This window comes from Streptomyces sp. DT190, assembly GCF_049846985.1.
Lineage (GTDB): Bacteria > Actinomycetota > Actinomycetes > Streptomycetales > Streptomycetaceae > Streptomyces.
This window is the reverse complement of the sequence record NZ_JBNCNM010000011.1, coordinates 196,026-284,776: the sequence shown is the minus strand read 5'-3', so window position 1 is coordinate 284,776 and position 88,751 is coordinate 196,026. Positions and strand designations below refer to the sequence as shown.

The window sequence follows — 88,751 nt, the reverse complement described above, 5'->3', positions numbered from 1 at the left end:
ACCACCGCTGCCACACCGCACTCGGCGGCAAGCCACCGATCAGCCGCGTGAACAACGCTCCGGGTCAATACAGCTAGGACGTGTATCGAAAGTATTTCCGGAGCGGTCGTCAGGCCGCTCCGCTACGGTGCGGCCGTGGCGAACTTTGTGCTCATTGCAGGTGCGCGACTCGGATCGTGGGCGTGGGACGATGTGGTGCCGCATCTGCGTGCGGCCGGCCATGGCGTCCACCCGCTGACGCTGTCCGGTCTCGCTGAGAGGCAAGGTGTGCCGACTGGTGAGCAGACCCACGTACAGGACGTCGTTGATGAGGTCGAGCGCCAGGACATGCGTGAAGTCATTCTGGTAGGTCACAGCTACTCGGGGGTCCCGAGCGGTCAGGCCGCCGGGCGGATCGGCGACCGGCTGGCGCATGTGGTGTTCCTTGACTCCAGTGTTCCGGCCGATGGTGAACCGTTCGTCTCCGCCTGGCCGGACAGCGGGGCGAGGGTGAGGGCATCGATCGCCGAGAACGGAGGATTCTGGCCGGTCGCGCCTGCGGCCCACTTCGAGGGCCACGGTCTCACCGATGAGCAGATCGCACGGATCGTGGGCGGTGCGACGCCGTGCTCGCGGCCGACCGGGCGTCGGCCCGGTAGGCCTCCAGCACCTGTTCCGCGGATTTCGAGTGCGCGAACACCAGGCAGAAGCTGGGTTATTGCGGGTCGGTCACCCAGCGCCATGGCCCCCTCGGCACGGGCCGGCCGGCGCCTTCCCGCTCGACCCACTACCTCGCCCCACCGGACGGGCGCGACGTCGCTGATCAGTGGGCCTGTGAGCTACAGAGCCAAGATTCCCTCGACCTCGCAGACAGGCAAGGTCCACGTCTGATCGATTTCCTTGACCCGCAGCAGCAACGCTTCCCTCAACAAAGCCGCTTCAGAACCACTGTTGGCGGCCAACTGTACTGACAGGCCTACTACTTGGTGGTGTGGCCGGACGCCGAGCCGTGCCGACGGCCAGATCGGCGTATCCGTCGCCGTTGGCTTTGCCGAGCGCGTTGCCACGTGTGCCGTTCAAGGGGGCGGCTGGAGAGATGCTTGCCCGTGCCGGGCTGCTGCAGGCGCGTACCGGCCCCGGCCGCCCGTGTGGCCGGTAGGAGGCTGCAAGGACTGCGGGAGCTTCGGCATCACCGCCAGCCGCTGCGCGGGCTGCCAGTGCTGGCGTGGCGACCCGACCCGCTATCCGTGAGGCCGACCACACCCGAGGTGTCCGGGGTGGATGGGAGGTGGCCGCCGCCCACGCCGACGGCGGCCTGGCGAGAGGGAAGGCTGGAGGCAGCGGGACCGCAGGCGCGTCGGGTCGAAGGCTGGTCGCCGGATATCGGGTGGCGCCGCGCTTTCCCAGCGTGGGAGGCTCGGCGCACACCGAAGGGGTGTAGCTCAGCTGGCCAGAGCGCCGGTCTCCAAAACCGGATGCCGCAGGTTCGACTCCTGTCACCCCTGCTCTACGGCCGGGCCCACCGCCCGGCGCGGCCGGGCGGGTGGCTACCCGGTCCAGGGGAGGTCGTCTTCGCCAGTGCCGTCGAATAGGCGGTGGAACGGCGTGCCTGGCCGTCCGATAGGCCTCCGTCGCGACGCCGAAACCGGCTCAGGGCATCGTCGTCGACGAGGGCGTCGGTGAAGGCCGGGCCGGGCGGGAAGAGCCGGCCGGCGTCCTCGTCCTCCTGGCGCAGTGGGGCGAGGCTGGCGTCCTGGACGCGGGCGGCCCCGTGGCTTCGTGTGTCAGTGGCGTCCCGTGCGGGATCCGGCCGGTACCGGTCGCCGGTGCACCGGTGGACACCGAGATGCCGCCGGCCGGCGGTCGATACAGATCACCGAGCGTGCAGGTCGGGCACCTCCTCCCGGCGCAGGAGCCGGGGGCGCGGCTGGTGATCGCGTCGGCCTCCGGGGTGTCGGCGGCGATGGCGGAGCCCGGGGCACGGAGGAGGGCGTTGCCGCCGACGTGGTCGGAGTGCCAGTGGGTGTTGACGACCAGGTCGACGTTTCCGGCGTATGTGCGGGCCGAGGTGGTGGTTCGCCGGCGTGGCCGACGAACCGGTGTCGACCGGGGCCGGTTGCCGGCCGGGCAGGGGTGTTGGCGTCGGGGAAGGGGCGCTGCCACCGTGCACCGAGGCCGGCCGTGCCCTTGTCAGTGATGGCGCGGGCGAGGCAGCAAGGCGAACGCGCTCTCCGCAATCGAGGTCAGGCGGTCAGGGCTGTGGCCGTACGCGCCTACGACATCGGTCCCGCGGATGATGGTCAGCAGAAGGTACGCGAGGTCGTCGGGATCCGCGTCGGGGTCGATGTCGCCGTTGCGCTGCGCCGCTCGCACACACTCGGCCACCGCCGTCCGGACTACGGAGAAGCAGTCGTTGGCCAGGCGCTGCACCTCGGGGTCGGAGGCGCCGATCTCCAGGGCCATCTTGGCGGCGAAACAGGCCGCCGCCGTCCGGTCAGGGGCGGGGGGTACGTCGGCGGCGAGTGGCACCCCGTGGACGGCGCGGAGCAAGTATGCGTGCAGTCGTTCCAGGGCGCCCTCGTCCGGTCCGTCGAGCATCTTCCGCGGCCCCTGCGCCAGCCGAGCGAAGTAGCCGGTCATCGCCTGCAGCAGCACGCCGTGCTTGCCGTCGAACGCGGCGTAGAGGCTGCCGCGGCCCAGGCCGGTGGCGGCGCTGATGTCGTCGACGCTCGTGCCGTTGTAGCCCGAGGTGCGGAACTGCCGCTCGGCGGCGTGCAGGACGTGGTCGGGGTCGAAGCTTCGTGGTCTGGCCATACACCGAAGGTAAAGCTGACCCACCGTATTTGACAACACAGTACAGAACCGCCTAGGTTTCTGACTGTTCAGTACACAACGGTCCTGAGCTCACCGAACAGGCTGTGTGCACGCCTGGCGCGATCGAGGGCAACCCATGCCTTTGAACCTTTCCGCGCCGCCCGGCGCTGGGACGCCTTCCAGGCCGGCAAGGCACGGTCTGATCCTCACGAACGTCCCAAGCAAACCGGGGCCGGGCTCTCCCCAACAGCCCAAGACGGTCGCCTCCCACATCCCCCGCTTCCTGAACCGCTGCCCCCTCCAACCACCCAGAACTCGAAGGGCTGACCGCACCATGACTGACAAGGAAACGCAGGAGGCCATGGCTGTGGCGACTGCTCCGTACACGAGCGACGCACTGGCCGAGGAGACCGTCGACGCGGTGGTGATCGGCGGGGGCGCCGCAGGGCTGAACGGTGCACTGATCCTCGCCCGCTCCCGCCGCTCGGTCGTCGTGATCGACAGCGGCTCCCCGCGCAACGCACCCGCGGAGGCCATGCACGGCTTCATCGTCCTGGACGGCACCCCGCCGTCCGAGATCCTTCGACGGGGCCGGGAGCAGGTGCGCCAGTACGGCGGACGCGTCGTGTTCGGCGAGGTGGTCTCGGCCGAGTCCGCCGCCCCGTCGGCGGACGGGGACCTGCGGTTCACCGTCACCCTGGCCGACGGCCGCAGCATCACCGCCCGCCGCATCCTGGTGGCCACCGGCCTCACGGATGTGCTGCCACAGGTGCCCGGGCTCGTCGAACACTGGGGGCACAGTGTGGTGCACTGCCCGTACTGCCACGGCTGGGAGATGCGCGACGAGCCCATCGGCATCCTCGCCACCGGCCCGGCCTCCATCGGCCATGCGTATCTGTTCCGCCAGCTGACCGAGGACCTGACCTACTTCACCCACGGCACCGACCTGGACGAGGACAGCCGCGCCCGCTTCGCCGCCCGCGGCATCCGCATCATCGACACCCCGGTCACCGAGGTCGTCAACGACGAGGACGGTGCCCTCGCAGGGGTACGCCTGGCCGACGGCCAGGTCGTGGCCCGCCGCGTCGTCGCGGTCACCCCGCAGATGCAGGCCCGCACCCGGGGCCTGGAAGGTCTGGGCCTGCCGGTGCAGGACCTGCCGAACGACATGGGCCGCGGTTTCGCCTCTGGCATGGCCGGCGCCACCGAGGTGCCGGGTGTGTGGGTGGCCGGCAACGCCACCGATCCGGTCGCCCAGGTCGGGGCCTCCGCAGCGGCCGGCGCACTGGCCGGCGACCACATCAACAGGATGCTGGCCACCGCGGACACCGACGCGGCCCTCGAGGGGATCGCCGGGGCAAGCCCCCACGGGGCCACAGGATGATCTCGAAGCCCTGAGATCTCAGTCCGTCGCCCGCTCCCCTCACGGGCCATGAAGTGATTCCGCTCGTCCGCCTCGTCCCTCTCAGGAGCTACTGATGCCCTTCCTTGCACATACCCCCGTGGAGAAGATGACCGGGCCTTACGCGCGGCGCTGGTGGGCGCTGCTCGTGCTGTGCCTGAGCCTGCTGATCACGGTGATGGCGAACACGTCGCTGATCGTCGCCGCCCCCGACATGACCACCGACCTGGGCCTGAGCAGCAGTGATCTCCAGTGGGTCGTCGACTCCTACACCGTTCCCTACGCGGCGCTGATGCTGGTGCTGGGCGCGATCGGCGACAAGTACAGCCGGCGCGGCGCGCTGGTGCTGGGTCTGCTGATCTTCGCCGGCGGTTCGGTGATGGGGAGCATGGTCGACGAGACCTCACTGGTCATCGTGGCCCGCGCGATCATGGGTGTCGGTGCCGCGGTCGTGATGCCGGCCACGCTGTCCCTGGTGGTCGCGACCTTCCCCCGCAGCGAGCGGGCCAAGGCCATCACCGCCTGGGCCGCGACCTCCGGGGTGGCGGTAGCCGTCGGCCCGCTGGTCTCCGGCTGGCTGCTCGAGGACCACGCCTGGGGCTCGACCTTCCTGATCAACGTGCCGATCGCCGTCCTCGCCGTGTTCGGCGCGCTCGCCCTGGTACCGCCGTCCAAGGCGCAGGGCATGGGCCGGATCGACTATGTCGGTGGTCTGCTGTCGATCGTCACGGTCGGCTCCCTGATCTACGCCGCTATCGAGGGCCCGCACGCCGGCTGGGGCGTCGGACCCGTCACCGCCGCAATGGTCGCCGGTGTCGGTCTGGTCGCCTTCGTCGCCTGGGAGCTGCGGCACCCGCACCCGATGCTGGACGTCCGGAAGTTCGCGCTGCGGCCCTTCACCGGCTCGATGCTCGCGGTGATGTTCTTCTTCTTCGGCATGTTCGCCGTGATCTACTACTCGACGCAGTTCCTGCAGTTCGTCCTCGGCTACGGCGCCCTGGACACGGGTGTACGGCTGCTCCCGCTGGGCGGTGCGGTGTTCCTCGGGTCCGCGGTGACCGGGGTGCTCGCCCCGAGGCTGGGGGTGCGGGTGATGGCCGTGACCGGCATGGCCGTCGGCACGGCGGGCATGTTCCTGCTCACCCAGATCGACCAGGGGTCGACGTACGGGGACTTCCTGGCGCCGCTGATGATGCTGGGCCTCGCGCTCGGACTGGCCATCTCCCCGGCGACCGACACGATCATGGGCTCCTTCCCCGAGTCCGAGCTGGGCGTCGGCGGCGGTGTCAACGACACCGCGCTCGAGCTGGGCGGGGCGCTGGGCATCGCGGTGCTGGGCTCGCTGCTGGGCACGGCCTACCGCGACGAGCTGACCGACCTGGTGGCCAACCGGCTCCCGGCGGAGGCGATGGAGACCGCCAAGGACTCGGTCGGCGCCGGCCTGGCCGTCGCGGAGCGGGTGGCACAAAATCCCTCCGCCGGGCCCCAGCAGGCCCAGGCCGCCGTGGACGCCGTCCACCAGGCATTCGCCCACGGAGTCGCCCAGACCAGCCTTATCGGCGGGATCATCATGGCCGCCGGAACACTGATCGTCCTCGCGGTCCTGCCGGGCCGGCGCGGCTTCGTGAAACAGAGCGCCGAGCCGGAGGCGGGGACGACGGCGAGCGAGGCGGCGACTGCGCGGGAGCACACCGGGGCCACCCACTAGGCCGTGCACCGAAAGTGGATGTCGAGCATCGCGTCGGCGACCTCGCCGACGGCCGCGTCGGGGATCGCCGTGGCGGCCTCGTCGAGGACGAGCAGCCGTGCCCCGGGAACGGCGCGCGCGATGGCCTCGCCGTTGCCGACGGGGAAGAACCGGTTGCGGCGCCCGTGGACGACCAGCGTGGGCAGCCCGATCCCGGGCAGGCGTTCCCGCCAGCGCGGGGTGCAGTCGAGTGCGGCGAACACGATGCCCATCTGGTTCGCCATCTGCACGGCAGGTGAGGTGCCGGGCGTGCGGTCCCAGACGCGTGCGGCGACGGCGCGTGCGGCGGCGGGATCGTCGCCGAGGATCTCCGCGCCGGCGGCGACGAAGCCCGCCACCGCCGCGCGGTCGGTCCAGTCGGGCATCCCCCGCGCGAACAGCCGGCCCATCGTCGCCCCGTCGTGGTCGGGGAGGTCGTCGTCGGGCGGGCCGGGGGCGACCGCGCGGGTGCCGACCAGGGTGAGCGCCGAGAAGGCGCCGGGGTGGTCGAGCGCGGCCACCTGGGCGACCATCCCGCCGACGCCGATCCCCGCGAGGTGCGCGGGCGCCCCACCGAGTGCGACGGCGAGGGCGGCCGCGTCGGCGGCGAGATCGCGCAGGGTGTAGGCGGGCGCCCGCGGATCCGCCGTGGTCGACTCCCCGCTGTCGCGCAGGTCGTAGCGCACCGCACGCCGCCCGCCGGCGGCGAGGCGTTCGCACAGCGCGTCGGGCCAGGAGAGCATCGTCGTTCCGCCCACGAGCAGGACGAGCGGCGCGTCGTCGGCACCGAACGACTCGACGCCCAGGGCGACTCCGCCCACGTCGACCGTGGTCATCGGATCACCCGCCGTGGGACAGGAGCGGGTACGGCGGTGAGACCCGGGCGTGCCGGATCGCGCCGCAGGTTCCCGGAGCGGCGCCCGGGTGTGTGAGGGAGAGCTGGAGTCATGCCGGGGCAGACCCCGTCCGCCGCCCGAACTCATCGCCGCGCGGCCTGGTCACGGTGCCCCGGGCCCGCGCTGCCGCTCCTGGTGCAGCACCTCGTCGAGGTCGCCGAGCCGGTCCAGGCCCTGCACCGCGCGCCGCATCCGGGGGTTGCCGGACAGGCGCTGCCGGTGCCGGTGCAGGAAGGCCCAGTACCCGGCCGTGTACGGGCACGCGCGCGGCCCGGTGCGGTCGGCCGGCCGGAAGGCGCACCCGCCGCACAGGTCGCTCATACGGTGGATGTAGGCGCCTCCGGAGGTGTACGGCTTGGTGGTCATCCGGCCGCCGTCCGCGTACTGGGACATGCCGACCACGTTGGGCAGCATCACCCAGTCGTAGCCGTCGACGAAGCAGCGGTGGAACCAGTCGGTGACGGCGGCCGGGTCCCAGCCGCGCTGCAGGGCGTGACTGCCCAGCACCATCAGGCGCGGGATGTGGTGCGTCCACCCGGTGTCACGGACCTGGGCGAGCACGGCGGACAGGCAGCGGGCGGTGACCGCGTCCGCGTCGAGTTCGGTGAAGTAGGCCGGCAGCTCACCCGTGTGCCCGAGCGCGTTGCCGTGCCGGTAGTCCTCGCCGAAGTGCCAGTACAGCTGCCAGACGTACTCCCGCCAGCCGGCGACCTGCCGGACGAATCCCTCGGCGCTGTTGACCGGGACGGCGCCCTCCCGCCAGGCGCGCTCGGCATGCTCCGCGCACTCGGCCGGGTGCAGCAGACCCAGGTTCATCGAGGACGACAGCAGACTGTGGGCCATCACCGGGTCGCCGGACAGCATCGCGTCCTCGTACGGCCCGAAGGAGGCCAGCCGGTGCGCCACGAAACGGCGCAGCGCGGACACTGCCTCGCGCCGGGTGGCGGGGAAGCGGCGGGGGCCGTCCCGGCCGACGAACCGCACCCCGTCCTCGCGCTCCCACCGGTCGAGGTCCTCGCGCACCCCGGCGTCGATGTCGTCCTCCCGCGGCCGGTACGGCCCCGGCACGTCCAGCGCGGTGGCTCCCCGAGGCGGCGGCTCGCGGTTGTCGTGGTCGTGGTTGAAGCGGCCACCGGCCGGACGGCCGCCGTCCATCAGCAGGTCGTGCCGCTCGCGCACCCAGTGGTAGAAGTTCTCCTGCAGCAGCCGCCGCCCGCCGAGCGAGCCGGCCCAGTCGGCGAACTCCTCGTGTGCCACCAGGAATCCGCGGGCGGGCAGCACCCGCACCCGGGGCAGGGAGCGCACCAGCCGCAGCGCCGCGTACGAGGTGGGGTGGCACACGGTCACGTCCGCGTCGCCCACCGCGCGGCGCAGACCCTCGCGGTAGGTCTCCGTCCGCACGTAGGTCACCCGCTCACCCAGCTCCGCCGCGCGGTGCCGCATCGCCGAGAGCACCAGATGGGCCTTGGCCCGGTGGAAGCGCCTGCGCCGGAAGACCGACCGGGCCTCGATCATCACCACGGGCGCCCCGCGGCCGGGGCCCTGCCCACCGGCGGGGGTGAGGAAGTGCGGGCCGAGCTGGTCGCCGAACAGCCAGTGCGGGGTGCTCATGGCAGAAAGCCTTCCGTCGAGGGCGGCACCTGCGTACCGGCGCCGGGGAATTCGCCCGCCGGAGCGATCCGGATGCGGCCGATCGCCTCACGTCCCGGTGGCCGCGGCGGTGAGCGGAAGCGGCCCGCCGAGGACGTCCGGGCTTCTCCCCGGGCCGTACGGCCCCTGCGGGGCGGCACCTCGGCGGGGTGAGGCTGCGCGGAGGAACAGACCCGCCCGGCACCGGAGGTGCGCACCATGGCTCGTCACATCGTCGCCGCGGTCGACGGATCCCCGCGGAGTCCGGCCGCCGCCCGCTGGGCGGCCGAGGAGGCCCGGCGCCGCGGTCTCCCGCTGCGGCTCGTCCACGGGTGGGAGTGGAGGCCGTGCCCCGCCGCGTCCGTACCGATGGACACCAGCCAGCAGGCGTGGGCGGTGCGGACACTGCGCCGTGCCGCCGACAGCGTCCGCGCCGCCCACCCCCAAACGGCCCTCACCGAACACCTCGTCAGGTCCGACTCGGTCGTGGGCGCCCTCGCCGAGGCGGCCGCGGACGCGGAGCTGACCGTGCTCGGCTCCCGGGGGCTCGGGGGACTGGCCGGGTTCGTGCTCGGCTCGGTCTCCCAGCGGGTCGTCGCCCGGTCACCGCGTCCCGTGGTGCTGGTCCGCGCCGGTGTGACCTCGTCCGGCGCACACCTTCCCGCCGCCGACGGGATCTCGCCCGAGGAGATCCCGGACACGCCCTACCGGGACGTGGTCCTTGGCCTGGACACGCGCCACCCCTGCGACGAACTCATCGCGTTCGCCTTCGAGTCGGCGGCGCGGCGCCGGCGCGGCGCCACGCCGCACGCCGTCCACGTCCTCGGTGCTCCCGCCCGGCACCTCGCCGACGGCCCGGGGCAGCGCTGCCCGCGCCGGCGCTGCTCGCGCAGCAGGAACACACCGTCGTCGCCACGCTGCGCCCGTGGTGCGAGAAGTACCCGGAGGTTCCGGTCGTCGAGACCGTGGTCGAGGGCCGGGTCGCCCCCGAACTGGTGCGCGCGGCGAGCGGTGCGTCCCTGGCCGTCGTGGGCCGGCGGAACCGTGGCGCCCACCCGGGCACCCACGTCGGACCGGTGACGCACGCCGTGCTGCACCACGTCGCCTGCCCGGTCGCCGTCGTCCCGCACGACTGACCCGGCGCAGGTCGCCGAGGTCGCGCGGGCGGCGGCGCACCGACGAGGTGGGGCCGCGACCGGGCCGCGACGGTGCGCCGTAGGATCGTCCGGCCCCGCACCCGCAAGGAGATCCCGTCCGGTGACCGCCGTCCTTCCCCCGCCCCGCCCCGCCGTCCCCGGGCTGCTGCGCGTGCAGCACCTCACCCGCGTCGAGGACGGTGAGCGGCTGCACGGACTTCTGTGGCGGGCGGGCGACGACTGGCGGATGGTCAGCAGCGCGGTGCTCGGCGGCGGGATCGGGGAACGCGCGTGGGTCCTCAACGCGCAGGTGTCGCACGGGTACCGGCGCACCGACCCGGAACGGCACCTGGCCGAGCTGGCCGGGGAGGCCGGCGCCCGCGGGGCGGGGGTCGGGCTGATGACGGCCGCCGACGTCCGGGCGTACGGACTCGCCTGCGACGGCGGCACGGAGGCGGTCGCCACCGCGGGGCTCGGCGTGCGGGGCTGGGCCGCCTCTCCCGCCGAGGGCACGCTCGCGCCCCCAGGGCCGGGCACCGTGAACATCGTCGTCGCGCTCCCCGTGGCGCTGACCGACGCGGCCCTGGTCAACGCGGTCGCCACCGCCACGGAGGCCAAGGTCCAGGCGCTGCTGGAGGCGGGCTACGACTGTTCCGGCACCCCCACCGACGCCGTGTGCGTCGCCGCGCGCACGGGGCCCGGCCACGAGGCCCACGCCTTCGCCGGCCCTCGCTCCCTGTGGGGCTCCCGCCTGGCCCGGGCCGTCCACCGGGCGGTGCGCGGCGCCGCGTCCCGCGCCCGCTGACGCCGCTCACGGACGCGCTCGCTCAGCCCGCCCCGGCGCATGCCTCCGCCTCCGCCAGGTAGCGCGCCACCGGCCCCAGGGTGAGCATCCCGCAGGCGGCGCCCGCGTGTTCCGCACGGGCCTCGCGCAGGGCGGCGGCGGCGCGTGCGGCGGTGCCGGACTCGCCCAGGCGCACGGCGGCCCGCGCGGTCAGGCACCACAGGGCCTCCTGCAGGTGGTCACGCGGCGGCTCGGGCACCGCGGCGAGGGCGGCCCGGGCCTGCTCGTCCCGCTGCCGGGCGAGCAGCAGGTGCGGACGGGCCCACGGCAGGTACGGGCCCCAGTCGAGGTGCGGATCGGTGGGCGCGTGCCGGTCGTGCAGCAGGCGCAACCCCAGCAGGGCGAGCGGGAACAGGCCGCGGTGCAGCCCCGGCATGCCGGCGGTCGCGAGGGCGTCCTCGGCGGCGCGGTAGTGCGCCGCGGCCGTGGCCGCGGTGGGCCCGCCCGGTTCCGTGCTGCGTGCGGCCGTCGCCCTGGCCCGGAACCACCGGGTGAGGACGGGGACGAGCGGGGCCTCCGTGCCGGCGGCGAGCCGTTCGGCGGCCTCGGCGTGTGCGCTCGCGGCGTCGAGGTCGCCGAGCGCCGAGGCGGACTGCAGGCGCACCAGCCGGCCCAGTACGGCGAAGGTGGGCAACGCGTGCCGGGTGGCCACATCGAGGATCTCGGCGCCGATACCGTCCCGTACCGACGCGAGGCCGGGACGGGTGAAGGACTGCAGGAACAGCCCGTTGAGGGCGAACGCCAGCAGGGCGGGGTCGGCCAGTTCCCGGGCCAGCGCCTCCGCCCGCCGGGCCGCCCGCCGGGCGTGGTCCAGCTCCGCTCCCGACAGATCGGCGCTGCGGCTCTCGACGGCGACCGTCGCCAGGAGACGGGCCGCCAGGTCGGTGGGGCAGCCGGGGCCGAGCGCGGTGAGCGTACGCTCGGCGGCCGCGACGACGGCCCTTGACTGCTCCGGGTCGTCGGCCCGGCTCCACAGGGCCGGCACGTCGTAGGCGCCGATGATCCGGGCGGTGAGGAACAGGTCTCCGGTGCGTTCCGCCGCCTCGACGGCGGCGAGGCGGTCGCGCCGGGAGTGGACCAGGGCGTCGCCACCCGCCAGGGCGAGGGTGCGCGCCAGGTCGACGGTGGTGCGCGGGCCGAGCCGGACACCGGGGCCGGTCCATGACGTCCGCGCCTCGGGGCCGGGCACGGTTCCGTTGAGGATGTCGGTCTCCAGGCGCCTGAGTTCCGCACCGGGGTCGAGGCCGAGCCGGCCGACGAGCATCGCGCGGGCACGGCGCAGCGTGGCCAGCGCGTCGGCCTGGCGGCCCGCGCTGTGCAGGGCGCGGGCCAGCAGCCCCCAGGCCGGCTCCCGCCACGGGTGCTCGGCGACGTGGGCACCCAGTTCGGCGACGAGGCCGGCCCCTTCGCCGGAGTCGAGGAGGACGCGGGCGCGCAGTTCCACCGCCTCCAGCCTCAGCTCCTCCAGCCGGGTCCGTTCGCGCTGCGCCCAGGCGGATCCCGTCACCTCCGCGTAGGCGGGCCCGCGCCAGGACGCGAGGACACCGTCGAGGCCGGTCACCGCGCCGGAGTCGCGCCGGGCCCGCGCCAGGGCGTCCTGGAACCGGTGCACGTCCACGTCCTCCCGCGGCAGGCGCAGCGCGTAACCGGGGCCCTCGGTGACCAGGACCCGGGGCGGGACGCGGGGCGGGCGGTCGGGTTCGAGGGCCCGGCGCAGCGCGGCGACGAAAGTGCGCACGGCACCCACGGCACGGGCCGGCGGATCGGTCCACAGGTCGTCGACCAGGGTGTCGGTCGTGACCATCCGTCCCTCGGCGGCGACGAGCCGCGCGAGCACCTCGCGATGACGGGGTCCGCCCAGGTCGACCGGACTGCCGTCGTCGTGGAAGGCCCGCACGGCACCGAGCACGTCGATTCGCATGCCCCCATCCTCCGTGCCGGGCAGGGGCCCCGCCGCACGGCACTGATCGGCTGCTGATCGACGTCGCACAGGCTGACCGGGTCGGCACCGCACCGGCGGGACCGGAAAGGCCGCGAGGCCGGCGCATCCGGCGAGATCAGAAAGAAGGCCCTCCCATGACCCTCATCCTTCCCGGCTTCGACCACGTCCGCCTGCCCGGCGCGGACGGTGTGGAGCTCGCCACCGCCGTGGGCGGCAGCGGCAGCCCGGTCGTGCTGCTGCACGGCTTCCCGCAGACCCATCTGATGTGGCGGCACGTCGCCGAACGGCTCGTCGCGGAGCACACGGTGATCTGCCCCGACCTGCGCGGCTACGGCGCCAGCGACAAACCCGAGGCCACCGGCCCCGAGGTGTACGCCAAGCGCACCATGGCCGCCGACATCGTGAACCTGGCGGCGGCCCTCGGCCACGAACACTTCGCCCTGGTCGGCCACGACCGGGGCGCCCTGGTCGCCTTCCGGGCGGGGCTCGACCACCCGGAGACCCTCACGCACCTGGGCATCCTGGACGTCGTGCCGACGCTCGACATGTGGAACGTCCTGCACGGCGCCCCGGCGGCGGTCGGCTACCACCTGTTCCTCATGGCGCAGCCGCCGGGCCTGCCCGAGGAGATGATCTCCCGCAGCGCCGACGCGTTCTTCGGCTCGTTCCTCGACACCTGGGCAGGTGACCCGGCCGCCCTGCCGCGGGAGATCCGTGCCGAGTACCTGCGGGCGAGCGCCGCAGCGGTGACGTCCATCGTCGCCGACTACCGGGCCTCGGCCGGCATCGACATCGCCCACGATCAGGCCGACCTCGACGCCGGTTCGCAGCTGGCCATGCCCGTGACGGTGATCCAGCACGACTGGGGCGCCCGGCTCGGCTACGACGCCGCCGGAGTGTGGCAGGCCTGGGCCCCCGACCTGGACCACCGCCTGACCCGGGCCGGCCACTTCATGGCCGAGGAGGCACCCGACGAGATCACGGCGGCGATCCGGGACCTGCTGGCCCGGTGAACGGCACCGGCGGGCAGCGCGTCCCGTCGACGGCGCAACGGTCGTCTCCCCGGCGGCGGACTCCACCGCGGAGCGGCCCCGGTGTGCTGTCACCGAAGGTGCATGGCGGCGGGCCTCGACGACCTCGGCGGTCATCACCTCGCCGACGATCCGGGGCATCATGCTCACTTCCTCTCCGCGCACGTCCGGGGCCGCCGGTCCGTCACCTGCTGTCACCGGTGTGGGCCGGGGCGAGAGCGGCCCGCCCGGCCTCCAGGCGCGCGACCGGCACGCGGAACGGCGAGCAGGAGACGTAGTCGAGCCCGGCGGCGTGGAAGAAGTGCACGGACGCCGGATCTCCGCCGTGCTCGCCGCACACGCCGATCTTCAGGCCGGGCCGGGCGGCGCGGCCCTCGGCGACGGCGATCTCCACCAGGCGCCCCACGCCGTCACGGTCGATCGTCTCGAACGGGGACACCGCGAAGATGCCCTTGTCGAGGTAGGCGGAGAAGAACGCCGCCTCGACGTCGTCGCGGGAGAAGCCCCACGTGGTCTGGGTGAGGTCGTTGGTGCCGAAGGAGAAGAACTGCGCCTCCTCGGCGATCCGGCCCGCCGTCAGGGCGGCCCGGGGCAGCTCGATCATCGTGCCGACCGGGCAGTCGACGGTGACACCGGACTCCCGCGAGACGTCGGCCAGGACCTGCCGCACCTCCTCGCCCACCAGCCGCAGCTCCTCCACCGTGTCGATGAGCGGCACCATGATCTCCGCACGCGGATCCCCGCCCGCCCGCCTGCGCTCGACGACCGCCTCGGCGACCGCCCGCACCTGCATGGCGACCAGCCCCGGCGCCACCAGCCCCAGACGCACACCGCGCAGACCCAGCATCGGGTTCTCCTCGTGCATGCGGTTCACCGCGTCCAGCAGCTCGGCGTCGTGCGCGCCGGGCGGGTTGCCGTGGGCCTCGGCGGCGGCGAGCCGCACGGCGAGTTCGGTGCGGTCGGGCAGGAACTCGTGCAGCGGCGGATCCAGCAGCCGGATGGTGACCGGCAGGCCGTCCATCGCTTCCAGGATCCCGGCGAAGTCCCGCCGCTGCAGCGGCAGCAGCGCCTCCAGCGCCCGGGTCCGCCCGGCGTCGGTACGGGCCAGGATCATCGCCTCGACGAGCTGTCTGCGGTCGCCGAGGAACATGTGCTCGGTACGGCACAGCCCGATGCCCTCGGCGCCGAACCGGCGGGCACGGGCGGCGTCCTCGGGGGTGTCGGCGTTCGCCCGGACCCCCAGCCGCCGCGTCCCGTCCGCGCGCCGCAGGGCCCCGGCCACCGCCTCGACCAGCCCCGGCGTGACGGCGCCGGTCTCGAAGTACCGCATCACCGCCGAGTCGACGAGCGGCACCGCGCCCAGGTGGACCGCGCCCTCGGTGCCGTCCACGGAGACGACGGTGCCCTCCTCGACGGTGGCGCCTCCCGCGGTGAAGCGGCGCCCCTGCGGATCGACGGTGATCTCCTCCGCGCCGCACACGCACACCTTGCCCATGCCGCGGGCGACGACGGCCGCGTGGCTGGTCTTGCCGCCGCGGCTGGTCAGGACGGCCTCGGCGGCGACCATGCCGGGCAGGTCGTCGGGGGTGGTCTCCTGCCGGACGAGGACGACCTGCTGCCCGGCGGCGGCCCGGCGGACCGCCTCGGCGGAGTCGAACACCACGGCACCGACGGCGGCACCCGGCGAGGCCGGGATGCCGTGCGCGAGCGCCTCGCCCACCGCCGTGGTGTCGAACCTCGGGAACATCAGCCGGGCCAGCCCGTCCCCGCTCACGCGGGCCAGGGCCTCGTCCGGGCCGATCAGGCCCTCCTCGGTCAGCTCGGCGGCGATCGCGAACGCCGCCTCGGCCGTCCGCTTGCCCACCCGGGTCTGCAGCATCCACAGCCGGCCGCGCTCGATGGTGAACTCGATGTCGCACAGGTCCCGGTAATGGTCCTCGAGCGCCCGCATGTGGTCCCGCAACTGCGCGTACGACGCCGGGTCCAGACGCTCCAGCTCCGTCAGCGGGACGGTGTTGCGCACGCCCGCGACGACGTCCTCGCCCTGCGCGTTGGGCAGGTAGTCCCCGTACAGGCCCGGCTGCCCGGTGGCCGGGTCGCGGGTGAAGGCGACGCCGCTGCCGGAGTCGGGGCCGAGATTGCCGAACACCATGGTCTGCACGTTGACGGCGGTGCCCAGGTCGTCCGGGATGTGCTCGCGGCGCCGGTACAGGCGGGCCCGCTCGCCGTTCCAGGACTCGAAGACGGCGAGGACCGCGCGGCGCAGCTGCTCGGCGGGGGACTGCGGGAAGTACCGGCCCGTCTCCTGCCGGATCAGCTCCTTGTACGCCTCGACGAGCCCGGCCAGGTCGGCGGCCTCCAGACCGAGGTCGTCGTCGACCCCGCGGGCCGCCTTGAGCCGGGTCATGGTGTCCTCGAACAGGGCGCTGTCGACGCCCATCACGGTGCTGCCGAACATCTGCACGAGACGGCGGTAGGAGTCCCAGGCGAAGCGGTCGCTCCCGGAGGACTTCGCCAGGCCCAGGACGGACTCGTCGGTCAGGCCGATGTCGAGGATCGTCTCCATCATGCCGGGCATGGAGAAGCGGGCCCCGGAGCGCACGGACAGCAGCAGCGGATCGTCCGGCTGCCCCAGCCGGCGGCCGGCGGCCTCCTCCAGGGCGGTCAGGTGATCGGAGATCTCCCGGACCAGACCGGCCGGCTCGGACCCGGTGGCCAGGAAGGCCCGGCAGGCCTCGGTGGTGACGGTGAAGCCGGGCGGCACCGGCAGGCCCATCCGGGTCATCTCGGCCAGGTTGGCGCCCTTGCCACCGAGCAGGCCGGCCAGGTCACGGCCGCCCTCGGTGAACGCGTACACGTAACGGACCATGTCGGTGCTCTTCCTTCCGGTGCTCCGGGGAGGCGGTGGGGGCTCACATCTCGAAGACGATGCGTGCCTTGATCTGCCCGTCGAGGACCTCGGCGACGGACTCGTTGACGGACTCCAGCGGGCGGGTCTCGTAGATCACCCGGGTACGTCCGGCGGCGTGCAGCCGGAACACCTCGGCCAGGTCCTGGCGGGTGCCGACGATGGAACCGATGACCGAGGTGCCGTTGAGGACGGTGTCGAAGATCGGTACCTGGATGGTGCCGCCGGCCGGCAGGGCGACCATGACCAGCTTGCCGCCGCGCCGCAGACCGCCGTAGACGGCTGCGAAGGCCCGCTCGTCGACGGCCAGCGCGAGGGCCGCGTGGGCGCCGCCGTGCCGCTTGAGCACCTGGGCGGGGTCCTCCTTGCGGGCGTCGATCAGGATGTCGGCGCCGAGCTTGCGGGCGAGTGCCAGCTTCTCGTCGGTGACGTCGATCGCGGCCACGGTCGCCCCGGCGATCTTGGCGTACTGCACGGCGAGGTGCCCGAGACCGCCGACACCGGAGATCGCCACCAGTTGGGCGCTCCGCACGTCGGCGACCTTAAGGGCCTTGTACGTGGTGACGCCGGCGCAGGTCAGCGGGGCGGCGTCACGCGGGTCGATGCCCTCGGGGACGGGCGCGGCGAAGGCGGCCGGGGCGAGCATCTTCTCGGCGTAGCCGCCGTCCACGCTGTACCCGGTGTTCCGCTGCCGCTCGCACAGCGTCTCCCAGCCGGACAGGCAGTGCTCGCACCGCCCGCAGGCCCAGCCCAGCCAGGGCACGGCGACCCGCTGCCCGACGGCAGGGTCGCTCACCCCCTCGCCGAGCGCCTCGACGATGCCGACGCCCTCGTGACCGGGGACGAACGGCGGGGTGGGCTTGACGGGCCAGTCGCCGTGCGCGGCGTGGATGTCGGTGTGGCACAGACCGGATGCCTCCAGGCGGATGCGGATCTGCCCGGGACCCGGCTCCGGGTCCGGCCGCTCCTCGATCACCAGCGGTTCGCCGAAGGACCGGACGACTGCTGCCTTCATGGGATGCTCCTCGCGCTTCGTCGCTGCCGTGTGGCTCCACGATCGATCGCGGCCCCGGTGCGGCGGCAGGTGCCGGACGTCCTCGGGTGGGGGCTGACCGGCCCCACGGCGCGCGGGGACGGGCCCTTCCCTCCACCCTCGCGGGTCGTCCCTACGGGCGCACTCCGGCCGGTGCTGCCCGCCACGACCGGGTACCCGTACGGAGAGAGACGGCGGGGGACCACTGGGGCCGATCGGCCCTGGCCCTTCGGCCCGGGATCACGCAGGATCAGCGGTAGGCACGGACCGGTGGCGCCGCCCGTGCGCGATGTCGGCGACGTGGAACGAGGAGCATGCGATGGCGGACGGCGAGAAGCCCGGTCCCGACAACCCGATCCGGGTCTTTCTGCTGGACGACCACGAGGTGGTACGGCGCGGGGTGCACGACCTGCTGAACGACGAACCGGACATCACCGTCGTCGGCGAGGCCGCCAACGCCGAGCAGGCCCTCGTGCGCGTGCCCGCGCTGCGCCCGCAGGTCGCGGTGCTCGACGTCCGGCTGCCCGACGGTGACGGCGTGTCCGTCTGCCGGGAACTGCGCTCCCAGATGCCGGACCTGGCCTGCCTCATGCTGACCTCGTTCGACGACGAGGAGGCCCTGCTCGACTCGATCATGGCCGGGGCGTCCGGTTACGTGCTCAAGCAGATCCAGGGCTCCGACCTGGTCTCGGCCGTGCGGACGGTCGCCGCCGGCCAGTCCCTGCTCGACCCGAGCGCCACCGCCCGGCTGATGGCCCGGCTGCGCCAGGCGCAGGAGCCCGAGCCCGAGCCCGACGCGCTGCCGGGCCTGACCGACCGGGAGCGCGAGATCCTGGCCCTCATCGGGGAGGGCCTCACCAACCGCCAGATCGGCCAGCGCCTCTACCTCGCCGAGAAGACGGTGAAGAACCACATCTCACGGCTGCTGGCCAAGCTCGGCGTCGAGCGCCGCATCCAGGCCGCCGTCATCGCCACCCAGGCGCGGGACCGGCTGGAGCGGGAAGGCCGCTGAGCCGGCCGGGGCGGGCCAGGGGGGGGGCGAACGCCCCCCGGGTTCGCCCCCGTAGGGCCCAGGACCGGCCCCCTCCCCGGCCGCGAGGCTGACCGCGACAGGCGGACACCGGCCAGGAGGGCGACGGACATGAACGTACGCGTGGACATCAACGGCTTCGGCCGTATCGGACGCAACTCCCTGCGCCTGGTACTGGAGCGCGCGGCCACCGGGACCGGTACGCCGGTGGAGGTCGTGGCGTTCAACGACCTCACCTCACCTCGCCGGCCGCATCGGCCCATCTGCTGGCGTACGACTCGACGTACGGCCGCCTCGGCCGCACGGTCGAGTACGACGACGACTCGATTACCGTGGACGGGCACCGCATCGCCGTGACCGCCGAACGCGACCCGGCGGCCCTGGACTGGGCCGGTCCCGGCGTGGACGTGCTGATCGAGTCCACCGGCCGCTTCCGCACCCGCGAGCAGGCCGCACAGCACGTGAGGGCGGGCGCCCGCAAGGCCGTCGACATCATCCCCACGCTACCGGTAGCGGATGTGCAGGTGGTTGTCGTGGTTGGGGTAACTCGTCGTCAGGCCTTCCGAGATCAGCTGCGGGTCGTTGAAGTAGACCAGCTCGACATGGCCGGGCGCCTTGGCACGGATCTCCTGCACGAGCCGCCGGGTGGCCGCGCGGTCGTACGTCGGCGACTGCCAGGTGATGCGGCCGGCGGTGCACTGCGCCGAGTCGGTGCGCACGGGCCACACGTCGATGTCCAGGCCCGTCTCGTGGCTGGCGTGGCCGGGGATGTCCCCGCCGTGCTCGAAACCCGCGTCACCGACCGGCAGCGGGCCGTTGCCAGTGCCCGCGAACGCGGCGGCGGCCGCTTCGAGCTGGGCGACGGCGCCCGCCGTCGCCCAGTGCGCGTGCGCGTTGCCGTCGGGGCTCTGCGCGCACATCGTGCCCGTGCCGAAGTCGATGTTCTCGTAGTGCCACAGCAGGTTCTTCCAGGTGGCCGGTCCGACGACACCGTCCGCGCCGATTCCGGCGTGCGACTGGAAGGCGCGGACCGCCTCCTGCGTGGCGGACCCGAAGGCCCCGTCCGCCGCCAGGCCGGCCGACCTCTTCGCGTTGAGCAGTGACTGGACGGCCCGCACCGCGGGCCCGCTGTCGCCCTGCCGCACGGTGACGGCGAGCGCGTCCCAGGTGGCGGGGCCGACGATGCCGTCGGCGGTCAGCCCCTTCGCCTGCTGGAAGGCCACGACGGCGCCGCGGGTGCCGGAGCCGAGGACGCCGTCCACGGTCACCGGGCGGCCGTGCGCGGCCAGCAGGTGCTGCAGCGCGACGACGTCGCTGCCCCGGTTGCCGTCGCTCGTCAGCGGGAACGCGGCCTGCGGGAAGGCCTGCGCGGGCAGGCCCGCCCCGAGGAGCAGCGCGGTCAGCGCCGCGAACAGCGTGAGGACGCGGCCGAGTTGTCTCATGATGCCTTTCTCACCTTCCTGACTGGAGGGCGGCCCAGGTGGCGGAGCCGACGATGCCGTCGCTCGCCAGCCCGCGTGCGGCCTGGTAGTCGCGCACGGCCTGTGCGGTGCCCGGGCCGAAGACGCCGTCGATGGTCACCGTCCGGCCGAGCGCGGCGGTCAGGGCCCGTTGCAGGCGCCTGACGGCCTCGCCCGTCGCACCGTCCCCGAGGGTCGGGGTGGTGCCGCGCGACAGCAGCGCCGTCCAGGTCCTGGAGCCGATCACACCGTCCGCCGTGAGCCCGACGCCGGACTGGAAGCCCGTGGCCGCCGCGGTGGTGCCGGGGCCGAAGATCCCGTCCGGTGCGCCCGGGTCGTGACCGGCGGCCCGCAGCAGGCACTGGGCCGCCGTCACCAGGGGCCCGGTCGAGCCGCCGCGGAGGGTGCCGTAGGCGGTGAAGTCGAGGTGCACCGCGGTGCAGCCGGGCTGGGGCGGGGTGCCGGTGCCCACGTCGAGGTAGTCGCGGTCGATGGTGAGGGTGTGGCCGCCGTAGGACTCGGTGACCTCGCCCGCGTACTGGTGGATGCGCTGGTGTCCGGACCAGTGGGTCGAGGGCACGTAGGAGCCGGTGTCGGTGTCCGCCGCGTCGTTCCACCAGGCGTAGAAGACGTGGTCGACCCGGGTGTAGGCGCTGTTGCCGTACTCCTCGGCCGCGTCCTTGATGCCGGAGGCGGCGCTGGAGTAGAAGCCGGACAGGTAGCCGCCGCTGTGCAGCCGCTCGGTCCAGCCCGACAGGTAGGACAGGACGGCGGCCTTGCAGGAGGCCGTCGAGGTGTACGCCTCGATGTCGCTGTAGATCGCGCTGCCCGCCGGGAGGCCGAGGTCCGCGGCGGCGGTGAGGGCGCCGGCGGCCGCGGTGACGCCCTGGGACCTGGCGGTGGCGGGGTCGGCGGACATCCTGAGCGCGTAGCCGGTGCACGGGGCCTGGCGGCCGACGTCGACGGGGATCAGGCGCCAGCCCTTGCCGGTCTGCTCGCTCACCCAGCTCGCGGTCAGGTTCGGCTGGGCGCAGCCGCGGAAGGCACCGCTGATGTAGACGCCGACCGCGCTGTACGGCGAGTGGGACCGCCAGGCGTCCATGGCGGCCTGCGAGGGTGCGGTGCAGGTGTCGAAGCCCTTGCCGAGGTAGGTGCCCGGTTGCGGTCCGGCCGCGGCCGGGACGGCGGCGGCGGGGCGTCGTGCGGTGCGGGGCAGCTCGGTGCGTTCGGCTCCCGGGGTGAGTTCGGCCGAGGCGAGAACCCCGCGTACGAGACGCTCGGTGCCCGGTGTGTGGGCGGCGGTGACGAGCACCCCGGCGTCCTCGACGGCGATCCGGATGGTGCCGTCGCCCGATGCGGCGGACGGTGTGGTGGCCGCGCCCCGCGGTGCCCGCGCGGTCGCGTCCGTCGTCCGTGCGGCCGAGCGTGCGGTGATCGGCTCGACGACGATGCCCGCGGTGCGTCCGACGACGCGGGCCGGGCAGTCGGTCCGGTCGCCCGGCTCGCCCAGGTAGAGGGCGGGTGTGTCGAAGCGCAGGCAGGCGCGGGGGTGTTCGGCCAGGTCGACCACCCGCCAGTCGGCCGGCACCTGGAGGCGGTAGCCGTGGTAGGCGACGGTCCGCCGCTGCCCGGGTGCGGGATCCGCCGCGGCGGATCCGGGTACGGCCGCGGCGCCGGTACCCGCGAGCAGCGTCAGCAGGGCCGCTCCCGTCAGGGCGCGCCACAGGGGGCGTAACGGCATCGGAGCACTCCTGGTCGGTGTGGGGCCGGCGAGGGGGAGCGGCGCGGCGGACCTGCAGCGCGCCGGGGAGCGGGGCGCGTCCCGGCGGGTGTCCCGCCGCCGGGACGCGCGGTGCGCGCCGGAACCGCAGGTCAGATGCCGCAACTCGGCGCGGACCAGGAGCGGCTGGTGCGTCCGTCCACGTGGGTGTGGTCGTCGTGCCCGGCGTAGCCCGGCCCGAAGATCCCGCCGAAGCCGTGCGAGCGGGCCCGCTGGGCGAGCTGGCAGAGCGTCGGGTTGCCGACCAGGTCGGCGGCGTCCCCGTACAGGTGCCGGCTGTTCGAGGCGCCGCCGACCGCGCTGTTGCAGGAGTACGAGCGGAATCCGCTGGTCACGACGAGCGGGGTGTCACCCATCGCGTGCCGCATGGCCTCCAGCTTCCACATGGTGCGCAGGGCGTTGGACTTGGCCGTCGCCGCGCTGACCGCGCCGCCCGACCAGGTGGAGTTGCACTTGTTCAGCTCGGCGTAGGCGAAGTGGATCGGCGTGCAGTCCGGGTCCTGCAGCGCGTAGATCCTGGCGTACGTCGCGGAACCGGCGACGCCGTCCGCCGCGAGTCCGTACGCCTGCTGGAACTTGGCGACCGCGGCCTTGGTCCGCGCGCCGAACTGCCCGTCCACGGAGAGGATCTCGCCGGAGTCGACATGACCGGCCACCCGGATCTGCAACTCCGTCACGTCGGCGCCCGACATGCCCTCGGACAGGGTGCGGCTCCAGGTGTAGCACTCGTCCGCCTGGGCCGGTCCGGCCGTGGCCAGCACACCGCCCGTCGCGGCAGCCATGGCCATGACAATAGCGAGAAGTAGTCGGACCGTACGTCGCAGCATCGCGCCTCCGCCCTGAATTCCGTTTCCCCGTACGGGGGTCGAGCCGAGTGTGGCGCCGCGGCGGTGAGACTGTCCACACCGTCACCATGTGCCACAGGATCAGACCTGTGGCAGGGCACGTGGTGGGCTGCTGCCCGGGAACACCGGCGACGGACGCGTCGACATCGTCGGCTTCGGCGGCCCGGGCCTGTATGCGGCCCGGGCACGCCGCCGGGGACGGCGCTCGCTCAGCGGCGGTGTCCGCCGAGCAGGGCACAGACCGCGTTCTCCTCGATCGTGCGGAGCTTCGCCAGGAGACCGGGGTCGAGTGTCCGGTTCACCTGGGTGGTGAGCGAGACGGTGAGGGACTTGCGGCCGTCGGGCGTCGCGGCGATCAGCTGGGTGTAGCCGGGGAAGTTCCCCGTGTGACCGAGCACGGTCCCGCAGCGGGTGTCGTAGCGGAAGATGCCGAGCCCCGCCCTGTTGCGGCCGGGGCCGGCCGGTTCGGACGCCCCCTCGATCCAGCGGCGCTGCTCGCGCAGGACGGCCATCGACGTCAGCTTCCCGGCGGCGTAGCCGCGGATGAAGCGCGTCATGTCCCGGGGCGTGGAGATGATCCCGCCCGAGGCCCACACGCCGGACGCGCTGATCGCCTCGCTGACGTCCTCCGGCGGCGCGGGCGGCTCGACGGCGTAGCCGCGCATGTACGGCTCCGGCATCTCGTAGCCCCGGGGGAGGCTCGTGTCGCGCAGTCCGAGCGGCCGGTAGACGATCCGCTTCAGGAGGTCCTCGTACGGCCACTGGGTCGCGGCCTCCGCCATCAGCGCGACGGCGATGTTGTCGGAGTTGGAGTACCGGTACTGCGACCCCGGGCGGAAACGCAGCGGCTCGTCCGCGACGAAGTCCAGCAGCCTGCGGGGGTCGAAGGTGCGGCGCGGGTCGGCCACGAGCAGTTCCACGAACTCGGGGTCCTGACTGAAGTCGGGCAGTCCGCTGGTGTGGTTCAGCAATTGCCGCAGGGTGACCGACCGCCAGGCCCGTGGCAGGTGGGGCAGGGTGCGGCCGATGGTGCTGTCGAGACCGAGGACGCCTTCCTCCACCAGCCGCAGGGCCACGGCGCCGCTGAACGCCTTCGCCGTACTGGCGATCCGCATGTGGTCGGTGGGCTCGATCGGGCGGCCGGTCTCCAGGTCGGCGACGCCGGCCCGCAGCACACGGGGGGCGCCGTCCCGTTGCAGTACGACGATCACCCCCGGTGGCCCTCCGGGTGTCGCGACCAGCTCCTCGAGCTGGCCACGCAGGGCGCGTTCGCCCCGGCTGCCGGAGCCGTCGGCGGCGGCGCCCGCCACCGGGGCATGGACCAGCCCGGCGAGGCAGGAGGCACCCAGCAGGGCGACGAGGGACAGGCGCAGACGTGCGCGGGAGCGAGCCCGAGGCGGGGCACCGGTGCGCGGGCGGGTCCGCGGGCGGGAAACGGGCATGAGCGGCATGAGGGTCCCGGGGGTTCGGCGGTCGGTCAAGGGCCTCCTCAGCATCGGCGGGAGGGCGCGCCCGCGCGCGGCGAGTGTGCCCCATCCGGCCGCACGGCCCACCGCCGGCCGGCTCAGAAGGCGTAGCGGACCCGCAGCCACGGCGCGTGGCGGTCGATCAGCGTGCGCAGGGTCTGCACCGCCTCGCTCTTGGCCTGGTTGCGGTAGCGGACGTTCAGGGCGCCGTTCTGCGAGCGCTTGGCCTGCTGGAGCTCCGGTCGCCACAGGACCTCCTCGGCGCGCGGATGCCAGCCGAGGTTGACCTCGTGCAGCTCCTGGTTGTGGGTCAGCATGATCACCTCGGCGGCCGCCTGCTCCTTCACGCGGTGCGGCAGGACGTCGTCGAGGTGGACGAGCAGCTCGGCCCAGGCGTCCTGCCAGCCCGGGCGGACGACCACGGGGGAGAGGTTGAAGTGCACCTCGTACCCCGCGTCCAGGAAGTCCGCCGCCGCGCCGATCCGCTCGGCGACGGGCGAGGTGCGCACATCGAGCAGCCGGGCGTCGTCCGGCGGCATCACCGAGAACCGGATGCGGGTGCGGCCCCGGGGGTCCAGGGCCAGCAGGTCGGGGTTGACGAACTTGGTCGCGAAGGACGCCTTGGCCGTGGGCCACTGCCGGAAGGCGTGCACCAGGTCCGCGGTGTTGTCGCAGATCAGCGCGTCCACCGAGCAGTCGCCGTTCTCACCGATGTCGTACACCCACGCCTCGGGGTCGCACTGGTTCGGCTCGGGCTTGCGCCCCTGCCGTGCCACGTGCCGGCCCAGGTGCGTGATGATCCGCTCGATGTTGGTGAAGACGGTGACGGGGTTGGCGTACCCCTTGCGCCGGGGCACGTAGCAGTAGGCGCAGGCCATGGCGCAGCCGTTGGAGGGGCCGGGGGCGATCCAGTCGGCGGAGCGGCCGTTGGGCCGGGTGGTGAGGGTCTTCTTCTCGCCCAGGACGAGGGTCTCGCCCTTGACGCGCACCCAGCGCTCGACGTTGCCCTCGTTGCCGTGCAGCCCGGGGATGCGCCAGTGGGAGTCCACCGTGATCACCCGCGCGTCGGGGAACCGGGCGGTGATCTGCCGCCCGCGCGGGGACGCGGCGGCCGCGGGTTCGGCGTAGATCTCCCGCACGGGCAGCAGCCGCCGGGCCGTGGCGGAGGTGCGGAAGGAGGGGCGCCGGCCCGATCGCCTCGGGGCGGGCCCGGGGGCGAGGGCGTCGAGTCCGAACAGTGCGTCGGAGTCGTCGCCCGGGCTGCCGGACGGGTGGTGCATGCGTGCTCCCGTGCGGAAGGGTGCGAGGGGACGAGGAGTCCCGCTCCTTCAACTGTACGGGGCACACATCACCGCCGCGTCCCGGCCGGTCCGGCGGTGCGTGAGCGGAACCGCCGGGGGCATACGCGTGACAGCAACCCTCGGCAGCCATCACCCCACCCCTAGGAGGCACGCAGTGCTGGGCATCATCGCGGCGGTCCTGTTCTTCCTCGCTTTCCTCATCAACGCGGCGGAGATCTCCACGAACGACGTCTTCACCTCGACCAACGTCATGCTGATCGGGCTCGCGCTGCTCGCCCTGCACGTGGCGGGGGTCGGCAGCGGCCTGGCGGCACGGGGCCGCCGGCGCTGACCGGCCCGGGGCAGGGGCGGGGCAGGGCCCCTGCGCCGTCAGGCGTCCGTGCCCTCGGACCGGGTCTCCGCGTCGGCCCCGGGCGTGCCCGTCGCCTGCTCGGCGGGCGCGGAGTAGAAGACCGACCTGCCCTGCTTGGAGCGCTCGGCCTGGCTCTTGGCCACGAGCCCTTCGAGCGTGACGCGCACCACCTTCGCGGAGATGTCACGTCCGGGGTGTGCCGTGCCCAGCGCGGTGGAGATCTCCGCAGCGGAGCGCGGTTCGTTCTGCTCGGCGAGGTGGCGCCGGATGAGTTCGACGAGCGTGGGCTCGGCCGCCTTGGCGGTGCTCGTCTTCTTCGCCGCAGGCTTCGCGGCGGTCTTCTTCGCCGTGGGCTTCGTGGCAGCCTTCTTCGCCGGGGCGGCGGGCGCCTTGCGCGCCTTCTGCTTCCCGCCGGCCGCCGTGCCGGCCTTCTTCCGCCGCGGCGAGGGCACGACGGCGGGCTTGGACTCGGTGGCGGTGCCCGCCGTCGCCTTCGTGATGCCGAGCGCCTGCTGCATGCTCACCAGGACGCCGTGGTCGTGCTGCAGGGCCGCCAACTGCTCCTGCAGGGACGCGATTTCGGCGCTGATGCGCTCCTGCTCCTTCACGTTGGCTTCCAGGTCGCCTGACACCTGGGCGATGTACTGCGATGCCAGTTCGGTGGTCGAGGGGGTTGTCCGGGGCATGGTGCTGACCTTTCCTCGGCGTTGACGCCGTGTGGCGGGTGACACCTGTCGTCCGAGCCGCACGTCGCCATGGTGTAGTGATGGTACGGATCGACGAGGTCGTTTGCTCCCGCCATGTTGTCTCCTTCACCCTGCACGAGGGTTCGACTTGTCATCGCCGTGGCCGTGCCGGTGTCACCGGACATGCCTGTCTCCCGCCGGGTGTGACAGGGCCGGTCAGTTCTTGTTCCGGCGTGAGCGGCTTTTGGTGACATATCAACAACCTGGTAGAGTCGAGGCATGTCCGAACCGCGATGGCTGGCCCCGCACGAGGCCGAGATCTGGTCGACCTACCGCCGACTGAGCCGTGAGCTGCAGCGCGCGCAGGATCAGCAACTGCAACGGGACTCCGGCATCTCCGCAGCCGACTACGCCCTCCTCGCCCCCCTGTCGGAGTCGGAGAGCGGCGTGCTGCGGGCCCGCGATCTCGGTGCGGAGGTCGGCTGGGAGCGCAGCCGGCTGTCCCATCAGATCAGCCGTATGGAAGCTCGCGGACTGGTGGCTCGGGAAGCGTGTGAGGACGACGCCCGGGGCGCGATGGTACGGCTGACGGCAAAGGGCCGGGCGACGATCGAAGCGGCCGCGCCGGGGCACGCGGAAACCGTCCGGCAGCTCTTCTTCGACCCGCTGGACGCCGACGAGGTGAGGCAGTTCGGCGAGTTTCTCGGACGGCTCATGACCGTCGTGGAGAGGCGCGGCTAGAGCCGGCCTCCCCTCGTCCCCATGTGCTCGTCCAGGACGCCCGTCTCGGCGCCGGTGACATGGGAGTCCAGGAAGGGGAGCAACGCGGCCTGCCAATGGGGCAGCACCGTGGGCAGGCCGGTGCCTCCGTGCGGCGCGTCGGGATACACCAGCAGCGTCGTGTTGCTGTTGGCCAGGTCCCAGCGGCGTTCCAGGAACAGGGTGTCGTCGACGAGATGGTCCGCCGTGCCCACGCCGAACAGGACGGGCGGCAGGCCGGTCAGGTCGGCGTGGAGCGGGGACAGGTCCGGGTCGCGCCGCTGCTCCTGGGACAGCTGCGGATGCGCCAGGTCCATCATGCCCCGCAGCACCGCCGCGCTCAGCACGTCGTGGTCCGTCTCCTGCAGGGCGCTGGGGGTGCCCGCGAGGTCGTACACGCCGAACTCCAGGACGGCCGCGGCGAATCGGTGTGCCGTGCCGCGTCGGCGCAGGCGCAGCAGGGTGGCCGCGGCGAGATTGGCTCCCGCGGACTCTCCGTTGATCAGCAACCTCGCCGTGCCGAACTCCGCCGCCGCGTGGTCCACCAGCCAGGTCGCCGCCGTCTCGCAGTCGTCGTGCGCCGCCGGGTAGCGGTGCTCGGGGGCGAGCCGGTAGTCGACCGACACGACCGCGATCTCCAGCGCCCGCGACAGGAAGACGTTCATGCCGTCGTTCATCTCCGGGGCGCCCATGACGAACCCGCCGCCGTGGATGTTCAGCAGCACTGCCCGGGCGGGCCCCTCCGGGGTGAAGGTGCGCAGTCTGATCGGGCCGCGCGGGCCGTCGAGGAACCGCTCGCCGGCCCGTACCGGTCCGGGCACGGACAACTGCGCACGCAGCTCCGCCAGGGCCCGGGCGTCGTGGTCACCGGCCGCGCCGCCGGGGAAGACGGCGTCGAACGCCGGGGACAGACCGTCCGCCACCGCGCGTCCCTCGCTACGGATGACGGGGCGAAGCCGATCGATGTCGGCGCTCCACAGCGGCATGACCTGTCGTGGTCCTTTCACGCGGGGTGGCTCGGAGGCGGTGAGGACGGACTCCGACGGGGAACCAGGTGGTCCCTCAGTCTTCGCCCCGGCGTCCGGGCCTGGCCTCGGTGAAGGTCGCCTAAAGTGCCGTTCGGACGGCGTGCAGCACGCTGTCGAGGAGGCCGGGGAAGCGGGCGTCGAGGTCGTCGCGGCGCAGGTGGTGCAGGATGATGCGGCCTTCGCGGCGGGCGTACAGAACCCCGGCTTCGCGCAGCACGTGCCAGTGACGGCTCGCGGTGGAGGGGGAGACCTCGGGCAGCACGGTGGAACACGTGAGTTCCTCGCCGTTGGCGAGCCGCTCGATGATGCGCAGCCGGATGGGGTTGGCCATGGCGTCCAGGACGGCTTCGATGCGCAGCTCGTCGCGGTGCGGATGGGTCAGCGGCTTCATGCCGCCCAGGATATGTCAGTTCGCATACTCGCGAACTGTCGTGGTGGGTGTCACTGCGGCCGTGCTGTCCGTCGTGCCGGCCTCGTCGCCCCCGCGGGAGCCGGGATCACGGGTGAGGGACAATGGCCGTCCAGGCTCACCCGCGTCGCCCGGGGCGGCCGAACGCCCTAGGTGATCCTCACCGATGCGTGCCGCGGGCATCGCCGAGCACAGTTGCAGCCGGTCGACCTGCCCCGACGACGGGGCGGGGGCCGCCCAGGAACGGAGACCTGCATGGCGGGTGCCAAGTCCGACGTCACCATCGTCCGCAACGAGGACGACCATCGCCTGGAAGCCCACGTGGACGGGCACCTCGCGGGCATCGCCGACTACATCCCGGCCAAGCAGGTGATCGCCTTCGTCCACACCGAGGTGGAGCCCGCGTACGAGGGCCGCGGCGTGGGGTCGGCGCTGGCCAGGGCGGCGCTGGACATGGCCAGGGACGCGGACACCAAGTTCCTCGCCGTGTGCCCGTTCATAGCCGGCTGGGCCGCCCGGCACCCCGAGTACGAGCCGTGGAACTACCGGCCGACCAGCCGCGTCGTGGACTGAGCAGGTCGTGGGCCCGGTCGGGGCGTGCGCCGAGCCGTCCGGTGGGGCGGCGGCGGCCCGCCCCGCCGTGCCGGTGACGAGCCGGCCGAGCGCCGTGGCGGTCACCGGTCGCGGGCGCCGTCGCCGACGATCTTCTCCCACTCCTCCCGCGACGGGCCGGCGGGGCCCGGCAGGGCACCGGAGCGGGCTGCCAGCCAGTGCGTCAGGCGCTGACGCACCTCCTCGGTTCCGAATGCCTGGTCGGGCGTGGCGAGCATGTGCCGGGCCCGGGCCCAGGCCCGCATGACGACCGGGTCCTGAAGCGCACAGGGGAAGCGCGCCGCCTTCAGCCGCTGCTCGATGCCGGTGGGAGCCGTCGCGGTGCCCGACAGCCGCGTCTCGTTGTCCCGGTCGGCCGTCACCTGGAGATCGAACCAGGGCTTGAGGACGCGCCGCGCCCATCGGGCGTAGCCGTGGGCGAAGCCCTCGTGGTCGGTCGCGGTGTCCGTCGTGACGGCTATGCGCCGGGCGGCCCACAGGGCCAGGGTGATGCCCTGGGTGAGTGTCGGGTTGGTGTGCACCAGGGCGTCGCCCGCCCGGACCAGCCCCGTCACGACGGGCTCGGAGCCGTCCGCCGTGGGCGTCCACTGGTTGTCGAGGCCGGCCATGACATGGACGGCCCCCACCGGCCGGGGATCGCGGTCGAGCCAGGCGGCGGAGGACGGGAACGTCCTCGCCAGGCCGTCGAAGACATGCGGATCGTTCAGCGCGGGGAGCGTGGGATCCGTGGTGGCGCACACCAGGGCCACGCCGACCAGACCGTTGTCCGAGGGGAAGGCGATGGACAGGGCGAAGGGCGCCGCGGACGTGTAGGGCGTCCGGTGCGGCGGGCGCGTGCCGGGGCGTGTGCGGTACCAGCGGCAGGCGTAGGCGAGCCCGACCCGGTGCCGCTCGCGTTCCGGGGCGGGAGCGCCGAGTTCTCCGAGCCGGCGGCCGACGGGGGAGCGCCTCCCGCCGGTGTCGATGACGAGGTCGGCGTCGATCTGCCCGCCGTCGAGGCGCACGCCGGTGACCTGGGGGACCCGGTGCGGGAACTGCCGTGCCAGCAGCCCCCGCACACGCGTGCCCTGCAGCAGGCGAACGTTCTTCTCCTCGCGCAAGGACGCCCGGAGCGCCGTCTCCAGCACCACGCGGCGCGTGCGGACCAGGACCAGGTGTTCGTCGCCGTCGCGGTGGGGCGGGTGCTCGTCGAACCAGTCGAACTCGTGCTGCTCCCACGCGCCCAGCCGCCGCATCCGCGCGTACACGTCGGGGAGTTCGGCGGCCAGCACCGCGCGGGCCGGGCCGAGCAGGGCGTGCGGCTGGACGGCTTGCGGGACGCGGGGCCGGCGCCAGTCGAAGAAGTCGGCGTCGACCTGTCCGGAGACCGCGCGTCTGTCCTGCTCGCACACCGTGACCCGGTGTCCGGCCCGGGCGAGGAGCAGCGCCGTCGCCGTCCCCGCCATGCCACCGCCGATCACGGCGACGCTTGCCATGGTGTCCCCTTCGTGGTCGTGGTCGTGGCCGGTGCGGCGCCGGCACGGATCCGTCCCCGACGGGCGCCGTCGTTCCCCGGCAGCTCTCCGTGCCGCCGCCGCGATGCCGTGTCGACGCGTGCCGCCGCCACGATGCCGTGCCGATCGGTGTCACGCCATCGGCAGGAATCGCCGATGTGAAGACGGGGGTGCGGTGGGGAGGGTTGCCCGGGGCGGCCGCGGTCCGGGAAATCCGGCCGGAACTTTGCGGGCCGGCCCGCCCCTGCCTCGCCCATCAGGTCAAGTCGAGCGATCATCGGCGGCCCGACTGCGAAGTCCTCGCCGAAGCGTCCGGTGAGTCCCGGGTGCGTCAGTGGTCCGCGTCCGCGTCCGGCCCGGGGCCGGTCACGAACCGTCCCTTCTCGTCGTACGGCCACACGTTGGGCAGGCACCCGTGCATTCCCTTGATCTGCTGCATCATCACGGGAGCCGGCTGCCCCGGACCGGGGCAGCCGACGTGGCCGTGGCCCAGGAAGTGGCCGACCTCGTGATTGACGATCAGCGCGCGGTAGCCGGTGACGTCGTCGGCGTAGACGGGCGTCGCGAGCAGCCAGCGCCTGAGGTTGACCATCACGTTCTGCGCGACGTTGCAGTTGACCTCCCCGCCGGTGTCCAGGCCGTACTGTCCGCAGATCCGGTCCACGGTGCCGGGGGTGGCGACCTTGACGACGAAGTCGGTCCGGCCGTCGGCGACCCGCTGGAACGACCACCGGCCGTCCGCCGTCCAGCCGCGCCGGTCCGCCAGGATGCCGTCCACCTGCCGGGCGACGTCGGCGGCGGACAGGTCGAGGCCGTCCTCGACCTCGACCCGGTAGCGCAGCGTGTCGCCCGTCCCCACCCGGGCGCTCTCGCCGGCCGCGACCGTGAAGGTGCCCGGTCCCGTGGCGGGGATGCCGGACGCCGGAGCGGACCGGCTCGGACGGGGTGAGGCGCTGGTGGGCGGAGCGGACGGCGGGGAACCGGCCGCCGCCGCGGAGGGTGCCGTCCGCGCGTCGGCGCGGGTTGCTCCCGCGCCGTCGGACGTCCAGCCCGTGGCCGCCGCTCCGACGCCGCCCAGCAGGACCAGCGCGGCGGTGCCCGCCCAGAGGGGACCCTTCCGTCTGCGTCCGGAGAGGGCGTGCGCGGGGGCACCGCGACGGCGGCGCGGAGCGGACGGGTTGTGATCAACGGTCATGGCCGTCAGGGTGTGCCGCCCATGTGATGGCACCTGGCCCAGGTGATAACAGGGCGATAACGAAGGGGGGTTCGGGAGGCTGTATGACCATCTGGCAACAAAGCCCCGCGACGGGCCGGGAGCCGCGTCGCCGGGCTGCCGATACTGGGCGCATGCCACGCGTTCTGCTGATCGAAGACGACCGTGCCGTGCGGGAGGGGATGGTCCTCGCCCTGCGGCGCCAGGGCCACGAGGTCGCCGCCGCGGTGACCGGGGAGCAGGGGCTTGACCTGCTGCGCTCCTTCCGGCCCGACGTGGTGGTGCTCGACCTCATGCTGCCCGGGGTGCCCGGACTGGACGTGTGCCGGCGGATACGCGCCCTCGACCCGACCCTCCCGATCGTCATGGCGACCGCCCGGGGCGACGACGAGGACATCGTCGTGGGACTGGAGGCCGGAGCCGACGACTACGTGGTCAAACCCGTGCAGGCACGCGTGCTGGGCGCCCGCATCCGTGCCGTGCTGCGCCGGGCGGGCGGCCCGCCCGTGGGCAACGGCATACCGAGGATCGACCGCTACGGGGACCTGTCCATCGACCGGGCCGGGTTCTCCGTCACCCGGCAGGGCGTGCCGGTCGCCCTCGCCCCGTCCGAACTGCGGCTGCTGCTCACCTTGTCCGCCTCGCCGGGCCAGGTCTTCAGCCGGCAGCAGCTGCTGGAGGCGGTCTGGGAGCACAGCTACCACGGGGACGCCCGGCTGGTCGACGCCTGCGTCAAACGGCTGCGCACCAAGATGGGCGAGCCACCGCGCGAGCCTCGCTACATCCAGACCGTGCGCGGCTTCGGCTACCGGTTCGCCGCCGGTGAGCCGGCGTGGTGAGAGCGCCCCACGGGACGGCGCCGGGAGCCTCCGACAGCGAGGCGCCGCAGGCCTTCGGCAAGCTCAGCGCCCGCAAGACGCCCGCCGTCGGCATAACGCCCGGCATGCGCCCGCTGAGAGACCGGGTCGGCCCCCACCGGCTGCGCGGCCTGCGCGTCCGGCTGGTGCTGGCGTTCGCGTGCGTCGCGGCCCTCACCGCCGCCTCGACCGGGGCCCTGACCTTCCGGGAGGCCCGCACGGGGGTGCTCCAGCAGAGCCAGGACACCGTCATCGACTCCCTGCGCACCCAGGTCGACCGGCTCGCCCCGGGGCTCGACGTGCCCGCCGACCGGGCCGAACTGCACAGCTTCGCCGTCGAGGTGGCCCGCGCGGAACCGTCCGGCACCTGGCGTGTCCTGGTCGCCTACGGTGACCTGGAAGCCACCTCCGCGCCCGGCGACCCCTTCGAGGAACTGACCCCCGCCGTACGCGACGCCGTGCACGAGGGGCCGGCCACCGTCTTCCAGCGGGTGAACCGGGGCGGCCGTCCCGCACTGGTCGTCGGCATGCCGGTCGCGTTCGACACCACCGACGGGCGGGGGCCGGTCGCCTCCGGCATCGAGGTCTACCTGACGGTGCCTCAGACGAGGGAACAGGACTCCGTCGACGCCCTGGTCACCGCCGTGGAACGGGCCACCCTGCCCGCCCTGGCCCTCGCCGTGGTGCTGGCCCTGCTCGCCGCGCGCGGAGTCCTGCGGCCCGTGCGGGCGCTGCGCCGCGCCACCCGCAGCATCGCCGAAGGGCACCTCGACACCCGGCTCGCCGTCCACGGGTCGGACGAACTCGCCGATCTGTCCCACACGTTCAACGAGACGGCCGCGGCGCTGGAGAAGTCGGTGGCGGAGCTGCGCGGCATGGAGGCCCGGGCCCGCCGGTTCGCCGCGGACGTCTCGCACGAACTGCGCACCCCGCTGGCCGCCATGTCGGCCGTCACCGACCTCCTCGACGAGGACGCCGCCCGACTGGACCCCGACACCGCCACCGCCGTCCGCCTGATCAGCCAGGAGACGGTGCACCTGGCGCGTCTGGTGGACGACCTGATGGAGATCTCCCGCTTCGACGCGGGCGCCGCCGTGCTGAACCTGGACCGGATCGACCTGGCCGAGTCGCTGCGCCGCACCCTCGCGGCCCGCGCCTGGACCGATCTCGTGGACACCGAACTGCCGCCCCCCGGCGCCCTGCGCGGACGGGTCGACCCGCGCCGCCTCGACGTGGTCGTCGCCAACCTGGTCGGCAACGCCCTGCGGCACGGCGCCCGCCCCGTCCTGCTGCGCCTGCGCCGGACGCGCGGGCCCGACGGAGGACGCCGCGCCGTCATCGAGGTGCTGGACAGCGGCCCCGGCATCCCCGCCGACGTGCTGCCCCACGTCTTCGAACGCTTCTACAAGTCGGACGCCGCCCGGACCCGCACCGACGGCAGCGGCCTCGGCCTGGCCATCACGGCGGAGAACGTCCGGGTGCACGGCGGAACCGTCCGCGCGGCGAACCGACCCGAGGACGGCGCCGTCTTCACGGTCGAACTGCCCCTGCCGCACGACGAGACCCCTCCGGAGAGCCGACCATGAACGCACGACGCCGGTCCGCGCCCGCCCCGCACCGACACGTGTCGCTGTCGCTGTTGCTGCCCGCCCTGTGCGCGCTCACCTCGTGCGGCATCTCCCCGACCGGCGCGGTGGAGGCCGGCGCACCCGCCGAGGGCGTCGCCCCGACGGTACGGGTCTACTTCGTCAGGGACGGCGCCCTGGTCGCCGTGGACCGCCGCACCACCGCGCCGGTCGGCGTCGAGGCGGCCGTGACCCTGCTGCTGGGCGGACCGAGCCCCCCGGAACGGAAGAAGGGCATGACCACCCACCTGATGGCCCCCACGACCGCGCTCCCCGCGCAGCAGGCGCCCACCCCGCAGCAGCCGCCTCCCACCGGGGACGCCCGGCCCGGAGAACCCGGACCTGCCGAGCCGGTGCGCGTCAGGACGACCGGCCACCGTGTCGTCGTCGAGCTGTCACCCCGGGTGGGCAAGCTGACCGAGACGGCCGCGGCCCAGGTCGTCTGCACCGCGCTCGCCGCCCAGCGTGTCGCCGACCCCCGGGCCGAACCGGTCCCGGTCACGGTCACCGGCGCGAACCTCGGGCGCGTCGAAGGCAACGCGTCCCGGTGTCCCGCCCCCTAGAACCTGCTGACCGGGGTGAAGAGGCGCCGTGAGCGGCCTGCCCCGATCCCGTAGGGTGAGGGCGGCCGACGCGTCGGCACGCGGCGGCCGCCTCGCCCGCACCACCATCCGGCACCGAGCCGACGACGACTCGGCGACCTGACGATTCGGCGCTTCGACTCTTCCGCGATGCGGCGATGCGTCGGCTCGTGCCGCAGAACGCCCCAGGCACCGCCTCACGGCTTCCCTTCCGTCGGAGTACGGGCGGACGGCCCGCCCGTGCCAGGGCCCGACCTTCGAGAACGGACCATGAGCGAGAACACCCTGTGGAACGTCCTGCGGGACGCTGCCCGCGAGCGGCCCGAGCAGGTGACCGTGCATGTACGCGGCGACGGCGGCGAAGTCGAGGTGACCTACCGGGAGTTGCTGGCCGAGGCCCGGCGGGTCGGCGGGGGGCTGCGGGCGGCCGGGGTCCGGCCCGGCACGTGCGTTCCGCTGGTCGCGGACCGCGGCGAGGACTTCCAGGTCATGTTCTGGGGCCTGCTCGCGGCGGACCTGGTCCCGGTGCCGCTCGCCGCGGACCTGCGCCGGATCCTGCCCGTCTGGGAGCACCTGGACCGGCCGCCGGTGTTCGTGGACGCGGCCGGCGCGGACCTGGCGCGGCAGCTGCCCGCGACAGCGGCCGTGCTGCGGCTGGACGACGTGCGCGACGGCGACGACCTGGGCGGACCCGTCGCCTGCGAGCCCGGAGGGCTGGCCTTCGTGCAGTTCTCCTCGGGCAGCACCGGTGTGCCCAAGGGCGTGGAACTCACCCATGCCGCGGTGACCGCCAACCTGCGTCAGATCGTGGCCGTCTCGGACCTGGGCCCCGACGACGTGGTGGTCAGCTGGATGCCGTACTTCCACGACATGGGCCTGATCGGCACCCATCTCGCGCCGCTCGCCGCCCGCGCCCGGCAGGTCAAGATCGGGCCGCTGGCGTTCGCGCGGCGGCCCGGCGTCTGGTTCGAGACGGCCACCGCCCACCGGGCCACCCACCTGTCGGCCGCCAACTTCGCGCTGGCGCTGGCGACCCGGCGTCTGTCCGACGAGGACATGGCCCGCTTCGACCTCACCAGCGTCCGTCGGGTCGTCGTGGGCGCCGAGCCCATCTCCGCTTCCGTCTGGCGTGACTTCGCCCGCCGCACACGGCCGGCGGGCCTGGCGCCGCAGGCCCTCCAGCCGGTGTACGGCCTGGCCGAGGCCACCCTCGCGGTGACGTTCCCGCCGCCGGGCGAGACGGCCCGGCCGCTGGTGCTGGACCGCGCCGCGCTCAGCCGCGGCAGGGCGGTGGACGCCCCGGACGAGGACCGCTCCGCCGCCGTGCAACTCATGGACCTGGGCCGTCCCGTGCCCGGTTGTGCCGTCCGGATCGTCGACGACGCCGGGCGTGAACTCGGCGACCGGCGCGTGGGCCACATCCAGGTGCGCGGTCCGCAGGTCGCCCGCGGCTACCGGCACCTGCCCGACGCCACCGCCGCCGCCTTCACGGCCGAGGGCTGGCTGCGCACCGGGGACATGGGCTTCCTGCGGGACGGACGGCTGTGCGTCACCGGCCGGTTCAAGGACGTGCTGTTCCTGAACGGGCTCAAGCACCACGCCGCCGACCTGGAGGACGTCGCCGCCGGCACGCCCGGACTGCCGCCGGGCACGACCGCTGTCGTCGGGTCCACCGACCCCGACACGGGCCGTGAACGCGTGGTCGTGTTCGTCTCCTGGTCCCGTCCGCCGAGCGCGGCCGACGAGGTGCTGCGACGGGTCGCCGCCCGGGTGGGCGAGGCGCTCTTCCACGACGACGTACGGGTCGTGGCCCTGCCGCCCGGCCGGTTCCCGCGCACCACCAGCGGGAAGGTGCGCCGTCATGTGCTGCGGGACCGGTTCGAGTCCGGCCGGTACGCCGCCGCCCGTGCCGTCGTACGTGCTGCCGATGCCGCCGCGGCCGTTCCGGCCGCACGGCGTGAGCACGCTGTTCCGGCCGCACGGCGTGAGCACGCTGTTCCGGCCGAACGGCGTGCTCACGGCGGCGGCGCCCGTGTGCCGCGGTCGCGGGTGGCGATCGAGCAGGCGGTGCGCGGGGTGTGGGCCGAGGTGCTGGGGACGGACGGCGCGCGGATCGACGCCCACGCGTCCTTCCGCGCGCTGGGCGGCACCTCGCTGAAGGCCATGGAGGTGCTGGCCGCCCTGGAGGACACCTTCGGCACCCCGCTGGAGACGGCGGCTCTGCGCGCCGGGGCCGACACGGTGTCCGGGCTCGTCGACCACCTGCTGGCACAGGCGGACGGCGGCGAGGAGACCACGGACCGGGCCCGCCCCGGCGCACCCGGCACGGCCCGTTGCGGCCGGCCGGTGCGACAGACGTCCGAGGCTCTCGCCGTCGTCGGCCTGGCCTGCCGGTTCCCCGGCGCCGGCACACCCGAGGCGTACTGGCGGCTGCTCGCGGAGGGACGCGACCTCGTCACCCCCGTGCCGCCGCACCGCTGGGACGGCGACCAGGTGCCCGCGGCCCGCTGGGGCGCCTTCCTCAAGGACCCGGCCGCCTTCGACGCGGACCGCTTCGGCATGTCCGAGGAGGAGGCCCGCACTCTCGACCCGCAGGCCCGCCTGCTCCTGGAACTGGCGCACGAGGCACTGGAACGCGCCGGATACGGGGGCCCCCGCCGCCGCGCCCACCGCATCGGCGTCTTCACGACGACGGGGGACAGCGGTTACCGGGAACTGCTGGACCGGGCCGCCATGGACAGCGGCACGGACCTGCCGCCGTCGGCGCTCACCGGGAACCTCCCCAACCTCGTCGCCGCGCGGGTCGCCCAGCACTTCGACCTGGACGGACCGGCCCTCGCCGTGGACACCGCCTGCTCCTCCGCCCTGGTCGCCCTGCACCTGGCCCGCCGCAGCCTGATGGCGGGGGAGTGCGACATCGCCCTGGTCGGCGGTGTCAACCTGCATCTCACCCCGACCGCGCACCGGATGCTGCACGCCGCGCAGGCCCTGTCACCGACCGGCCGCAGCCGGGCGTTCGGCGCCGCCGCCGACGGGTTCGTGCCGGGCGAGGGCGGCGCGGTGCTCGTCCTGCGGCGGGAGGAGGACGCCCGGCGTGCCGACGACGACCTCCTCGCCCTGGTGCGCGGCACCGCCGTCAACAACGACGGCACCTCGCTCAGCCTGATGGCCCCCAACCCGGCCCGCCAGCGCGAGGTCATCACCGCCGCCCACAGCGCGGCGGGCATCGACCCGGCCGAGGTGACGTACGTCGAGGCGCACGGCACCGGCACCGCCCTCGGCGATCCCGTCGAACTGAAGTCGCTCGCCCACGCCTTCCCGCCCCTGCCCGGCGACGCCCCCCGGCTGCTGGGCTCCGCCAAGAGCAACATCGGCCACCTGCTGAACGCCGCCGCGCTCCCCGGCCTGGTCAAGGTCGTGCTGGCACTGCGCCACGGTCAGGTGCCGCCGTCGCTGCACGCCGACCCGCCCTCCGCGCTCGCCGGCCGGTCCGGGTTCCGGGTGCCCGACCGGCTGGTCGCCTGGCCCGCGCCGCCCTCCGAGGGCCCGCTGGCCGCGGGCATCAACGCCTTCGGCTTCGGCGGCACCAACGCGCACGCCGTCCTCCAACAGGCCACCACGCACAGCCCGCAGGCGTCCCGGCCGGACGACGGCCCTCATGCGCTGGCGCTCTCCGCTCCCACCCGCCCCGCCCTGCACGCCCTCGTGCGCGACCTGTCGGACCATCTGCGCGCCCACCCCCGGACCGCCACGGCCGACCTGTGCCTGACGGCCGCCACGGCCCGGGACGACGACCGGCACCGGCTGGCACTCGTCTGCGACGAGGCCGGTGACACCCCCGTGCGGCTGACCGCTCTCGCCGCCCTCCTCCAGGCCGACGGGGCGGTGGCCGAAACCCCGGACGCGGACGGAGCGGCCACGGACACGGACGGCGCGCCACCGGACCCGGACGTGTTCACCGGAACCGTCGGCACCCGTCCCCGCCTCGCCTTCCTCTTCCCCGGACAGGGCGCCCAGCGTCCGGGCATGGCAGCGCGGCTGTACGCCACCGCACCCGTGTTCCGGGACACCCTCGACGAGGCGTCCGACGCGCTCGGCCCGCTGCAGGGCCGTACTCTCACCCACTGGTGCACCGATCCCGGCGTCGATCCGGCCGAGCTGGCCCGCACCGAGATCACCCAGCCCGTCCTGGTCGCCTTCGGCGTGGCACTCGCCCGCCAACTGGGCGCATGGGGCGTCGTACCGGACGCGGTCGCCGGCCACAGCGTCGGGGAACTGGCCGCGGCCTGCGCCGCCGGTCTGCTGCCGCTGTCCGGCACGGTGCGCTTCGCCGCCGCGCGCGGCCGTGCGATCGCCGAGCTGACCGAGCGCGGCGCGATGGCCGCGGTGCTCGGCGCGGACGACGCCGTGGAGGCGCTCGTCGCCGCTTCGGGCGGTGCCCTGGCCGTCGCGGCCCGCAACGCCCCCGGCCGTCTCGTGCTGTCCGGCACCGAGCGGGCGGTGGAGGACGCCCTGGCCGGCCTCACCGCCCGGGGCGTGACCGCGCGCAGGCTCCGGGTCACCCACGGCTTCCACTCACCGCTGATGGAACCGGCCGCCCAGGCGGTGCACGACGCCGCACGTGCCCTGTCGCCCGGCACCGGCCGCGTACCCCTGCTCAGCACCCTGACGGCCGACTGGGCGTCCGCCCCGGACGCCGCCCACTGGCGCGAACACGCGCTGCGCCCCGTCCGGTTCGGGGACGCGGCCCGGCGGCTGGCCCGGGACGGATACGACACCTTCGTCGAGGTCGGGCCCGGCACCGACCTGCCGGCCGCCCTGCGCACGGCCACCGCGGGCCGGCCCGGCGCCCCCGTGACCGTGCTCTCCGCCCTTCCCGCCGGACAACCCGCCCAGGGCGGCGGACGCGGCGAACTGCTGCGCACCGTCGCCCGGTTGTGGACGCGCGGAGTCGCCGTCGACCACGCCGCGCTGGCACCCACGGGACGCCGCGTGCCGCTGCCCACGTATCCGTTCCAGCGGCGCACCTACTGGCCCGGGCCCGGTGCCGCCCGGCTGCTGCACCGCGTCACCTGGACACCGGCGCCCCTCACCGATTCGGCAGGGGCCGCTTGCTCCGTACCGCCGGCCGGAGCCACTGCCGCCGCCATGTCGGCCGGGGCCGCTTCCCTCGCTCCCTCGGCCGGGGCCGCTTCTCTCGCTTCCTCGGCCGGGGCCGCTTCGCTCGCCGCGTCGGCCGGAGCCGCCCCGGTCACGCTCGTCACCGGGCCCCACACGGAGGCGGTGCGGGAGCTGTCCGCGTGGCTCGCCCGGCGCGGCGTGCCGGTGGCGCCGGCGGGTGCGACCTCCGCCCACACCGTGGTGCACCTGCCGCGACCGGCCGGGGACGACACCGGCGGACCGGCAGCGGCGGCCGACTTCCGGGACACGGTGCGGCAGTTCGACCGGGCCGGTGCGCGGCGCCTGCTCGTGCTCACCGAGGACGCCCACCGCACCGGCGCCGACGGCGAGGCCCGGCCGCGCCCCGAGCAGGCCCTGCTCACCGGGCTGGCGCTGGCGTTCCCTCAGGAGACCGAGGGCGCCGAGCTGGTCTGCGCCGACCTGTCCTCCCAGGACTCCCGCGAGGAGCGGCTGGAGGCCGTCCTCGCGGAACTGACCGCCACCGGCGGCGGCACCCACGTCACCGCCTGGCGGCGCGGCACCCGGCTGCTGCGGGGCATCGAACCCCTGCCCGCCACCGCCGTACCGGAGGGAGACGGCCCACTGCCCCCGGACGGCGTCTACCTGATCACCGGCGGCACGGGCGGTCTCGGCGCGGCGCTCGCCCGGGACCTCGCCGGACGCGGCCGTCCCACGCTCGTCCTCACCGGACGCTCCCCGCAACCTCCCGCCGGGCTGCTCGCGGAACTCGCCGAGCTCGGCGCCGACGCGCGCTACCGGCAGGCGGACGTGACGGACGAGCGGCAGCTCGACGCCCTCTTCGCCGAGGTACCCGCACCGGACGTCGTCTGCCACGCGGCGGGGGTCGCCCTGCCCGGATCGCTGCGCGGCACCGGCCCGCAGGACACGGGCCGTTCACTGGCCGCGAAGGAGCACGGCACCCGGCTGCTGGCACGCGCCCTGGACCGCCACGGGCACCGGCCCGGGCTGTGCGTGGCCTTCTCCTCGGTGGCCTCGGTGCTTCCCGGCGCCGCGGGCGCCCTCGGCGACTACGCGGCGGCCAACGCCTTCCTCGACGCCTTCGCGGCGTCCGAACGCGCCGCCGGGCGCCGCTGGCTGGCGCTGAACCTCGGGCCCGTGGCCCGTACCGGGCTCGCCGCCGCCGTCGGGGACGGCACGCCGCTGCGCACCGGCGGCGTGCCCCTGGCCCCGGCCGAGGCGCTGCGCGCACTGCGCGCGGCCTGTGGCATCGACACGGCTCAACTGGTCGTCGCCGACCTCACGGACGCAGAGGACTCCCTACGGCCCGGCGCCCCGGCAGGGACGGGGGTCGGCGTCCGCGCCGGGACACACGTACCGGCAGTACCGGCAGGTCCGGCCGAGGACCGTGCCCCCGCCGCCTCGGGCGACGACGGGTCCGGCACCCGCCTCCTGGTCCGCGGCCTCCTGGCAGAGGCCCTGCATCTGCCCCCGGAGGCCGTCGACCAGGACCGGTCCTTCCTCTCGCTCGGCCTCGACTCGCTCGCGGCGGTCGACCTCGTCCGGCGGCTGGAACGCGCACTGGGCCGGGACCTCCCGGCCACGCTGTTCTTCGAGTACCGCACGGTGCGCGAACTCGCCGCCCACCTGGACGCCCGGCCTGCCGACGACGCCTCCCGGCCCGCCGACGACACCGCCCGGCCCGCCGACGACACCGCCCGGCCCGCCGACGACACCGCCCGGCCGGAAGCGGCACTGCCCGGTGCGGAGACACAACCCCACGCAGAGACACAACCCGACGCAGAGACACAGCCCGGCGCGGCGTCCGGTCCGGTGGCCGCCGCCGTCGAGGAGGGAGCGCCGTTCCCGCTGACCCCGGTCCAACTCGCCCTGCACACCAGCAGCGTGCTGTATCCGCGGACCCCCGCCCGGGGCTGGGTACGGCACACCGTCCGGGGGCCCCTCGACGCCGCCCTGCTGCGCCGCGCCCTCACCACACTGGCCGGCCGGCACGGGATGCTGCGGATGCGTATCGGGTACGACGGCGGCGTGCCGCACCAGTTCGTGACGCCGGGCGCCGCACCCGAGGTGGGGTGGGAGACGCGGCAGTGCCCAGCAGGCGGAGCGGCGCTGCGAGCGCTGGAGACGGAACTCGCCAACCGGCCGCTGGACCTCACCGCCGAACTCCCGCTGCGGGCCGTGCTGGTGACCGAGGGCGCCGAGGTGGCCCACCTGATCCTCGCCGTGCACCACGTGGCCGCCGACGGCTACAGCCTGAACGTGCTCGGCACGGAACTGTGGGCGCTGTACACCGACCTCGCCCTCGGGCGCACCCCCTCCGCGCCGCCGCCCGCCGCGGACTTCGCCTCCTACGTCACCGACGTGCGGCGACCCGGCGTCCGGGCCGGCGTCCGCGCCGACGACCTCGCGTACTGGCGGGCCCGTCTGGCGGACCACACCCCTCTGCCCCTGCCCTGCGCGGACCGTCCCGACGCCGAGGACGGCCCCGGACCGCTCGGCGCCGTGCAGCACGCCCTGGACGCGGATCTCGTCGTGGCGCTGCGCGAGCGGGCCGCCGCGTGGGACGTCTCCCTCTTCCATCTCCTGCTCGCCGCCTACACCCGCTGCCTGGCCCGCTGGAGCGGGCGGCGGGCCGTCGCGGTCAACGTCGCCCGGGCCGGCCGGGACGCCCGGCTCCCGGGACTCGACCGGCTGGTCGGCCCCCTCGCCGACACCCTGCCGTTGCTGGTGGAGACGGGCCCGGACCCGGACGAGCCGCTGCACCGCCTCGCCGAACGGGTGCGCGTGGCCTGGCTGGAGAGCGAGCGGCACGCCACCGTGAGCAGCCTCGACCTCGCCCGCCTCCTGCCGGGCGACGCCTCGGGGCCGCGCGCGGTGAGCCCGGCGAGCTTCAGCTTCGCCCGCTTCCCGGCCACGCTGGACCCGGACTGCCCCGCCGACGTGCGGCCGACCGCCGCCGGCACCGGCTCGGCCGCCACCCGGCTCAGTCTGCTGGTCTGGGAGGACGGGCCCCTGCTGCGACTGTCCTGGAACGCTCCTGAGCGCCTTGTCCCCGCCACGACGACGACGCGTTACGCCGGCGAGTTCGAACGGGAACTGCGCGGCGCCCTCGACGCCACCGGCGGTTCCCAGGAGGCGCGCGCCGGCCTCCTCGCGGCGACGCCCGCCGCTGCCGCGCCGGCGACCGTGGTCGGCCGTCTGCTGGAACGGTTCCGCACCGACCCCGACGCGATCGCCGTCGACGACGGCCGGCCGGCCCTGACCTACCGGGAGCTGGACGCTGCCAGCCGCGACCTCGCCGTCCGGCTGCGCCGACAGGGCGTGCGGCGGGGGGACTTGGTGGGCATGGTCACCTCCCCGGGGCCCGGCACGGTGATCGCCGTCGTCGGCATCCTGCGGGCGGGCGCCGGATGGGTGCCGCTGGACGCGGATCATCCGACGGCCCGGCTGGCCGAGCAGACGGGCCGGTGCGGCGTCCGCGTCATCGTGCACGACGACCGCACCCGGGCGGCAGCGCGGGCCCTCACGGCCGCGACAGCCGTACCCGCCGTCAGCGACACGGGATTTGCGGCAGGGTCACCGGACGCTCCCTTCGACGAGAGCGCAGCGGACCGCGACGCGACGGCCTACGTCATCTTCACCTCCGGCTCCACCGGCCGCCCCAAGGCCGTGCCCATCACCTTCCGGGCCATGGAGAACTACCTCGACTGGGCCGTGACCACCTTCGCCTACGGCCCCGGCGACCGGCTCGCGAACACCTCCTCCCCCTGCTTCGACGCCTCCGTGCGCCAACTGCTCGCCCCGCTGCTGACCGGCGCCACGGTGGTGACCGCCGACCGTGACCTGGTGCGCGACCCCGAACTGCTGCTGGATCACGTGGAACGGGCGCGGATCACCGTGTGGAGCTCCGTACCGTCGCTGTGGGAGCGGCTGCTGACCGCGGCGGAGAACCGCCTCCGGCGCGGTGCGCCCCTGCCCGACCTGTCCGCGCTGCGTCTGGTCCACGTCGGCGGCGAGGTGCTCTGGGCGGAGTGGGTGCGCCGCTGGTTCGACCTGTTCGGCCCGGAACAGCGGATCGTGAACCTCTACGGGCCGACCGAGACGACCATCAACGCCACCTGCCACCTCGTCGCCGAACGCCCCGCCGAGGAGGTGACCGCGCTGCCCATCGGCCGTGCCGTCGCCGGGACGGAACTGTTCGTGGCCGGCCCCGGCGGTGAGCAGGCCGGTCCGGGCGGCATCGGGGAACTGCTGATCGGGGGAGTCGGCCTGTCCGCCGGTTACCTCGGCGAACCCGAGCTGACGCGGAAGGCCTTCGTGTGGCGGGACGGCCGCCGCTGGTACCGCAGCGGGGACCGGGTGGAGGTTCTGCCCGACGGGGCGCTGCGGTTCGTCGGCCGGATCGACGACCAGGTCAAGATACGAGGCCACCGCGTCGAGCCGGGAGAGGTGGAGGCCGTGCTGCGCGCCCGTCCGGACGTGGCGCAGGCGGCCGTACTGGCCGACGCGGGACGGCTGTCGGCCTTCGTCGCGCTGACGGACCCGGACCCGCGGGACGACGTCGCGAGGGACGACGTGGACGCGGTGGCGCTGCGGCGGTACCTGGCGGACTCCCTGCCGCCCTACATGGTGCCCGCCCGGATCATGCTCCTGGACTCCCTGCCGCTGACCGGCACGGGCAAGACCGACCGGCGGGCGCTGCTGGCGCGGGTCCAGGCACCGGCCGGGAGCACGCCGCGTGCGCCGGGCGCGCTGTCACCGACCGGGAGCGCCACGGAGGAGCAACTCGGCCGTATCTGGCGCGAGGTGCTCGGTGTCGAACGGGTCGGTCGCCACGACGACTTCTTCGAACTCGGGGGCGACTCCCTGCTGGCCCTCCAGGTCTTCGATCTGCTCGCCCGGCAGCGCGGCGGCCTGCTGCCCCGGCCCACCGCCGTCTACCGGCACCGCACCCTGGCCGCACTCGCCGAGGCCATTGAGGCGGCGGCCGCCGAAGCCGACGCCGCTGACGCCGAGGCCGCCGTCACGGAAGCCGCCGAAGCCGACGTCGACGTCCCAGCCGCCGCAGTCAGGGCCGCCGAAGCCGTGGGCCCTGAAACCGGCCCCGCCGAAGCCGTCAACACCCCGACTGCCGCAGAGAGCAGCCCATCGGCCGCCCGGGCCGGCGAAACAGGGTCGGCCGGCGGCGTCCCGGCGGCCCCGGCGTTCCCGGACGCCTACCCCCTCACCCCCGGCCAGCGCGGCTTCCTGCTCGCCGAGGCCCTCGCCCCCGGCACCGGGGCGTCCTGGCTGGCCCGGCTGCGTCTGACCGGCCCGCTCGACCGGGACCGTTTCCAGCGGGCGGTCGACACCCTCGTGGCCCGGCACCCCATGCTGCGCACCGTCTTCCCCGCCGGGGCGAGGCCGCCCGTGCAGCAGGAACTGCCCCCGTCGCTGCGGTTGCCGGTCGCCTTCGGGACGGTGTCCGGCCCGCTGGAGCTCGCGCAGCGGGTCGAGGACGAGCGGCGCCGCCGCTTCGAGCCGTGGACCTGGCCCCTGCTGCGCCTGAGCGTGCTCACCCTCACCCCGCAGGACCACGTGCTCCTCGTGCACGCCCACCACCTGATCGGCGACGGCTACAGCGCCGCCCTGCTCCTGGAGGAACTGACCACCGTCCACGACGCCCTGAACCGGGGCACGGCACCCGAACTGCCCGAGCTGCGCGGCACGTTCCGCGAGCACGCGCAGTCGCTCGCCCGGCAGCCCGCGCAGCCGCGTCCGGAGGAAGAGGGCGCGGTGCGGCGCCGCACCGACCTGTGCGCGCCCTACGGCGAACCGGTCCTGCGAGCCCCGGCCGGCACCCGCGGCAGCGCCTGCGACGGCTTCCTCTCCCACGGCTTCGTCCTGGACGCCGGCGTCGTCGGCGCGCTGCGCAAGGTCGCCGCCGAAGCGGGCGCCACCCTGTACGCGCCGCTGCTCACGGCCTACCACCAGGCGCTCGCCGCCCTCACCGGCCAGGAGGACCTGGTGATCGGGCTGGCCGTGTCGGGCCGCGACCACCCGCTGCCCGGCATCCATCGCGTCTTCGGGCCGTTCGCCACCGCCGTCGCCGTCCGTCCCTTCGGGCCCGGCGTCCAGGACCCGCCCGGGGACGACTTCCCGGCCCGGGTGCGCAGGGTCGTCGACGAGACGATCGCCGCCCGCATCCACGAGGACGTCGTCCCGCGGAACGCCGCCGGGCTGCCGTTGACTTCGCAGTTCTTCTTCACGTTCCTGGACTTCGGGGCCCTGGGCCCGCGCGCCGGGGGCGGTCCGGCCGTGCGCTGGGACGACGAGGGGGACAGCGACTTCACCCCGCCCGCCGCCGGCACCGACGTCTTCCTCGCGGTACGGCCCGACGGGGACCGGCTGCGGGTCACCGTGCGCGGTGCGGCGGCGGCCTTCGACGGGCCCGCGCTCGCCGCGTTCGCCGAAGGGCTGCGCGACCGGCTCGTCTCCCGTGCCGCCCGTCCCGTACCGCGGCCCACCCGGCCCGGCGGGCAGGACCTGGACGCCGCGCTCGTCGGCTACCTGCCGGCGCCCACCCAGCTGGCCCGGCTCGCCGGCCTGCCGGAGACGGCGACGACCCGTGAGGACATCCGCCGCCTGCTGTTCCCGGACGGCGCGCCCCGGCTGCTGGAGACGACCGCCACCCCGCTGGGCCGCTCCGGGTTCGTCGCCCTGCCGCTCTTCGCCGACGAACTCGCCGGCGACGGCACCCTGGCCGCACACACCGCCCGCGCCGTGGACACCGCCTCGGCACTGGGCGCCCGCAGTGTCTCCCTGGCCGGCATGATCCCCTCCCTGACCGGCTACGGCTTCGACGTGCTGCGCGCCCCGCACGCCCCCGCGTCGGTCACCACCGGCCATGCGGCCACGGTCGTCTCCGTGGTGCGCACGGTGCACGCCGCGCTGTCGGCCACCGGCCGGGACCTGGCGGCCACCAACCTGGCCGTGGTCGGGCTCGGCTCCATCGGGGCGTCCTCACTGGAGCTGCTGCTCACCCTGGCCGAGCGGCCGCCCGCCCGGCTCGTGCTGTGCGACGTACCGGGCAGCGAGCCGCGCCTGCGCGGCCTGGCCCGGACGCTGCGGGAACGCGGCCTGGCGGACGAGGTCGCCGTGCGGGTCTCCGACCCCGGGCTGTCCGACGCCGTGTACGAGGCAGGGCTCGTCGTCGCGGCCGTCAGCGGTCACCGCGCCCTCCTCGACGTCGACCGGCTGCGTCCCGGCACCGTCGTCGTCGACGACAGCTTCCCGCACTGCTTCGACACCGGCCGGGCACTGGCCCGCATGCGCCGGGACGCGGACGTCCTCGTCCTGGGCGGGGGCCTGCTCTCGGTCGGATCCACCCGGCGCACCCTGGCCGAAGGCCTGCCCGGCGTCGTCGCCACCGCCGAGGCGGTGGCGCGGCACGGGATCCCCGGCACCCTGGCCTCCTGCCGGACGGAGTCGCTGCTGCACGCCTGCGGTGCGGACGTGCCGCTGGTGCGGGGCCTGGTGGACGCGCCTACGGCCCTCGCCTACTGGCGTGCCATGGAACAGGCCGGCATCACCGCGGCGCCCCCGCACCTGCTCGACCAGGTCCTGGAACCTCTCCCCGCAGGGTGCCGGGCGCAGCCGGGCGGGGCGTGGGCGCCCGCGTACCCCGAGCGTGACCCACATCACTGAGACGAACCGCAGCGTACGGACAGGAGCGGACGTGGACCTTTCCCTACGCGCCCGTGTACGGGCCGGTGACGCACAGGCCTTCGCGCAGCTCTTCCGGGAGCACGCGCAGGCCGTGCACGGCCATGCCGCCCGGTGGCTCGGCGATCCGATCACGGCGGACGACGTGGTCTCGCTGACGTTCCTGGAGGCCTGGCGACTGCGCACGAGGCTGCTGGACGACGACGCGTTCGCCGCGCGGACCGGCCAGGAGGACGACGTGGGCGACGGCCTGCGGGCCTGGCTGTTCGGCATCTCCACCAACGTGCTGCGCAACACGCGCCGCGCCGCCCGGCGGCACAGAGCCGCCCTGGACCGGCTCCCGGGCCGCCGCTCCGGCGCCGAGACGGTGCCCGACTTCGCCGACGCCCTGGTCGGCCGCATGGAGGACACCGAACGCCTCGCGGCCGCCCGGGCGGCCCTGGAGCAGCTGCGGCCACGTGAACGGGAGGTCTTCGCCCTGTGCGTCTGGTCCGGTCTGAGCTACGCCGACGCCGCCACGGCGCTCGGTGTTCCGGTCAGCACCGTCCGGTCCCGGCTCTCCCGCGCCCGGCAGCGGTTGCGGCGCCTGGCCGACACCGCTCGCGCGCCGCTCCGCCCAGCCCCCCGGGCCACCGGTGGCCCGGGAAAAAGCGAGACGCCTCCCCGCCCGCGGACAGGAACCCGGTGACCGAGCCGCAACAGCCCGGTCGACACAGGAGAGATACCGATGAAACCCGACGAACGTGAAGAGATGGCACGGCTGTTGCCGAGCCCGGGTGACCCGGTCCTGCCGAGCGACCGTCTGACCCAGTTGGAGGCACATTTCATGCGAGAGATCACCCGGGAGGCGCCCGCGCCGAGCGCCCGTCCGACCGGCGAGAACCCCGGCGAGAACCCCGCGCGGCCCCGGCCGTTCCGGCGTTTCGCGGCGATCGCGGTTCCCGTCGCCACGGCCGTGGCGGTCGTCGCGGCGGTCCTCACCGCCGGCGACGGCGGAGCCGGCCGGCCGTCCACCGACCCGGAGGCCGTCCGGCTGCTCGACCGCATCGCCGCGGTCGCCGCCGAGCAGCAGGCCCCACACGTACGGGACGACCAGTACGTCTACACCCTGACCGAGGGCACTCGGCAGGTCATGGACCAGGGCCGGGACACCTACCGGCGCTCCGACTGGCACGCCGTCGACGGCGAGCGCGACGGACTGGCCCGCATCACGGTGCTGTCCGGCCCCTCCGGCAAGGGCACCGAGGACATGACGCTGCAGGCCGACCCGAACCGCGCCACCTACCGCGAACTGGAGGAACTGCCCACCTCCACCGACCAGTTGTACGACCACATCTGGTCCGCGACGGAGGGCCAGGGACCGAGCCACGAGGAAGCCGCCCTGGAGATGATCGGATCCATGTTGCAGGACGCCACGCTGCTGCCCCGGGTGGACGCGGCCCTGTACCGCGCCGCCGCCAGGATTCCGGGCGTGAGCGTGGTGCGCGACGCCGAGGACGCCGCCGGCCGGACCGGCGTCGGCCTGTCCTTCGGGGACGGCGAGGACCGGGACGTGTGGGTCTTCGGCGAGAAGGACCTGAAGTACCTCGGCTCCGACGAGGTGGCGCTGCTCGACGTCGGCGTCGTCGACGAGGCAGGGCAGACTCCGGCCCGCTGACCTCCTGCGGGGCCCGGCTCCGCCCCCCCCTGACGGAGCCCGCCTCCGCCGCCACGGAGGCGGGCTCCGCAACGCCCCCGCGCCCCTGGGGCACGCTCAGCCGGCGCCGCCGCGCACCTCGGCGAGGAGGCGGCCGGAGTCGGTCGCGGGGAACCGGTCGAGCATCGCCCGGATCCCGGCGACGTCGGTGTTGGCGCCGAACAGCTCGGTGCCGGGCTGCATGCGTACGCCCTCCGCCAGGGGCCCGGCGACGACCGGGTCGAAGCCGAGGGCGTCGACGAGCGCCGCGACCGTGGCCACGTCCTCCTCCCCGTCCCCGGCGATCGCGATCGCCTTGCGCCCGGGGGTGCCCGCGGGGCGTGCACCCTCCTCAAGGTCGTGATAGCCCATGTGGTTGAACGCCTTGACGACGCGCGAGCCCGGCAGGAAGGCCTGCACGATCTCGCTGGAGGAGGTGCGCGGGTCGGTCAGGTCCTCCCGGATCCCGTCCACCTCCCACCAGTAGTTCATGGCGTCGACGACGAGCTTGCCGCGCAGCGCGTCCACGGGCAGCGACCGGTGTTTGCCGAGCGGCAGGGCGAGCACGACGAGGTCGGCGCGTTCCGCTGCCTCGGCCGCGGTCGCCGCCACCGCGCCGGGCGTGACGATCTCGACGACGAGGGCGATCTTCTCCGGGTCGCCGGAGCCGGCGACCAGCACGTCATGGCCCGCGGCGAGGGCGAGCCTGGCGAGCACGGTGCCGACCTTGCCGGCGCCCAGGATGCCGATGGTGGCCATCGTTCAGTCCTCCAGGATGTCGCGGACCATGGGCGCCACCTTCGCGCCGAACAGCTCGACGGCCCGCGTGCGGGCGGCGACCGGCTGGGCCCCGAAGCTGTAGATCATGTCGAAGCGCCCGACACCGAGCGTCTTCACCGCGCCCGCGATCTTCCGTGCGACGGTCTCCGGAGAGCCGATGTACAGCGAGCCGTGCTCGACCTCGGCGTCGAACTCCTCCCGGCGCAGCGGCGGCCACCCGCGCTGCGCGCCGATCCGGTCCCGCATCACCTTGTACGACGGGTAGAACACCTCCTTGGCCTCCTCGTCGGTGTCGGCCACGAACCCGGGGGAGTGCATGCCGACGGGGTGCGCGACGGTGCCGAACTTCTCGGCGGCCCGTTGGTAGAGCTCGATGTAGGGGCCGAAGCGCGCGGGGGAGCCGCCGATGATCGCGATCATGAGCGGCAGCCCGTGCCGGGCGGTGCGCACGACCGACTGCGGGGAGCCGCCGACGCCGACCCAGGTGTCCAGACGGCCGGACTCGGTCTTGGGGAAGACGTCGGCGCTCTCCAGTGCGGCGCGGGTGGTGCCGCTCCAGGTGACGGGCTTCTCGTCGAGCAGCTTGACGAACAGGTCGAGCTTCTCCTCGAAGAGGACGTCGTAGTCGCTCAGGTCGTAGCCGAACAGCGGGAAGGACTCGGTGAACGAGCCGCGGCCGAGGATCACCTGGGCGCGGCCGTTCGAGATCGCGTCCACGGTGGCGAACCGCTGGAAGACCCGCACGGGGTCGTCGGAGCTGAGCACGGTCACCCCGGAGGCGAGCTTGATACGCGAGGTGCGGGCGGCGATACCGGCCAGGACGGTCTCCGGGGCGGAGATCGAGTACTCCGGACGGTGGTGCTCGCCCACGGCGATGACGTCGACGCCGAGCTCGTCGGCGATCACCGCCTCCTCCACGACCTGCCGGACGGCGGCCGCGTGTGAGAGGGGCACACCGGCGTCCTGCGGGACGTCGCCGAAGGTGTCGAGGCCGAGTACGAGGTCTGTCATGGTGCACCCTCTCCAGCGTGGTTGATGGTTCAACTATCTCGTGTTTCCGTTGACATGTCAACAAGGGGGGAGGGTGGTGCATTCCAGGTGGGGCGGCCGCTGTCGGCCGCAGGGTCCGTGCAGGTCGGAGGCCTACGAGCCGTGCGTCTCGGCCGGAGTGCGCAACACCAGCAGGGCGACGTCGTCGTCGTTCTCGGTGGGGCGGACGCGACGCAGGAGCTCGTCGGTGAAGGAGGTCATGGGACGGTGGGCGAGCGCGGCCGCGTGCTGACGCAGCCGTTCCAGCCCTTCGTCCAGGGTGTGCCCGGCCGCTTCGATGAGTCCGTCGGTGTACAGCAGCAGGGTGGATCCGGGCGGCAGCACGGCCGAGGCGTCCGGGCGCGGCGTGCCCGAGCCGGTGCCCAGGAGGATGCCGTGGCCGTCCAGGAGGTAGCGGGTGAGACCGTCGCGGCTGACCAGCAGTGGCGGCGGATGCCCGGCGTTCGTCCAGCGCAGCTCCCAGCGGCCGTCCTCCGCCGCTTCCAGGCGGGCGAAGATCAGGGTGGCCATGGGCACGTTGGTGATGTGCGTGACCGCCTCGTCCAGCCGGTCCACGATGCGGCTGGGGGGTTCCCGGTGGGACCAGGCGTAGGCGCGGAGCATGTTGCGCACCTGCGCCATGCCGGCCGCCGCCTCCAGGTCGTGGCCCACTACGTCACCGACGGCCAGGGCGGTCGCGCCGTCGGGCAGCCGGAAGGCGTCGTACCAGTCGCCGCCGACCTGCGAGGCGTCGGGGGCGGGCAGATAGCGGGCGATCATCTTCAGCCCGGGCAGGCGCGGCAGCTGGGGCAGGAGATGGTTCTGCATGGTCTCGGCGACCTTGCGCTGCCGCTGGTAGAGACGGGCGTTGTCCAGGGCGAGCGCGGCCCGGCGTGCGATGTCCTCGATCAGCGGCAGGTCCGCGTCGGTGTAGTCACCCGCCTTGTCGGCGCGGCCCAGTGTGAGGGCCCCGAGGACCTCCCGGGTGCTGCGGATGGGGACGATCGCCGCGGAGTGGATGCCGGTCGCCTTGAACAGGCGCTGCTGCTCGACGGCGATCCCGGAGTCGGGTTCCCGCTGGTAGGTTCTGGGGCCGGCCAGGGTGGAGGCCACCCCGCGCAGGGCCCGGGACAGGGGCATGGGCGACTCCTCGGGCACCGGCGGCATCGGGCCCTGGAGCTCCTCGTGAGGCACCAGGGCGTCGCCGTCCGCGTGGACCACCGCGCTGCGCCACACCTCGTCGCGCTCCGTGATCAGGTCGACGACCGCCCAGTCCGCCAGCCGCGGCAGGACCAGCGCCACGAGCCGGTGCAGCGCCTCGTCGACGTCCAGTGTCGAGGTGAGCCGGGTGGTGGTCTCCGCCAGCAGGGCCAGCCGCTCCAGCTCGGACAGCGGCTCGACGGCCGTCCCCGGCTGCGGGCCCGTGCCTGCGGCCTGCTGGTCGCAGTGGAAGACGACGAGCGTGGCGGGCTCGCCGCCCCCGTTGTCGTAGGGGGTGATCAGCCACGAGACGGGCAGCAGGGAGCCGTCGCCCTTGGCGAACCACTCCCCGTCGGCCTGGGCCGTGCGCCGGGCGTGGAACGCCTGCCGCATCTCGCACCGGCTGGTCGGCAGGGTCTGGCCGGCGGCGTCCCGGTGCAGCAGGTCGTGCGCGTCCCGGCCGACCATCTCCTCGGCGGGCCGGCCCAGCAGCTGCTCGGCCCGGACGTTGACCGCGGTGATACACCCCTTGTCGTCCACGGTGTACGCCCCCGCACCGATCGCGGCCAGCGCGGTGCCGGCGACCTCGGGGGACCGTGGACCGGCGCTCTCGGTCCGCTGCGGCTCCACCACGTCCTTGCCTCCTCGCACGTCGCAGGACACGCCCGGCCCTGCACTCCTTCCCCGAGTGCCCCCTGTACGGGTACCTCAGCCCCGGTACCTACCCTCGGGCGGGGCGGCATGGACCGCCTCTGTGATGGAATTCGTGGGGTAATCGGACTGCGGTCAGGTGAAGGGCGAAGGTGCGAGGCGGCTTATGAAGCAGGCTGCTGACGATGAGGGCCGGGCGCTGTCGGAGGGGTCGATCTCCATGGCGGCGGCCTTCGAGGGCACGGAGGCGATCGCGCAGGCGCGCGACCGCGCAGGAGCGTTTCTGCGGGATCTGCGGGTGGAGCACGGGGTGCCGGTGCCCGAGCGGGTGGTGAACGTCGTGCAGCTGGTGGTGAGCGAGCTGGTGACCAACTCCCGCAAGTACGCCCCGGGGCCGTCGCTGCTGACACTGGAGGCTCGCGACGATTCGGTGGCGGTGTCGGTGTGGGACACCGAACCGCACCTGCCGGTGGTCCGGGGCGCCGACCCGGTCCGGGTCGGACAGCACGGACTGGAGATCGTCAGGGCCGTCTGCGAGAGCCTCGTGGTCCGTCGCGAGCCGGTGGGCAAGCGCGTCACGGCGACGATCGGCCTCACTGGGCGACCGCCGGCGGAGACGCCCGCCGACCGTCCGTGAGGAGGACACCGGCCTCCGCGCTGGCCCCCGTGCTGGCCTTCGCGCCGATCCCCGCACCGATCTCCGCGCCGGCCCCCGTGCTGGCCTTCGCGCCGATCCCCGCGCTGGCCCTCGTGGGGGCCTCGGCGCTGGCCTTCGCGCCGATCTCCGCGCCGATCTCCGCGCCGATCTCCGCGCCGATCTCCGCGCCGATCTCCGCGCTGGCCCCCGTGCTGGCCTTCGCACCGATCCCCGCGCTGGCCCGCGCGGGGGCCTCCGCGCCGATCCCCGCGCCGATCTCCGCGCTGGCCCCCGCGCCGTTCCCCGCACCGGCCTCCGCGCCGCCCTCCGCGCCGCCCTCCCCCTCCTCTCCCGACCGCCCCGCTGCAGACACCTTGTAGCCGGATGTGACTCGCCCATAGGATTCAAGGCAGGCGATTGAATCGTTTCAATCGCCGTGTCCTCGTCCAGCCGCAGCGAACAAGGGAGTTCGACATGCCCGGAAGTTGGAACCGCAGGACCTTCCTGTCCGCCACCGCGGGCACCGTGGGAGCCGGCCTCTCGGCCCTGTCCGCCGCACCCGCCGCCGCGGCGCCCATGGCCGGACCGGCCGCGGGCGCCTCCGGACTCCGCGTCACCCGCACCACGGTGGAGCACAAGCCGAACGTCCTCGGAACCGACGTCGCCCGTCCCCGGCTCGCATGGCAGTCCACGTCCGCAGGCCGTGGCGCACGGCAGACCGCCTACCGCGTGCAGGTGAAGGCCGGCGGGCGGGGGTGGGGGAGCGGGGTCCTGGTCTGGGACTCGGGCAAGGTGCCCAGCGCGGACGGCGCGGCCGGTGTGCCCTACGGCGGTCCGGCCCTCGCGCCGCGGACGCGGTACTCCTGGCGGGTCAGAGTCTGGGACGAGCGCGGCGGAGCATCGGCCTGGAGCGAGCCCCGCTGGTTCGAGACAACGTTGTCCCCCGAGGAGTGGGACGCCCGGTGGATCGGCGCCGACACCGCCGCACCCCTCGACTTCACGGGCGCCTCGTGGATCTGGGCTCCCGGGGCGAGCACCCAGGACGCCCCCGAGGGCACCAGGTGGTTCCGGGGCCGCCTCGACGCCCCCGAAGACCTCGACGTCGTCCAGGCGACACTCGTGGCGACCGCGGACGACGACTTCACGCTCCACCTCAACGGCCGCCGGACCCTCGAAGCGCCTCAGCAGCAGGACGGCTGGCGCACCGGCCGGACGGCCGACGTGACGGCGCAGGTGAAGGAGGCACTCCACGCCGGCACCGGCGTGGTGCTGGCCGTCGCGGCCACCAACCGCGCCGGTGCCTCGGTCAACCCGGCGGGCCTGCTGCTCCGGCTGCACGTGCGGACCTCGTCGGGACGCGTCCACGAACTCCGCAGCGACGCCGGATGGCGGACCACGGACACCGAGCAGCGGCAGTGGCAGGAAGCCGGCTTCGACGACTCCGCCTGGTCCCCGGCGGTGGTCCTCGCCCCCTACGGCCAGGGCCCGTGGGGCTCCGGCGTGAGCGTCAGTGTGCCCGAGCGGCCCGCGCCGCTGCTGCGCAGGGAGTTCGACGTGCCGCGCCGGATCAGCCGGGCCCGCCTCTACATCAGCGGCCTCGCCTACTACGAGGCGGAGATCAACGGCCGGCGCGTCGGACGGCAGGTCCTCGACCCCGGCTTCACCGACTACGACGAGACCGTGCTGTACGCCGTCCACGACGTCACCGACCTGCTGCGCCGCGGCAACAACGCCATCGGCGTGACGCTGGGGCGCGGCTTCTTCGGCATGACGACCCCGAACGTCTGGAACTGGCACCGCACGCCCTGGCACTCCGAACCGCGCCTCATCGCCCGGCTCGAAGTCGACCACCCCGACGGGACCCGCACCGCCCTCGTCACCGACGAGCGGTGGCGCATGACCGAGGGGCCCACGCTGTCCGACTCCCTCTACGCGGGGGAGACCTACGACGCCCGACGCGAACCGGGCGCCTGGACCGGGCCCGGCTTCGACGACTCCTCCTGGCGGCCGGCCGGGATCCAGAGCGGGCCGAAGGGGCGCCTGCGTGCCCAGCCCCACGACGGCATCGAGGTCATCGACTCCTTCCACCCCGAGGAGATCACCCGGCTCGCCCCCGGGGAGCACCTGGTGGACATGGGCCGGACCATGGCCGGATGGGTCCGGATCACCGTGTCGGACCTCCCCGCAGGCACCCGCCTGCAGCTCACCTACGGCGAGAAGCTGAAGGCCGACGGAACCGTGTCGGCGGAGACGTCGCACGTGCCCGGGCGCTTCCAGCGCGACGAGTACATCTGCGCCGGGCGCCCGCAGGAGAGCTGGGAGCCCTCGTTCTCGTACAAGGGCTTCCGCTACGTCCAGATCAGCGGGCTGCCCGCGACCCCCGAGCCCCGGCAGATCACCGGACGGCTGGTGCACACGCCGCTGGAGGAGGTCAGCTCCTTCGCCTGCTCGGAGCCCTTCTACGAGTGGCTGGACCAGGCCATGCGGCGCACCGTGCTGAACAACATGCACGGCATCCCGACCGACACGCCCATGTACGAGAAGAACGGCTGGACCGGCGACGCCCAGCTCGGCACTCCCGTGATGACGTACGCCTTCGACATGCACCGCATGCTCTCCAAGTGGCTGGGGGACCTCGCCGACAGCCAGACGGACGACGGTCAGCTGCCCGTCATCGTGCCGAGCGGCGGCTGGGGCTACGGCGACCTCGGGCCCTCTCCGGAGTGGACGACGGTGTACCCGTTCGTCATCCGTGAGTTCTACCGGGTGTACGGCGACGAGCGGGCGGCGCGCGAGCACTGGACGACGCTCACCCGCTACCTGGACTGGGAGCTGTCCCGGCTGCGCGACGGCCTGGCCGTCACCGCCCTGGGCGACTACCTGCCGCCCGGCTACGGAGGCAACCCGCCCGAGGACACCCGGCTGACCGCGACCGCCTACCTCCACCGGGCGCTGTCGGACACGGCCGACATGGGCGAAGTCCTGCACGAGGACGAGGTGGTGGCGCGCTACCGGAAGGCCGCCGGGGAGCTCAAGGACGCCCTCAACGCGGCGTTCCTGGGCCCGGAGGGCTACTACCGCACGGCCAAGGACCCCGGCTACCGGCAGACCAGCAACGCGATCCCCCTCGCCTTCGGGCTCGTACCGGACCACGCCCGCGCCTCGGTCTTCGCCAGTCTGGTGCGGGACGTCGAGGCCCGCGGCAACCACCTCAACACCGGTGCGCTGGGCACCAGCGTGCTGCTGCGGGTGCTGTGCCAGGAGGGCCGGCCGGACCTGGCGCACGCGGTCGCGACGCAGCGCACCTATCCCGGCTGGGGGTACTGGCACGAGAACGGCGCGGACACCATGTGGGAGATGTGGCCGCTGGACTCGCGCTCCCGCGACCACTACTTCCAGGGCACCGTGGCCCAGTGGCTGTACGAGAACGTGGCGGGCCTGCGCCCGGGCGACGCGGGCTACGCCACGTTCACCGTGCGGCCCGACGCCCGGACCGGCGTCGACCGGGCGCGGACCTCGATCCGTACCGTGCGGGGCACCGCCGGTGTCGCCTGGGTGCAGCAGGGGGCCGTGTTCAGGATGGACGTGCGGGTGCCGGTGGGCGCCGTCGCGGAGGTCCATGTGCCCGTGGCCGGCGGCGACGAGGTGAGGGCGCCGGACGGTGTCCGGCAGTTGCGCACGCAGTCCGGCTTCGCCGTCTACCGCGTGACGCAGGGGACCTGGCACTTCACGAGCGGCAGGCGGACGGCACCGCAATAGTTCGCGTTCTTGTGAACTGTTGTGGTTCAATCGAATTGTTCGCGAAACTGCGAACTAACGAACTGTTTCTCTAGCCGACAAGGACCGCAGCATGAGCGCCTACATGGTCATCAGCGTCACCCCCGAGGACGAGGACAAGATGCGCGACTACGAGAGCCGCACCCTCGACGTGGTCGCCAGGTACGGAGGCAGGCCCATCGCCCGTGACACCGACTGCTTCGTCCTGGAGGCCGACCGGCGCCCCGCCATCGGCGTGATCATCGAGTTCCCCGACAAGCAGGCGGTGCGGGACTTCTACGAGTCGGCGGAGTACCGCCCGCTCAAGGAGTTCCGGCACACGTTCGCCACCGCCAGCGCGCTCGTCGTCGCGGGCGTGTGACCTGCGAGCCGGGGCCGGCCTGCCGCCGCCGGCCCCGGCTCTCCGCTCTCACCTGTGCGATGGCTCGCCGTCGGGAGAGGCCACCGAGGCCGTGGACGAGGCCCAAGCCGCCAGCAGTCGCAGCGCGGTCTCGTCGGCCGTGCCGTCGGCGGCGGTGTAGACGAACAGGGCCTGGTCCTCCTCACCGGCCACGGACATGGCCTGGTAGGTGACCGTGAGGTCCCCGACGACGGGGTGGTGGTACCCCTTCGTCCCCTCCGTGCGCTCGATCACCCGCTGGTCCGCCCACATACGGCGGAACACCGGGCTCCGCCGGGACAGATCACCGACCAGCTCATTCAGCTCCGGGTCCGCGCCGTGCCGGCCGGCGTCCATCCGGAGCATCGCCGCGGTGTCCGCCGCCACGCCCTCCCAGTCGGCGTACAGCTCACGTGCGTAGGGGTCGAGGAAGACGAAGCGGGCCTGATTGCGTTCGTCCTGCGGCAGCGCCGCGAAGTCGGTGATCAGCGCGGCCGCCAGACGGTTGCAGGCGAGGACGTCGGTACGCCGGCCCAGCACGAACGCCGGGCAGTACGCGGTGTCGAGCCTGGCCAGCAGCCGCTCCATGACGGGGGTCACACCCTGCCGGAGCGCGGCGGACGGGCGGTGGACCCGCTCCGGCTGGGCCGCGAGGTTGAACAGGTGGACCCGCTCGGCGTCGTCGAGACGCAGCGCCGTGGCCAGGGCGTCCAGGACGGCACGCGACGCGGTGCGGCTGCGGCCCTGCTCCAGGCGCGTGTAGTAGTCGACGCTCACTCCGGCCAGCTGGGCGAGCTCCTCACGCCTCAGCCCCGCGACGCGCCGTCGCGCCGTGGCCGGGAAACCGACGTCGCCGGGTTCGAGGCGTGCCCGGGCGGCCCTGAGGAACTCTCCGAGTGTCACGAGGTGGTTCATGTCCTCATCCTCGCCGTGCATCACGGCCGGGGCGAGCGTCCAGGGTGGCCCTGTTTCTCCCAGGATTCCCCGGCCTCCCGGTGCGCGAGGGGCGCCCGACCCCTGTGCCTCCTCCGTCCCTGTGCCTCCGTCCCTGTGCCCGGCCCCTGTGCCCCGGATCACAGCGACGCCCGCCCCGCCGCGGACAGACCGGAGCATGACACCAGCCTCCCGAAGCGCAGGCCGCCCGGAACGCACCGGGGCGGCCGACCGGACCCCCGCACCGGCTCCCCCCGCCGGTGGACAGTGCGGATCCGCTCCGCCCGGCACGACGAGACTCCCGTTCAGATCCGACATCCAGGGGCTTCGCGGGCTGGCCGTGTCACTCGTCGTCCTCGCGCACGCGGGCATCCCGCAGCTCGCCGGCGGATACGTCGGGGTCGACGTCTTCTTCGTCATCTCGGGCTTCCTCATCACGTCCGGTCTGCTCCACGAGGCCGGCCGGACGGGAACCCTGTCCCTGCGCCGCTTCTACGCCCGGCGCGCCCTGCGCATCCTCCCCCTGGCCACACTGGTCCTGCTGGCCGGCCTCGCCGGCTGCCTGCTGTTCGCCTCGAAGATCCGCCACGGGGAGTTCATGCGGGACGCGCTGGCGAGCGCCTCGTACGTGATGAACCTCGACCTGGCGGTCACCGGCACGGACTACCTGAGCGAAGGGCAGGCGCCGAGTCCCTTCCAGCACTACTGGTCCCTGTCCGTGGAGGAGCAGTTCTACCTGCTGTGGCCCCTCCTGCTGCTGATCGCGGTCCGGACCGCCCGGCGCCCTGTGCTGCGGGCACTGCCCCTGGCCGTGCTGTCCGCCGGTTCCCTCCTTCTGGCCGTGCTGACGACCGCCGACTCACCGTCGTGGGCGTACTTCGGTCCGCACACCCGCCTGTGGGAGCTGGGCTGCGGAGGCCTCCTGGCCTTCTGCGCGACGGCTCTGACCCGCCTGCCGCGCGCTGTCGCCGCCGCCTGCGCATGGCTCGGACCGGCCGCGATCGTCGCCTCGGCCCTGCTGTACGACGACCACACGCCCTTCCCCGGACATCACGCCCTCCTGCCCGTCCTCGGAGCGGTCCTGGTGATCGGCGGTGGCTGCCGCCCCGCACGACCCGCCGCGTCACGGCTGCTCGGGCTGCGCCCGGTCGCGTGGCTGGGCGACGTCTCCTACGGCTGGTACCTCTGGCACTGGCCCCTGCTCATGATCGGCCCCGGCGCCCTGGGACGCGAGGCCACGCCGCTGCTCGGCCTCCAGCTGAGCGCCGTCGCACTGCTGCTGGCCTGGCTGAGCCTGCACCTCGTGGAGAATCCGCTGCGCGGCCTCGCGCCGTTGCGCCGCAGGCCCCTCGCGGCGGTCTCCCTCGGGCTGGGCCTGTCGGCGAGCGTCGTCTGCACGGCCCTGGTCGCGGCGAGCTTCCCGCCGTCCATCAGTTCCGGTGTCGACGCCCCCGCTCTGCGGCGGACGCTGGCCACGGCGGCGGACCCGCAGGCCCGGCTATCCGGTCTCCTGGCCTCGCCGGCGGCCGGACTGCCGGGGAACCTGTCACCCGCGCTGCCGGACATCGCACGCCGTAAGTCCGCCGTCTACCAGGACGGCTGCCACGCCGACTACGCCACCGTGCGCTCGCCGGACTGCCTCTACGGTGACCGCTCCGGGGAGCGGGTCGTGGTGCTGTACGGCGACTCGCACGCCGCACAGTGGTTCCCCGCGCTCGACGCGATCAGCCGGCGCCAGGGGTGGCGCCTCGTCTCGCTGACGAAGGCGTCCTGCAAGACCGCCGACCTCACCATCGTCAACCGGGGCAAGCCCTACACGGCGTGCGACACCTGGCGGGAGAACGCCCTGCGCCGGATCGCGGAACTGCGTCCCGCACTGGTCGTCACCTCCTCCTCCGAGGCGGGCACCGCGACGCGCCGGACGGACGATCCGCTGCGCGCCTGGACGGTCGGCTACGAACGGGTCTTCCGGCGCCTGGCCGACGACGCGGACCGGGTGGTCGTCCTCCTCGACAACCCGTGGCCCACGGGCGATGCCGTGGAGTGCGCGGCACGCCACCCCCTCAGCCTGACGTCGTGCGAGCACGGCTCGCGGGACGCGATCCGGGACCCGGTGCGCCGCGAGGCGACCCGGCTGGCGGCCCGTGGCGCGGGCGTCACCGTGCTGGACCCCGCACCCTGGCTGTGCGCGAGGGCGGGCCGGTGCCCGGTGGTGGTGCAGGACACCTTCGTCTACCGCGACGAGAGCCACGTCGCCGAGTCCTACGCCGCAGCGCTGGCACCGGTGCTGGAGCAGCGACTGACCCGTCCGACGCGGCCCTCACCGTAGAAGTTGCGTCGAGCAGCGGAGACTGCCCCACCCCTTGCCGCAGCGTGCTGCTCCCGCGCGTGCGCAACACGGCCCGGACCGTCGCCATGACGGGCCGGGCCGGTGGAGCTTGTGTGGGGGACCGTGCCAGCGACGACGAGCTGGATGCCCGTGATGCGTTCGCCCGGCCAGAGCCGACGGGGGGGGCCGTCACGTCCGTGCCGTGCGGTGCTCATCCCCGGGCCCGACTCCGTGTGCCGGGCCCGCGGGCGCCGGGTGCGGTCAGCGGGGCCCGGTGAGTTGAGCGGCGAGGAGATGGGAGTCCAGCAGGGTGGGGTCGGCCGTGCGGGCGGCCTTCGCATAGCCGGTGAGCATACGTTTCGTCAGCAGCAGGGCCTGGGGCGAGCGCCGGGAGAGGGGCTTGGTCCAGGCGGTGACGGTCTCGTCCAGGGCGTCCAGCGGGGCCACCTTGTGCAGGAGACCGAGCCGGTGGGCGGTGGAGGCGTCGAAGGTCTCGCAGGTGAGCATCAGTTCACGGATCCGGGCGGCACCCGCTTCCGTGATCAGACGGCCCATGGCGCCGCCCCAGGCGGGGGCGAGTCCGAGGCCGAGCTCGGGCATGCGGAACCGGCAGCTGTCCGCGCCGGCACGCAGGTCGCAGTAGGCGGCCAGGGCCAGACCTGCCCCCACGACCTTGCCGTGCAGCCGGGCGATGGTGACGGCATGGGTGTTCTCCAGCGCCTGGCACAGGCGCTGGGCCTTGTCCGCGAGGCGCAGCAGCGTGCCGCCGGTGGGGTCGGTGTCCAGGGCATCCTGGTACTCCCGGCGGTCGGCCCCCAGGCAGAAGTCGCTGCCCAGGGAGGAGAGCACCAGGATGCGGACGTCGGGCTGTTCGTGGAGGTCGTCCAGGACGTTGATGAGCGCGTCGAGGACCGCGGTGGTCAGGACGTCGTCCTGTGCCGCCGGGTTGAGCCCGACATGGAGGACGGCGCCGTTGCGGGTGAGGGCCAGGGGAGCGGGCGTGACGGAGCTCTCGAACGGGTGCGTGTCCTCGGGGGCGGTGGCGGACACGGCGGCGGGGGCGTGGAGCGGGTTCATGCCAGTGCTACATCCAGGTTCAGCAGGCGCCGGAACGCCACCCGGGGCGCCAGCGCGGGGCGGCGGGCCAGGGTGAGTCGGGGCAGGCGGGTGATCAGGTGGCGGAGCAGGGTCTGCGCCTCCAGCCGGGCCAGGGGCGCTCCGAGGCAGTAGTGGACGCCCCAGCTGAAGGCCAGGTGGGAGGGGTTGCGCAGCGGGTCGAACGTGTCGGGGTCGGTGAACCGTTCGGGGTCGCGGTGGGCGGCGCCCACCATGAGGTGGACCATCTCGCCGGCGGCCACCTCGGTGTCCGCCAGGAGGGTGTCCTGCCCGGCGACCCGGCTGATGACGTGCGTGGGAGGGTCGTAGCGCAGGGTCTCCTCCACGAACGCGGGGACGAGGTCCGGCGCGTGGGCGAGCAGGTCCCAGCGGTCGGGGTGTTCGACGAGCCGGAGCGCCATGGTCGACAGCAGGGTCGCGGTGGTCTCCAGAGCGGCCAGCAGCACGAACAGGGCGAGGAAGTAGACGGCTTCGTCCGCCTTGTCCTGGTCCGGTTCGAGCTCGTCCCAGGTGCTGATCCACCGGGAGACGGGGTCGTCGCCGGGGCGTCTTCGCCGGGCCCGCACCAAGTCGAGGAAGTAGGTGCGCAGTTCCGCCATGGCGGCGTCGGAACGGGCGAGCTGGCTGGCGTTCGGGAGCAACTCCTGGGTGAAGACCTGCTCATGGGTGAGTTCCCGCAGCCGGGACCAGTCGGCGCTGGGCAGGCCGAGCCAGTCGCCGATGGTGGCGACGGGCAGTTCCTCGCCCACCAGCGCCGCGAAGTCGGCCTCCCCCGCCTCCCGCAGCCGCTCGTGCAGCGTGTCCAGCAACCGGTCGACGATCGCGGAGACCCGCAGGCCGATCCGGTCGATGGTGCCGCGGTCGAAACTGCCGGCCGACCGGCGCACACGCGTGTGCTCCGGGGGGTTGAGGGCCGGCATGGTCCGGCTGATCTCCCGGGACGAGGGGGCGCTCCACCGGGTACGCGCACCCTGCTGCTCTCGCCAGCGCGCGTCCGGTTCGAGCCATACGCCGCTGCGCAGGACCTGCTCGCAGGTGGCGTAACCGGTGACGAGAAATCCACCCCAGGGCGCGGGGCTGACAGCGCCGCGCGCCCTGAGCTCTGCGTAGAGGGGGAAGGGGTCGGCCTGTCCGTCAGCCGTCCTGAGACGGGAGAACAGGGAGATGGTGGCCCGACGGTCCGTAGACGGAGTCGTGACACTTCCCACGGTAGCGGCTCCTTTCTGCCAGCCGCTATCCGTACCCGAGTGATAGTTGAGTCATACAGTAACTCTGTCGTTTCATATGGTTACTTGCGTCACTCGCCGTTCATCCACGCCCGGAAGCGGCTGAAGAGGCCCCCCTTCGGCCGCGGTGCGGCGTGGGACGGCCGGTGCGCCGGGGTCGTCTGGTGGACACCGACGCCCGAGGGGGCCGCCTGTCCGGAAGCCTGCGGAGCCGGACGCGCGGTGGTCGGCTGCGCCACCGTGCGGGGGGAGTACCGGATGGGCACGGTGACCAGCGACCGGCTCCACGGGGCCGCCACCCAGGCCAGCTCGCCGAACGGGACACGCATCTCGACGTCGGGCAGCCGGTTGAGCAGGGACTCCACGGCAGTGGCGGCGATCATGAACGCCGGGTCCTTGGCCGGGCAGGCGTGCGGGCCCGCGCCGAACGCGAGATGGGCCTTGGGGCTGAGCTGTTCGCGGTGCGCGGTGAGCTTGGGGTCGGTGTTGGCGGCCGCGAAGGAGATCAGGACCGGGTCGCCCGCCCGCAGGGTGCGGTCGCCCAACTCGACGTCCTGGGTGGGGTAGTGCCCCGCGTAGTTGGCGATCGGGGCGTAGTTCCACAGCGTCTTGACCACCGCGTCCTCGACCGGCAGGCCGGTCGGCCAGTCGTCGCTGAGGTACAGCGCGGTGCTGGTGCCGATCGCGGCCGACAGCGGAGCGGTGCCGCCCGACAGCAGGGTCACCAGCTGGTGCAGCACCTCCTCGTCGCTCAGCCGGGCCGAGTGCACCATCAGCCGGGTCGTGAGGTCCTCACCGGGCTGCCGGCGCTTGAGGGCGATGAGTTCGGAGAGCGCCGCGCCCAGGATCTCGTCGGCGCCGGCCGTGCCCTGGAAGATGCCCGTGATCCCGGCGATGACGCGGTCGCCGATCTCGGGCGGGCAGCCGAACAGGTCGCCGAAGACCAGCAGCGGCAGCGGCTGCGCGTACGCGGCCATCAGCTCGGCCTGGCCGAGGGGGTCGGAGCTGAAACGGCTGATCAGGTAGTCGGCCGACTGCTGGGTCAGCCTGATCAGCCGGCTCTGGTCGACGGTGGCGAGGCTCTCCGTGACCGCCTGCCGCAGCCGGGCGTGCGCGGCGCCGTCGCTGAACAGGGCGTTGGGGCGGTACCCCATCATGGGCAGCGCCGGGCTGTCCTCCGGGACCCGCCCCTCGTTCAGGGCGTTCCAGCGGCGGGAGTCGCGTACGAACAGCGTCGGGTTCTGCAGGATGTACAGGCTCGCGTCATAGCTGGTCACCAGCTCGACCTGGACGCCCGGCGCGATGTCGACGGGCGCGCTGTGCCCCATCGAGCGCAGTTTGTCGTAGGTGCGCTCGGGGTCGGAGCCGAAGTCGGGACCGTAGAGCGGGATGTTGCCGTGTGCGGGGCATTCGGCAGGTACCCCGGACGTCTCGAGGGGCTGTTGCATGGTGTGGCTCCTAGCCGAGTGAGGACAAGAGGTGCTTCACGAGCGTGATGAGGGCCTCCATCGAGGAGTCCTGGTCGCGGACGTCGCAGTCGATGACCGGTGTCTCCTCGGAGAGGTTGAGTGCCTCGCACACTTCGGACAGGGGGAAGTGGGTCCTGCCGTCGAAGGTGTTGACGCCGACGACGTAGGGCAGGCCGAAGGACTCGACCAGGTCCAGGATGGGGAAGGTCTCCTCCAGCCGCTCGGGATCGACCAGGACGAGCGCTCCCAGCGCTCCCCTCGACAGGCCCTCCCACATCTGCTTGAACCGCTCCTGGCCGGGAGTTCCGAAGATGTAGAGGACCAGGTCGTCGCTCAGGGTCAGACGCCCGAAGTCCATCGCCACGGTCGTGGTCGTCTTGTCGGGCGTCTCGGAGAGGTCGTCGAGGCCTTCACTGGCCTCGGTGATCTCCTCTTCGGTCTGCAGCGGCTCGATCTCGGAGACGCTTCCGATGTAGGTGGTCTTGCCCACCGCGAAGTGACCCACCACCAGGACCTTGACGGAGCGGGAGACCTTGGGATCCAGATACACGAAACTTACGCTCCGGTTCGAATGCGCTCCAGGCCATGGAGCACGGCGGTGAGCAGGGCGGGGTCATGGCGTTCGGCATGCGGCACCGGATTGCGCACATGGATCAGGCCGTCCTCGGCCATCTGGGCCAGCAGGATGCGCACGATGCCCAGGGGCAGCTGGGTGTGGGCGGCGACCTCGGCGACCGAGAGGTACCCGTCGGCGAGCAGGTCGATGACGGTACGGGCCTCCGGAGCCAGCGTGCGCACCGTGGCCAGCGCCGTGTCCTGGGCCGTGATCATGGTGGTGTGCTCGTACTCGCTGTCCCGCGGAAGTACGCGCCCCTTCGCCATGACGAAGAACGGGACTAACGGGGCCGTCAGTTCGAGGTCGTCGGACGGGTCGTCATGCATCGCTGGCCCTCTCTCCCGGCCCGCCCGGCAGTGACGCGGGCATCGCGTCACTCAGGCGTGCGGCGAACTCCTCGATGTCACAGTCGTGCTCGGCGGCCGCCGCGAGGAAGGCACCCTCGCCGGCCGCGATCAGGAAGACCCAGCCGTGCTGGAACTCGATGACCGTCTGGCTCCACTCGTCGTCCAGCTCGCCGCCCGCGAAGGGAGCGGTCGCCCGGCTGTAGGCGTGGATGCCGGTCATGGCCGCCGAGATGGTGTCCGCGAGGTCCCGGTCGACGCCCGCGCTGGCGCCGCGCGGCAGACCGTCCGCGCCGAGCAGCAGGGCGTGCAGGGCGCCCGGCACCGAGGCCACCGCCCGGTCCAGCTGGTCGAGGACGGCGACGGACCGGCCCGGCCCGGCGTGCTGCGCCTGAGGGCCGTCCCCGGCCCGGGCGGCGTCGGCGGGCATCACCCGCGGCGGGGCCGTGAGGTTGTTGCCCAGCCGGGCGACCAGCCGGTTCATGCGGAACGACAGCTGCTCCATGTCCACATCGGGCTCCGCGGCGGCGGCCAGGTAGGCCCCCTGCCCGGCCCCGATCAGGAACACCCAGCCGTGCTGGAACTCGATGACGGTCTGGATCCACTCGCGGTCCGGCGCGGAGCCGGCGAAGTGTGCGGTGGCCCGGCTGAGGGACTGCATGCCGGCCATGGCCGCGGAGACGGTGCCCACGTCCTTGCGGGTCAGACCGTCCGTGGAACCACGCGGGATGCCGTCCGCCGACAGCACCACGGCGTGCCGTGCCTTGGGCACGTTGCTCACGATGTCCTGGACCATCCACGACAGGTCGGTCGTACTCATGCGTTGTCGGACCCTTCGGACATGGGGGTGTCGAGGGAAGCCACTTCGCGCCCGGTCTGGGTGCCGCGCTGCAGGGCGCCCAGGCTGCCGGTGCCGCGCCGCCGCACACCTCGTCGGGCCGGCTGGTCCGCCGCGGGGGAGTCGCCGCCGACGGAGGACATACGGGTGCCGCGCTTGGGCAGGCCGTTGGCCGTGCGCTCCGGGGTGCGGGACTGTACCGGGCGGATGCTGCTCACCGGCGACGTCTCCGGGGCCGCGGGGGTCTCCTCCATGGTCCACAGCTCCTCGGGCAGCAGGACGACGGCCCGGACGCCGCCGTACCGGGAGACACCGGTGACGTCCACCTTGAAGCCGTACTGGCGGGCGATCAGGCCGATCACCGGGAAGCCGAACTTCGGCTGGGTGCCCAGCTGGGACAGCCGGGGGGCGTCGTCGCCGGACAGCAGCGCGCTCGCCCGCTGCCGGTCCTCGTCGCTCATGCCGACGCCGGCGTCGTCGATGATGATGCAGAGGTTCTGCTGGACCTGACGGAACGTCACCTCGATCGGCGCGTCGGCCTGGGAGAAGCTGGCAGCGTTGTCAAGCAGTTCCGCCACCGCGAGGGCGACCGGTGCGACGGCGGAGGCCTTCAGCGCGATGCCGCTGGGCTGCATGATCTCCACGCGCTGGAAGTTGCGGATCTGGCTCTGGGCGCTGCGGACGACGTCGTAGACGCTGGCCGGCTGGTTGCGGCGGCCCAGCGGCGCACCACACATGACCGCGATGCCCTGGGCCTTGCGGGCCATCTGGGCGTTGGCGTGGGTGATGTCCATCAGGTCGTTGAGGACCGGGTGGCCGCCGTACTCGCGCTGGACGCCGTCCAGCAGTGTCGTCTGCTCGGCCGCGAGGCTCTGCAGGAAACGCGCGGCGCCCTTGAGGACCGCCTTGATGTTCTCCTCGGCGGCCTGCTCCGCTTCGCGGATGACGCCGTCCTGCTCGCTCCTGATCCGCGCCAACTCGCCTTGCAGGCGTCCCAGTTCGTTCTGGCTGTACTGAAGCCGCGCCTGAAGCTCGTCCTCGGACTCCTTCTTCCTCCTCGTCACGCCTCTGCTGCGGAGCACGAGTGCCACGACGGCGGCGATGGCTGTCACCGCTATCGCAACCAGGCACCAAAGAAGCACGTCTTGAGTCATGGAAACCTTTCCCGGCGCGTTACATGCGGACGTCGGGGGTACGCCTCGCAAGAATCCGCAACCCGTCCGGTGCACTGCACAAGGGGGGAGCTCAGCGCGTTCGGGTTCAGGGCCCTGAGCAAAAGTGGATCAAGGTCGCAGACGGCGGAATGCTATCACCGTCAACCCGGTGCGCCTCAGGCCGCTCCTACGGGCTTCACGGGATCAACGCGCCTTGCCGACAAGGGGCTTGGAGTCGGCCGGAACCGGGCGGCCCGGTGAACTTCCGGGTGTCCGCAGCGGCTGCGCGGTCAGGCGGTCACACCGGGTGCCATCCCGGGGTGCGAGCCGCCCCGCGGCGCGGCCGCCGGGGTGGCCGGCGCGTTCAGGCTGAGCCGGGAGACGATCCGGTAACGGTCGCCCCGGTAGATCGAGTGGACGTACTCCACGGGCCGGCCGTCGATGTCACCGGTGTGCCGTTCGAACAGCAGCGCCGGAGACAGCTCGGGCACGCCCAGGAGCTTGGCCTCGGCCTGGCTGACGACCGTGGGCTCGATCGTCTGGGTCGCCTCGCTGACCTGCACCCGGTGCCGCTCGCGCAGATGCTCGTACAGATCGCCCGTCTCCAGCTCCCGAGCGGTGAGCGCGGGGACCAGGGCCGCCGGGATGTGCAGGTGCTCGATGGCCATCGGGGCGCCGTCGACCAGCCGCAGACGGGCCGCGTAGACGATGTCGGCGGCGGGGGACAGGCGCAGTTTGCGGCCCACCCGGGCGCCCGCCGTGATGGTGGCGAACTCCAGCAGACGGCTCGACCAGGCGCCGGACGCCTGCGGCAGGGTCATGCCGTGGGAGTCCGGGACGAGTTCCTGAGTGATCTTCTCGGGGGCCACGAACATGCCCCGCCCGTGCTCGCGCACCAGGAGGCCGGCCGCGACGAGTTCGTCGACGGCCGCGCGCAGGGTCGGGCGGGAGACCTTCAGCGTGGCGCACAGGGACCGTTCGGAGGGGATGGCGTCGTTGGGATGCAGTGACTCGATGAGCTGAAGGATGTGGTCGCGGACCCGCTCCCGCTTCAGGACCGACCCCGACTCGCCCGCGTTCATGCCCGCTTGCTCCCGCCCCGCCGTACGCGATTGGTGCTTCACCAGTGGTGTGGACTGTTTACCACTCTGCGCCCACTGGTCAAGTGCGTGGTGGACCGGCCCGTCCTGCCGTCCGCCGGCGCCCCGGCCAAAAGTGAGGCGCACGCGGGGGATTGACGCCTCTATTGGTCTATGCCATTTTCATCGACCACGAGAGGTCACCTGTCCAGTGCTCCAACTGGTCAGGTTCCTTGGCGCCTTACCTCCAGAGGTGAACCGTGAAGCTCCGCATGCTTGCAGGCCTGTCCGCACTGGTGATCGCCTCGGGTGTCAGCGCCTGCGGCGGCGGCTCGGGATCGTCGGGCGACTCCGCCGACGGCGCCACGACGATCGACGTCTGGCTCATGCGCGACAGTGTCTCGGCGCAGTTCCAGAAGGAGTTCACCGCCGGCTTCGAGGCCGCCCACCCGGACATCGACGTGAAGATCCAGATCCAGGAGTGGGACGGCATCGGGGAGAAGGTCACGGCCGCCCTCGCCAGCAACGACGCCCCGGACGTCATCGAGACCGGCAACACCCAGGTCGCCCAGTACGCGCAGAGCGGCGGCCTGCTCGACCTCACCGACCGGCGGGACGAACTCGGCGGCGAGGCCTGGCTCAAGGGACTGGCCGAGCCCGGCTCCTTCGAGGGCAGGCAGTACGGCATCCCCTACTACGCCGCCAACCGCGTCGTGATCTACCGCACCGACCTGTTCGAGAAGGCCGGCATCGACGCCGCCTCCCTCCGGACCCGCGAGCAGTGGATCGCCGCCACCAGGAAACTCGACACCGGCGGCACCCAGGGCATCTACCTGCCCGGCCAGATGTGGTACGCCCTGGCCGGGTTCATCTGGGACGAGGGCGGCGACCTGGCGGCCCGGTCCGGCACCACCTGGAAGGGCGCACTCGACACCCCCGAGGCCTTGCGCGGCATGGACTTCTACAAGAGGCTCCAGGCCCTCGGCAAGGGCCCCAAGGACTCCGACGAAGCGGAGCCCCCGCAGGCGGAGGTCATGGCCAAGGGACAGGTGGCCCAGATCATCTCCACTCCCGGCGGCGCCAACGTGGTCACCGAGAACAACCCCGAACTCAAGGGCAAGCTCGGCTTCTTCCCCATCCCCGGCAAGACGCCCGAACGCCCCGGCTCGGTGTTCATCGGCGGCTCCGACCTCGTCATCCCGGCGGCCTCGGGCAAACAGGACGCCGCCTTCACCTTCGTCAAGGAACTCACCGGTGACTCCTGGCAGCGCAAGCTGGCCGCCGCCATGAGCTACGTGCCGAACAAGACGACCCTGGCCGACGCGGTCGCCTCCGACCCCGGCGCCTCGGCCATGGCGAAGGGCGCCGCCGTCGGCAGGGCCACGCCCAACACCCCGGGCTGGGCGGCCGTCGAGGCGAAGAACCCCGTCAAGGACTACATGACCGCGGTCCTCACCGGAGCCGACGCACCGGCGGAGGCGGCCCGGGCCTCCGCGGCGATCACGGCCGCCATGAACGGCTCCTGATCCGCGACCGGCCGGCCCGCCCGCCGCCGGCCCGCCCCACGAGACGACACCTCCGAGGAGACGGCACCGTGTCGGTCATCCGCGACTCCGCCGCGCCACCCGCCCGGCACCGCCCGCCCGCACCGCCCCGCCCGAAACCCAAGCGCGGTGGCGCACCACGCGCCGGCCGCGCGGGCGTCTGGCCCTACCTGCTGGCCGCCCCCACGCTCCTGGGCATGCTGTACCTCCTGCTGTACCCCCTGGCCCGGGCCGTGCTGATCTCGCTCCAGGACTTCCGGCTGCGCCAACTCATCCAGGGCGACGCGCAGTTCGTGGGACTGCGCAACTACCGGACGCTGCTGGCGGACGAGCGCTTCTGGCAGGTCGTACGCCGCACCTTCGTCTTCATGGCGGCGAACGTCGTCCTGATCATGCTGCTGGCCACCCTGGTCGCCCTGCTCGTCGAGCGGCTGGGCCGCCTGTGGCGGACGGCCGTGCTCAGCGCGCTCGTGCTGGCCTGGGCGATGCCCGTCATCGCCGCCACCACCGTCTTCCAGTGGCTGTTCCACTCCGAGTTCGGCATCGTCAACTGGACGCTGGGACAGCTCGGCCTCACCTCGTTCGACCGCTACCCGTGGTTCGCCCACGGCCCGGCCGCCTTCACCATCCTCGTCCTGCTGATCGTCTGGCAGTCGGTGCCGTTCGCCGCCATCACGCTCTACTCGGCCCTGACGACCGTCCCCGCGGAGCTGTACGAGTCGGCCCGCCTCGACGGTGCCTCGGCCGGCCGGATCTTCCGCGCCGTCACCCTGCCCATGATCCGGCCGATCTTCATGCTGGTCCTGGCCCTCGAAGTGATCTGGACCTTCAAGGCGTTCGTGCAGATCTGGGTGATGACCAACGGCGGACCGGGGGAAGCCACGACCATCCTGCCCGTCTACGCCGTCCAGACCGCCCTGTCGAGCCAGCGCTACGACCTCGGGTCCGCGGCGTCGATGGTCACCGTCCTGCTGATGGCCGGCGTCCTCGTCCTGTACTTCCGCCAGCTGTTCCGCCAGGAGGGGGAAGCCCTGTGAGCGCACCACGTCGGCGTCTTCGGCGCGTCCCCCTGCACACGGCAGCCCTCGCCACGATCGCGGTGTGCCTCTTCCCCGTCTACTGGATGATCACCACCGCGTTCAAGCCCAACCGGGACATCCAGTCCGACACCCCCCGGCTCCTGCCCCGCACCTGGACCCTGGAGCACTTCCGTACCGCCGTGGACGCGGACGGGTTCGCCCTGTTCTGGCGCAACAGTCTCCTCGTGACCGTGAGCGCCGTCCTGCTCGCCCTGGTCGTCGCACTCGGCGCGTCGTTCGCCGTGGCCCGGATGCGCTGGCGCGGCCGGCGGCAGTTCATGCTGCTGGTGTTCGTGGCGCAGATGGCCCCCTGGGAAGCGCTGATCATCCCCGTCTACATCATCTCCCGGGACACCGGAATGCTGGACCGGCTGCCGACCCTGACGCTCGTCTACTTCATGATGACGCTGCCGTTCACCATCGTGGTGCTGCGCGGGTTCATCGCCGCCATCCCGCCCGAGCTGGAGGAGGCGGCCCAGGTCGACGGCTGCACCCGCCGGCACGCCTTCCGGCACATCACCTTCCCGCTCCTGGCCCCCGGCCTGATGGCCACCTCCCTGTTCGGCTACATCACCGCCTGGAACGAGTTCGCCTACGCCAACTTCCTGATCATCAAGCAGCAGGACAGCCGCACCCTGCCGGTGTGGCTGTCGTCCTTCCAGAACGTCTTCGGCACCGACTGGGGCGCCACCATGGCGGCCTCCACCCTCTTCGCGCTCCCCGCCCTCGCCGTCTTCCTCCTGCTGCAGCGCCATGTGACCTCAGGCTTCGCCGCCGGCGCCGTCAAGGGCTGAGCCGGCCCCCCACCCCGACGCGACCCCTCCCGGAGACCGCCGTGCCCTCGTCCCCCCTGCGGACCCCGCTGGTGCCCCGCCCCACCAAGGCCCGCTTCAAAGCCGGTCACTTCACCTTCGACGCCGACACCCGCCTGCGCATCACCGACGGCGCCGAGCCCGCCGCCGACCTGCTGCGCACCCTCCTCGCCCCCGCCACCGGACTGCCCCTCGCCCCGGCGTCCGACGGCCCCGTCGTCCTCGCCCTCGACACGGCCCTGACGGGACTCGGCAGCGAGGGATACGGACTGACGATCGGGCCGCACTCCCTGCTCCTGCGCGCCCGGGACCTCACCGGACTGCTCCGGGGTGTGCAGACCATCCGCCAACTGCTGCCCGTGCAGGCCCTGGAGGCCGCACCGCGGCCCGGCGTGCCCTGGACCGTGCCCTGCGCCGACATCACCGACGTGCCCCACCGGCCCTGGCGCGGAGCCATGCTCGACGTGGCCCGCCACTTCCAGCCCCTGTCCTACCTGCTGCGCTACGTCGACCTGCTCGCCCTGCACAAGATCAACGTCTTCCACCTGCACCTGACCGACGACCAGGGCTGGCGGATGCCCGTCGCGGCCTACCCGAAGCTCACCGAGGTCGGCGGCCACCGCAGCCAGTCCCTGATCGGGCCGAGCGGCGACCGCTACGACGGCACTCCGCACGGCGGCTCCTACACCCGGGCCGAACTCGCCCGTCTCGTCGACCACGCGGCGGCCCGCGGGATCACGGTCATGCCCGAGATAGAGATGCCCGGCCACGCGCGGGCCGCGGTCGCCGCCTACCCGCACCTCGGCAACCGTCCGGAGCGCACCCTGGACGTCTGGACGCGGTGGGGGGTGTGCGACACCACCCTCGGGGTGCACGAGGAGGTTTTCGACTTCTGCCGGACCGTCCTGGAGGACGTCATGGACGTCTTCCCCTCGCCGTATATCCACGTCGGCGGCGACGAGTGCCCCACCACCGAATGGGAGCGGAGCCCGGCGGCCCGGGCCAGGGCGCTGGGCGCCGGACTGAGCGGCCCCGCGGCCCTGCACGGATGGTTCCTCGACCGCATCGGCACCTTCCTGCTCCGGCAGGGACGCCGCCCGGTCGGCTGGGCGGAGACCGGCACCGAACTGCCCGACGGATTCACCGTGATGGCCTGGCGCGACCCCCGGCACGCCCTGAGCGCGGCCCGGCGCGGCCACGACGTGATCAACTCCCACCACCGCGCCACCTACTTCGACTACCCCCAGAGCGCCGACCCCGACGAGCCGCCCGGCCAGCCCGGCGGTGTCGTGGGGCTGCGGGACGTGCACGGCCACGACCCCGTACCCCGCGCGGCGACCCCGCAGGAGGCGGCGCGCGTGCTCGGCACCCAGGCCCACCTGTGGACCGAGTACGCGGCGACGCCCGCCCGCATCGAGTACCAGACCTACCCCCGCCTGTGCGCCCTGGCCGACGGCGGCTGGAGCGGACCCACCCCGTGGGCCGACTTCAGCGCCCGCCTGGCCGGGCACACCGCGCGCCTGGACGCGCTCCAGGTCGGTCACCACCCCTGAGCCGCACCACAGCACGGCACAGCCCTGCCCGCTCGCCCCACGAAGCGGCAGGACGTCCACACCCCCCGGAAAGGAACGAACATGCATCGGCCCACCGCTCCCCGCAGATGGCGCATCGCCGCAGCCGCCGCCGTGGCCATGGCGACCGGAACCACCGGCCTCGCCGCCCTGACCGGCACCGCCAGTGCCGCCGGCGAGTCCCTCACCGTCCAGTACCGCACCGGCGCCGGCTCCGCCACGGCGGACCAGTCCGAACCCTGGCTCAAGATCAAGAACACCGGCACCGCCCCGGTCCAGCTCTCGGGCGTCAAGGTGCGCTACTACTTCAAGGCCGACTCGGCCGGCGCCGCCTACCGCTTCGCCTGCTCCTGGGCGGTCAAGGGCTGCGCCAACATCACCGGCACCTTCGGCACCCTGGCCCGTCCCACCGCCACCGCCGACCGCTACCTCGACATCGGGTTCACCGCCGGAGCCGGCAGCCTCGCGCCCGGGGCCGACACCGGGGACATGCAACTGCGCTTCCACCGCACCGACTGGCAGTCCCTCAACCAGGGCGACGACTACTCCTTCAGCGCCTCGCGCACCACCTACGCGGACTGGCCGAAGGTCACCGCCCAGGTCTCGGGCAGCACCGTGTGGGGCACCGCCCCCGAGGGCAACGACCCGACCGACCCGCCCACCGACCCGCCCACCGACCCCCCGGCCGGCGGACAGAGCCTCTTCGACGACTTCACCTACACCAGCTCCAGCGACCCGAGGATCTCCGCCAACGGCTGGAGCGTCCGGTCCAACTCCGGCGGGCCCGGAGTGCCCGGCGCCACCTGGGCCCCCGAGAACGTGACCTTCTCCGGCTCCGGCTCCGGCACCGTGATGAACCTGCGGACCTCCACCGCCGGAACGCCCGAGAGCACCAAGCACACCGAAGTGCTCACCAAGGCCATGAAGTTCAAGAACGGCACCTACGCCGCCCGGGTCAGGTTCTCCGACGCGCCCGTGTCGGGACCCGACGGCGACCACCTCGTGCAGACCTTCTTCACCATCAACGACCTCAAGGCGCCCATGGCCGACGACTACGCGGAGTACGACTTCGAGTACCTGCCCAACGGCGGCTGGGGAGAGCCCGCCAACATCCTCTACACGACGTCCTGGGAGACCTACAACCCCGACCCGTGGCAGGCCGTCAACCAGCACACCGAGTCCCGGCAGAGCCACGCGGGCTGGCACGACCTGGTGCTCACCATCGACAACAGCACCATCAAGTACTACCTCGACGGGCAGCTCTTCGGCACCCACGACGCCGCGTACCTGCCCGAGCGTCCCATGTCCATCAACTTCAACCAGTGGCTGATCGACCTCGCGGGCCAGACCAGCACCACCCCGCGCGCCTACGACGAGCAGATCGACTACGTCCTGCACGTCAAGGACCAGGTGCTGACCCCGGCGCAGGTCACCGCGAAGGTCAACGCGTACCGCACGGCCGGCACCACGTTCGTGGACACCGTCCCCAACGGCTAGTCCGCGGGCGGGAAGAGGCTCCCGCTCCCGTGCCCTCACCTGCCTCCGCCGGAACCCGGGCGGAGGCAGGCGGCCGTGAGGTGCGTGTGCGCCGGGGGCAGGGCGACGGCGGTGCACAGGAGCGCCGCCGTCGCCACCGGGACGAGCACGCCCGCGGCGTGCGCGACACAGGTGTTGGGGGTGAGGCCGGCCAGGACCGCGTCACGTGCCGCGGAGCGCAGCGGCTGCGCGAACTGCCGGACCAGCAGCCAGACGGCGCCCGTGCAGGCGGCACCGAGCAGCCAGGCACCCGGCAGCCAGGGCAGCGCGGCACGCTGCCGCATCAGGTGCCACGAGCACCGCAGCGCGGCGCCGAGCACGAGCGGCGGCAGGGACCGGCCCTGCCGCCGCAGGGCCCCGAAGGCCGGTCCGAGGCGGTCCGCGGAACTGTTCCCGGTGCGGTTCCGTACCGGTCGGTCCATGGACCTCACGTCCGGAGTCCCGTCCGGAGTCCCGTCCGGATCCCCGGCCGTGCGTGCCGTCACCGCTGAAGGCGGTCCACCGCCTGCTTGGCCTCCAGCAGGCCGGCCCCGGTGGCCTCGCGGTACTTCTTGATCGCCGGTATGTGCTGTCCGGCGCGCACCAGGGCCGCCACCTCCGCCAGCTCGGGGTCGTCGTCGGGCACGCCGTGGTGCCGCATCAGGAGGTCGAGCCTGTGGTCCAGGCGGGCGATCCGCCGGTCCAGCCGGCGGGCCCGGCTCTCGAACGTCGCCATGACCGTCAGTCCGACGAGGACGACGAGCAGCCCGATCAATGTGTGCATGACAGTGCCTTTCCGGTGGTGCGGGACGGGCCGGGGGGCGCTCGGGGCACGGCGTGCCCCGGCCCCTCGGGGAAAGTCAGGGCTGTGCGGGTCCGCGGGCCGGGCGCGGCTCCACCAGGCCCGAGTCGTAGGCGAGGACCACCGCCTGCACCCGGTCGCGCAGGCCGAACTTCTCCAGGATGTGCGCGACGTGCGTCTTCACCGTCGTCTCACCGATGTTCAGCTCCGCGGCGATCTCGGAATTGGACAGTCCGCGCGCGAGGACCCGCAGCACGTCCAGTTCGCGGCCGGTCAGCACGTCCAGACGCGGGGGGACCGGGGGAGCGGCGTCCGAGGGGAGGCGGGCGAAGCGCTCCAGCAGGCGCCGGGTGACCCGGGGCGCGAGCACGGCTTCGCCGGCGGCCACCGTCCGGATGGCCGAGACCAGGGAGTCGGCGGGACCGTCCTTGACGAGGAAGCTGCTCGCCCCGGCCCGCAGGGCGTCGACCACGTGCTCGTCGAGGTCGAACGTGGTCAGGACGACGACCCGGCTGGGCAGACCGCTCTCGGCGATCAGCCGGGTCGCCTCGACCCCGTCCATCCGCGGCATGCGGATGTCCATGAGGACGATGTCCGGTGACAGCCGCCGGGTCGCCTCGACGGCCTCGTGACCGTCGGCCGCCTCGCCGACGACCTCGATGTCGGGCTCCGCCTCCAGGATGTAGCGGAAGCCGGTCCGGATCATCGGCTGATCGTCAGCCAGCAGGACGCTGATGGATCCCATGGTGCGCAGGTTCCCCCTAGTTCGCGATGCCGTCGTCCTCGGGCAGGTCCAGGACGGCGTGGACGCAGTAGCCGCCGCCCGGGCGGGCACCGGTGTGCAGTGTGCCGCCCGTGGCGGCGATGCGCTCCCGCATCCCCAGCAGACCATGACCGGAGCCCTCAGCGGCCACGGGGGGCCCGGCCGCGGCCTGGCCGGTGCCGCCCGGCCCGTCGTCGCAGACGCGGACGTGCAGCCGGCCCGGTTCCTCCTCCCACAGCAGCCGCACCCGGGCCCGGGTGGCGCCGGCGTGCTTGACGGTGTTGGTGAGCGCCTCCTGCACGACGCGGTACACCGTCAGGTGGTAGCCCGCGGGCAGCGCCACCTCGGGGCCCGACACCTCGTAGTCGACGTCCAGGCCGGTGGCCCGCACGGCGTCGACGAGGGCGGGCAGCGCCTCGATGGTCGGCTGGGGCGGCTCCTTCGACGGTGCGCCCTCCGCGTCCTCCTCGGTGCGCAGCACGTCCAGCAGCCGGCGCAGCTCGGTGACGGTGTCCCGGCCCGTCTGCTCGACGGTGGCGTGCAGTTCGTGCGCCTTGTCGGGCGAGCGGTCCTGGATCCGGTCGGCCGCGATCGTCTGCACCACCATCAGGCTCACGTTGTGCGCCACGATGTCGTGCAGCTCCCGCGCGATCCGCGCCCGTTCCTGCATCACCGCGGCCCGCGCGTTGGCGGCCTGCTCGCGTTCCAGGGCGGCCGCGCGCTGCATGGCCTCGTCCCGTACGGCCGTCCGGGCCCGGGACAGCCGGCCCAGGGCCCACGCCGCCAGCAGCAGCACGGCGTCGGTCAGCAGCGCCGCGAGCCGGTGTCCCGCCGGTGCGAGGAAGGCCTCCGTCAGCGCGCTCAGCGGAATGAACACGGCCGCGACGAAGGTCGTCACCCTCGGCGAGCCGCGTACGGCCGTCAGGAACACGGCGGCGGCCACGGCGAGGTAGGTGGGACCGATCGACGTGCCCTCGGGGCCGGCGAGCTGCGGGACGTAGGACAGGTGCTGCAGCGTCCCGGCCGCGACCGCCATCACCAGCAGGCCGGCCAGCGGCGCGCGGCGGTGCACGGCCAGGGGGAGCGTGGACAGCAGCACCAGCACGAGCCACCACTCGTCCGGCTGCCGCAGGGACACGCTGTCCGGGGGGACCGCCTTCGGCAGGGCGAGGCACGCGGCCGCCGCCAGGACGGCGAGCGTCACGTCCGTCACCGCGGCGGGCACCTGACGGCCCGCGAGTGACCCCGGTTCTCTCATGCTCCCACGGTAAAGGGCCTGCTCATCCGGCCTGCCCCCTCCGGGGTCGGAATCCGGCGGCCGCCTTCCTCCTCCCGGTCTCCTCCCTGAGGAGGAGACGCGCCGCGCACGAGGTGGCGGTGTGCCCGGCGATCTCGTCCCGGCGGCGGAAACGCCGGCGCGCCTCACCCGCCGGGCGGAGCGGGCGATTCGACGTACCGGCGGAGGCCACGGGCCCCGGGCGCCGGTGGACTGGACACAGCCCCGCACCCGTCGACGATCCAGAGGCAGCACATGCTCGGAGCACGCAGCCGGAACGCCACCCCCGGCGCCCCCATCGGCATCGACCCGTCACTCACCGCCGTACGCCTGACCCAGGTGACCAAGAAGTACGGCCGCGGGCCGTCCGCGGTCGTCGCACTCGACGACGTCAGCACCGGCCTCGCCGCCGGCGGTTTCACCGCCGTCATGGGCCCGTCCGGCTCCGGCAAGAGCACCTTCCTGCACTGCGCCGCCGGGCTCGACCGGCCGACGTCCGGAACCGTCCAGCTCGGTGGGCAGGATCTCGGCGAGCTGGACGAGAAGCAGCTCACCCGGTTCCGCCGGACCCGCATCGGCTTCGTCTTCCAGGCCTTCAACCTGCTGCCGTCGCTCACCGTCGAGCAGAACGTCACCCTGCCCCTGCGGCTGGCCGGAACGCAGCCGGACCGCGACGCGCTCCACGGCGTCATGGCCGCGGTCGGCCTCACCGGGCTGCTCGGCCGGCGCCCCTCGCAGCTCTCCGGCGGACAGCAGCAGCGGGTCGCCATCGCCCGCGCCCTCGTCACCCGCCCCGAAGTGATCTTCGCGGACGAACCGACCGGCGCGCTCGACCCCGACACCGCCGACGAGATCCTCGCCCTGCTCAGGCAGGCGGTGACCGACCTGCACCAGACCGTGGTGATGGTCACGCACGACCCGGTCGCGGCCCAGCACACCGACCAGGTCCTCTTCCTCGCCGGGGGGCGCGTGGTCAGCCGCGTGGACGCGCCGTCCGCCGCCGAGGTCAAGAGCGTCATGACCGAGCTGCGGAGGACCCGCTGATGCTGCGGATCGCCCTGGCCACCCTGCGCGCCCGCGGCGGGGCTTTCGCCGCCACGTTCACCGCGCTCCTGCTCGGCGCGGCCGTGATCAGCGCCTGCGGCGTCCTGCTGGAATCCGGGCTGCGCTCCGCTCTGCCGCCCGAACGGTACGACAGGGCTCCGCTGATCGTCGCCGGCCGGCAGTCCGTCGACCTCGACGTGAAGTCCGCCGACGGAACCGACTACCGCAGCTCCCAGCCGCTGCTGGAACGCTCGCGCCTCGACGCCTCCCTGGCCCGCGACCTCGCCGCGGTCGACGGGGTCGCGTCGGTGGTGCCCGACCGCCGCGTCACGGTGCGTCTGCCGGCCGCAGAGGGTGCCGTCACCGGCGCCAACGGGTCCCTGCCACAGGCGCACACCTGGTCGAGCCGTGTCCTGGGCGGCTTCCGCCTCACCGAGGGGCGCGGCCCCCAGGGGGCCCACCAGGCCGTCCTGGACACCCGCCTCGCGGCACGCGCCGGGGTACGGACCGGTGACACCGTCCGGCTCATGACCGCCTCCACCCCGCTCACCTTCCGGGTGGCCGGACTGGTGGCCCTGGACCGGGACCGCACGCCCCGCCAGGCGGTCCTCTACGTCTCCGGAGCCGCGATGCAGCGGCTCGCACCCCACTCCGGTGCCTCCGCCGACGCGTTCGGGGTGTTCACCACGCCCGGCACCGCGCCCGCCACGGTGGCGCCCGCCCTGGAACGGGTGCTGGCCGGACACCACGCGGCCGTGTACACGGGGGCCGCACGCGGTGAGGCGGAGTTCACCGACATCGCCGTCGGCGCGGCCAACCTGGTGGGACTGGCCACCGCCATCGGCGGCAACGTCCTGCTCGTGGCCGTGTTCGTGCTGTGCGCCACGACGTCCCTCGCCGTCCGCCACCGACGTCGCGAGATGGCCCTGCTGCGCGCGATCGGCACCACCCCCGGGCAGCTGTACCGCATGATCACGGCGGAGTCGGCGGTGGCGGGCCTCGTCGCGGGTGTCCTCGGCTGCCCGCTCGGCGTCGGAGTCGTCCACTGGCTGAGCGGGCAGTTCGCCGGACGGGGCCTGGTGCCGCCGGACTTCCGGCCGGTCATCGGCCCGCTCCCGTTCCTCACCGCCGTCGGCGTCACCGTCCTGACCGCGGTGGCGGCGACCTCCGTCGCCGCCCGGCGGGCCGCCCGGGTCCGCCCCACCGAGGCGCTGCGCGAGGCCGCGGCCGAACCGGCGGGCCTCGGCAGGGGCCGCCTGATCACCGGCGGTGTCCTGCTCGCGCTGGCCGTGTCCGCGCTGGGCCTCGGCCTCGGCTACCGCACCGACTTCCTCACCCTCGTCGGACTGGCCAACTCCCTCGTGCTGCTGCTCGTGATCGCCGCCGCGGTCCTCGGACCGCTGATCGCCCGCGCCGCCACGAACGTCCTCGCACCGCTGATGGACCGGACCGGTGTCACCGGCTGGCTCGCCGCCGTCAACTCACGTGCCGGGGCCGCCCGGACAGCGGCTGCGATCACCCCGATCGTCCTCGCGGTGTCCTTCGCCGCGACGGTCGTCTTCACCCAGACCACCCAACTGGGCCGGTCCGCCGACGAGATACGCTCCGGCACCGTCGCCGACCACGTGGTCACCGCGCCCGCCGGCATGTCACCGGAGTTCGCGCGCCGGGCCGCCGAACTGCCGGGGGTGACGGCCGCCACCGGTGTGGTCCGCTCCAAGGCGATCGGCGTGGGGTCGCTGCTCGGCACGGAGGAGACCGTCTCGCTGACCGCGCAGGGACTGCGGCCCGCGGCCCTCTCCGCCACCGTCGACCTGGACGAACGGGACGGAGACCTCTCCGCCCTGGCCCCGGACACGGTCGCCCTCAGCACCACGGCCGCCTCCTGGCTGGGACTGGGTGTCGGCGACCGGGCCCGGCTGTACCTCGGGGACGGCACGCCCTTCACCGGCGAGGTGATCGCCGTGTACGGGCGGGGACTCGGCTTCGCCGACCTCACCTTCGACCACGACCTGCTGCTGTCCCACACCACGGCGGGCCTGGACCAGGCGGTGCTGGTCCGGTCGGGCGCCGGCGCCGGCGGCGACACCGCGCGCGCACTGTCCGCGCTGGCACGGGCCTATCCGGGGGCCACGCCGAGCGGCGCACTGGCCGCCGACGCACAAGTGGCGGAGCAGCGGGCCGTGGCATGGGTGAACTACGTGGTGGTCGGGGTCATCCTCGCGTACACCGCCCTCACCGTCGTCAACACGCAGGCGATGAACACCGCCTCCCGGCGCAGGGAGTTCGCGCTGCTGAGACTGACCGGCAGCAGCCGGGCCCAGGTGCTGGGGATGGTACGGCGGGAGAGCTTCGCGGTGGTGGCGGTCGGAGGGGTCCTGGGCACGCTGCTCGCGGTGCCGCCCCTGGCCCTGGTCGCCCTGGCGCTGACGGGCGGACCGGTTCCGGCCGTGCCGCCGCTCGGCTGGCTCGCGATCGTCGGATCGACGGCGCTGCTGGCCATGGCCGGCGCGATGCTGCCCACCCGTCTGATGCTGCGCGTCCGCCCGGTGGACGCGATCGGGACGAAGGAATGACGGGGGACTGCGGGACGAAGGAACGACGGGACGAAGGAACGACGGAGGACTGCGGGACGAAGGAATGACCGTGCAAGGACGAGCAGTTGACCGTGGGGGAGCGGCCCGGCCCCGGGAGCACCCGTGCGGCGCGTCACCGGCGTCCCGGTATGCTCACCGGGCCGACGGCCGTCGGCCGGCGTCCTGCGACGCGCCCGGCGCCGCTTCGACGGCGGGGACCGGGCCCGGGCGGTCCGAGCGACGGTGAGCGGGAGCATGGCTGGGTGAGGCCACGGGCATGACCACCAGGCGACGGGACCGCACGACCGGGTCCGGCGGCCCGAGGTCACCCGAGGACCGTGCGGGAGTGGCGAGGGGGAGCGGGACACATGGCCAGTTTCTCGACGGCGTCCCCTGCGCGGTTCACCGTCGGCGTCCACCAGAACGAGCATCTGCCGGAGGGCGGCCGGGAGGTCGACGCCATCGTCACGGTCACGGCGACCGCCGACGGCACCGCAACTCCCGCCCCGTACCCGTTCCGCGCGGCGTCCGGCCCGGGAGCCGCAGTCGTGATCATGGTCGACTGCTCCGGGTCGATGGCCCATCCACCGGGCAAGATGCGCGCCGCCAGGGAGGCCACGGCCGCCGCGATCGACACACTGCGCGACGGCGTGCGGTTCGCCGTCGTGGCCGGTACGCACCGGGCCACGCAGGCGTATCCGGGCGGTGGCGCCCTCGCGGTGGCCGACGCCCGCACCAGGGCGGAGGCCGGACAGGCGGTGCACCGGCTCGCCCCGGGCGGGGGCACCGCGATCGGCACCTGGTTACGCCTCGCCGACCAGCTGCTGCACTCCGCGGACGTGAGCATCCGGCACGGGATCCTGCTCACGGACGGGCGCGACGAACACGAGTCGCCCGCGGACCTGAGGGCCGCTCTGGACGCCTGCTCGGGACGGTTCACCTGCGACGTGCGCGGAGTGGGGACGGACTGGGAGGTGAAGGAGGTCACCGGCATCGCCTCGGCGCTGCTGGGCAGCGCCGACATCGTCGCCGATCCGGCGGAACTGGTGGACGACTTCACCCGGTTGATGCGCAGGGCGACGGGCAAGGAGGTCGCCGACGTGGCGCTGCGCCTGTGGACGCCCGTCGGCGCGGAGATCGTCTTCGTCCGGCAGGTCGCGCCCGTCGTCGAGGACCTGACGGACCGGCGCGCCCCGGCGGGCACGCGCGTCGGTGACTATCCCACGGGCTCCTGGGGCGACGAGTCGCGTGAGTACCACATCCGCCTCCGTGTCCCGGCGGCGGAGCTCGGCCAGGAGATGCTGGCCGCCCGCGTCTCGGTGGTCGCCCCGGAGAGCGACGGCAGTCCACGGCCCTTGGCCCAGGGCCTGGTCCGGGCGACGTGGACCGACGACACCGCGGCGGTCGCCGCGTTCCATCCGCGGGTGGCGCACTACACGGGACAGGCGGAACTGGCCGCGGCGATCCAGGAGGGCCTCGACGCCCGCCGGGCCGGCGACGACGACGGGGCGCGGGCCAAACTGGGCCGGGCCGTTCAGCTCGCCGGCGCGCTGGGGAACGAGACCACCGGGCGGCTGCTGGCCAGGGTGGTCGAGGTGGTCGACGCGGCGACGGGCACCGTCCGGTTGCGGCCCGGGGTCGAGGCCGCCGACGAGATGACCCTGGAGACCCGGTCGACCCGGACGGTCCACGTGGTCCGGCCCCCCGGTGCGCGCGGGCACGAGGTCGTGGCGGGAGCGCACGGCCTTCCGCTGGACGGCGCGCCCGCGCCCGGTGACACGGGCGCTGCCGCGGACGGCGCGCAGCCGCGCTTCCTGGAGGCGGAACTGGTCGAACAGGCACCTCCCGGACGGGAGGTGCCCCTGCACGTGCGGGTTACGCGGCAGGCCTCGACGGGCCCTGCCGTCGCCCTGCGCGGGTTCCCCGTCCCGGCGGGGGGAGCGCGGCTCCTCGTCACCGTGCACGCCCCCGGTCTGCTGGCCCTGGGAGACCTGCAGCAGGAACTGACCGTCCCCCCGGATCAGGACTCGCCCTGGCTGCAGTTCGGCCTGCGCACCATGACACCGGGACTGCACACCGTCACCGTGCGCGCCTTCCACAAGGGGACCTTCCTCGGCGAACTGCGTGCCCAGGTCTCGGTGCAGCCCGGCACACCGGCCCGGGACGGCCCGCCGCGCACGGCACCCCTCACCACGCTCGCGTTCGACCCGGGAGAGGTGACGCTGCAGGTCCTCAAGGGCGCGGACGGTGCCTACAGCTTCCAGCTCCTCGGCGAGACCACCTACGCCCCGGAGTCCTTCCGCCTCCTCGCCGGCGACTCCCACGCCGCCCGGGAGCGGATCTACGACGAGCTCCGGCACCTCGCGGCCGCCGCCGGGCCGGGCGCGGAGCAGCGCCGGGCCCGCCGGCGCCTGGTCAACCTCGGGGTGCAGCTGTGGGCGACGGCGGTGCCCGACGCCGTGCGGCAGCAGTTCTGGGCGGAGGCCGGGCGTGTCACCGCCCTGACCGTCATCGGCGAACACGATGCCGTCCCGTGGGAGCTGCTGTACCCCCTGGACGGCGAGCGGGAGGGCGACGGCTTCCTCGCGGAGTGGCTGCCCGTGGTCCGCCGCGTCTTCGGCCAGGACCGGGTGCGCGAACTGTCGCTGGCCTCGGCCGCGTTCGTGGTGCCACCGGGCTCACCCCCCGAAGCCGAGCGCGAGGTGCTCGCCCTGCGGGCCAGGCTCGGCTCGTCCGTGGCCGACGGCGGGACCCTCACCCGTCGTGCGGCCGTGAGCGACCTCATCGACGAAGGGCTCGACGGGCTGCTGCACTTCGCCTGCCACAACGCCTTCACCGCCGCGGGCTCCCGCGTCACGATGGCGGACGGCCCGTTCGACCCGATCGATCTCGCCTACGCGACCCACTCCGAGGCCCTGCGCACCACCCACCCGCTGGTCTTCTTCAACGCCTGCCGCAGTGCCGGCGAGATCGACTGGTTCTCCACCAGCCTGGGCTGGGCGCCGCAGTTCCTGCGGGCCGGCGCCGGGGCGTTCATCGGCACGCTGTGGCCCGTGCGGTCCGACACCGCCCTGCTGTTCGCCGACACCTTCTACGAGCATCTGGTCGGCCGCGGCCAGAACCTGGGCCAGGCGTCCCTGAGCGCACGGCGCGCGATCCGCGACCACGGCGGTGACCCCACCTGGCTGGCCTACGCGGTGTACGGCAGCCCGGCGGCCTGCGCCGCCACCCCTGAGGCGCTGTGCCGCACTCCTTGAGCGGCCGGGCCTCACTCCCTGAGCGGCGGGGACGAACTCCCTGAGCGCCGGCCCCGCCCCCACCAGCGGCGGGGGCCCACCACTGTCGCGGCCCCCCAAGGGTGCGGCAGGCTCGCCCGGCCCTCAAGCCTTCGTCGCGCGGGAGCGCCGCTCGCCCCGGCGCCGCAGGTACAGCGGCAGGGCGTACCAGCAGACGCCGAACCACAGCATGACACCGCCCGCGAGCACCTCGGCGAACACGCCGGGCACGACGAAGCGCAGGATCAGCAGCAGCGTGCAGCCGATGGTCAGGGCGAGCAGGACCATGCCGCACATCATCAGGCGCCCGGCCGTCTCGACCACCTCGTCCTTCATGCGCTGACCGGACAGGAAGCGGTGGATGGAGACGGGGGCTATCAGCGTTCCGGTGGCCGACGCCCCGAGCACCACGGTGGTGACGTAGATGGCGCGGTCCAGGGTTTCCAGCTCCCTGAACAGCGGGGTGAAGGCCACGCTGAGCAGGAAGCCGAAGAGGATCTGCACACCGGTCTGGGTGACCCGCGTCTCCTGCAGCATCTCGTTCCAGCGTCTGTTGACGCGTTCCTCCGCGGACTCGCCCTCCCCGTCACCGGTCCTGCCCTCCGGACCGTCGTGCCGCGCGCGGCACGGGGTGTTCTCGCCTTCCTGCTCGGCGGGCTGCTTCGTCATGCTCATTGCTTCCTCCCCAGCTCAGAGAAGCCGTTTGCCCCGCCGGTGCGGCTTTCATGCCGGCCCGGCGGCCCAGGCCCGGGCGCCGGGTCTGGGCCGCCGTCAGACGCATGGCGTGTGCGGACCGCTCGGGAGGCGCAGCCGCGCCGGCATCCGCAGCCGTCCCGCCAGGGGGTCCGTGGCGGTGTGCCCGGGGGAGTGGGCGTCGGGCGCCAGGGTCGTGGCCAGGACCTGCCAGACGTGGGCCGCGAGGTCGAGGTTCCTGGACTCCGTCGCCTGGCGTGCCAGTCGTCGCAGGGCGGCGACACCCTCCTCGACCCGGCCCGCCAGGATCGTCAGCCGGCCGTCGAGGACCGACAGCCGCACCCGGTCACGGTAGGGCAGCCGCAGGTCCTCCTCGGACAGCACGGCCCGGCTCAGCGCGCGGGCGTCGTCCAGCCGGTCCTGCGCGAAGGCGAGGTGCGCCTGCAGCGCGCGCAGTTCCTGCAGCTGCGCGGGAGTGCCGATGAGGTCGAGGACGGCGGCGGCCTCGGCCAGCCAGCGCTCGGCGGCGGCCACCCGGGGCGGTGACATCTGCAGCGCCGCCTCGGTGGCGGCGGCCCGCAACCCGGCCCACAGGGTCAGGTCCTCGCCGCCGTCGAGGAGGCTCAGGGCCCTGTCCAGTCTGGCCAGGGCGGTCGCGTCGTCGCCCTGCCGGTTGCTGACCACGGCGGCCGTCCACAACGCCTCGGCCGCCTGCGCCGCCGGGGCCCGGGGCAGCAGTTCGCGTTCCAGTTCCTCGACGTGCCGGGAGGCGGCCTCCCACCGGCCGACTTCCGTCTCGATGCCGATGAGCGCCAGCAGGGCGGCCAGCGTGTCGGCCACGCACAGCTGAGCGGCGCGGGCGACGGACAGCGCCTCCACGGCCGCCGGTTCCGCCGTGCGCATGTCGCCCAGGGCGCGGGTGCAGCGGGCGTACCGCACGAGCGACCGGGTGCGGAGGTCCGGTGCCTCCAACAGGCGGCTCAACGCGACGAGTTGGAGCAGCCGGGTGCGCTCGAGCTCGTAGTCGCCGACGCGGTGCGCCGCGCGGCTCAGCAGCCACAGTGCCTGCCAGCGGGCGGCGGGATCCTCGCCCGGGTCCTCGTCGACCGCGCGGCTGAGAGCGGCCGTACCGTCCGTCCCGGGGGGCGCCGAGGCCACGGCTGCCAGCACCCCGGTCAGGGACCTGCCGTCCGACGGGCCGGTCAGGTCGGACGCTTCGACGCCGAGCCGCTGGGCGAGATAGGCCACGGTGCGCTCGGTGGGACGCCGATCGCCGGACTCCAGGCGGGACAGGTGCCCCGTCGACATGCCGTCGCCGACGACGTCGGCCTGGCTCAGGCCCCGTGCCACCCGGAGCCTCTTCAGCCGACGGCCGAATTGCGGCTGCTCCAGCATCTCCCTCCTCGGGTTCGGTGGCCCGGCCGGCACGGTATCCGCGGTTCCGTTTGCCCGATCGGGCGCGTGGGTTGCCCTCACCTTAGGGAGCGCGGCAAGGGTGCGACAAGCTGTTTAAGGCGGTCGACCGCGCATTCCGGAAGCGGTGTCCCGCGTCGCCGGGATTGTTTGTATCGGGGGTTCTCGGTGCCCGAAAAGGGCCCGATTGCACGACCGTTGACGAGTTGCCGAGTTCACCTGACAAACTCTTGCCTCAGGGGTTGCCTCCCCTTAGTCTCGAAGGCGAACCCCTCAAACGATCCCCTCTTCGTCGCGTGGAGGTTTTCGTGCTGCGCACTGCCCGAACGGGCATCCGGCCACGGCAGGGCTTACGGTCCGCCCGTCCCGCCGTCCGGCGGTCCGCCGACGGGATCGCCCTTCGGGATCGAATGGTCATGACAACGTTATCCCCGTGACGGATGACGGTCGCCTCGGCACCGCTTCCTCTGCTCACCCTCAACCTTCCGGGCACCCGGCGACCGCCGGCCCGGAGCGACGCGGACACCCGGCCCCCGCCACCGACGAGGTGGTGCACGCCGTCACCGGGCGCTCGCCGACACCCAGGCACAGCGCATCGGTCCGCTCCGCGTCCGCTCACCCTTCCCAGCCCCCCACGCGCAGGAAGAAGGACGGTACGTCCGTGGCGACCACGAGTTTCCCCGACGCCTCGCCCCGCAAGAACAAGACCGCCGCTCCGGCTGTCCCGGCCCGCCGCGACCTCATCGACGCGCCGGACACAGCCACCCCGGCGGCCACCTGCACCGCCCACGTCTCCCCCCGGGACCTGTCCGTCACGGCCGCGGAACCCGAATTCGCCCGCCAATTCGGCCTGAACGCCGACGAGATATGCGGACGCGGCCTCCTCGAACTGCTGCGGTCCCCGGTTCCCGGCCAATTGCGGGAGCAGTTCACCGCGCTTTCGTCGGGGCGTAGCCGGCGATTCAGGGAAAGAGTGACGGGCCGGGACGGCGCAGGCCGGAATTTCCCCGCCGAAATCACCGGTATCGCCGTCAGGCAGCCTTCGGGCGAGATGGTCGGCGTCGTCGTGTTCCTGCGCCGGACCGAGGAGACGGTCACCGGCGGGCCCGTGCTCAGCGCCCTCGACGCGCAGGTCCTCGAAGGTGTCGCGAGTGGCGAGTCCACGGTGCAGTTGGCCTCCCGTCTGTATCTGAGCCGTCAGGGCATCGAGTACCGCGTCGGTCAGATGCTGCGGCGCTTCGACGCCCCCAACCGGCCCGCCCTGGTGGCGCGGGCGCACGCGCTCGGGATGTTCGCCGCGGGGCAGTGGCCCCCGCGTGTCCTCCCGGACCGCGTGCGGTAGTGCGGAACGGGGCCTGTTCGGGCCCGCGCGGCGGGGGGGGGGGGGGGCCCCCCCCCCCCCCCCCCCCCGGCCCCCCCCCCCCCCCCCGGCCCGGGCGCCCCCCCCCAGCGCCC

General features: G+C 73.7%; 65 protein-coding genes, 1 tRNA gene and 3 pseudogenes. 34 read left to right on the top strand and 35 right to left on the bottom strand.

Going from position 1 to position 88,751, the window contains the following annotated elements; all coding sequences use genetic code 11:
- The first annotated feature begins 135 nt into the window (after positions 1-135).
- Together ACPXCS_RS21210 and ACPXCS_RS21205 are read left to right on the top strand one after the other, a co-directional pair.
- Positions 136-870, top strand: coding sequence for an alpha/beta fold hydrolase (locus ACPXCS_RS21210; protein WP_425947936.1), 735 nt, complete (start codon positions 136-138; stop codon positions 868-870).
- A gap of 540 nt (positions 871-1,410) precedes the next feature.
- Positions 1,411-1,484: transfer RNA gene (locus tag ACPXCS_RS21205), tRNA-Trp, on the top strand.
- 145 nt (positions 1,485-1,629) lie between these two features.
- Here ACPXCS_RS21205 and ACPXCS_RS21200 read toward each other — a convergent pair.
- Positions 1,630-2,142 (bottom strand): MBL fold metallo-hydrolase, encoded by a 513-nt coding sequence (locus tag ACPXCS_RS21200; RefSeq protein WP_425947937.1) that lies wholly within the window; start codon positions 2,140-2,142, stop codon positions 1,630-1,632.
- 27 nt (positions 2,143-2,169) lie between these two features.
- Positions 2,170-2,793, bottom strand: a complete 624-nt coding sequence (locus tag ACPXCS_RS21195; protein WP_425947939.1) for a TetR/AcrR family transcriptional regulator — start codon at positions 2,791-2,793, stop codon at positions 2,170-2,172.
- Between the two features lie 361 nt (positions 2,794-3,154).
- Between ACPXCS_RS21195 and ACPXCS_RS21190 the strand changes: the two genes are divergently transcribed.
- Both ACPXCS_RS21190 and ACPXCS_RS21185 read left to right on the top strand, forming a co-directional pair.
- Positions 3,155-4,177, top strand: coding sequence for an NAD(P)/FAD-dependent oxidoreductase (locus ACPXCS_RS21190; RefSeq protein WP_425948233.1), 1,023 nt, complete (start codon positions 3,155-3,157; stop codon positions 4,175-4,177).
- A 94-nt stretch (positions 4,178-4,271) separates the two neighbouring features.
- Complete coding sequence (locus ACPXCS_RS21185; RefSeq protein ID WP_425947941.1) at positions 4,272-5,903, top strand: MFS transporter; 1,632 nt, start codon at positions 4,272-4,274, stop codon at positions 5,901-5,903.
- Here the strand turns inward: ACPXCS_RS21185 and ACPXCS_RS21180 are convergent.
- Positions 5,900-6,757: an alpha/beta fold hydrolase gene (locus ACPXCS_RS21180; RefSeq protein WP_425947943.1), complete on the bottom strand. Its 858-nt coding sequence runs from the start codon at positions 6,755-6,757 to the stop codon at positions 5,900-5,902. The genes ACPXCS_RS21185 and ACPXCS_RS21180 overlap by 4 nt on opposite strands.
- Before the next feature lie 162 nt (positions 6,758-6,919).
- The gene (locus ACPXCS_RS21175) at positions 6,920-8,428 is read right to left on the bottom strand and encodes a cryptochrome/photolyase family protein (RefSeq protein WP_425947944.1); all 1,509 of its coding nucleotides are present in this window, start codon (positions 8,426-8,428) and stop codon (positions 6,920-6,922) included.
- A 237-nt stretch (positions 8,429-8,665) separates the two neighbouring features.
- Here ACPXCS_RS21175 and ACPXCS_RS21170 point away from each other — a divergent pair.
- The 3 genes and pseudogenes from ACPXCS_RS21170 to ACPXCS_RS21160 form a co-directional block, all read left to right on the top strand.
- Positions 8,666-9,016, top strand: a pseudogene (locus ACPXCS_RS21170) (universal stress protein); the annotation flags it as partial.
- A 395-nt stretch (positions 9,017-9,411) separates the two neighbouring features.
- Positions 9,412-9,582 (top strand): universal stress protein, encoded by a 171-nt coding sequence (locus ACPXCS_RS21165; RefSeq protein ID WP_425947946.1) that lies wholly within the window; start codon positions 9,412-9,414, stop codon positions 9,580-9,582.
- 121 nt (positions 9,583-9,703) lie between these two features.
- Positions 9,704-10,387, top strand: coding sequence for an adenosylcobinamide amidohydrolase (locus ACPXCS_RS21160; RefSeq protein WP_425947948.1), 684 nt, complete (start codon positions 9,704-9,706; stop codon positions 10,385-10,387).
- Between the two features lie 22 nt (positions 10,388-10,409).
- On the opposite strand, the gene ACPXCS_RS21155 is transcribed toward ACPXCS_RS21160, so the two are convergent.
- Positions 10,410-12,347: a BTAD domain-containing putative transcriptional regulator gene (locus ACPXCS_RS21155; protein ID WP_425947950.1), complete on the bottom strand. Its 1,938-nt coding sequence runs from the start codon at positions 12,345-12,347 to the stop codon at positions 10,410-10,412.
- Positions 12,348-12,502: 155 nt separating this feature from the next.
- Here ACPXCS_RS21155 and ACPXCS_RS21150 point away from each other — a divergent pair, with 155 nt between their 5' ends.
- Positions 12,503-13,381 carry an alpha/beta fold hydrolase gene (locus tag ACPXCS_RS21150; RefSeq protein ID WP_425947952.1) on the top strand — a complete coding sequence of 293 codons (879 nt, stop codon included), beginning with the start codon at positions 12,503-12,505 and terminating at the stop codon, positions 13,379-13,381.
- A 202-nt stretch (positions 13,382-13,583) separates the two neighbouring features.
- Here ACPXCS_RS21150 and ppdK read toward each other — a convergent pair whose 3' ends face one another.
- Together ppdK and ACPXCS_RS21140 are read right to left on the bottom strand one after the other, a co-directional pair.
- Positions 13,584-16,268: a pyruvate, phosphate dikinase gene (ppdK, locus tag ACPXCS_RS21145; RefSeq protein ID WP_425947953.1), complete on the bottom strand. Its 2,685-nt coding sequence runs from the start codon at positions 16,266-16,268 to the stop codon at positions 13,584-13,586.
- Between the two features lie 43 nt (positions 16,269-16,311).
- Positions 16,312-17,322: a zinc-dependent alcohol dehydrogenase gene (locus ACPXCS_RS21140; protein WP_425947955.1), complete on the bottom strand. Its 1,011-nt coding sequence runs from the start codon at positions 17,320-17,322 to the stop codon at positions 16,312-16,314.
- A gap of 337 nt (positions 17,323-17,659) precedes the next feature.
- Here ACPXCS_RS21140 and ACPXCS_RS21135 point away from each other — a divergent pair, with 337 nt between their 5' ends.
- A complete protein-coding gene (locus ACPXCS_RS21135) occupies positions 17,660-18,352 on the top strand; it encodes a response regulator (protein ID WP_425947956.1) in 693 nt (230 codons plus the stop codon).
- 281 nt (positions 18,353-18,633) lie between these two features.
- Positions 18,634-18,750, top strand: a pseudogene (locus ACPXCS_RS21130) (glyceraldehyde 3-phosphate dehydrogenase NAD-binding domain-containing protein); the annotation flags it as partial.
- Between the two features lie 123 nt (positions 18,751-18,873).
- On the opposite strand, the gene ACPXCS_RS21125 reads toward ACPXCS_RS21130, so the two are convergent.
- The 5 genes from ACPXCS_RS21125 to ACPXCS_RS21105 form a co-directional block, all read right to left on the bottom strand.
- Positions 18,874-19,812, bottom strand: coding sequence for a penicillin-insensitive murein endopeptidase (locus tag ACPXCS_RS21125; RefSeq protein WP_425947958.1), 939 nt, complete (start codon positions 19,810-19,812; stop codon positions 18,874-18,876).
- 10 nt (positions 19,813-19,822) lie between these two features.
- Positions 19,823-21,571: a glycoside hydrolase domain-containing protein gene (locus ACPXCS_RS21120; protein ID WP_425947960.1), complete on the bottom strand. Its 1,749-nt coding sequence runs from the start codon at positions 21,569-21,571 to the stop codon at positions 19,823-19,825.
- 131 nt (positions 21,572-21,702) lie between these two features.
- Positions 21,703-22,437 (bottom strand): D-Ala-D-Ala carboxypeptidase family metallohydrolase, encoded by a 735-nt coding sequence (locus ACPXCS_RS21115; RefSeq protein WP_425947961.1) that lies wholly within the window; start codon positions 22,435-22,437, stop codon positions 21,703-21,705.
- 227 nt (positions 22,438-22,664) lie between these two features.
- Positions 22,665-23,906, bottom strand: coding sequence for a serine hydrolase domain-containing protein (locus ACPXCS_RS21110; RefSeq protein WP_425948235.1), 1,242 nt, complete (start codon positions 23,904-23,906; stop codon positions 22,665-22,667).
- Positions 23,907-24,019: 113 nt separating this feature from the next.
- Complete coding sequence (locus tag ACPXCS_RS21105) at positions 24,020-25,201, bottom strand: spore photoproduct lyase family protein (protein ID WP_425947962.1); 1,182 nt, start codon at positions 25,199-25,201, stop codon at positions 24,020-24,022.
- Between the two features lie 175 nt (positions 25,202-25,376).
- Here ACPXCS_RS21105 and ACPXCS_RS21100 point away from each other — a divergent pair, with 175 nt between their 5' ends.
- Positions 25,377-25,553 carry a hypothetical protein gene (locus ACPXCS_RS21100; RefSeq protein ID WP_425947964.1) on the top strand — a complete coding sequence of 59 codons (177 nt, stop codon included), beginning with the start codon at positions 25,377-25,379 and terminating at the stop codon, positions 25,551-25,553.
- A 38-nt stretch (positions 25,554-25,591) separates the two neighbouring features.
- Here the strand turns inward: ACPXCS_RS21100 and ACPXCS_RS21095 are convergent, their stop codons facing one another.
- On the bottom strand, positions 25,592-26,260 hold the full coding sequence (locus ACPXCS_RS21095; RefSeq protein WP_425947966.1) for a hypothetical protein: 669 nt from the start codon (positions 26,258-26,260) through the stop codon (positions 25,592-25,594).
- 279 nt (positions 26,261-26,539) lie between these two features.
- Here ACPXCS_RS21095 and ACPXCS_RS21090 point away from each other — a divergent pair, with 279 nt between their 5' ends.
- A complete protein-coding gene (locus tag ACPXCS_RS21090) occupies positions 26,540-27,001 on the top strand; it encodes a MarR family winged helix-turn-helix transcriptional regulator (RefSeq protein WP_425947968.1) in 462 nt (153 codons plus the stop codon).
- On the opposite strand, the gene ACPXCS_RS21085 is transcribed toward ACPXCS_RS21090, so the two are convergent.
- The gene (locus tag ACPXCS_RS21085; protein WP_425947970.1) at positions 26,998-28,005 is read right to left on the bottom strand and encodes an alpha/beta hydrolase; all 1,008 of its coding nucleotides are present in this window, start codon (positions 28,003-28,005) and stop codon (positions 26,998-27,000) included. The two genes, ACPXCS_RS21090 and ACPXCS_RS21085, sit on opposite strands and share 4 nt — an antisense overlap.
- Positions 28,006-28,126: 121 nt before the next feature.
- The gene (locus ACPXCS_RS21080; RefSeq protein ID WP_425947971.1) at positions 28,127-28,438 is read right to left on the bottom strand and encodes an ArsR/SmtB family transcription factor; all 312 of its coding nucleotides are present in this window, start codon (positions 28,436-28,438) and stop codon (positions 28,127-28,129) included.
- Positions 28,439-28,711: 273 nt separating this feature from the next.
- Between ACPXCS_RS21080 and ACPXCS_RS21075 the strand changes: the two genes are divergently transcribed.
- Positions 28,712-29,029 carry a GNAT family N-acetyltransferase gene (locus ACPXCS_RS21075; RefSeq protein ID WP_425947973.1) on the top strand — a complete coding sequence of 106 codons (318 nt, stop codon included), beginning with the start codon at positions 28,712-28,714 and terminating at the stop codon, positions 29,027-29,029.
- Positions 29,030-29,130: 101 nt separating this feature from the next.
- Here the strand turns inward: ACPXCS_RS21075 and ACPXCS_RS21070 are convergent, their stop codons facing one another.
- Both ACPXCS_RS21070 and ACPXCS_RS21065 read right to left on the bottom strand, forming a co-directional pair.
- Positions 29,131-30,543 carry an FAD-dependent oxidoreductase gene (locus ACPXCS_RS21070; RefSeq protein WP_425947975.1) on the bottom strand — a complete coding sequence of 471 codons (1,413 nt, stop codon included), beginning with the start codon at positions 30,541-30,543 and terminating at the stop codon, positions 29,131-29,133.
- A gap of 349 nt (positions 30,544-30,892) precedes the next feature.
- Positions 30,893-31,756: a DUF3152 domain-containing protein gene (locus ACPXCS_RS21065; RefSeq protein WP_425947977.1), complete on the bottom strand. Its 864-nt coding sequence runs from the start codon at positions 31,754-31,756 to the stop codon at positions 30,893-30,895.
- 152 nt (positions 31,757-31,908) lie between these two features.
- On the opposite strand from ACPXCS_RS21065, the gene ACPXCS_RS21060 reads away from it, so the two are divergent.
- The 6 genes from ACPXCS_RS21060 to ACPXCS_RS21035 all read left to right on the top strand — a co-directional run bounded on the left by ACPXCS_RS21060 (position 31,909) and on the right by ACPXCS_RS21035 (position 49,358).
- Positions 31,909-32,613, top strand: a complete 705-nt coding sequence (locus ACPXCS_RS21060) for a response regulator (protein ID WP_425947978.1) — start codon at positions 31,909-31,911, stop codon at positions 32,611-32,613.
- Between the two features lie 104 nt (positions 32,614-32,717).
- The gene (locus ACPXCS_RS21055; protein WP_425948237.1) at positions 32,718-34,217 is read left to right on the top strand and encodes a sensor histidine kinase; all 1,500 of its coding nucleotides are present in this window, start codon (positions 32,718-32,720) and stop codon (positions 34,215-34,217) included.
- A complete protein-coding gene (locus ACPXCS_RS21050) occupies positions 34,214-34,819 on the top strand; it encodes a hypothetical protein (protein WP_425947979.1) in 606 nt (201 codons plus the stop codon). Before ACPXCS_RS21055 ends, ACPXCS_RS21050 begins: the two co-directional genes overlap by 4 nt.
- Before the next feature lie 288 nt (positions 34,820-35,107).
- Positions 35,108-47,683, top strand: coding sequence for an amino acid adenylation domain-containing protein (locus ACPXCS_RS21045; RefSeq protein WP_425947980.1), 12,576 nt, complete (start codon positions 35,108-35,110; stop codon positions 47,681-47,683).
- Positions 47,684-47,714: 31 nt separating this feature from the next.
- Positions 47,715-48,389, top strand: coding sequence for an RNA polymerase sigma factor (locus tag ACPXCS_RS21040; protein ID WP_425947981.1), 675 nt, complete (start codon positions 47,715-47,717; stop codon positions 48,387-48,389).
- A gap of 39 nt (positions 48,390-48,428) precedes the next feature.
- A complete protein-coding gene (locus tag ACPXCS_RS21035; RefSeq protein ID WP_425947982.1) occupies positions 48,429-49,358 on the top strand; it encodes a CU044_5270 family protein in 930 nt (309 codons plus the stop codon).
- Between the two features lie 96 nt (positions 49,359-49,454).
- Here ACPXCS_RS21035 and ACPXCS_RS21030 read toward each other — a convergent pair whose 3' ends face one another.
- The 3 genes from ACPXCS_RS21030 to ACPXCS_RS21020 all read right to left on the bottom strand — a co-directional run bounded on the left by ACPXCS_RS21030 (position 49,455) and on the right by ACPXCS_RS21020 (position 53,018).
- Complete coding sequence (locus ACPXCS_RS21030) at positions 49,455-50,135, bottom strand: NADPH-dependent F420 reductase (RefSeq protein WP_425947984.1); 681 nt, start codon at positions 50,133-50,135, stop codon at positions 49,455-49,457.
- Positions 50,136-50,138: 3 nt separating this feature from the next.
- On the bottom strand, positions 50,139-51,167 hold the full coding sequence (locus tag ACPXCS_RS21025; RefSeq protein ID WP_425947986.1) for an LLM class flavin-dependent oxidoreductase: 1,029 nt from the start codon (positions 51,165-51,167) through the stop codon (positions 50,139-50,141).
- Positions 51,168-51,299: 132 nt separating this feature from the next.
- Positions 51,300-53,018 (bottom strand): SpoIIE family protein phosphatase, encoded by a 1,719-nt coding sequence (locus ACPXCS_RS21020; protein WP_425948239.1) that lies wholly within the window; start codon positions 53,016-53,018, stop codon positions 51,300-51,302.
- 184 nt (positions 53,019-53,202) lie between these two features.
- Between ACPXCS_RS21020 and ACPXCS_RS21015 the strand changes: the two genes are divergently transcribed.
- From ACPXCS_RS21015 to ACPXCS_RS21000, 4 genes are all read left to right on the top strand, one after another.
- A complete protein-coding gene (locus tag ACPXCS_RS21015; protein ID WP_425947988.1) occupies positions 53,203-53,673 on the top strand; it encodes an ATP-binding protein in 471 nt (156 codons plus the stop codon).
- On the top strand, positions 53,670-54,053 hold the full coding sequence (locus ACPXCS_RS21010) for a hypothetical protein (protein WP_425947989.1): 384 nt from the start codon (positions 53,670-53,672) through the stop codon (positions 54,051-54,053). Before ACPXCS_RS21015 ends, ACPXCS_RS21010 begins: the two co-directional genes overlap by 4 nt.
- Positions 54,054-54,147: 94 nt before the next feature.
- Entirely contained in the window at positions 54,148-57,432 is a 3,285-nt protein-coding gene (locus ACPXCS_RS21005; protein ID WP_425947991.1) for a family 78 glycoside hydrolase catalytic domain, read from the top strand.
- A gap of 91 nt (positions 57,433-57,523) precedes the next feature.
- Positions 57,524-57,811: a DUF1330 domain-containing protein gene (locus tag ACPXCS_RS21000; RefSeq protein WP_425947992.1), complete on the top strand. Its 288-nt coding sequence runs from the start codon at positions 57,524-57,526 to the stop codon at positions 57,809-57,811.
- A gap of 48 nt (positions 57,812-57,859) precedes the next feature.
- On the opposite strand, the gene ACPXCS_RS20995 is transcribed toward ACPXCS_RS21000, so the two are convergent.
- Positions 57,860-58,744, bottom strand: a complete 885-nt coding sequence (locus ACPXCS_RS20995) for a helix-turn-helix transcriptional regulator (protein WP_425947993.1) — start codon at positions 58,742-58,744, stop codon at positions 57,860-57,862.
- 358 nt (positions 58,745-59,102) lie between these two features.
- Between ACPXCS_RS20995 and ACPXCS_RS20990 the strand changes: the two genes are divergently transcribed.
- Positions 59,103-61,091, top strand: coding sequence for an acyltransferase family protein (locus ACPXCS_RS20990; protein WP_425947995.1), 1,989 nt, complete (start codon positions 59,103-59,105; stop codon positions 61,089-61,091).
- A gap of 261 nt (positions 61,092-61,352) precedes the next feature.
- On the opposite strand, the gene ACPXCS_RS20985 is transcribed toward ACPXCS_RS20990, so the two are convergent.
- The 8 genes from ACPXCS_RS20985 to ACPXCS_RS20950 all read right to left on the bottom strand — a co-directional run bounded on the left by ACPXCS_RS20985 (position 61,353) and on the right by ACPXCS_RS20950 (position 68,936).
- The gene (locus ACPXCS_RS20985) at positions 61,353-62,168 is read right to left on the bottom strand and encodes an enoyl-CoA hydratase/isomerase family protein (protein WP_425947996.1); all 816 of its coding nucleotides are present in this window, start codon (positions 62,166-62,168) and stop codon (positions 61,353-61,355) included.
- Entirely contained in the window at positions 62,165-63,415 is a 1,251-nt protein-coding gene (locus ACPXCS_RS20980; protein WP_425947998.1) for a cytochrome P450, read from the bottom strand. Before ACPXCS_RS20980 ends, ACPXCS_RS20985 begins: the two co-directional genes overlap by 4 nt.
- Before the next feature lie 89 nt (positions 63,416-63,504).
- Complete coding sequence (locus ACPXCS_RS20975) at positions 63,505-64,881, bottom strand: cytochrome P450 (protein ID WP_425948000.1); 1,377 nt, start codon at positions 64,879-64,881, stop codon at positions 63,505-63,507.
- A 10-nt stretch (positions 64,882-64,891) separates the two neighbouring features.
- Entirely contained in the window at positions 64,892-65,452 is a 561-nt protein-coding gene (locus ACPXCS_RS20970; RefSeq protein ID WP_425948002.1) for a GTP-binding protein, read from the bottom strand.
- A gap of 5 nt (positions 65,453-65,457) precedes the next feature.
- Positions 65,458-65,844: a DUF742 domain-containing protein gene (locus ACPXCS_RS20965; RefSeq protein ID WP_425948004.1), complete on the bottom strand. Its 387-nt coding sequence runs from the start codon at positions 65,842-65,844 to the stop codon at positions 65,458-65,460.
- Positions 65,837-66,682 carry a roadblock/LC7 domain-containing protein gene (locus tag ACPXCS_RS20960; RefSeq protein WP_425948006.1) on the bottom strand — a complete coding sequence of 282 codons (846 nt, stop codon included), beginning with the start codon at positions 66,680-66,682 and terminating at the stop codon, positions 65,837-65,839. The genes ACPXCS_RS20965 and ACPXCS_RS20960 overlap by 8 nt, the downstream gene beginning before the upstream one ends.
- The gene (locus tag ACPXCS_RS20955; protein WP_425948007.1) at positions 66,679-67,854 is read right to left on the bottom strand and encodes an ATP-binding protein; all 1,176 of its coding nucleotides are present in this window, start codon (positions 67,852-67,854) and stop codon (positions 66,679-66,681) included. The genes ACPXCS_RS20960 and ACPXCS_RS20955 overlap by 4 nt, the downstream gene beginning before the upstream one ends.
- Positions 67,855-68,144: 290 nt before the next feature.
- Positions 68,145-68,936, bottom strand: a complete 792-nt coding sequence (locus ACPXCS_RS20950) for a GntR family transcriptional regulator (protein ID WP_425948008.1) — start codon at positions 68,934-68,936, stop codon at positions 68,145-68,147.
- Positions 68,937-69,205: 269 nt separating this feature from the next.
- Between ACPXCS_RS20950 and ACPXCS_RS20945 the strand changes: the two genes are divergently transcribed.
- The 5 genes from ACPXCS_RS20945 (at position 69,206) to ACPXCS_RS20925 (ending at position 75,436) form a co-directional block, all read left to right on the top strand.
- Positions 69,206-70,459 (top strand): extracellular solute-binding protein, encoded by a 1,254-nt coding sequence (locus tag ACPXCS_RS20945; protein ID WP_425948010.1) that lies wholly within the window; start codon positions 69,206-69,208, stop codon positions 70,457-70,459.
- A 68-nt stretch (positions 70,460-70,527) separates the two neighbouring features.
- On the top strand, positions 70,528-71,514 hold the full coding sequence (locus ACPXCS_RS20940; protein ID WP_425948012.1) for a carbohydrate ABC transporter permease: 987 nt from the start codon (positions 70,528-70,530) through the stop codon (positions 71,512-71,514).
- Positions 71,511-72,350 carry a carbohydrate ABC transporter permease gene (locus ACPXCS_RS20935; RefSeq protein ID WP_425948014.1) on the top strand — a complete coding sequence of 280 codons (840 nt, stop codon included), beginning with the start codon at positions 71,511-71,513 and terminating at the stop codon, positions 72,348-72,350. The genes ACPXCS_RS20940 and ACPXCS_RS20935 overlap by 4 nt, the downstream gene beginning before the upstream one ends.
- A gap of 41 nt (positions 72,351-72,391) precedes the next feature.
- A complete protein-coding gene (locus ACPXCS_RS20930) occupies positions 72,392-73,921 on the top strand; it encodes a beta-N-acetylhexosaminidase (RefSeq protein ID WP_425948016.1) in 1,530 nt (509 codons plus the stop codon).
- A gap of 81 nt (positions 73,922-74,002) precedes the next feature.
- The gene (locus ACPXCS_RS20925; RefSeq protein WP_425948018.1) at positions 74,003-75,436 is read left to right on the top strand and encodes a cellulose binding domain-containing protein; all 1,434 of its coding nucleotides are present in this window, start codon (positions 74,003-74,005) and stop codon (positions 75,434-75,436) included.
- 35 nt (positions 75,437-75,471) lie between these two features.
- Here ACPXCS_RS20925 and ACPXCS_RS20920 read toward each other — a convergent pair whose 3' ends face one another.
- From ACPXCS_RS20920 to ACPXCS_RS20905, 4 genes are all read right to left on the bottom strand, one after another.
- Positions 75,472-75,897 carry a hypothetical protein gene (locus tag ACPXCS_RS20920; RefSeq protein WP_425948020.1) on the bottom strand — a complete coding sequence of 142 codons (426 nt, stop codon included), beginning with the start codon at positions 75,895-75,897 and terminating at the stop codon, positions 75,472-75,474.
- 59 nt (positions 75,898-75,956) lie between these two features.
- Positions 75,957-76,238 (bottom strand): hypothetical protein, encoded by a 282-nt coding sequence (locus tag ACPXCS_RS20915; protein WP_365096959.1) that lies wholly within the window; start codon positions 76,236-76,238, stop codon positions 75,957-75,959.
- Between the two features lie 76 nt (positions 76,239-76,314).
- On the bottom strand, positions 76,315-77,001 hold the full coding sequence (locus ACPXCS_RS20910) for a response regulator (protein WP_425948022.1): 687 nt from the start codon (positions 76,999-77,001) through the stop codon (positions 76,315-76,317).
- Between the two features lie 16 nt (positions 77,002-77,017).
- Positions 77,018-78,277 carry a sensor histidine kinase gene (locus ACPXCS_RS20905; protein ID WP_425948024.1) on the bottom strand — a complete coding sequence of 420 codons (1,260 nt, stop codon included), beginning with the start codon at positions 78,275-78,277 and terminating at the stop codon, positions 77,018-77,020.
- Between the two features lie 273 nt (positions 78,278-78,550).
- Between ACPXCS_RS20905 and ACPXCS_RS20900 the strand changes: the two genes are divergently transcribed.
- From ACPXCS_RS20900 to ACPXCS_RS20885, 4 genes and pseudogenes are all read left to right on the top strand, one after another.
- On the top strand, positions 78,551-79,339 hold the full coding sequence (locus ACPXCS_RS20900; RefSeq protein WP_425948026.1) for an ABC transporter ATP-binding protein: 789 nt from the start codon (positions 78,551-78,553) through the stop codon (positions 79,337-79,339).
- Entirely contained in the window at positions 79,339-81,915 is a 2,577-nt protein-coding gene (locus ACPXCS_RS20895; RefSeq protein WP_425948027.1) for an FtsX-like permease family protein, read from the top strand. The genes ACPXCS_RS20900 and ACPXCS_RS20895 overlap by 1 nt, the downstream gene beginning before the upstream one ends.
- Positions 81,916-82,283: 368 nt before the next feature.
- Positions 82,284-83,609 (top strand): annotated as a pseudogene (locus ACPXCS_RS20890) (vWA domain-containing protein); the annotation flags it as partial.
- Positions 83,610-83,972: 363 nt separating this feature from the next.
- Complete coding sequence (locus tag ACPXCS_RS20885) at positions 83,973-85,172, top strand: CHAT domain-containing protein (protein ID WP_425971004.1); 1,200 nt, start codon at positions 83,973-83,975, stop codon at positions 85,170-85,172.
- A 123-nt stretch (positions 85,173-85,295) separates the two neighbouring features.
- Here ACPXCS_RS20885 and ACPXCS_RS20880 read toward each other — a convergent pair whose 3' ends face one another.
- Both ACPXCS_RS20880 and ACPXCS_RS20875 read right to left on the bottom strand, forming a co-directional pair.
- Positions 85,296-85,865, bottom strand: a complete 570-nt coding sequence (locus ACPXCS_RS20880; RefSeq protein ID WP_425948028.1) for a DUF6328 family protein — start codon at positions 85,863-85,865, stop codon at positions 85,296-85,298.
- 96 nt (positions 85,866-85,961) lie between these two features.
- Positions 85,962-87,278, bottom strand: a complete 1,317-nt coding sequence (locus tag ACPXCS_RS20875; protein ID WP_425948030.1) for a helix-turn-helix domain-containing protein — start codon at positions 87,276-87,278, stop codon at positions 85,962-85,964.
- A gap of 679 nt (positions 87,279-87,957) precedes the next feature.
- On the opposite strand from ACPXCS_RS20875, the gene ACPXCS_RS20870 reads away from it, so the two are divergent.
- Positions 87,958-88,638, top strand: a complete 681-nt coding sequence (locus tag ACPXCS_RS20870; RefSeq protein WP_425948032.1) for a PAS domain-containing protein — start codon at positions 87,958-87,960, stop codon at positions 88,636-88,638.
- Positions 88,639-88,751 lie beyond the last annotated feature (113 nt).

What these genes read in the sequence shown, in the direction of transcription:
- ACPXCS_RS21195 (WP_425947939.1), bottom strand. Translation starts at nt 2,793, where the DNA reads ATGGCCAGACCACGAAGCTTCGACCCCGACCACGTCCTGCACGCCGCC.
- ACPXCS_RS21190 (WP_425948233.1), top strand. Translation starts at nt 3,155, where the DNA reads ATGGCTGTGGCGACTGCTCCGTACACGAGCGACGCACTGGCCGAGGAG.
- ACPXCS_RS21185 (WP_425947941.1), top strand. Translation starts at nt 4,272, where the DNA reads ATGCCCTTCCTTGCACATACCCCCGTGGAGAAGATGACCGGGCCTTAC.
- ACPXCS_RS21180 (WP_425947943.1), bottom strand. Translation starts at nt 6,757, where the DNA reads ATGACCACGGTCGACGTGGGCGGAGTCGCCCTGGGCGTCGAGTCGTTC.
- ACPXCS_RS21175 (WP_425947944.1), bottom strand. Translation starts at nt 8,428, where the DNA reads ATGAGCACCCCGCACTGGCTGTTCGGCGACCAGCTCGGCCCGCACTTC.
- ACPXCS_RS21155 (WP_425947950.1), bottom strand. Translation starts at nt 12,347, where the DNA reads ATGCGAATCGACGTGCTCGGTGCCGTGCGGGCCTTCCACGACGACGGC.
- ACPXCS_RS21150 (WP_425947952.1), top strand. Translation starts at nt 12,503, where the DNA reads ATGACCCTCATCCTTCCCGGCTTCGACCACGTCCGCCTGCCCGGCGCG.
- ppdK (WP_425947953.1), bottom strand. Translation starts at nt 16,268, where the DNA reads ATGGTCCGTTACGTGTACGCGTTCACCGAGGGCGGCCGTGACCTGGCC.
- ACPXCS_RS21140 (WP_425947955.1), bottom strand. Translation starts at nt 17,322, where the DNA reads ATGAAGGCAGCAGTCGTCCGGTCCTTCGGCGAACCGCTGGTGATCGAG.
- ACPXCS_RS21135 (WP_425947956.1), top strand. Translation starts at nt 17,660, where the DNA reads ATGGCGGACGGCGAGAAGCCCGGTCCCGACAACCCGATCCGGGTCTTT.
- ACPXCS_RS21125 (WP_425947958.1), bottom strand. Translation starts at nt 19,812, where the DNA reads ATGAGACAACTCGGCCGCGTCCTCACGCTGTTCGCGGCGCTGACCGCG.
- ACPXCS_RS21120 (WP_425947960.1), bottom strand. Translation starts at nt 21,571, where the DNA reads ATGCCGTTACGCCCCCTGTGGCGCGCCCTGACGGGAGCGGCCCTGCTG.
- ACPXCS_RS21115 (WP_425947961.1), bottom strand. Translation starts at nt 22,437, where the DNA reads ATGCTGCGACGTACGGTCCGACTACTTCTCGCTATTGTCATGGCCATG.
- ACPXCS_RS21110 (WP_425948235.1), bottom strand. Translation starts at nt 23,906, where the DNA reads ATGCCGCTCATGCCCGTTTCCCGCCCGCGGACCCGCCCGCGCACCGGT.
- ACPXCS_RS21105 (WP_425947962.1), bottom strand. Translation starts at nt 25,201, where the DNA reads ATGCACCACCCGTCCGGCAGCCCGGGCGACGACTCCGACGCACTGTTC.
- ACPXCS_RS21095 (WP_425947966.1), bottom strand. Translation starts at nt 26,260, where the DNA reads ATGCCCCGGACAACCCCCTCGACCACCGAACTGGCATCGCAGTACATC.
- ACPXCS_RS21090 (WP_425947968.1), top strand. Translation starts at nt 26,540, where the DNA reads ATGTCCGAACCGCGATGGCTGGCCCCGCACGAGGCCGAGATCTGGTCG.
- ACPXCS_RS21085 (WP_425947970.1), bottom strand. Translation starts at nt 28,005, where the DNA reads ATGCCGCTGTGGAGCGCCGACATCGATCGGCTTCGCCCCGTCATCCGT.
- ACPXCS_RS21080 (WP_425947971.1), bottom strand. Translation starts at nt 28,438, where the DNA reads ATGAAGCCGCTGACCCATCCGCACCGCGACGAGCTGCGCATCGAAGCC.
- ACPXCS_RS21075 (WP_425947973.1), top strand. Translation starts at nt 28,712, where the DNA reads ATGGCGGGTGCCAAGTCCGACGTCACCATCGTCCGCAACGAGGACGAC.
- ACPXCS_RS21070 (WP_425947975.1), bottom strand. Translation starts at nt 30,543, where the DNA reads ATGGCAAGCGTCGCCGTGATCGGCGGTGGCATGGCGGGGACGGCGACG.
- ACPXCS_RS21065 (WP_425947977.1), bottom strand. Translation starts at nt 31,756, where the DNA reads ATGACCGTTGATCACAACCCGTCCGCTCCGCGCCGCCGTCGCGGTGCC.
- ACPXCS_RS21060 (WP_425947978.1), top strand. Translation starts at nt 31,909, where the DNA reads ATGCCACGCGTTCTGCTGATCGAAGACGACCGTGCCGTGCGGGAGGGG.
- ACPXCS_RS21055 (WP_425948237.1), top strand. Translation starts at nt 32,718, where the DNA reads ATGCGCCCGCTGAGAGACCGGGTCGGCCCCCACCGGCTGCGCGGCCTG.
- ACPXCS_RS21050 (WP_425947979.1), top strand. Translation starts at nt 34,214, where the DNA reads ATGAACGCACGACGCCGGTCCGCGCCCGCCCCGCACCGACACGTGTCG.
- ACPXCS_RS21045 (WP_425947980.1), top strand. Translation starts at nt 35,108, where the DNA reads ATGAGCGAGAACACCCTGTGGAACGTCCTGCGGGACGCTGCCCGCGAG.
- ACPXCS_RS21035 (WP_425947982.1), top strand. Translation starts at nt 48,429, where the DNA reads ATGAAACCCGACGAACGTGAAGAGATGGCACGGCTGTTGCCGAGCCCG.
- ACPXCS_RS21030 (WP_425947984.1), bottom strand. Translation starts at nt 50,135, where the DNA reads ATGGCCACCATCGGCATCCTGGGCGCCGGCAAGGTCGGCACCGTGCTC.
- ACPXCS_RS21025 (WP_425947986.1), bottom strand. Translation starts at nt 51,167, where the DNA reads ATGACAGACCTCGTACTCGGCCTCGACACCTTCGGCGACGTCCCGCAG.
- ACPXCS_RS21015 (WP_425947988.1), top strand. Translation starts at nt 53,203, where the DNA reads ATGAAGCAGGCTGCTGACGATGAGGGCCGGGCGCTGTCGGAGGGGTCG.
- ACPXCS_RS21005 (WP_425947991.1), top strand. Translation starts at nt 54,148, where the DNA reads ATGCCCGGAAGTTGGAACCGCAGGACCTTCCTGTCCGCCACCGCGGGC.
- ACPXCS_RS21000 (WP_425947992.1), top strand. Translation starts at nt 57,524, where the DNA reads ATGAGCGCCTACATGGTCATCAGCGTCACCCCCGAGGACGAGGACAAG.
- ACPXCS_RS20995 (WP_425947993.1), bottom strand. Translation starts at nt 58,744, where the DNA reads ATGAACCACCTCGTGACACTCGGAGAGTTCCTCAGGGCCGCCCGGGCA.
- ACPXCS_RS20985 (WP_425947996.1), bottom strand. Translation starts at nt 62,168, where the DNA reads ATGAACCCGCTCCACGCCCCCGCCGCCGTGTCCGCCACCGCCCCCGAG.
- ACPXCS_RS20975 (WP_425948000.1), bottom strand. Translation starts at nt 64,881, where the DNA reads ATGCAACAGCCCCTCGAGACGTCCGGGGTACCTGCCGAATGCCCCGCA.
- ACPXCS_RS20965 (WP_425948004.1), bottom strand. Translation starts at nt 65,844, where the DNA reads ATGCATGACGACCCGTCCGACGACCTCGAACTGACGGCCCCGTTAGTC.
- ACPXCS_RS20960 (WP_425948006.1), bottom strand. Translation starts at nt 66,682, where the DNA reads ATGAGTACGACCGACCTGTCGTGGATGGTCCAGGACATCGTGAGCAAC.
- ACPXCS_RS20955 (WP_425948007.1), bottom strand. Translation starts at nt 67,854, where the DNA reads ATGACTCAAGACGTGCTTCTTTGGTGCCTGGTTGCGATAGCGGTGACA.
- ACPXCS_RS20950 (WP_425948008.1), bottom strand. Translation starts at nt 68,936, where the DNA reads ATGAACGCGGGCGAGTCGGGGTCGGTCCTGAAGCGGGAGCGGGTCCGC.
- ACPXCS_RS20945 (WP_425948010.1), top strand. Translation starts at nt 69,206, where the DNA reads ATGCTTGCAGGCCTGTCCGCACTGGTGATCGCCTCGGGTGTCAGCGCC.
- ACPXCS_RS20925 (WP_425948018.1), top strand. Translation starts at nt 74,003, where the DNA reads ATGCATCGGCCCACCGCTCCCCGCAGATGGCGCATCGCCGCAGCCGCC.
- ACPXCS_RS20920 (WP_425948020.1), bottom strand. Translation starts at nt 75,897, where the DNA reads ATGGACCGACCGGTACGGAACCGCACCGGGAACAGTTCCGCGGACCGC.
- ACPXCS_RS20915 (WP_365096959.1), bottom strand. Translation starts at nt 76,238, where the DNA reads ATGCACACATTGATCGGGCTGCTCGTCGTCCTCGTCGGACTGACGGTC.
- ACPXCS_RS20910 (WP_425948022.1), bottom strand. Translation starts at nt 77,001, where the DNA reads ATGGGATCCATCAGCGTCCTGCTGGCTGACGATCAGCCGATGATCCGG.
- ACPXCS_RS20905 (WP_425948024.1), bottom strand. Translation starts at nt 78,277, where the DNA reads ATGAGAGAACCGGGGTCACTCGCGGGCCGTCAGGTGCCCGCCGCGGTG.
- ACPXCS_RS20900 (WP_425948026.1), top strand. Translation starts at nt 78,551, where the DNA reads ATGCTCGGAGCACGCAGCCGGAACGCCACCCCCGGCGCCCCCATCGGC.
- ACPXCS_RS20895 (WP_425948027.1), top strand. Translation starts at nt 79,339, where the DNA reads ATGCTGCGGATCGCCCTGGCCACCCTGCGCGCCCGCGGCGGGGCTTTC.
- ACPXCS_RS20885 (WP_425971004.1), top strand. Translation starts at nt 83,973, where the DNA reads ATGACACCGGGACTGCACACCGTCACCGTGCGCGCCTTCCACAAGGGG.
- ACPXCS_RS20880 (WP_425948028.1), bottom strand. Translation starts at nt 85,865, where the DNA reads ATGAGCATGACGAAGCAGCCCGCCGAGCAGGAAGGCGAGAACACCCCG.
- ACPXCS_RS20875 (WP_425948030.1), bottom strand. Translation starts at nt 87,278, where the DNA reads ATGCTGGAGCAGCCGCAATTCGGCCGTCGGCTGAAGAGGCTCCGGGTG.